Raw genomic sequence first — 115343 nt, forward strand, 5'->3', positions numbered from 1 at the left:
TTCGCGGGAGGAGGCGTGGGCGCGGCGGGCTTGGCGGGTGGCGGCCGAGCGGCGCTCGCGGGCAGCGCGGCGGGGACCTGCACCTGCGCGGCCGGCGGCGGCTTGGGCGCGGCGGCCTTGGCGTCGCGGGCCTCGTCGCGCAGGCGCTGCTCGAAGCGCGCCCACTCCGTCTTGTAGCTGTCGGGATCCGGGTGGCCGGACTCGCGGTGCTTCAGCGAGGGGGCCCAGCGCACGGTGTAGGACTCGCCCGCGTGGAAGACCGGCGGCGGCGGCAGGCCGTAGGTGACCGGGTCGAAGAAGGACTCCTCCAGGTCGCCGAAGCCGTACGCCCGCGCCTTGGCGACGAAGTTGGGGATGATGCCGGTGGGCGCGTGGTACCCGAGGATGTGGCCTTCCTCGTCCTTGGTCACGGGCGTGAAGACGAAGATGTCCTGGGTGCGGTAGTCGCCCTTCTCGTTGAGGGGCAGCACCTCCGACAGGGCGCTCGTCTTGCGGCTACCGTCATGGTAGCGCTCGCAGCAGATGATGAAGTTGATGGCGCTGGCCACCTGGGCGCGCACGGCGACCATGGGCAGCTCCACGCCGGACATGAGGCACAGCGACTCGATGCGGCGCAGCGTGTCCGTGGGCGTGTTGGCGTGCGTGGTGGCCAGCGAGCCGCCGTGGCCCGTGTTCATGGCCTGCATGAGGTGGAAGGCCTCGCCGCCACGCACCTCGCCGACCACGATGCGGTCCGGGCGCAGACGCAGCGCCGAGTGGAGCAGGTCACCCATGTCCACCTGACCCTTGCCGAACTTGTCGGCGGGCCGGGACTCGAAGGGGACGACGTGGGTCTGGTTGAGCTGGAGCTCGGCGGAGTCCTCGATGGTGAGGATGCGCTCCTCGTCGGGGATGAGCGACGAGACGATGTTGAGCAGCGTCGTCTTGCCGGAGCCCGTGCCGCCCGCCACCAGCATGTTCAGCTTGGTGGCGATGCCCGCCTCGATGAGGCGCGCCATGGGCTTGGTGAGCGACCTGAAGCGCAGCAGCGCGTCAATGGTCAGCTTCTCCTTGAAGAACTTGCGGATGGAGATGGTGGTGCCCTTGCGCGCGATGGGCGCAATCACCACGTGGATGCGGCTTCCATCCGGGAGGCGCGCATCCAGACGAGGACGCTCCTCGTTGAGCATGCGGCCCACGAACTGGGCCATGTTGCGCGCGGCGCCCAGCAGGCCTTCCTCCGTGAAGGTCGCCTCGGTGCGCGTGAGCTGGCCCCGGCGTTCAATCCACACATCGGTGGGGCCGTTGATCATGATCTCCGACACCGACTCGTCGTCCAGGTATGGGAGGACGGGCTTGAGGAAGGCGCGGAGTGACTCGTTGTACATCGACATGGCGGCGGCAGGTTAGCGCGCCCCGCTCCCCGAGCCCAAATGTCCGCCGCGGCCACCAGGAGAACCCCCGGGGAAATCGCGCGCGAAAAGAAGCGAGCGGGCAGGTGGGACGGATGCTTCAATGCCCGCCCCCCTGGAGGAACCCATGCTGGCGGACCAGCTGCCCGATGAGTGGAAACAGCTCCTGAGCGAGGCGTTGGCCTCGCCGTCCTTCGCGAAGCTGGAGCGCTTCGTGGCCGAGGAGCGCGAGCGCTTCACCGTGTTCCCGCCCGAGGACGAGCTGTTCTCCGCCTTCCGGCTCACGCCGCCGGACGCGGTGCGCGTGCTGCTGCTGGGGCAGGACCCGTATCACGGCCCGGGACAGGCCAACGGGCTGGCGTTCTCGGTGCATCCGGGCGTCGCGGTGCCGCCCTCGCTCGTGAACATCTTCAAGGAACTCCACAGCGACGAGGGCGCGCCCAGGCCGCGCGATGGCTCGCTCGTGCCGTGGGCCCAGCAAGGCGTGCTGCTGCTCAACGCCGTGTTGACGGTGCGCCAGGCCGAGCCCAACAGCCACGCGGGCCATGGCTGGGAGGACTTCACGGACGCCGTCATCCGCGCGGTGAGCCGTGGGCCGAAGCCCGTGGTCTTCCTCCTGTGGGGCAAATACGCCCAGAAGAAGGAGCCCCTCATCGACGCGAGCCGGCACGTCATCATCAAGGGGACGCACCCTTCGCCGCTGTCCGCCAAGAGCGGCTTCTTCGGCAGCCGCCCGTTCAGCACCGTCAACGCAGAATTGGAGAAGCGGGGCCGCGAGCCCATCGACTGGACGCTGCCCTCCTGAGGGCCGAGCGGGCGGCGGGTGTTCTGGCGCGCCCATGCCGGTTACGCTGTCACGCCATGTCCTTGTCCCGCCGGAGCCCGCCCCTCTTCGAGGAGTCCACCCGCAAGCGCGCCGCCGAGGTGGTCGCGGCCATCGAGTCCCGGACCTCGGCGGAGGTGGTCATCGCCGTGCGCGCCGCCTCGGGCCACTACCGTCACGCGGATTACGTGGCCGGCGCGGCGCTCGCTTTCGTCGCGCTGCTTGGCCTCCTATACGTCCCCCAGGAACTCGCGTTGGAGCTGTTCCCCCTGGGCGTGGTGCTGGCCTTCGCCCTGGGCGCGGTGGGGTGCGCGAGCCTGCCAGCGCTGAGGAGGAAGCTCGTGTCCCGGACGCTGCAAGAGACCTCGGTGCGCACGGCCGCGAACGCGGCCTTCGTTGAGCTGGGCGTGTCGCGCACCTCGCGGCGCACCGGCATCCTCGTGTTCGTGTCGCACTTCGAGCGGCGCGTGGAGGTGGTGGCGGACATCGGCGTGGATGCGCAGGCGCTGGGGCCCGAGTGGCGCTCGGTGCTGGACGCGTTGAGCACCGCGGTGGCCACCTCGGCCGCGCCCGAGCCCTTCTTCGAGGCGCTGCGTCGCTTCGAGCACCCGCTCGCTCGCGTCCTGCCTCGGCTGGAGGATGATGTGAACGAGCTGCCCGACATGCCCGAGGCCGTGGCGTGAGGGCGCCGCGTCGCTCGCTGCGGTGGATGGCGCTGCTCGCGCCCTTGCTCCTGTGCGGCGTTCTGAGCGTGCCCGACGCCGAGGCCCGTCCGGGCGGCGGTCACTCGTTCAGTGGCTCGAGCAGCCGGGGTTCCTCGGGCAGCCGAGGCTCGTCCGGTGGGCGGAGCTGGGGCTCGTCGTCCTCCAGCACGCGCATCAGCGTGGGCGGAGTGTCCGTGGGGACCCACTCGAACAACGGGGATTGGACCTTCCTGCTGTTCGTGTTCGTGTTCTTCATCGCCATCGTGCTCGTGAAGGCGACGCGAAAGGAGCCGGTGTCCTGGGCCTCGTCGGAGACGCCGGACTATCAGCCGCCGCCGCGCCCGCTGGGCTCGCTGCGCAACAAGCTGGCGAAGCTCCGCACGGTGGGGGCGCGCAATTCGGACGGGCACATGGAGCCGTTCGACCCGGACTTCTCCGTCATCCTGTTCGAGGACTTCCTCTCCGCGCTGTATGCGCGCGTCCACACGGCGCGGGGCGAGGGCCGGCTGGACAACATGTCGGCCTACCTGTCCGAGGCCGCGATGGAGCACTTCTCGCGGATGGGCGAGGTGATGCAGGTGAAGGCCGTGGTGGTGGGCGCGCTCCACTACCTCTCCGTGTCGGACATCCGCCCGGAGAGCCAGGTCGTCATCGTGAAGGTCCGCTTCGAGGCGAACTACACCGAGGTGAACGACGGCGAGCGCGACCAGAGCTGGTACGTGGCCGAGGAGTGGGCGCTGGAGCGAGCCACGTCGGCCCGCTCGCGTCCGCCCGAGGAGGCCCGTGTCTTCAAGTGCCCCAACTGCGGCGCCGCGCTGGATGCGATGCAGGGCTACACCTGTTCGTACTGCGAGCAGATCGTGAACACGGGCGAGTTCGACTGGGTCATCACCCAGGTACGAGAGGTGGCGCGCGAGGCGCGAGGCCCGCAGCTCACTGGCACGACGGAGGAGGAGGGCACGCAGCTTCGGACCGTGGTGGATCCGAGCGCGCGCGAGGGGCTGCGGGAAATCATGGCCGATGATGGAGACCTCTCGCTCACGAGCCTCCGTCAGCGTGTGCAGTTCATCTTCGATGAAATCCAGATCGCCTGGTCCGAACTGATATGGGAGCGCTCGCGCCCGTGCGTGAGCGACAACCTCTTCCAGACGCAGCTCTACTGGATGAACGCGTACCGCGCGGCGGGCCTGCGCAACATCTCCGAGAACGCGCGCATCACCCGCACGGAGTTGGTCCGCGTGACGAGCGACCGCTACTACCACGCGGTCACCTTCCGCGTGTTCGCCACCGGCCTCGACTACACCGTGCGCGAGGCGAACCGGCAGCAGGTGGTGGGCGGCAGCCGCATGCGCGAGCGCGTGTACAGCGAGTACTGGACCCTCATCCGCGGCGTCGGCGTGAAGGGCGTGCCCGCGGATGCGCGGTACTGCCCGTCCTGCGGCGCGCCCCTGTCCATCAACATGGCGGGCCACTGCACGCACTGCCAGGCGCGCGTGTCCTCCGGCGAGTTCGACTGGGTGCTCAGCCGCATCGAGCAGGACGAGGTCTACCAAGGATGAAGCCCGCCTGATTGGAAGGCGAGCGGGCGTGGGGCACGGGGCGCGCGGCCTGATACGGTGCCGCGCGCCATGACCGCCGCCTTCCTCGCCGCCACCCTCGTCGAGCCCCTCAACCCGGGGCACTACCTCGCGCGCTACACGACCCCTTGGTACCAGGGGAAGGGCGCCTACGGAGGCGTGGTGGCGGGGCAGGTGCTCCGCGCGATGGAGCACCACGTGGCGGACGCGGGCCGGCCGGTGCGCTCGTTCACCGCGCACTTCTGCTCGCCCGCGGTGGAGGGGCCCGCGGAGATTCACACCCGGCTGGAGCGCGCGGGGAAGCTCGTCACGCACGCCACCGCGCGGGCGGAGAACGCGGCCGGCGTGGTGTGCGTGGCCACCGCGACCTTCGGCGGCACGCGCTCGGGCGCGGTCACCTACGACGAGTGGGTCATGCCCCAGGTACCTCCGCCCTCGGAGGTGGGGATGGTGCCGGACGACGCGCCCATGCCGGACTTCTGTCGCTTCTTCGAGTACCGCTACTGCGTGGGCGCGGCCCCGTACTCGGGCGCGGACACGGCGGAGGTGGGCGGCTGGCTGCGGCCTCGCGAGCCGCTGACGCTGGACGCCGCGCTGCTCGTGGGGCTCATGGACGCGTATCCGCCGTCCGTGCTGTCGCGCGTGGAGGGCTTCCGTCCCGCCGCGTCCGTGGACTTCACCGTCCACTTCTTCCATTCCCTGCCGCGCGAGGGCCTGCGGCCGGACATGCACTACCTGCGCGTGGGGCGCTCGCGGCAGGCCTCCGAGGGCTACTCGGAGGAGTTCCAGCAGCTCTGGACCGAGGACGGCCTGCTGCTGGCCCAGTGCCGCCAGCTGGTGGCGGTGCTCGGCTGAGTCACGCCGCCGCGGAGTTGAGTTGCTTTTGCAACAGCCGCGTCAACTCCGCGGGGTCGATGGGCTTGGGCAAGAGCTCCGCGTTGTAGCGGATGGCCACGGACAACAGGTCATCCAGCGCCTCGTGTCCGGTGAGGAAGATGAAGGGCGCGCGGCAGTCCTTCAACTCGCGCATGGCGATGAGCACGTCGGTGCCCGTCATCCTCGGCATGTTGTAGTCGCAGAGGATGGCGGACACGCTGGCCACGTCCAGGTCGAAGGCCTCCTCGGGCGTCTGGACCGTGAGGACCTGGTAGCCCGCCTTGCGCAGCAGGTCCCCCACGGTCACGAGGACGAAGACGTCGTCGTCGATGATCAACACCGTCTTCATCCGCGTCCCCTCCGGCCGGCTGCGCGTGGGCGCGCGCATCCTATCAGGGCTGGTGGGGGGCGTCCGGCGAGGGGATGAGGATGAGGTCCTCCTGGGGCGGGTTGAGGTACTCGGCGCCGGTGTCGGTGACGACCGCCATCTCCTCCACGGAGAGGATGCGCAGCTGATCTGGCTCGCCCACCTTCCACGCGAAGAAGCCGTCGAAGGCGAAGACCTGTCCGGGGCGCAGCACGCGCAGCGCCGAGCCCGTGGGCGGCTTGCCCGAGGCCGCGCCGGACAGCGCCGGCCCCGCGTCATGCGCCCAGTAGCCCACCGGGTGCCCCGTGCCCCACATGACGCCCTCGGAGCCGGCCTCGCGCATCCAGTCGCGCTGGGCCTTGTCCACGTCGTAGCCGCGCGCGCCGGGCCTCATGGCGGCCAGCGCCACGCGGCTGCCTTTCTTGGACTTCTCCCACCTGGCCAGCGCCTCCTTCGAGGGCTGGGTCTCGCCCGGGGCCAGGACATAGGCGAAGCGCTGGATGTCCGTGCCCCACGCGCCGCCCACGCGGATGCCGAAGTCCGTCTGGATGAAGTCCCCGGGCTGGATGACGCGGTCGGTGGCGTTGGAGTGTCCGCGCGTGGGGCCGCTGTTGACGTTGGGGTTCTGGTCCGGCGCCCAGGCGTCACCCACGCCCAGCTCCGCCATGCGCTGGCGCAGGAAGCGCGCCACGTCCGAGTCGCGCGTCTTGCCCGGCACCACCGCGCGGTACGCCTCTTCCTCCAGCTTCGCGGTGAGGGCGGCGGCGCGGCGCAGGATGTCCACCTCCTCGGGCAGCTTCACCGCCATCCACTCGCTCACCAGGTCCTCGGAGGACACCAGCCGCTTGCGCAGCGCGGGCGGCAGCGCCTTCTCCAGCGCCGCCCGCTGCGTGGCGGACAGGCCATCCGCTACCGTGACGGACTCGGACGCGTTGATGGCCACGCGCGCGGACTTCGCCTGGGCCAATTGCTCGGCCACCTTCGTGTACACGCTCGCGCCGCGCTCGAACGCGATGACCTCGTCGAGCAGGTTCATGTCTCGGAGCGCGACGGCCTCGCCCGCGGGGGACAGCCCCACGGAGCGCACGCGGTCACCCTCGCGGAAGAAGAGGAACGCGGCGGTGCCTCCCGCGTTCTCGCAGCCCACGTGCGCGGCCAACGGGTCGTTGTCGTTCTCGCGGCAGATGACCACCCAGGCATCCACCTTTGCCTGCGCCATGGCCGAGGGCAGCAGCTTCTGGATGCGCTCCTTGCGGATGCGTGGCCAGGCCCCTTCCGCGGCGGGCACCGCGGGCGAGGCCGCCTGGGCCATGGGGGCGGTGAGGAGCAGGAGGGACGGGAGGAGGGCGGACCGTGCACGCGTCATGGATGGGGTCTTCCAGGTGAGGGGAGCCCGGCGATTCTTCCACGAAGGCCCGCGTGCTCGCGCGTGCGCCCCGGAGAGGGGGACAAGCGCTGAATGAGGGGCTCGCTTAGAGTACGGACATGGCCAAGAGTTCCCCCCGAAAGAAGTCCTCGGCGAAGGCGAAGCAGGCTCCCGTGAAGAAGAAGGCTCCCGCGAGGAACGGGGCCGGGACGCGGAAGGCGCCTGTGGCTCGGAAGGCAGCGGCACGAGAGAAGGCCCCTGCGGCTCGGAAGCTGCCCGCGCGCCGGAGCGAGTCGCCGGTGCTGGAGGCCGAGCCCGTGTTCGACGACGTGCGCGCCGAGCCTCGCGCGCTGCCCTCGGGCGGCGATCTCCCAGGGCGCGTGCTCCCATTCGAGATCGACCCCAAGCGCGTGGAGGAGGGCCTCAAGAAGCTGCAAGGGGAGCTGGTCCACTGGGCCAACAAGGGCCGCTACACCAAGGTGCGCTTCAAGTTCCGGGGCAAGCAGCTGCTGCCCGACCTGCCCTTCGCCGCGGTGGTGGCCGCCGAGGGGCTGACCTTCTACTGGGGCGGAATCCTGCGCATGCTCATCGCCAACGTGGTGGGTGGCAGTGTGTTCCAGGTGGAGCTGGTGAACGACGCGGACAAGCGCGTACAGGCTGGCCGGGAGGCCCTGCTGTCCGGCGACATGGACCAGGCGCTCGCCCTGTTCCGCGAGGCCCTGAACATGGACCGCGACAACGCCGGCGCGCACCTCAACATGGGCGTGGCGCTCAAGCTGAAAGGCGACCGGGATGGGGCCCTGGCGGCCTTCGAGAAGGCCCGTCAGCAGGACCCCGAGGGGCCCGCCGGACTCGAAGCGGAGCGGCTGGCCGCGCCCCTGCGAAACCCGGCTTGAAACAGGCCGCTCAGGCGTTCAGAAAAGGGCCTCCCGGACCCTTTTTCGCGCCCCTCCGCCGAGCGGGCGGGCGCGCGGGTCATCACTGCCTTGTTTCCTCTGTTGACGTAGGGAAATCCGGGGGTTACGAACGCTCACCCATGTGACGGCGCCCCGCGCTGCGGCCCCGTCCATCACCCTTCCAGAGCCCATGGCTGACGACACGACCGACAAGCCGGCAATGCCCCCCGCGCCCCCTCCGGGAAGCGCCGGGGAGCTCATCCCCGTGAACATCGAAGACGAGATGCGCCGCTCGTATCTCGACTACTCGATGTCCGTCATCATCGGGCGCGCGCTGCCCGACGTGCGCGACGGCCTCAAGCCCGTGCATCGCCGCGTGTTGTTCGCGATGAACGACCTGGGGAACACCCACAACCGCGCGTACAAGAAGAGCGCGCGCGTCGTGGGTGACGTCATCGGTAAGTACCACCCGCACGGCGATTCCTCGGTGTACGAGGCCATGGTGCGCCTGGCGCAGGAGTGGAGCCTTCGCTACCTGCTGGTGGATGGCCAGGGCAACTTCGGCTCGGTGGACGGCGACTCGCCCGCGGCCATGCGTTACACGGAAGTGCGCATGGACCGCCTGGCGGAGGACCTGCTGGCGGACATCGAGAAGGAGACCGTCGACTTCGGTCCCAACTACGACGACTCCCTCGAGGAGCCGCTCGTCCTGCCGTCGAAGTTCCCCAACCTCCTCGTCAACGGCAGCAGCGGCATCGCGGTGGGCATGACCACCAACATCCCGCCGCACAACATGACGGAGGTCATCAGCGGCACGCTGCACCTCATCGACAATCCCGAGTGCACCGTCCGCGACCTGATGGAGTTCATCACCGGTCCGGACTTCCCCACCGCCGCCATCATCACCGGCCGCGAGGGCATCCTCCGGGCCTATGAGACGGGCCGCGGCATCATCACCACCCGGGCGCGCACGGAGATCGAGACGACGAAGAAGGGGGACCGCGAGTCCCTCATCGTCACCGAGCTGCCGTACCAGGTGAACAAGGCGCGCCTCATCGAGAAGATCGCCGAGCTGGTGCGCGAGAAGAAGGTCGAGGGCATCAGCGACATCCGTGACGAGAGCGACCGTCAGGGCATGCGCATCGTCATCGAGCTGAAGCGCGACGCCATCGCCCAGGTGGTGCTCAACAACCTCTTCTCCATGACGTCGCTGGAGACGACCTTCGGCGCGGTGATGCTGGCCATCGACGGCGGCCAGCCGCGCACGCTCAACCTGAAGGAGATGCTGGACCGCTTCGTGGCGCACCGCCGCGACGTGGTCACGCGCCGCAGCCGCTACGAGCTGCGCAAGGCGCTGGCGCGCATGCACATCGTCGAGGGCCTGCTGGTGGCCCAGGACCTCATCGACCTGGTGGTCAGCCTCATCCGCGCGTCCCGCGACCCGGACGAGGCGCGCTGGGGCCTGATGAACATCCTGTCCCCCACGCTCTACGAGCGGGAGCGCTTCAAGGACCTCCAGCGCATCGACCCCGCGCAGGCCAAGGCGCAGATGGAGCTGCTCGTCTCCCGCGCGCGCAGCGAGGAGCCCAGCTACCAGGGGCTCGCGCACAAGTACGAGGGCGCGGGCTTCAGCGAGGAGCAGTCGCAGAACATCCTGGAGATGCGCCTGCAGCGCCTCACCGGCTTGCAGCGCGAGGAGCTGTTCCGGGAGCTGGTGGCGCTCGCGCGCGACATCATCCGGCTCCAGGACATCCTGGCCAACGAGCGCAGCCTGCTCGGCGTCATCAAGGCCGAGCTGATGGAGATCCGCGAGCGCTACGGCGACAAGCGCCGCACGGAAATCACCGGCGCGGTGGATGACCTGACCAACGAGGACCTCATCGCCGAGGAGACGATGGTGGTCACCCTCTCGCACACGGGCTACGTGAAGCGCTCGCCCCTGTCCGAGTACCGCGCGCAGAAGCGCGGCGGGCGCGGCAAGACGGGCGCGGCGACGAAGGAAGATGACTTCGTCACCAAGGTCTTCGTGGCCAGCACCCACGCGTACATCATGCCCATCACCACCAAGGGCAAGCTGTACTCGCTGAAGGTGCACCAGATTCCGCAGGCCAGCCGCACCTCGCGCGGCAAGGCCATTGTGAACCTGGTGCAGTTCGGTGAGGGCGAGCGGCTGGCGCAGGTGCTGGTGACGCGCGACTTCCCGGAGAACCGCTACGTCTTCTTCGTCACGAAGAAGGGCGTGGTGAAGCGCACGGACCTGAGCGCGTTCGCCAACGTGCGCGCCAGCGGCCTCATCGCGCTGGGCATCGACGAGGGGGACGAGCTGGTCGGCGTCATGATTACCGACGGCACCAAGGACATCCTCCTGTCCACCGCGACGGGCATGAGCATCCGCTTCCCGGAGGAAGAGGTTCGCTCCATGGGCCGGCAGGCCTACGGCGTGAAGGGAATCACGCTGGAGGAGGGCGACGAGGTGGTGGGCGCGGACGTTGTGGAGAACGACGCGGCCATCCTCACCGTCACCGAGAACGGCTACGGCAAGCGCACCCAGGAGTCCGAGTACCGGCAGCAGGGGCGCGGCGGCAAGGGCATCATCGACATCAAGACCACCGAGCGGAATGGCCGCGTGGTGGGCCTGGTGCAGGTGAAGGAGGCGGACGAGGTGATGCTCGTCACCAACGGCGGAATGCTCATCCGCATGAAGGTGAAGGAGATCTCCGTCATCGGCCGCAACACGCAGGGCGTGCGCCTCATCGCGCTGGAGAACGGCGAGGAGAAGGTGATGGCCCTCTCCAAGCTGCCCGAGTCCGAGGCCTCCGAGTACGAGGAGGGCGGCGGCGAGGAAGGGGGAGGCGAGGCGAGCGCGCCCGGCGAATCCGCTTCGGGCGAGTCGCCTGCGGCGGAGGCCGCTCCGGAGTCCGCGTCCGAGTCGTCCGGGGACGCGGCCCCCGCGTCCGAGGAGCCTCCCTCCGAGGGCTGAGCGCTCCGGCGGTGAGGTGAGCTGAGTCCAGAGGGCTCGGGAGGGAGCGGTGGCTCCCCCTCGGGCCCTCTTCGCATGCGGGGACTACTTGCGCGCGAAGTCCTTGGGCAGCGGGACGCCGGCGGACTTCTCGTCGAGCCAGGAGATGGCGAGGATCCACCAGCGCGTGCCGTCGTTGAAGAGCTGGAGGCTGTTCACGCCGCGCGAGGTGCTGGGGCCGTCGAGCGCCTCGCGCGTCTCGTAGGCGCTCAGGACCTGGACGAGGTCGCCGTAGCCCATCGTCTGGCGCGACAGCTCCTTCTCGTAGAAGCCGTGCGTCTGGAAGTAGCCGGTGCCCCAGGCGATGTACTCCTCCGGGGTGGTGACGGCGGCGTGGAGGCCCGCGCCCGCGGCCTTGCCTCGGCTGACGGGGAGCATCTGCGCGCCAGGGTGGAAGAGGGAGCGCATCCGCTGCCAGTCGCGCGGCGTGCCCGGCGGCCCGCTGATGACGTCGTAGAGGGCGGCGAGCAGCGCGTCCACCGTGCGCACGTCCTCGGGCTTCGCGGTGGGGGCGGTGGCGAGCGCGGCCTGGGTGCGCTCGGCGGCGGCCTTGATGGGGTTGCTCTGCGCGGTGTTCTGAGGCGGGTTCGGCGCGGTGTTCTGCGACGGCGGTGGGGGCGTGGCGCGCGGGGGATCCGCGAGCGCGGGAGCGGTGGCGAGCAGGACGGCACCAGCGACGAGAGGGCGCAGCATGGCGACTCCGCGACGGCGAGGGGCACGGCGGCCGGGCATTCTGGCACGAGCGTTGGGGACTGGCGCCCGCCACACGGTGGCGCTTTTCCTGCCCGGAGGGAGGCCGTACTGTGCCCGCCCGCCATGCCCTTGCTCTCGCTCGAGTCCGTGTCCTTGCGTCACCCCGTCACCGGCGCCTCCGCCGTGGAGGGCGTGTCGCTGACGATGGAGCCGGGGCAGGTCTTCGCGCTGCTCGGCTCGTCGGGCTCGGGCAAGACGACGCTCCTGCGGCTCCTGGCGGGGCTGGCGCGGCCGGACTCGGGCAGCATCCTGCTCGACGGGCGCGTGCTGGCGGGGCCGGGCGCGTTCATGCCGCCCGAGGAGCGCAGCGTGGGCGCGGCGTGGGGAGACGCTCCCGCGACGCCGCAGGTGCCCGTGCAAGCGCACCTCATGGCGAGCCTGGGCGCGCGTCCGCCAGAGGATTCGCTCGTGCGGATCCGCGCGCTGCTGGAGTTGTTCAACTTGAGCGGGCTGGAGTCGCGTCCGCTCGGCACGCTCTCGCGCGGACAGGCGCGGCGCGTGTCGCTGCTCCAGTCGCTGTTGCCCGGGCACCGGCTGCTCGTCTGGGACGAGCCCTTCGCGGACATGGACTTCATGCTGCGCGCCCAGGTGCGCGGCGAGCTGCGGCGCGTGCTGGCCTCGCGCGGCAGCTCGCTCCTCTTCGCCACGCACGAGCAGGCGGACGCGCTGTCCTTCGCGGACCGGCTGGCCGTGCTGCGCTCGGGGACGGTGGCGCAGACGGGCACGCCCGAGGACGTCTACGCGCATCCGCGCACGGCCTTCGTGGCGTACTTCCTGGGCGGCACCAACCTCTTGCCGGGCACGGGCTTCGGCAACGGCGCGCGCACGGCGTTGGGCAACCTGCCGCTCGACCGCGAGGCGCGCGGCAACGTGCTCTTGTCCCTGCGGCCCGAGGCGCTGCGGCTGGTGCCGGACACCGACAAGGTCGCGGTGGGTGGGGCGCTGCGCGCGGAGGTGTTGTCGCGGGCCTTCCAGGGCAGCAGCGTGGAGTTCACCGTGGCGTGCTCGGGACAGGCGCTCCTGGTGCGCGGCGCGGCGGACCTCCCGTTGCGCGAGGGCAGCCGAGCGCGCCTGGAGGTGGCGGGTCGCGCGGTGGTGTTGGAAGACAGTCCGGAGTGAGCCCGGCTGTCCTCCGGGCGGCCAGACGGCCTACGCTCACCCCTCGGGCACGCGGCGCAATCCTGGGCGCCGCTCATGCGTAGAGGTGGGTATGAACATCGCAGGACTCCGAGGCATGGGAACCCGCTTCTTCCGCTACGTGCGTGACCCGCGCGTGCCCACCTGGCGGAAGCTCGTCGGCGTGTTGGCGGTGCTCTATTTCCTATCGCCGGTGGACGCGATTCCGGACTTCATCCCCGTGCTGGGCTGGCTGGATGACCTGGGCGTGCTGTCGGCGGCGGCGCTCTTCGTGGTGCGCGAGGTGCAGCGCTACCAGCCCACCTCGGAGGTGCAGGCCGAGGTGCTGGATGGCCTCCCGCGCGACGAGCAGGGCCGCACGCGCGTCTAGAAGCGGCCCATCACCGCGAGCCCCGCGCCCGCGCCGCGTCCCAGCCGCGCGGGCGCAATCGTGACGGCGGGGGCCGCGGGTAGGTCGAAGTTGTGGGTCAGCCAGGTGGCCGAGGCCAATCCCGCCAGGGCCCCCACGCCGCTGCCCACGAGGATGGCGTCGCCGTTGTTCTCGTCGGCGATGAAGAGGAGGCTGGCGCCCAGCAGTCCGCCCAGGATGCCGCCCGCGTCGATGAGCAGCATGCGGCCCTGAGACACGGGCTCGCTGCGGGACAGCAGCGCCATCCCGATGATTCCCGCCGAGACGACGCCTTGCTCCACGGCGAAGAACGTCTGGCTGTCTCTCCCATTGATGGTGCCGAGGAACAGGCCGGTGATGACGCCCGCCCACAGGCCGCCGGAGTTGGCCATGGAGACCTGCCCCGCGCTCGGGTGGAGCTGCGTGGCGATGAAGAGCCCCACGCCGGTGAAGGTCAGCGTGCTGCCCATCACCATGGCCACCCGTGCATCTCCGTGCAGGTCCATGGACCCCATCGAGGCGAGCCCATAGCCCAGGCCCCACATGGTGCCTGAGTTGATGGCCGCCGCCTGTCCCGCGGTGATGCCGTTCGCGGACCCCAGCAAGGCGAGGGTGGTCCCCAGTCCGCCGCCGAGCAGGGACACGGCCACGCCCGTCTGCGCATTACAGTTCGCGACGACGCACAGGAGGATGCCCTGGGTGATGCCGTGCATGGTCTGGAACACGGTGAGCGAGGCGCGCGCGCCGCCTGAGGGCGTCTCGCGAGACATCTCCATCACGGTGGCCTGGGCCAGCCGCGCGCCAGGATTGAGGCGCGTCTTCGCGAGCCGGGCCATCTCCTCCGCGAAGGGATGCTGCGGGCACGCGGTCAGCACGTGCTCGAAGAGTTGGAGCGCGTCCACGTCTCGCCCCTGGGAGAGCGCGTTGAAACCCGCTTCGTACTCGGTCTCCTGCGCGCAGGCGGTCGGGCTGGCGACGAGCGGCGGTGCGGGCAGGGACGGTGAGGCGGGCGCGGCGTCGGGAGTGGGTTGGAGCGCGCCGAAGGTGAGCAGCAGCACGGGCAGAAGGAGCATGTCTTCCCCCACACTATGCGAAGTGCTGCGCCGAAGCTTCCATTGGATCCGCGAGATTCAGGTTCTCGGACGGGCGAGGAGGGGACGTCGCCGCGCAGCCGAGGCCCGGCCCGTGTGAAGGCGGCCTGCGCGCAGGCGAACGTGCCGGTGGACGCTCCGCCCAGCCTCGCGGATGGGCTGGGCGCCCACCTGGAGCCCGACTCGCCCACCGTCCCCCTCGTGATGCGCTAATCGTCCACGTTATGCCCAATGGCTGGGCGCAGGACGCGAAAGGCGAAGCGCTCCGCTGAATCCAATTGTCTCAAAACGTTTTGGGTTGTTGGGATTGTGGTCCAAGCCTTGTCTCGCGCGGTGGTTCGGCCCATGTCTGAGATATTTCTCATTTGAAGAGTAAATGTTGGAAATACTATGTAGTCTTGATTTTCTCGAATGAGTCTATTTATGTCTGTCTCCTCATCCCTTGCATGAGGAGGCTCTGTGATTCGATGGCAGTTTCCTGTAACGCGGAAGCATGGTTTCGCCGCGCTGGCCCTGATGTTGGCGGGCTGCGGGACTCCCGATGTGGCGCCCGAGGCGCAGCGACTCGCGTCGAGCAGCTCGGCCCTCTTGGGGCAGCAGGTCGTCATCACCTCGTCGATGGTCCAGCCCGATGGCGTCCGCCCGACGCTGGGGGCCTACCAGAACCTCTTCGATGAGCAGGCGTTGATTGGCGACCCCCGCGTGGGCTCGACCTTCAAGCCCGCCACCACGTGGGGCAACGTCGTCTACAACGAGTCGCAGTACCCCATGGGTTTCGTCATCGACCTGGGCCAGCTCTACGACATCAGCCAGGTGGGCGTGTTCGACACGTATGACACCGGCACCATCACCTTCGGAACGGGTTCTCCGGGGGCCTGGACCGACCTGCCGGCCATCACCACCAACCAGTGGGAGACGTGGACGCTGGTGCCCGTGGGGCAGCGCACGCGTTACCTGCACTTCGCGCGCAGCATGTACGGGGCCTCGAACGAGATTGTCGTCTACGGCACCCCGGCGGGGGGCGCGCCCACCAACCTGCCGCCGACGGCCTTGGCTGGAGCGGACCAGGTGCTGGTGGCGCCCGCGTCGTCCGCGTCATTGACGGGCACCGCGAGCGACAGCGACGGCACCATCGTTTCGCAGCAGTGGACCCAGGTCTCCGGGCCGAACACCGCGACGCTCACCGGGGCGACCTCGCTGTCCGCCTCCGCGCTCGGGTTGGTGGTCGGGCTCTACGAGTTCGAGCTGCGCGTGACGGATGACCAGGGCGCCGCGGCGACCGCGCGCACGAAGGTTCGCGTGGACCCTTCGCCCAACGGGCGCGGCACCACTCAGGAAATCTACAAGTCGAGCACGGCGGGGGTGGGGAACTACGGCCACGTCGTGTATCTGCCGCCGGGCTACGCGTCGGCCTCGAACTGGCCCATCGTGTTCTTCCTGCACGGCGCGGGGGAGCGCGGCAACGGCACCACCGAGCTGCACAACGTCCGGAACCTCGGGCCTCAGTCCTACATCGACAAGGAGGGGAAGGATTATCCGTTCATCCTCGTGTCTCCTCAGACGGTGGATGGCAACCTCTGGAATGACTACGAGGCCCAGCAGGACCTGAACCCGTTCATCGAGCGGATCATCTCGACGTACAAGGTGGACCCGAAGCGGGTGTATTTGACGGGCCTCAGCATGGGCGGCGCGGGCACGTTCTCCTATGCGGCGTATTTCGCGTCGAAGCTGGCGGCCATCGTCCCCATCTGCAATGGCGGCTTCGGGTCCTCGGCGGTGCATGCCCAGGTCATGGTGAGCGCGCAGGTCGCTGTCTGGGGTTCGCACGCCCGGAATGATCCGCTCTCCTACTCGGGCACGCGCGACTGGTTCACCCAGCTGGGGCTGGCCATGGGCGGCACGGGCACCGTCATGGACTCGTACACGTACCCGAACCGCACGCAGACCGCGTTCTTCCGTCCGGCCACGGGCACGTGGGAGTGGGTGGATGGACAGACGGCCGTGGATGCGAACGGCCAGCCTGCTTCGCCCCCGGTGCTCTTCACGCTCTACGACGTGGGCGGCCACAGCATCTGGGACAACGTCTACAAGGACCCCAAGGTGTTCAACTGGATGCTGTCGCAGCACCGTCCCTGAGCCCGCGTGCCCCGTGGCTCCGGTCCATGTGACGGAGCACCGGTGACATGGGGGCGGCCGCCCGCATGGCCGCCTCCATGACCCCAGAGAGGCTGTCGTCTTCACGTCAGGGGCTGCCCATATTCATCCGCGTTCTTCACACCCACGGGGGAAGGCGCGATGGCCAGGAAGATGAAGGCGGTGCAGGTGAAGCAGGCGAAGGGCCCGCTCGAGGTCGTGGAGCGGGACGTCCCCGAGCCTGGCCCCGGGCAGGTGCTCATCGCCGTGGACGCGTGTGGCGTCTGTCACAGCGACGCCATCACCAAGGAAGGGTGGATGCCCGTGAAGTACCCACGGGTGCCCGGCCATGAAGTGGTGGGCCACATCGACAAGGTGGGGCCCGGAGTGACGGCGTGGAAGGTGGGCCAGCACGTGGGCGTGGGTTGGCACGGCGGCCACTGCGGCCAGTGCCCCGCGTGCCGCGTGGGCGACTTCGTCACCTGTGACTTCCAGCAAGTCTGCGGCATCAGCTACGACGGCGGCTACGCCGAGTACATGCTCGCGCCCCAGGAGGCCCTGGCCCGCGTCCCGGACGGCATGAAGCCCGAGGACGCCGCGCCGCTCTTGTGCGCGGGCGTGACGACCTTCAACTCCTTGCGGAACATGGGCGCGAAGCCGGGCTCGCTGGTGGCGGTGCAAGGCATTGGGGGCCTGGGGCATCTGGCCATCCAGTTCGCGCGCAAGCTGGGCTACCGCACCGTGGCCATCTCGCGAGGGGAGGACAAGCGGAAGCTCGCGCTGGAGCTGGGCGCCCATGACTACATCGACACGGAGAAGGGCGACGTGGCCCAGGCACTCCAGGCCCTGGGCGGCGCGCGCGTCATCATGATGACCGCGTCGAGCAGCCGTCTGGCGGCGGACCTGATTGGCGGCCTGGGGCGCGATGGCGTCCTGCTCTTGCTGGGCGCGGGCGCCGAGCCCATTCCCGTCACGAGCCTGCAGCTCATCGCGAAGCGCCAGCGCATCCAGGGGTGGCCCAGCGGCATTCCCCAGGACTCGCAGGACACCATGGCCTTCAGCGCGCTCACGGGGGTGCGCTCGATGAACGAGGTGTTTCCCCTGGAGCGCGCGGGGGAGGCCTTCGACCGGATGATGAGCAACCATGCCCGCTTCCGAGTGGTGCTCAAGATGCGATGAACCGTGCACGCGGCCCTCGTGCCGGCCGTCAGCGAGGGGGGCGAGGACTCCGAGGCGAGCTGGCGGGGACAGCAGGGGAGCACGTCGCTCCCGCTGCTCGTGCGCCAGCTCGCCTCGCGCCGCTCCACTCAAGGCAATACCGCGAGGCCCGTCCCCTCTTGGCGGACACGGTCTACCGCGTGGAGAGCGCGTCCACGTGCTCGCGCAGGGCCACCTCGTTGCCCATCCGGCCGGAGAGGCCGCTGAGCGGCCTGGCGGCCTGCTCGATGCGGCCTCGCGTGCGCGGCCCCGCGGCCACCAGCCACGCGACGCCCAGCGCGAGTTCCGCCACCTGCGGCTCGCCGCTCAGCTGGGCGACGAGCGCGAGCAGCGCGTCCACCGCCTTCTTCACCTGCGCGCCATGCAGCGGGTGTCCGCTGGTGACGCCCTGGCGCAGCAGCTCCAGGAGCACCCGCGCGGTGGCGCGCGCCTGACGCACCGGCTCCGCGCCGCTGCCCGTTCCGGCCCACAGGCCATTGGCGAGCTGCCGCCCGAGCAGCGCGACCACTCCGTCCTCCAGGCTCGCGCCCTCGCCCCGCGCCAGCGACTCCATCGGCTCGGAGAGGGCGTCGTCATCGTCCGAGGCCGCTTCCATTGGCGCGGGCCAGGCGGCCTTGTCCTGCGCGAGTGCTCCGGGCGGCGGTCCACCCTTCTTCTTGGAGAGCAGCTTGGGCGCCTTGCGGGCCTCCTCGAACTGCTCGCGCATGGGCGCGGCGCTCTCCATCTCCATCGCGTCCATCATGGGCGCGGGTGCGCTCGGGGGCGGCGGCACCGCGGAGAAGCTGCCCGTGATGCGCGCCGGGCTTGGCGCCGCGGGCATCGCCGCGCCCGGAGGCGGTCCACCGGAGAAGGGGCCTCGGCTGCGCATGCTTCCTCCGCCGCCAATCGCCATGCCGGGGCCTCCGTCGGCGGCCTCGTCCTTCTTCGCGCCGAACATGGCCCAGCCCGCCGGGGCGTGCACCGGGACGACGCGCGTCTCGGGCTGCGAGGTGGAGCGGCGCTCCCCCACGCGCTCCTCCACCACCACGAACGAGGTGTGGCGCGTGACAATCTGATGCGCCAGCGCGAGCTGCACGATGCGCTCCTTCATCGCCTGCGCGCGCCGGCCCGAGAGCACCGCCGCTTCCCAGCCGCGGATGCGCTCGGCGGCCCACAACTTCTCCACCGCCGGGCGGTCCGACGTGGCCGGCAGGTCCAAGCGCACGGTGAGCGAGAAGCTCTCGCGGCCCGAGCGCCCCTTGATTCGCACCGAGCCGAGGCCCGGCGCGTCGTAGCGGCCGAACAGCGTCCAGGGCACGCCATCCACGAGCGGGGGCAGGTCCGTGGGAGACAGCTCGTTGGCCTGCACGCCGTCGAACTGCACCTCCAGGTCCGTCACGCGCGGCGCGAGCGCCTTGGCGAACTGCGCCACCACCTTGTCGTCGATGCGCTCACCCGGGTGGATGAACTCCACCGCGCCGCCCGTCTGTCGCGCGAGGTCGCGCAGCAGCGCGTCGCTCACGTTGGTGCCAATGCCAAACGAATACACGCGCGCCGTCTTGCGCGCGCTCAGCACGGCGTTGAGGATCTCCGCCTCGTTGCCCACCTGTCCGTCCGTGAGCAACACCACCACGCCGTCCGGCACCGCCTTCGTCGCCGCCACCATGGGCGCGAGCAGCTCCGTGCCGCCATCCGCGTGCAGCCTGGCGACCCAGGCGTCCGCCTCCTCCAGCGTGCGCTGGGTGAAGGGCACGGGCTCGGGCTTGAAGCCGCGGAAGCTGCTCTGGAAGGCGATGACGTTGAAGCGGTCACCTTCGCGCAGATGGCGCAGGCACAGGCGCAGCGCGGCCTGGGCCTGGGGCAGGCTCTCGCCATCCATGGAGCCGGAGGTGTCCACCAGGAACACCACCTCCTGGCGCGGCGGCGCGGCGGCGAGAGTCAGCAGGTCCGGCACCACCGTGAGCGCGAACGTGCCGGGGCCCGGGCCCGAGCGGTGCGCGACGACGGGCGTGAGCATCGCGCTCGCGTCCGGGTGGCGCAGCGTCAGCACGAAGTCGCGGTCCAGCGCCACCTCGCCCTGGGAGAAGCCCACGCGCACGCGCGTCCCCTCACGGGTGAGCGCCAGCTTGTGTGAGGGGCTCTCCACCACGACCTCGGCGCCCACGTCGACGAGCAGATCCATCTTCAGGCCATAGCGGGCATCGCCCACCGGCGGCGTGATGCGGTCCGCGTCCGGCACGCGCGTGGTGGGGTCCGCCACGCCGTGCGCGGTGCGATGCCCCTGGGTGTCGCCGGGGATGTAGCGCGGCGCCACCAGCGTGGGCAGCATCCAGCGCACGCTGCCTTCTTCGGCGGTGATGGCCTGGAGGAACTCCACCTCCACCACCGTCTCCTCGCCGGGGAGCAGGTTGCCCACCTGCGCGGTGAAGACGTTGGGGCGCTCCTCGTCCAGCAGCGCCGCGCCGTGCCCCGAGGTGATGGCCGAGTCATAGGCGCGGAAGGCCTCCTCGCGCTCCTTCACGATGCCCTCCACGCGGCGCCCGGCGCACGTCATGGAGAAGGCGGTGAGCGTGCCCTCGGAGGGCAGCGGGAACGTGTACACGGCCTCCACCGGCCTGGACTCCGTGTTGAGGTAGCGCTGGCGCACCCGCACGCGCGCATGGCCTCCGAGCAGCTCGCCCGTCACCTCGACGCCCTGAAGTGGAACCTGCGCCCCGTCGCGCGTGAACAGCCCGCATCCACACTGCTCGTTCATGGCTTCTCCCTTTCCTGGGACTCTTCGATGAAGGCGCGCACCCGCTCCGCGAGCGCCCGAACTCCTGGCTCCGCTCCCTCCGCCAGATGCAGCTCCAGCCCGGGCGCGAGCTCCCAGCGCTGGTAACGCATGCCCCCGTCCTTCCGGTCTCCCCGGCGCGGCGGCGCATGCGGCTTGGCCCCCCCCGTCGTCGGAAGCGAGGCGGGGACGTGCGGCGGCGTCGGTGTCGCGTCTGATTCCGCCAGCGTCCGCAGCCCCTCGGGCGTCAGGCGCGCCAGCTCCGCTTGGATGGCGTCCAGCGGGAGGAAGCGCGCCTGCAACACCCGGATGGCCTTGAGCCGCACCAGGTGCTCCTCCGTGTACACCGTGTCCGGCCCTCGGAAGGGCGGCGCGGAGAGCAGGCCGCGCTGGACGTAGTAGCGGACCGTGCGCGGTGAGACCTCCGCCGCCTCGGCCAGCTCCGCCAGCTTCCACTCCGTCTGTGTCTTGCGCGTGCTCACACCTCAGACACTAGGACTCGACAGTTTTACTGTCAAGATGACACTGGCGACTCGCCACGTGGAGTGGCGAGTTGAGGGCTTGCGAGGGCCTGGGGAGGGGTGGGACAGAGGGGGACATGGCGGGAAGCACGGCGGTCGAGCTGATGGACCTGGCGTCGCTGCGACTGATTGGCGCGGCGGTGACGCCGGCGGTGATGGTGTCGGGTTGCGGCATCCTGGCGACGGGGTTGGACAACCAGATCGCGCGGATGACGGCGCGCATCCGAGACATGGCGCGGGAGTGGCGCTCGCTGCCGGAGGGGCACCCTCGCCGTCAGTTGTTGCGCGAGGAGGTGGCCATCCTGGACCGGCGCCACGGCATCCTCGCGATGGGGATGAACTGCACCTATGCGGCGCTGTTGTCCTTCGTCGCCACGTCGCTGCTGTACCTGCTCAAGCGCGCGGACGTGAACGTCCCGGAGGTCATGCCGGTGCTGACCTTCTCGGTGGGCGTGGGGCTGCTCGGGGTGCTGGCGGTGTTCGCGCTGGCGTCCTTGCGACTCGGGCGGCGGGCCATCCGCCTGGAGCAGTTGGAGATGCTCAGTGAGGCGCCGGAGGAGCCGCCTCGGAAGTAGCGGCGCCGTCCTCGCGTGCGCGGCGCTCCACGGCGGTGCCCAGCGCGTTCATCAGCTCGAGCGGGATGGGCAGGATGGTGTGATTGCCGCCGCCGGTAATCTCCACCAGCGTCTGGAGATAGCGGAGTTGGAGCGAGGCGGGGTTCCGGCTGAGCACATCGGCGGCCTGCCCGAGTCGCTCGGCGGCCTGATGCTCGCCCTCGGCCGCGATGATTTTCGCGCGGCGCTCGCGCTCGGCTTCGGCCTGGCGAGCAATGGCCCGCTGCATCTCCACGGGCAGGTCGATGTGCTTCACCTCCACGTTGGAGATCTTGATGCCCCACGGGTCGGTGTGCGCGTCGAGCACCTTCTGCAGCTCGCGGTTCACGCGGTCTCGCTGTGACAGCAGCTCATCCAACTCCACCTGTCCCAGGATGGCGCGCAGCGTGGTCTGCGCGAGCTGGCTCGTGGCGTAGAGATAGTCCTCCACCTGGAGGACGGCCTTCTCGGCGTGGATGACGCGGAAGTAGACGACGGCGCTGACCTTCACGCTCACGTTGTCTCGGGTGATGACGTCCTGGGGCGGCACGTCCCGCGCGACGGTGCGCAAGTCGATGATGACCATGCGCTCGATGAACGGGATGAGCCAGCGGAAGCCCGCGCGCTTGAGGCCCACGTAGCGCCCGAGCCGGAACACGACGCCGTTCTGGTACTCATTGACGATCCTCACGCCGGAGAGGAACAGCAGGAAGAGGAGGCCCAGGGGGATGAGGGTTCCCAGGGCACTGGCCAGTTCGTTCATGACGGCGCCTCCGCGACGGTGAGAGTCAAGCCCTGGACCGCGCGCACCACCACGCGGGTGCCGGTGCGCAGGGGCTCGGATGAGATGGCGCGCCAGTGCTCGCCGTGGACGAAGACCTCGCCGCCGTCGGGGCTCACGGGCGCCAGGGTGGTGCCGCGCTCGCCCACGAGCCCCGCGTCGCCCGCGCGTTGGGGCAGGCGGCGCGTCTGGGCGCCTCGGAAGGCGAGGAACACCGCGCCCGCGGCGAGCACCACGGCGGAGGGAATCGCCACCGCCCACGACACGCGGAAGGACGGGTCGAGGAACCAACCCGGCGCGACGCGGTCCACGAGCAACAGTCCGCCCAACGCGAGCAGCACCGCGCCCGATGCGCCGAGCAGCCCGCTGGTGACGAACAGCTCCGCGACGAGCAAACCCAAACCCGCGAACATCAGCGCCAACGCACCGGCGCGCACGGGCAACGCCGACGCGGCCATCAACGCGAGCACGAGCGCGACGACGCCCGCGATGCCCGGCGCGAAGGAACCGGGATGCGACAGTTCCGCCACGAGTCCGAGCGCCGCGACCAGGAACAGCAGATAGATGGCCACGGGATGGGCGAGCACGTGGACCACCTGTCGGGAGAGGCCGGGCGACAGCGTGATGACGCGCGCGTCCCGGGTCGCCAGCCGCACGGTGTCTCCACTCGCGACGCGCACGGAGAGGCCGTCGACCTGCGCGAGGAACGCGGCCACGGTGGGTGACTCGAACTCCACCACGCGCTGGGCGACGGCGCGGTCGGCGGGAAGGCTGGCGCTGTCGCGCACGGCCGAGGCCGCCCACGCCGCATTGCGACCTCCCTCGCGCGCGAGCCCCGAGGCGAACGCGGCGGCGTCGTTCTCCAACTTTCGGGCGAGCTGTGTGCCGGCCACCTGTTCTGGGTCCTCGCCCGTGGGTCCGACGAGCGGATGCGCCGCGCCTACCCGAGTGCCTGGTGCCATGCCCGCGACCTGCGAGGCGAGCGTGATGAAGAGGCCCGCGCTGCTGGCGCGCGCGCCGGCGGGCCCCACCCAGACGAGCACAGGGACGTTCGACTCCAGGAAGGCGCGCACGATGTCGCGGGTCGAGTCGAGCTCGCCTCCCGGCGTATCCAGGCGCACGAGCAATGCGGTGGCGCTCAGGGACTCGGCGCGCTTCACGCAGTCGGACAGGTACGCTCCGGCCTCCGTATCCACCACGCCCTCCCAATCACACCGGACCACGGGCGGTGCCGCGCGTGCCTCGGGCTGTGCTCGAGGCGCGGAAGGGGCGAGGAGCACGAGGCCCAACAGCCCCAGCACGAGCAGGGCGCCGCCCCGGAGCGACGACGGGGGGGAGCGCCCGCCGTGCCGGAAGAGGCTCATGGGTGTGCCTCCACGGAGGTGACCGGGCTGGGCGTCGTGGGGACGATGTCGCGTGGCGCGAGCGGGCGCTGCTGGACGAGGTCCTCGAGCAACCGCAAGTCATCCAGGAGGAGCCGCGACATGAGGAAGTGCTCGCGCACGTGCTCTTTCCCGCGCCGGCCCAGCACGCGGGCCTCCTCGGGTTGGCGCAGGAGGCGGAGCACGGCCTCGGCGCACTCGTCGACGGTGTCCACCAGCACGCCACCGATGTCGTCTGGGAGCTGCATGGGAATACCGCCCGCGCGGCCGCCCACGACGGGCGTGCCCTTCCACAGCGCCTCGGACACGACGAGCCCGAAGCCCTCGCGCAGCGACTTCTGCACGACGACGTTGGAGAGGGATTGAAAGGCATTGACCTCGATGTTGCCCACGCCGACCAGGTTGGTGAGGACATGGATGAGCGGGTCTCCCGCCGTGACGGCGCGGATCTCCTCGTAGACCTCCCAGGCCTCCGGATCATCCAGGGCGAGTGAGCCCGCGAGCGCGAGCTGAAGGTCGGGGACGTGGGGCCGCACGCGGCGGTACGCGGCGATGACGCCGAGCGGATCCTTCCACGGGTCGAAGCGGCTGACCTGCGTGATGAGGGGCCGGCTGAGCCGCACGCCAATCCACTCCAGCACGTGCTTCGCGAGCTGGACGGGCAGGGGCTGGTTCTTCGGACTGAGCGGGTCGATGGCCGGCGGATGCAACAACACCCGCGAGATGGGGAGCTGGGGCGGGATGAAGTCCGCGAGCGTGAAGATGGCGGCGTCGTAGGCGCGCAGGAACGGCTCGAGGAACTCCCAGAAGAAGGGATTGGGATGCGAGGTGTCGATGTGACAGCGCCACAGCCAGCGCGCGTTGGCGCGAGGGCACAGCGCGGCGAGCGCGGCCGGTTGCGGGTCGTGGATGATGATGAAGTCGTAGTCGTCGTCGCAGTAGCCGGCGTTGATCTGCGAGTTGCCCAGGTAGGTGGCCTTCTCCGCCTCGGTCAGCTCTCCGGGGCTGCCTTGCAGTCCGTTGTGGATGCGCTTGGTGACCTGGAAGAACGCCTCGTCGCCGCGGATGATCTTCCAATCCGCCACCAGCCCCAGGTCGTTGTAGAGCGGCACGAGCGAGCGAAGAATCTCGGAGACGCCTCCGCCATACGGGGTGGCGTTGACGTGGAGGCATCGGGCTCCGCGCAGCCGTCCCGCCAGTCGGTGCAGCTCATCGAGCTGGGCATCGGGCGCCACGCCGCGATACGCCTCCAGCGAGCGCTTTCCGACATCGACGAGGTCCAGCATGGCGAGGCTGCCTCCTGGTGCTGCTTCCGGTTCGAGGCAACGGTGCACACGCGGCGCGGAGACTTCCGCAGCGTCGCCGTGACGGGCGGGTGGGCGGCGGACGGAGAGAGGGGATGGTCGCGAGCGCGGGCATCCAGTGGTGGACGTTGGCGCGCCGGGCGCGTTGCCGGGGGGCGCCTCGCTTCCTAGCGTCCCTCACCATCCGAAGCGGGAGGCTCCATGCGTCGCGCCGTGCTCCTCGTCGCCTTGTGTCTGGCCGTGTCGCCGCTGGCCTGCAAGACCACCCAGCCGCCGGGCACGCAGAACCAGGAGCCGCTGGAAGGGCCTGACACCGTGCGCGAGCCCGACCAGAACGTGCCCGACATCCCTCCCGGGCCCGCCGCGCCCTTCCCCTCGGATGGAGGCAGCGGCCCGCCCAAGCCGCAGTGAGGCCTGACGCAGCCGCTTCCCGCGGGCGCGAGGGAAGGGGAGGATGTCCCCATGCCTCCGCGCAAGCTGCTGCGACACCTCGTCTGGCTGGAGTCCTTCGCCGCGGCCGTGGAGGCCGGCAGCATCGACGCGGCGGCCGAGCACCTGGGGGTGGCGCGCTCGGTGGTGAGCGAGCACATCCGCGCGCTGGAGGAGGCCCTCGCGGACGGCGAGGCGCTGCTGGAGCGAGGCCCGGGTCGTCGGCTGCAACTCACCGCGCGCGGCGAGCGCCTCTTCGCGGGCACGCAGACGCCGCTGCATCAGCTCGACATGAAGCGGCTGAAGGACCTGGCCAGCGCCGAGCCCTCGCTGCGGCTGGGCCTCAACCCCACCCTCTCTGGCGCGCTGCTGGGCGGCGTGGCGCACGATGCGGCAGGTCAGGGCCTCAAGCTGGTGGTGAGCTTCGGTGGACCGCACGAACTCGTGCGGCAGGTGCAAACGCGCCAGCTCGACCTCGCCCTGGACTTCACGCCCCTGCCGCCGCACGAGGGCGTGGAGTCCGAGTCCCTCCTGCGGATGACCTTCGTGGTCATCGCGGGGCCTGAGTGTGGACTGGCGAGCACCGCCGCCTCGCGCCGCGCGCTCCATCCGCGCGACCTGCGGGGCCAGCCCTTCGTGGACTGGCTGAGGGATGATCCATACGGCGGGGCGAACAGCGTGCGCTTCGCCTCGCAAGGCGTGGCGGTGGAAGAGGTGGCGCGGGTGGAGAGCTTCCTCCACCTCTACGAACTGCTGCGCGCCTACCGCGCCTGCGCCATCGCCCCGGACATGCGCCTGCTCCAGCCGTTTCCCTCGGATCTTCGCGTGTGGCCGCTGCGCGAGGAGGAGCCGCAGGCGGTGGAGGTCGTCGCGCTGTGGCCCGCAGGAGGGCTGGGCCCGGGGGCACGGGCTGTCCTGGACGGGCTGCGTCATCGCTTGGGAAAACGGCGATAAAACGACGAAGCCGTCGGATTCTGCCGGATTTTCGTTGGCCCCCCTCATGGCTATACCTCCCTCGTTCAAGCCTTTTGTTGCCGGAGGTCCCAGCCACCATGACGCCCACGGAACGGACGATCGCCAACCTGCCCGCTCACCTTCGCCGGTATGTGGTGGGGCAGGACTACGCGGCGTACACCCCGCGGGACCAGGCGGTGTGGCGGCACATCCTCGGCAAGCTGCGCGGCCACCTGGCGGACAAGGCGCACCCCGTCTACCTGGAGGGTTTGGAGGCCACGGGCATCGGGATGGAGTCCATCCCCAGCCTGGATGAGATGAACGAGCGGCTGTCGAAGCTGGGGTGGGCGTGCGTGGGCGTGCGTGGCTTCATCCCGCCCGCGGTCTTCACCGAGCTTCAGTCGTTGGGCGTGCTGGCCATCGCGTCGGACATCCGCACCCACGAGCACATCGAGTACACGCCCGCGCCGGACATCGTCCATGAGAGCGCGGGCCACGCGCCCATCATCGCCAACCGCCGCTACGCCGAGTACCTGAAGGCCTGCGGGCTGGTGGGCTTCAAGTCCATCTCCAGCGTGGAGGACCAGGCGGTCTTCGAGGCGATCCGCAACCTGTCGGTGGTGAAGGAAGACCCCACCGCGAGCGAGGTCGAGGTGGCGCACGCGCAGGCCCGGCTGGAGGCCGCCAGCGCGAGCCGCCGAGGTGTGAGCGAGGGCACGCGGGCCAGCCGGCTCTACTGGTGGACGGCGGAGTACGGGCTCATTGGCGATGTGTCCAACCCGCGCATCTACGGCGCGGGCCTGCTGTCGAGCATCGGCGAGGCGAAGCACTGCCTTACGTCCGCGGTGCGCAAGCTGCCTTTGAGCGTGGCGTGCGCGGACACGGACTACGACATCACCCGCATGCAGCCGCAGCTCTTCGTCGCGCGCGACTTCGAGCATCTCTTCGAGGTGCTCTCCGAGTTCGAGTCCTCGCTGGCCTGGAAGCGCGGCGGGGACTACGGCCTCCGCGAGGCGATGCACGCGCGCACCGTCAACCATCTGGTGCTCGCGGATGGGCGCGAGGTGACGGGCCGGGTGGTGGAGCTGCTCGCGGCGCCGCGCCCGGTGGCGCCCGGACTCTCCACCGCGTTGGCGCGCCTGGAGGGGCCCGTGGTCGCGTCGCTTCACGGCAAGGCGGTGGGCAAGCCCTGGAATGGGCCCGCGCTGGTGGCCTTCGGCGCGGCGCGTCTCCCGGAGCGAGGGGCCTTTCGGCTCGCGTTCGACAGCGGTCTGGTGCTGGAGGGCTTCGCGGCGGGCGGCGGAGAAGTGCTCGCGCTGCACGGTCAGCTCGCGGGGCGTCCGCTGGAGCTGCCGGCGGTGGCGCACCTGTACGTCTCCGAGCGCCTGCCTTCCGTGGCGGGCGGCCCCGCGGACACGGGCGCGTGGGACCAGTGGTTCGGCGAACTGGATGCCTTCACCGCCGGGGATGGCGAGGAGCGCGCGCGGGAGCGCAAGGCCGAGGCGCTGTCTCCAGCGCTGGCCACGCTCTACCGCGAGGTGCGCGAGATGCGTGAGAAGGGTGCGCTGCGCCCCGAGCGGTTGGAGCAGCTCGTTCGCGCCTCGTCGGACTTCCCCTCGGATTGGCTGCTGCTGGCCGAGGTGAACGAGCTGCGCGGAACCGCGCGCGCCTGAGCGAGACGCGCGCGGCCCGCTGCCCGCGTTACTTCAGGACGGCTTCCTCGAACGCGGCGAGCTGGGACTCCAGCTTCCACTGGAGGGCGGCGCGCTCGCTGCTGGCGAGCAACGCGGCGCAGTTCGCCGACGGTGCGTTCGGGCCGGGCGTGTCCTGGGCACACGCCTCGACGCGCCCGTCGTACTGGCTGCGGGTCTTCCACAGGCTGGCGCCGGGCAGGAAGGCGTGCTCCAGGCTGGTGCGGACCATGGCCTTCAGCGTGCGGTAGTCCAGGCCCTGATCGCTGACGGCGCGCACGTACTCGTCAGTGATGTTGGTGCGGAAGATGCCCTGGTCATCCGTGGAGAGCGCCACCGGGACGCCGTGGCCCAGGTAGCTCTTGAGCGGATGGGCCGCGCCGGACTTGCCCAGCAGGATGCTGTTGGACGACAGGCAGATCTCCACCATCACATCCAGGCCGTTCATGTCCCAGAGCAGGTCCTCGGCGCCGTCGCCGGCGGTCTCGTCGAGGACGTCCGCGCCGTGCCCGATGCGCTCGGCGTGGGCGATCTCCACCGCGTGGCGGATGTGGAAGGAGAGCTGCCGCTGGCCCTCGGGCGTGGTGGGGAGGACGGCGGGGATGAGCTCGCCGGCGTGGAGGGAGATGTGGACGGTGCGGCGGTTGGCGGTGCGCTGGTTGAAGCGGCGCAGGACGTCGAGCGCGAACATCTCGTCGTCGTAGAACTTCAATGAGTTGTCATTCTCCTCGGGGGACACCAGGTTGATGCCCACGACCTCCGGAGAGACCTGCGCCAGCTCGTACGCGTAGACCCACTGGGCGAAGACATAGCCGCGATCCTGCGTGCGATTGGCGGAGAGCACGAAGCGCGTCGCCACGTCGCAGCCCGGCTCCGCGGCGGCCGTGCCGCACTTGAGCAGGTCGCGCGCGCCGGTGATGGACTTGGTGATGGACGCCTGCGTGGCCTCCATCGTGGCGGTGAACACCGGGTCCGCCAGCAGCTCGCCGCGCTTCTTCAGGAGATACGCCTCGTCCCACGGGTCACCCGGCTGGATGTACTTGGCGGCCAGCTTCCCCACGGTGCTGGAGCTCAATCCCTGGAGCAGCTCCACATAGATTTGATGATTCCGGCCCGCCGTGTTCAGCACGTCCGCGATGGAGTCATCCGTGCGCGGCTCGCTGAGCACCGCGCCGAACTTCCCGAACGCGTCGAAGAAGTGCTGGTGCCCTTCGAGCAGCGTGCCCTGGAAGCCCTCCATGGACCACGCCTCCAGGATGTTGCGCTTGAACGTCGCGTCCGTCTGGGTATTGACCATGGACAGCGCGCCCGCCGCGCACGGCGGAGCCGCCGCCACCCACGTGGTGGTGTTCACGCAGACGCCGTCCTCGGTGCCCCATTGGATGAGGTTCTCCATCGTCACCGCGCCGGACAGGTGATTGTGGAGGTCCGCTCCCTTGGGCAACTGCACCAGGAAGTCGCGCAGCGGCGCGGGCTGGTTGCGCAGGGACTCCAGCTTCTGGCCCACGCGCTCCTCGCGAGATGCCTCCGCGGGCGGGGGCGAGGTGGGCTCGTCCGAGCACCCCACCGCGAGCAATGCCACACACACTCCCCAATGAAGTGCTTTCACCATCATGTTCTCCTGTTGGGCGGATGGAGCCGCGGGGCCGGCCGCATCGTGGCCCCAGGGCGATGCGGCGACCTCTACACCACCAGGACGGTCAATGCTTGTGCAATCGTTGGAAAACGTGAAATCGGCAGGGCGCCGGGTGTTGGACATCCGTGCCAGGGATTGTCCGCGGGTCGGCAGTCCTCTGCCCGCGGGGGTACCCACCCGGGTGAAGGCATACCTCCATGGGGCGTTGCCCAAGGCCCGCGCGGACGCGTGGGCGCTCAGGTCCCGAACACGTGCGCGCGCGCGGCTTCGGCGATGGCGACGACGGAGGGATGGCGCAGGCGCCGCTCCACGGTGATGGCGTAGAAGCAGGTCTCGATTTCATCCGTCCGGCCGATGACGGAGACGTTGAGCTGGCGAACCACCTCGGCCTCGGTGATGGAGGGCATGGCGAAGACGCCGTGCCCTGTCTGCCCGAAGGCCTGGAGCATGGCGCTGTCGTCGAAGTCTCCCGCGATGAGGGGACGCAGGCCCTGTCGCTCGAACCACAGGTCCAACGAGCGACGCACCGAGGACTCATCCGAGGGCAACAGCACGGGCGCGCCATCGAGCGAGCGCGGAAAGTCATTCTTCAGATGGGCCAGCCCGCTCGCGGCGAAGAAGGTGACGCCGCACTTGCCCAGCAAGTGGTTGAACGAGCGCACGCTCACGGTCTCCGCGCCCGGCGCGTCCGCGAGCACCACGTCCAGCTCATGCAGCGCCAGGGAGGCGAGCAACTGCGGCAGCGGCCCTTCGCGGCAGATGACGCGCAGCGAGGGGCCCGCCTCCAGCGCGGGCTTGAGGAGCTGCTCGGCGACCAGCTTGGGGATGACGTCGAGCAGCCCGACGTTGAGGCGCGCCTGCTGGCCCGCGGGGTGGCCCGCGACCACGTTCTTCAGCTCGTTGCCCAGCCGGAAGATTTCGTCCGCGTACCGCATGACGGTGCGGCCCACGTCGGTGAGCGCCAGCTTGCGCCCCTGGCGCTCGAACAGCTTGTGGCCCAGCGACTCCTCCAGGAGCTTGAGCTGGCTGCTGATGGTGGGCTGCGCCAGGTGCAGCTCCTCGCTGGCCTTGGCGATGCTGCCCGCCCGCGCAACCGTCCAGAAATACAGGAGATGGTGGTAGTTGAGCCAGGACATGACTTAGGAATAACCGAAGAATAACGCTCAAACTACCTCATTTTCTCATGGACGCCTTCCTCATATCTCTTGGGCGTTCGCGCGCAGTGGGGGCGCGGGTGACTTGCAGGAGGTCTGTCCATGGAAGCGGCAGAGGTGAGTGTGACCACGACGAAGTGCCCGATGCAGGGGGGAAGCGGGCCGCAGGTGGAGGCGCGTGTTCGCGGCCATCTGGAGCTGGTGCAGCGGCTGGCGTGGAAATACCGATGGACGGGGCTCCCGCTGGACGAGCTGGTGGCGGAGGGGAACGTGGGGCTGATGGAGGCGGCGAGCCGCTTCGAGGACCGGGGGATTCCGTTCGGGGCCTATGCGCAGCAGTGGATCCGCGCGCGGATCCGCGCCTACGTGGCTCGCAACTGGAGCGTGGCGGGCGGGCGGGCGCCGTGGGTGGTGTTCCAGCTTCGGCGGGAGCGCGCGCGCCTGGAGGCCCGGTGGGGAGAGGGGCACCCGGAGGTGGAGAAGCGCCTGGCGGATGTGTTGGGCCGGACGGAGGAGGACGTGGCGCGGGGGGCGGAGGGGCTGGTCAAGGACGTGTCGTTGGACGCGCCGGTGGGCCAGGACGGGGAGGTGACACGGCTGGAGCAGCTGATGGCCGAGGACGTGTCGCCGGAGGAGTCGGCGGACCGCACGCGGTGGGTGGCGAAGCTGCGGGAGAGCGTGGAGGAGGCCTGGCCCGAGTTGGACGCGCGGGAGCGGGCGCTGGTGGAGGAGCGGATGCTGGTGGAGGAGGGGGTGAGCGCGGAGCTGCTGGCTCGCCGGTTCGGGGTGACGGCGGTGCGCATCCGGCAGATTGAGCAGGCGCTGCGGACCAAGCTGCGGCACCGGCTCACCGCGAGTTGTACGGCCTGGGACGGTGAGGCGCTCCGGCTGGCGGCCTGAGGTGGGACTGGGGAGGAAAGAGGTTGACGCCGCCAGCGTCTACCTCTACAAGCGCGGTGCTTCTCGCAGCCGCGTTTCGCCCAGGTAGCTCAGTCGGTAGAGCAGGGGACTGAAAATCCCCGTGTCGGTGGTTCGATTCCGCCCCTGGGCACACAAGTTGGAAAGTCTTCAGGGCTTTGGACCTCTGGTTCAAAGCCCTTTGTTTTTGTCCGCGAGGCGACTGGCGCTTGAGCGGGCCACCCGTGGCGCATCGTCTGGGCCTGGGGCTTCTGCGGGCCGATGTCGTCGAGGCGGTGTCTCAGGGGCCAGTCCATCCAGGCCCTTCAGCGCATGCGCAAGCCGGGCCTTTGCGAGTGGTGTGGGCACACGCGTCTTCCAGGTGCCCAGCTGTCCCAAGGCCACGACCGCCCACGCAATGGCTCGTGGGATGCCCGAGCCTCCTGTATGCCATTGCGCGAACATCCTCGCGGGATGCACGAGCAGCTCGGGCGAAAGGCCGCACACGCGGCACCACGCCATGGCTGGATCCTTCCTCGGGGATGACATCGAATGCGCCGACATGCCGTGCGCGAGCAGGACGGCTTCGAGGAAGCATCCACGCGGCGGCGCGCCCGCGGTGGCGCGACCGCTCTCGAAGGCCTCGACGCCTTCGGCGATGCTGGAGTGCTTCCGCGCAGCGAGGACCGCGGACACCGCCTCGTCATGCGTGAGCCGGAGGCTCGCGTTCGGGTCGAGCCCCACGCCACGAAGCCACTCCACGTCGCTCCGGGCCGGGGTCCTCGGGAGGTAGACCACGTCGTCTCCGCCGGGGTTGCGCGGCGAGAAGATTCGTTCGAGCAGGGAGACCGCGCGCGCCACGTCATTAAGGGCCAGCGAGGGGAGCGCCTGGAGGGGGCGCCTCAGAGGGATGCCATGGCACAGCCTATCTGTGCTCCACGGCCCCCGACCTCACGGACTCCGAGCCAAGTGGGGCTCGGAGTCCCAGCGTCATGCGAGGCAGCTCAGCGACGCTGCTCCAAGTGGAGCGGGCCTTGGAATCCAGCCGGGGGCGTGACCGTGACCTCGGGCCCCATGGGGAAGGCTTCCATGTCCTCCGTAGGCGGTCTGTTCGCGAAGCTGTAGCACGCCCCGTCGTCTTGCCAGCTCGAACGGAAGGTCCGCATTGCCCAGACATCCGTCTCTCCGCGCACGCGATACTTGCCCTTCACGGGGAAGGGCATGCGCGGGAGGATGGGGAGCGTCATGTATGGCGTTCCCGTGCAGTCGCTCGTCTCGAAGTACACCGCCGAGGCAAGGTCGTTGCCGCGGAAGAGGTAGCTCGGGAGGGTCCCCTCGTAGGTAGGCTGACCCGTCTCCTTGTTCACCCCCCACCGATAACCTTGATCATCGACGAGATAGGGAGCACAGATGGGCGCGACCACTACCCCCTTTGCGTCCACGTAAACCCACCCGTCGCAGGGTGCGCTGTTCTTCGATTCACCCGCGGGGCCCGGCGCTCCTGGGGGACCGCGCTCCCCTTGGGGGCCTCTCTCCCCCTGCGGACCCGCCTCGCCCTTCGTCCCTGCGTCGCAGCCTGTGAACAGCAACATCCCCATGCAGAGACTGCCGACCCACCTGTGTCGCTGTATCCGATGACTGTCTTCTCGGTGCCCGCTGTCTGTCTTCTGGCTTGAGTTCACGCGTTGCTCGTTCTCGGAGTGCCTTCGTTCCGGCCCACGGGCCAGGTGAGCAAGGGGCGTGCCTCTTGCTCGCCCCTCGACAGGCACTCCTGGCGAGCGCCTCTGTGCGCAACGCCGTGCACGCTGTGCCACAGGGTGTACAGGCACCGTGCAGCACCCCGCGCGGCTCCTGGATGCCGGGCGGCCGAGAGCATTTGCCTCCCTCCGTCGCATTCGAGCAGGCATACAAACGATGGAGACCCGGGCGACATCTCGTTACGTTGCGCCGTTCTCTCTTTCCCTCGCTGGACGAAGCGCTCATGCCGACTCTCTTCGACCCCATCACCGTGGGCGACCTGCCGCTCGCCAACCGCGTCGTCATGGCGCCGCTGACGCGCAACCGCTCGCCCAACGCGATCCCCCCGGACATCGCCGCCACCTATTACGCGCAGCGGGCGACCGCGGGGCTGCTCATCAGCGAGGCCACCGCCATCTCCCATCAGGGGCAGGGCTACGCGGATGTGCCCGGCCTGTACCACCCCGATCAGCTCGTGGGTTGGCGACGGGTGACGGACGCGGTGCATGAGGCGAAGGGCCGCATCGTCGCGCAGCTCTGGCATGTGGGGCGCATTTCGCACCACGAGCTTCAGCCGAACCATGGGGCTCCGGTCGCGCCGTCCGCCGTCGTGGCGAACGCCAAGACCGTGCTGCTTCGGAATGGTGCCGCTGAGTTCGTGCCCACGGCCCTGCCTCGGGCGCTGGAGCTGGCGGAGCTGCCCGGCATCGTGCGGGACTACGCCACCGCCGCGCGCAACGCGGTGACGCTCGGCGGCTTCGACGGAGTCGAGGTCCACGGGGCCAACGGCTATCTCTTGGATCAATTCCTCAAGAGCGGCTCCAACCACCGGACGGATGCTTACGGTGGGAGCATCGAGAACCGCGCCCGCTTCATGTTGGAGGTGATGCGCGCGGTCGTGGATGGGATTGGCGCGAAGAAGACCGGCATTCGCTTGTCCCCGGTCACGACGGCGAACGACGCGTTCGATTCCAACCCGCAGCCGCTGTTTGAGTACGTCGTGCGCGAGCTGGCGAAGTGGGATCTGTCGTATGTGCATGTCATCGAGGGCGCGACGGGCGGCCCGCGCGAGCTGCCCGACCGGCCATTTGACTATGCGGCGATGAAGCGGGCGTACCGCGAGGCCGGCGGCAAGGGCGCGTGGATGGTGAACAACGGCTACGACGGCGCGCTGGCGAAGAAGGCCATCGAGGATGGCGCGGACCTGGTGTCGTTCGGTCGTTCGTACATCTCGAACCCAGACCTGGTGCGCCGCCTGCGCGAGGACGCGCCGCTGGCGAAGCTCGACAAGGCCACGCTCTACGGCGGCGGAGCGAAGGGCTACATCGACTACCCCACGCTCTGAGCACGGGCGCGGTGTCCCCCGAGGTGGTCGCGCCGGGGGGGCACCTGGGCTCGCGGGTGCGCTCCGGGCGTGACTACTTGAGCGTGTAGCGGATGGTCCGGGTCGTGTTGTTCGTCAGCTTGCCCGCCTTGGACTCCAGGTCGATGCCCTCGCGGGGCGGCGGCAGCGACTGCGCGCTGTCCCCGATGCGGACGCTGCACGAGCCCGTTCCGGGGTTGCGCGGATCCGCCCAGTCGAAGGACAGGCTCGTAGACGTGTTCTTCTCCCACGACGTGGAGGCATTGGCCGCGAGCGTGCCCGTCTTGTCGGCGGAGCCCAGCTCGCCGCTGTACGCGTAGCGTGCCTCCAGCGCCTCGAGGTGCTGGTTCACGCCCTGTCTGGTCGGGCCGCTCGGCGCTCCCGTCCTCCACCAACTGCTGGACGCTCTCGGAGTAGATGACCTTCCAGCGCTTGCCGAGCATGGTTCCCTTCTTCTGGCTGGCCTTGTAGACGCCGCGACCGCCGATCTGCTTGTAGTTGGCGAGCATGGCCTGGTAGTCGACGGTCCACTCGACGCCCGTTTCGCCGCCGTCCGCCGCGGTCGACTGGAGCCACGAGACGCTCTCCAGGCCGGGCGAGTCCGGCAGCGTCTGATACAGACCCATGGTCCACGTACGACCGGTGTTGTTGATGAAGTCGACGTACATCTTGCTCATGGCGTGCTCCTTGTTCCGCGCGACGCGCGGCTCGTGATGGATGGGAATGAGCGCCGCGCCCTGCGTCGGGGCCGCGAGTGCGAAGGGGCCGCGCTCGAAAGGAAGACGGCCCGAGTCCTCACGCGGTTATTTCGTCCACCATTTCCTGCGCATCCGCGCCAAGTCCCGCCGCGAGGCTGCGATAGGCGAGCATCAAGCGACGGCGCACGTTGACGGGGGTAAGCCCCAACTCACGTGCGATGTCCGCGCTCCCCAGTCCCTGAATTCAGGTCATGCTGCCGCGCATCGAAGGCCTGGAGTGCTCGGAGCATCGCGATGCTCAGCGCGTCTTCGGCATCGGCCCAGTGTCCCCCCGTTCGCTGGAGACTCAGCTTCAGGAGTTGCGGGCGCAGCTCGTTCCAAACAGCCCAGAAGCGGTTCGTCGTCGCGTCGTCCATGGTCCCCCCGGAAGCAGGAAGCGGCGCGAGCCAGCAATGCGCGTGCCTCGGTTGGGGCGGCCATTCCTATTCATTGCCTGCCAACGTTGATGATGTGGTCGGGGTTGTTTGGGAGTGTGTGTCAACCTTTGACGCGGGTTCACGACTCGGCGGGTCCGTTTGGGATATGCCGAGTCCTCCAATGCGCCGGATGGGCGATGCGCCGGGTCGTCGGTGCGTGTGGGCTCGGGTCATCGGTCAAGATGGCCCCGCGTCGCTTGGGCCCTGCGACGTGTCGTCGCTGCGCGGCTCCGGGCGCGAGTCCGACGAGGTCACGGCATGACACATCGCACGCCATGCCATGGGATGCTTGGAATTTCGGATTGTGGTGGTGTGGCCGGAGGAGCGCAGGAACTCAGTGTATGAGTGCAGACTGGCCTTGCCAGCCAGGAGCGGAGCGCTTCAGCGCTTGCAGGGCAACGTCCCGGCGATGTTGCGGTGCGCTGGCTTCACGGTAGTCGTGGAGGGTGGCCGCGGCACGGAGATGGCCAAGCTCAGGGGCGATGCCGCTGCGCTATGACCTGAGTCGGTGCACGTGTATCGGTGATGCGGTGACGAGAGGGGCCCTGGTGGTTGGCTCGAGAGCGCTCGTTGTCCGGTCGTCCCGCCTTGCGTTCGGCGTCGCGCGTGGATTGAGCTTTGCCAGTTTGGCCTCTTCGAAGTGGCTGCTCTGGCGGGGCGCGGACTCGCCTCGTAGAGGGCGGCGAGTGGTCCACTCCACGGGTCTGAAGCGCCCCATTGTGCGGAAGACACCAGGGGCTCACCAGGGCAGGTTCTCTGGGCTGCTCCGGGATGCTCTATGGTGAAGCGAATCTTGAGCGAAGGCGAGGGATATGTCGGGAGCTGGCGAGGTTCGAGCACAGCCGTCTCGGATTCCTGTCTGGCGTTGGCTCATCGCCGCGACGGTGTTGGGGGTCTTCGTCATCCGCGTCTGTCTCCCCCTGACGGTATTGAGTATTGGGGTGGCGATAGGGTTGGGGGTTCTGGGCGTGGGGTATTCGCTCAATCCCATGGGAGTTCTCGCTGTCGGCACTTTCGCAGAGATGGCCCAGGTCTTCGCCATGCTTCTGGCATCTGTGCTAGCCATCTTCATTGTCGTCACCGCCAGGAATGTGGGTCGCGCGCTCCTAGGGAGGGGCACTCCCCCTTCACCTGTCACTCGGCGACCGTGGCTGATGCTGGGGGGCCTTCTCTGGATGGGGTGCTGGCTCAGCGTTTCCACTGGGGCGGGGCGAGTCATCTCGAACGTGTGGATTGGTGCGGTCGTCATGACCTTCGCGGCGTGGGCTGTCCTGACCGTTGGCGTGCTCCTGCTGCGCGCTGGTGTGAAAGTGTCTCAGTGGTCGTGGCGGCTTGCTCGCGCATCGCTCGGTGGAACTGGGTTGCTGCTCCTCCTGGCGTGCATCGCGCCAGATAGCTGGCTCGAAGCGATGTTCCCTGCCGAGTCCCGGCGCTTCTGGTCCCAACCTGGTGTTTCGGCCCGACTGGCCGATGCCAATTCGTACTCCTGGGAGGCTGGGCGTGAGGCGCTGCTTGCCACGAGACGACAGGACTCCACACCCCAGGTCGTGGGAGTTGCTGACTTCAAGTCCGAGTCAAGCGCGCTTGGCTCAGACGCCTCGGACTGTCTGGAGCAGCGCATCCAGCAAGCTGACTTGATGGAGAAGGCTCGCCGTGTCGCGAGCCGATTCGTGCAGAGCCATGATGTAGAGGATGTCGTGCACACGACCCTCATCAGCACCTGCTTGAGAGTTCCTCCTCCTTGGGATTTCGAGCAGTACTTTCTGCGCTCGATCGAGTTCAGTGCCAGGGATGAGTTCCGGCAGAGGAGTCGCGCCTGCTGTTTGGAGGAGCGGTCTGAGCCCGTCTGTCCTGTCCGGCAGGATGAGCAGCTCATCTCCGCGGAGGCGCTCTGTGCCCTCACTTGGGCAAGCTGCCAACTCCCCGTTAAAGAGTGGGAACTTCTGCGAATGCGGTACTACGAGGAGCGGACGGATGTGGAGATTGCGCGGCAGTTGCACATCACGCCTGTCGCCGTCCGAAAAAGACTCCAGCGCGCCCGGGCGAATTTACGGGCCAAATTTCCCGAGGAATGTCAGTAGGTTATGAAATTGGGTCACATTTTCTGACCTGGGGAGAGTGGAGCCTTTGAGCGCAGGTGAAGGCGCTCGCTGGAGGCTTCATGAACTCGCTGTCGAGTCCCTCGCATTCAGAATCTCCGTCCCTTGGCGCGAAGGTGCTGCCGGCCTCGGTCAACTTCCATCTGTGGGAGCCCTGCAACATGCGGTGCCGGTTCTGTTTCGCGACGTTCAAGGATGTCCGCGCAGACGTGCTACCCAAGGGCCACCTTCCCGAGCAAGAGGCGTTGCGCTTGGTGGATGTGCTGGCGCATCGCTTCAAGAAAATCACCTTCGCGGGAGGAGAGCCGTTGCTGTGTCCCTGGCTGCCGGACTTGGCGAAGGCTGCCAAGGCGCACGGCGCCATCACGATGCTTGTGACCAACGGTAGTCAACTCCGAGCCGACACTATCGCAAGACTGCGCGGTGTCATGGATTGGGTCACGCTGAGCATCGACAGCATCTCGCCCGAAACGCATGTCAAACTGGGGCGAGCAGTCCAAGGACGCGCACTGTCTCCAGCCGACTACGTCGCCATGGCCGAGGGGGTTCGCGCAGCCGGGATGCGCTTGAAGATCAATACTGTCGTTACCCAGTTGAACAAGGGAGAGGACCAGACGGAGCTCCTTCGCGCGCTGAGGCCAGAGCGGTGGAAGTTGCTGAATATTCTCCGCGTGGAGGGGCAGAACAGCGGGAAAGTCGATGGCCTGTGCTGTGACTCCCAGGAGTTCAATGCGTTCGTCGCCCGTCATCGCGCCTTGGAGGGTGATGGCATCGTGCTTGTTCCTGAGGACAACGAGGACATGCTCGGCAGCTACGCGATGGTGGATCCAGCGGGGCGCTTTTTCGACAACGCCGAGGGAAAGCACCGCTACAGCGCGCCCATTCTTGCTCAGGGACTGGACTCAGCGTGGGCCCAGGTCGCCTTCTCCATGGAGCGCTTCGAGCGGCGCGGCGGTCTCTACGACTTCAATGGGAGGCCATGATCCGGCCTGCCGTCCCATTGAAGTGGGCAGCCCGCGCGAAGTGAGCGGCGCGGGCGTTGCTCTCAAGACGCGGCGGAGACCACGGTTCCTTGGGCGAGGGCGCAGAGCTTCTCCTCGCCGTTGTTGACCGCGAAGATCTCGCACTGGCAGATGGCTTGCCGCTTCCCGGTTCCCTTCGCCTGCGCTCTGGCGATGAGCAGCGTTCCCACCGCGGGGCGCAGGTAGTTGATCTTGTACTCGGAGGTGAGCGCGTTGCCTCCCAGCGCCAGCCCTCCGGCGAAGGTGATGGCGTTGTCGGCGAGGTAGCTCAGCACACCCCCGTGGACGAAGCCGTGCTGCTGCTTCAGGTGATCGACGATGGGCAGCCGGAGCTCCGCCGTACCGGGGCCCGCGCTCGCCAACTGCGCGCCGAGGAACTGACTGAAGGGCTGGGCGGCGAAGACCTGCCGCGCGAACTCCTGAAGGTCTTCCATGGGTGTCTTCCTGGTTGAGGGACGCGAAGGCCGGGAGCATGGGATGGGCCTCCGCGATTCGAAAGTGGAATGTGGGCGAGGTGACCCTTCAGTCGCTTTCGTTGAGCACGGAACTTGGGGATGGACCTCCCAGGCGCATCGGTCCTCCCCTCGGCGGAGGCGCCTGTTGGCGAGCAGCTTCTGCCCATCCCGTGGGGTGGGTCGTCAGCCCGTGACACCATCCCTACGCTGCGCCCCCGTTCCAGTCGTCATCGCGCAGGCGATGACCGTGCCACCGAACGGGGGAGTCATGCGCATCGCCTTGGGAGTGCTGCTCACGCTGGCGCTCGTCGGATGTCGTCGAGAGGAGAGCGAACTCCGCACTCAGGCGGAGTGGCTCTGCCACTACAACCAGCTCACGTCGCCGACGCTCGAAGCCTTCCCCGAGGGAGTCCAGCCCTCGGAGCATCTGCGCCAGGAGGACCTGGAGTTCCTCCAGAAGCATGGGGCCGGAGGCAATCCCATCACTCAGGGCATGAAGGCCGCGCTCGCGCCCGGGATGCAGGCGCTCGCCGAGGGGATGTCCAAGCACACGGACTGCGAGGTGACGGTCATGGCCGTGAGTGATGACTCCGCCATGGTTTCGGTCAAGCGCGTCCATCCGGATCTCGGGCCCGGGGACTTCTTCGGCAGGCTGGGTGAGTTGACGCAGATGGGCTCGAAGGAGGCTCGCCTCGCTCGTGTCGATGCCTGGGCGCTGGGGAGCCCACGCCGCGAGACGAACCATGCGCTCTCGTTCGTGCGCACGTCGGACGGCTGGCGCGTTCGGTATGACCTCCAGGCCCAGGCCGAGGAGCGCAAGCGCGCTCAAGCCGTGGCGGAGCTGAAGTCGCTGACCCAGAAGAAGCTCGCGGCGGAGAAGGCACGCGTGGAGTTGGCGCGCTTCTCGGTGACGCGGTCGCTATTCCGGAAGGTTGCGGTGCGGTCCGGGGAGAAGAAGCCCCTCATCGATATCTCCGTGAAGAACGACCTGGAGCAGCGCGTCTCTCACGTCGCCTTCCGAGGTGTCTTGACTGGACCGGCCAGCTCGACGCCCGTGCTCCAAGCGAACTTCGAGTATGCGATTCCTGGCGGCCTGGAGCCGGGCGCGACCGCGGACTGGTCGCTGTCCCCCGGGGCTGAGAGTGATTGGGGGCGCGTGGCGGAAGCTCCGGACCTGAAGCTGGCCCTGGAGGTGGTGCGGGTCGACGGCCCCGATGGCCGCCCGCTCTACTCCACTGAGTTCGGTCCGGCGGACCAGCAGCGCTTGAGCACGCTGGAAGCCCGGTTCAATCACTGACGGGCGGGTCTCGGCGGTTGGCCCGTCAGGGCTTCGGGTGCCAGTCGTAGCCGCACCAGAAGCACTGGCGGGCCTGCGGCGTTCTGACAATCCGATTGCACTGGCCACAGCGGTTGATGTGGATGTCCTGGGCGTGCTCCTTGAGCACACGGTTCCGGAAGTTGTGCTCGGCCGCATCGAGTCCACCCGCCAGCGCGGCGTTCACTTCAGGATCGTCCCATCCCTCCCATTTCCGCCAGACGCTGTTCTCCGGAGCTGTTGTCCGCGGGAGGGCCGAGCGCCTTCCGTGGATGGACCTGAAGACGCGACGGTCCAGGTTCGTGGCGAAGCAGTGGTAGTTGTGAAGCACGTACCACGTCAGCTCTTGCTCCTCGTCATACGGACGGGGACTGCGATTGGGGAACTCCGACATGCCCCGTGTGTAAGGCACGACCCACGTGCAGGCAAGCGGGGTGGATTCGTGGGTCTCCGGGGAAGTCCATGGGTGGGAGTTCGTTGCGGAGCGGACGGCCTTCACTCTGACGTGGATGGCGCTCCCCCGAGACAGGTAGGGTGCGCCTTCGGAGGAGTGCCCAGGCAATGGACGTGACTGCGGTGGCGGAGTTGGAGAAGGCGGGCGTGAAGGTGGATGACCCCATGCGCCTGTTCGTTCCCGTGGAGCGGGATGAGCAAGGGCAGGTGAAGACCGTGGGCGACCTCGTCCCCGTGCGCTTCGGAGACACCACCGCCCACGTGTCGCTCCAGCCCATCTCGAAGCTCTGGACCGGGAACAAGCAGCCGCCCAACTTCACCAAGGCGCCACCCCCGGACTACCAGCCTTTCTTCTTCCTCATCGAGACCACCGCCGCCGCGTTCTGCCGCGCCACCGGCCACGCTGTTCCGGACCAGGAGTTCGAGCAGCTCTTCCGCCACCTGCTCCGGCGTCCCGACGGTGAGGCGAAGAACCCGCTCTTCTCCCACCTGCGCGCCGCCGCGCGCCTCTACATGTCCCTGCGCGACGTCAGCGAGGCGGAGTTCGAGGCCGTTGCCCAGCGCCTCCATCAGTCCGCCAAGCACTTCAACACCCACGTCGGCAGCACGAACTACTTCCAGCACGTGCTCCGCGAAGTGCTCGGCGCCTGAAGTGACGGGGCGGCGAGCCGCCCGCTCGGTGGCCGAGGAAGGGAGTGCATCCCGTTCCCTCCCCCTGCCTCGGCCCCGGCATGCCGTGAGGCCCGTGCGCGGGCAGGTCCTTCCCGTGGCCGTGCTCGCGCTTCGGGGGCGTGACGGCCCGGCGACGCGACGACCGCTTTGGCTCCAGTTTCCCGCGATGGATGCACGGCGACTCGCCGTGGGTTCGCGCAAGAGACACCACCCTTCTGTTCCTGATTGCGGCAACCCGCCGAGTCGTGTCTCCCTGCGCCCATGTCTCCGCGTTCGCCAGCTCGCACGTCATCCTCCGTCTCGACCTGGCTCACCCGTGAGGTGCTGGTCGAGATGCTGGGCCCGGCGCGGCTCTCGACCGCGGAGCTGTACCTGTCGAGCTATCCCTCGGTCGCTTGGGCGGCGACGGCCCATCGCATCCAGGGGCAGTTCCGCGTCGCGGGGCGCCCGCCGCTCCAGACCGTCGTCTCGAGCGATGACCTGGGGCTCGTCTTCGAGTGTCAGTGCGAGGACTATCTCGCGGAAGGGAGCTGTGTTCACGCCGGTGTCCTGGCCCTGCTCTGGTTGCAACGGCACGCTCGCGCCGCCCCGTCATCGGAGCGGCCGTCGGATGCGGAGTCGTTGACGGCGTGGCTGGAGGCGCGGCACCTGTCTCGCGCCGCTTCGCTGCGGCTCTCGGTGGTGGCGCCGCACCTGCCTCCCTCGTTCAGTCGGCACCTCACCCATTTCTTCGGTGAGGACAAGGTGGTGACACCGCTGCTGGGGAAGCTCTCCAGCCGGTACTTCGTGGAGCACAACCTCCCGCCAATCACCCAGGCCGCTTGGGATTGGCTCGACGCCGAGGCCGAGCGCGTGCGGCTCGGTTTGGAGCGGGAGGCCACGGGCGCTCCTCGCGCTCCACCCACGGACGCGCGGCTGCTCCCTCTGGTGCAGGCGCTCCAGCTTGCTCGGGAGCGGGTGCGCGCGCAGGCCATGCCGCGCGTCCACGGTCCGCGTCTCTCGGTCGTGCTCCAGGACCGGCCCGTCCGGCTGTGCATCTCCGAGCCCGAGCTGGTGGCCTGGTCGAGTGGCCTTCCCAGTCATGGCGTGGACCTGCCGGGCTTCGTGGAGGTGAATCCGGTGGGGCTGCTCGACGGTCGCGCGGGGCTCGCGTGTCCTTGCTCTCCTGGCGTCGCCGAGCCGGCCTGTGTCCACGCGCTGTCTGCCATGGACGCCGTGTTGGACCAGCTCTCTGACCCGAAGGCCGCGGAGAGCAACGCCCGATTGGCCGAGCTGCTCTTCGTGGTAGCGGGTGATGAGCTGTGGACCGCGTTGGAGCGGACCGCCGTGGCGGTGACCGCGCATGCGCCGGGAACTCGCGCGCTCGATGTCTCGTTTCGAGTCGAGGGCGGCGCGGATCGCGTCCCCCTGCGCATCAGGGTCTATGTGCACCGCCCGCTGAAGAAGGGCGGGATGTCCGCGGGCGCGCTCCTGGGCTTGCGAGAGGTCGACGAGGCGCGGGCCGTGCTCACCGGACCCGGAGAGGCGGAGGCGCTCGCGCTCATCCAGGCCGCCGCCTCGATGTCCGCGCGCTTCCATGACGCCGCGCACCCCGTGCACGGCTTCTATCTCCAGGCGCTGCGGCTGCTCGCGCGCAATCCTCGCCTCCGCTGGGCGGAAGAACCGGAGGCCCCGCTGCGAGTGCGCGAGGCCCCGCTGGGCTTCGCCGTGGAGGACGCCGAGGGCACGCTCCGGCTGCGCCCCGCCATCGAGGGCACGGTCGTCGGAATCGACGCCTTGCAGGCCGCCCCCGAAGACTCCACCTGGCCGCAGCCGTGGCTGCTCATGGAGCCGGAGCTGCCCCGCCTCACGCTCGTGTCCGTGCCTCCCGAGGCGCGGCCGTTGCTCGACACGCTGCGCACCCAGGGCGCGCGCCTGCCCAGCACCGCGCGTGAGGCGCTGCTGGAGCGCCTCTCCGGACTGGAGGCGCGTTTCGCGCTGTCGCTGCCCGCGTCGCTGGAGGCCCGCGAGGTCGAGGGGTCGGCCGCGCTGATTGTCCGACTGCGGCCCTCGGGTGAGGCGGGGCTGTCCGGCGGGCTGTATGTCCAACCGCTCCCGGAGGCTTCGCCGCAGCCGCCCGGCGCGGGGCCCGAGGTGGTGCGAGGATTGCGCGCGCGCCAGCGCGTCATGGTGCGCCGCGCGTTCGAGCCCGAGCGTGAGCGCGCCGATGACCTCCTCGGACGTCTGGGATTGACCGCGGGGGAGTATGTCTTTCATCGCGACGACACCGAGGCCGCGCTGACGCTGCTGGAGTCGTTGGAGCCGCTGGCCGACGCGGGCTCGGTGCGCGTCGATTGGGAGGAGCAGGCGTGGTCGGTGGTGCGCTCGCCCGATGCCTCGAAGCTGCGGGTGGAGGTGGTGCGCCAGAACGACTGGTTCGGCGTGAAGGGTGGGGTGCAGCTCGAGGGGGAGCGCGTGGAGTTGGCGCTCCTGCTGGATGCGCTGCGACGCCGTCAGCGCTACGTGCCGCTGGGCCCGGGGCGATGGTTGCGTTTGACGGAGGCCCTGCGCGAGCGGCTCCTGCCCTTGTCCGACCATGCGCAGCCGACGCGGCAGGGCGTGGAGGTGAGCGCGGCGGCGGCTCCCGTGCTCGATGCGCTCGCGGAGGCGGGCGCGAGCGTGAAGGCCCCCGCCGAGTGGCGCACGCTGGCCGCGCGCATCCGCGAAGCCCGTGACCTCAAGGTATCCGTGCCCCGAGGGCTCAAGGCCGAGCTGCGCGACTACCAGCGCGAGGGCTTCGTCTGGCTGGCGCGGCACGCGGAGTGGGGCGCGGGCGCGTGCCTCGCGGATGACATGGGCCTGGGCAAGACGCTTCAGACGCTGGCGCTGCTGCTGCATCGCGCGAGCGAAGGCCCCGCGCTCGTGGTGGCGCCCACGTCCGTGTGTGGCAACTGGGTGCGGGAGGCCGCGCGCTTCGCTCCGTCCTTGCGCTTGCACGTCTGGCACGAGGCGGACCGCGACACGCTGCCCGCGCAGCTCGGACGCAAGGACGTGCTCGTGATGAGCTACGGCCTGTTGGCGCGCGATGGGGAGCGGCTGTCGTCGCGGACGTTCGCCACGCTGGTGGTGGACGAGGCCCAGGCCATCAAGAACCCAGACACCGTGCGCGCCCGCGCGGTGCGAGCCGTGAAGGCCCAGGCGCGCGTGGCGCTCTCCGGAACGCCCGTGGAGAACCGGCTGGCCGAGCTGTGGAGCCTCTTCCACTTCCTCTTCCCGGGGCTCCTGGGCGGACGCGAGTCCTTCCGCGAGCGCTTCGCTCAGCCCATCGAGCGCGACCGAGACGCCGAGGTGCGCGCGTCGCTCGCGCGCGTGGTGCGTCCGTTCCTGCTGCGTCGCACCAAGGCGCAGGTGGCGCGCGAGCTTCCTCCTCGCGTGGAGAGCGTGGTCCCGGTGACGTTGTCGGACGCGGAGCGGCGGCTCTACGAAGACACCCGATTGGCCGCGCTGGCGCGCATGGGCGTGGAGACGCCCGGGCAGGACAAGCGGTTCGAGCTGCTCGCCGCGCTCACGCGGCTGCGACTCGCGGCGTGTCATCCGCGCCTGGTGGACGGTGAGTCAGGGTTGTCTTCCGCCAAGCTGGAGCGGGTGCTGGAGCACGTGGAGGCCCTGCGCGCGGAGGGCGGCCGGGCGCTCGTGTTCAGCCAGTTCGTGCGTCACCTCTCGCTCGTGCGGGAGGCCTTGCTGTCGCGCGGTTTGTCCGTGCTGTACCTGGATGGACAGACACCGCCCGCGGAGCGACAGGCGCGCGTGGACGCGTTCCAGCGCGGAGAGGGCGAGCTGTTCCTCATCTCGCTGAAGGCGGGCGGCACCGGGCTCAACCTCACGGGCGCGGACCACGTCCTCCACCTGGACCCGTGGTGGAACCCCGCGGTGGAGGACCAGGCGACGGACCGGGCGCACCGCATCGGTCAGACCCGGCCTGTCACGGTGTGCCGGTTCGTCTCGGAGGGGACCATCGAGGAGGCCATCCTCGCCCTCCACGCGGAGAAGAGAGATCTCGCGGACAGCCTGCTGTCCGAGGCGGATGGCGGCGCGGCGCTGTCGTCGGAGCAGCTCCTGGCGCTCCTGCGCTTCAGTGGTGACACCGCGCGGGGGTGACGCCGCGTGGGAGGGCAGGGGACCAGGCGGGTTCTGGAATATCGTGCGACCTCGCCCGTTCGCGGGCCTCGTCCCCTGCTCAGGAGCAAGGATGTTCCGTCAGCCGTTGTTGTGGTCCGCGTGCCTGTCGTTGCTGGCCGCGCCCGCCGCCAGCGCCCAGTCAGGCCGGGTTGCCCCCCGGCCTCCCTCGGCCTCCGCTACCCCCAAGCTCGGGGCCGGCGTCGAGGCCCGCACCTTCAAGAACGGCCTCAAGGTCATCGTCTGGCCGCACCACGACATCCCCAATGCCGCGCTGAACAACTGGTTCCGCGTGGGCAGCCGCAACGAGCGCCCCGGCATCACCGGCTTGTCTCACTTCTTCGAGCACATGATGTTCAACGGCGCGAAGAAGTACGGCCCGGGTGAGTTCGACCGCGTGATGGAGGCCAACGGCGGCGCGAATAACGCCTTCACCTCCGAGGACGTGACGGTCTACCAGGACTGGTTCCCGGTCTCGGCGCTGCCCGTCATCCTCGACCTGGAGGCGGACCGGCTGCAGAACCTCGCGTTCGATCCGCAGGTCATCGAGTCCGAGCGCGGCGTCGTCTACTCCGAGCGGCGCTCCTCCGTGGACAACGACAACACGGGCTCGCTGATGGAGCAGGTGCAGGCCACGGCCTTCGTCGCGCACCCGTACCAGATTCCGGTCATCGGCTGGCCCTCGGACATCGAGTCCTGGCGCATCGAGGACCTCCAGCGGTACTTCAAGACGTACTACGCCCCCAACAACGCCACGCTCGTCATCGCGGGCGACGTGCAGCCCCAGCAAATCTTCGCCCTCATCGAGAAGACGCTGGAGCCCATCCCCGCGCAGCCCGCGCCCGAGCCCGTGCGCACCCAGGAGCCCGAGCAGCAGGGCGAGCGCCGCGTGGTGGTGAAGAAGTTCGCCCAGTCTCCGCTGCTCCAGCTCGCGTATCACGGGCTCGCGGCCAAGGACGCGGACTCGGAGGCGCTCGACCTGCTCGTGCGCATCCTCTCGGAGGGGGACTCGTCGCGCCTGCATCGGCGACTGGTGGAGGAGGAGCGCGCGGCCATTCGCGTGCGTGGTTCGTTCTCCGGCGGGTTCGACCCGTCGCTGGTGTGGCTGCTGGTGGACGTGCCGCCCGGTGGCGACCTGGCGCGGGCGGAGGCGCTCGCCACCGAGGAGCTGGCGCGCGTGGCGCGTGAGGGCGTCACGGACGCCGAGCTGCGCAAGGCGCGCAACATCGCCCTGGCCACCTTCTGGCGCGGCCTGGAGACCAACGACGGCCGCGCCCGCGAGTTGGGCGCCACCGAGACGTTCCGAGGTGACTACCGCCTGCTCTTCGACACGCCCGCGCGCTACGAGAAGGTGACGCGCGAGCAGGTGAAGAAGGTGGCCGCGCGCATCTTCGACTCGCAGCGCCGCACCGTGGGCTGGCTGGTGCCCACCGATACGCAGGAAGCCTCCACCCCGGCCGCGAAGGACGCCGCGCGATGAACTCCTCGACTTGCTTGAAGCCCGTCCTCGCCGCGCTGCTGCTCGGCGCGCTGCCCACCTGGGCCATGGCCCCCGCCGCTCCCACGGCGGCCACGCCCGCGGCCCGCTCGGGCGTGAAGCTGCCCCAGGCCACCACCGTCACGCTGAAGAACGGCGCGAAGCTCATCCTCGTGGAGCGGCGCGAGCTGCCGCTCGTGTCCTTCAGCGCGTGGCTGAAGGGTGGCGCCATCAGCGATCCGGCCGGCAAGGAGGGCCTGTCCGCGCTCACCGCCGAGCTGCTCCAGAAGGGCGCTGGCGGGCGCGACGCTCGCCAGTTCGCCGAGGCGATGGAGGGCGTGGGCGGTCAGATGGAGGTCGTCTCCGGCCGCGAGGCGGTCATCCTCTCGGGTGAGTTCCTCGCGCGCGACACCGGCTTGATGGTGGAGCTGCTCACGGACCTGCTCACCAAGCCGCGCTTCGACGCGAAGGAGCTGGAGAAGACGCGCGAGCGCATGGTGTCTGAGATTGCCTCCAACAAGGACGGCGACCTGCGCAACGTGGTGGGCACCTACTTCAATGCCTTCCACTTCGCGGGGCATCCGTATGGCAATCCGGTGGGAGGCTCGGAGGCGTCGCTGGCCGCGCTCACCCGCGAGGATGTGCAGGGGTGGGCTCGGGCTCACCTGGGCGCGGACCGGCTGGTGCTCTCCGTGGTGGGTGACTTCGACGCGCGCGCGCTCGCCGCGAAGCTGGAGGCCGCGCTCGGGGGCTGGGCACGCGCGGGACAGCCGGCGCCCACGGTGGCGGCCACGACGCCCACGCAGGGGCGCCGCGTGCTGCTGGTGGACAAGCCAGACGCCACGCAGACGTACTTCTGGATTGGCAACACGGGCATCTCCCGCACGGACAAAGACCGCGTCGCGCTGGAGTTGGGGAACACGGTGCTGGGCGGGCGCTTCACCTCGCTGCTCAACAGCGAGCTGCGCGTGAAGACCGGCCTCACGTATGGCGCCCGGTCCATCTCGTTCCCGGGCACGCAGCCGGGGCCGCTGGTCATCTCCTCGTACACGAAGACGGAGACGACGGGCCGCGCCATCGACCTGGCCCTGGACATCCTCGCGCGCTATCGCCAGACGGGCATGGATGACGCCACGCTCGCGTCCGCCCAGTCGTATGTGCTGGGGCAGTTCCCACCCAAGCTGGAGATGGGGCTCGCCGTGGCCACCAAGCTGGCCGAGCTGTCGTTCTATGGGCTCGACCATGGCGACGTGGATGATTTCGCCGCCGCCATCTCCGCCTCCACCCGCGACGGCGTGCGCACGGTCCTCCAGCGCGTGCTGCCCGCGCCGGAGAACCTCACCTTCGTCCTGGTGGGCAAGGCCGCCGACATCCGCGAACTGGCGCGCAAGTACGGCCCCGTCACCGAGATGAAGCTCTCCGACAAGCGCTTCGCCCCGGCTCCGGCCCGTTAGGTCTTGAACAGTCCTCCATGTCCATCTGGAGGACTGTTCACTTTGCATCTCAGGAAAGGCTCGCGAGGACGTCTTTGCTCGCGAGCTTCGTGGGGTCGTAAGGACCCGCGAGGCGTGTTCTTCCTTTCCGGGAGGTTGCATGTCGTTGCGTCGGTTGTCGTGGGGGGTGGTGTCGCTGTGCGCCGCGTGGCTGGGCTGCGCGGAAGGTGAGCCGGGGCTGGAGGGTGGGCCCACGGGTGGAGAGGCCACGCTGAACGCGGATGGGAGTCCCGCGCAGGTGGAGGGGGTGCCGCTGTTGCCCGGCTGCGGGGACGTGGACGCGGGGGTGCCCGAGGGGGGCACGGTGCTGGTGACTCGCACCACGCGCTTCCACACCGCGGTGGGCGTGGCCCTGCGGCAGGAGACCGTGGTGCCCGAGTCGGTGGAGTTGCTCATCCCGGAGGGCGTGGGCTTCACCCGCATGTCGGGCACGGCGGTGGAGGGTGGGGGCGTGCGCTTCACCGGCGTGCCATCGGGCGCGCACTACCTGCGCGCGGGGAGCCTCTACCTCCTGGGAGACGCCACGCACGTGGACCTGGGTGTGAACCGGGTGGGGCGCTCGGACGCGGTCTACTCCGCGTTCGGCGACGCGCCGGCCCAGGTGAACCTGGTCAACCTGGAGCCGTGGCAGGACTACCGCTCAAGCAACGCGCCGGGCACCTCGGTGCAGCTCACCTCGGGCGACGTGGACCTGTATGCCCCCTCCGACTTCGGCATGGACACGCCGCCCGCGGGCCAGACGTTTGTCCTCAGCCGCGACGGCCACATCTTCAGCAACACGGGCTACACGCTGCCGATCTTGGACGCCGACAAGGGCGACCGGCTGTATGTCAATCAACTCAACACGCTCGATGCCGGGACCCTGCCGGACGGTGGACCGCTCGCGTACACGTCCGTGGTGAGCAGCGTGCGGATGGGGGCCTTCTCGTTCACGCCGGATGGCACCACGCCCATGCCGGTGACGGGGGTGATGCAGCCGGTTCCCCAGAGCGCCTTCTCCCTCGAGTGGCGCCTGCCCGAGTTCACCCAGTGGGCCTCGGCGGTGAACCCGCAGGCCGTGGCGTCCACGCCGTACCTCAGCGTCTATCCCGTGGTGCACGGCCTTCAGGATGGCTGGGTAGGCTACTCCGGCGAGCTGATGAGCCTGACGATGCCGCGCGGGGCGTCGTGGAGCGTGGCGCGCCGGTTGTCCTACGGCAATCCCTATCCATCGAGTTGGGGCGTCATCGGCTCCAGCACCTATTCGTTCCGGACGCCGACGCCCGTCATCCTCGAGGGCTCGGGGCAGCCGTATTATCCGAGTGGCACCCTGACCGTCGTCGACACCCTGGACAACTTCATCGCGGGGCCCGTGGTGCCGCGCATCTCGCCGCCGCGCGAGCTGACCATCGACGGCGTGAGCGCGTACCTGCCTCGCGCCGTGGGTGCCACGAGTCCAGTGCTCTCGTGGCTTCCTCCTGTGCTCGGTACGCCCACGGCCTACCGCGCGGCCTTCTACAAGCTGTCCGGTACGGACTACCCGCAGGCGCGTCTGCGCGTCGTCGTTCCGGGCTCGGTCACCCAGTTCCGCCTGCCGCCCAACGTGCTGGAGCCGGGCAGCCTGTACTTCGTGAAGCTGACCGCGGATGGCTCGCCCCACTATGAGCCGTGGCGCTCGCCGAACGTCTCAGGGGAGCTGTTGCCCATCTTCACGGCGGACACGTTCAGCGCCAGCTTCACCACGCCGTAGGCGTCTGGATTCAAGGGGGGCCGGCCCGCTCCCGCGCGTGGTAGCGGGCCAGGCACTTCTGGTAGCGGGTGTCCACCGAGCGCGCGAACCACGCGGTGGTGCGCTCGGTGCGCAGCTTGGGGCTCTTCAGCGTCACCTCGGGGAGCTGGGCGTAGGCGGGCGTCTCTCCGGTCCGCCGCGCCGCCGCGCGCTTCACCGCCCGCCACGTGTCGGTGGCCTCGAGGTCCAGCGTCTTCTCCGTGCGCACGTCGCGGCGCACCTGTCGTTCGGAGAGGTCCGGCGCGAATCGCTGTCGGAAGACGAGCAGGGCGCGCAGGCTCTGGCTGTCCTCGCTGCGTGGCTCGCCTTGTTTGTCATAGAGCTGGAGGTCGCCATCGGCCGCGAGCGAGATCCCGGTGAGCTGGCTGACCTGGGATTGGAGCGCCGCGTTGCGCGAGGCATAGACGCCCGCGTTGTAGTCCGCGAAGCGGAAGACGGGCTCCGGGTACGCGGCCTCGAAGCCCAGCAGTCGCGCGGTGCCATAGCGCACGCCGCCCGCGCGCGTGTAGAGCGACTCGCGGACCGCCACGGGATCCGCGTCCTCTCCTGCCTTCTCCTGCGCGTACTGCACGCTCACCTGCATGGCGCCCGCGGTGGTGATGGGGTTGAGGTCCTCCAGTTTCTGCGCGCGCAAGAGGCTGCTGGCCAGGTCCGCCGCCGCGAACGTCTTCGGATATGTCTGCTCTCCATACGCGAGCATGTCCCGGAAGAGGCGATCCAAGTCCCGCTCCGTGCGCAGCGTGCTCAGCCGCGCGTCGAACGTGCGCGTCTGCCCCGGAGCCCTCGCGGCCAGCACCTCCGCGAGCAGCCGCTTGCCCAGCGGGCCCAACCTGCCGGCTTCCGTCTCCAGGCGCTGGCGCACCAGCTTCGCGAGTCCCGGCACCGCGGGATCCGCCTGAAAGCCTGACTCCTGCTCGATGATGGCCAGGACCGAACAGATGGCCGGAGGTGATGGCGGGAGCGCCTCGGTTTCCAGCGCCGCGAGGACATCCGCGGCCCAACCCTCGCGGTCCTTCACGGTGCTGGGAATCAGACCCGCCACCTGCGCGGCGGTGAGCAACGGCGGCGGTGGCACGGAGGGCAGCGCCACTTCGTGTCGCGGGGCGCACGCCCCGAGCGCGGACAGCAGTCCCAGCAGGGACATCCACGTGCCCGGAGCGCGCCTGATGCGTCGTGTCGCTGTCATTCCTTGCATCAACCCAGACCGTCCCGCGCGCAGTCCCTGTGTGCCATGTGACAGCAGATACATCCGCCCGCCGGGCTTCACGTCCACTGGAAATCACCTGAAACACTTCACAGGAATGTCGCCAAAACGAGCAATTCGAGAAAGTGTCATGATTCGCGCAATGTAGGAGAGAGTGTTTAAATCGACTTTGTCTAAAAATCAGTTGATCTACTGTTTTCAGGTGTGTCAGGACTTGGGGGCCGTTCTTCACGGAGGTATTGCGTTGGCTCATCGAGTTTTGAAGACGTTTGGCGCGGCTTGGCTGGGAGTTTCCCTCGCGGCCTGCGGTGCCGCGGACCAGACCGGTGGTGGTAACGAGACCCAGGTTCCTCAGGCTCCGTCGCAGGAGAAGGCGGGCCAGGACATCCAGTCGACCTTGGAGGCGCTCGGTGGCGCTCAGGTGCTGGGTGTGCACCCGGACGGCATCCCGGACACCATCCGGGGCGAGCTGGGCCGCGTGGAGCGGACGCTGTCGGTGCTGTCGGTGGGCCAGGCCGCGGCCCCCGTGGTGTCGATGGTGGCGCCGGCCTTCCGGCTGCGCGCGCAGGACATGGTGTTCCGCAAGTCGCACACGGATGCCCAGGGCAACCAGCACCTGCGCTATCAGCAGACGAAGGACGGCCTGGAGGTCATCGGCGGCGACCTCATCGTCCACGTTCGCGCGGATGGCACGGTGTACATGGCGAACGGCTCGGCGCGTGACGGCGAGAAGGTGTCGTCGCAGCCGCGCGTTGCCGTCGGTGGCGCTTCCGCCGCCGCGCTGCGCGCCACGGCGGGCACGAACCTGTCCGTGAAGGGCGAGCCCCGCCTGGTGTACGTGCGCAGCGAGGCGGGCAAGCTCAACCTCGCGTGGGAAGTGAAGGTCGTGGGCCAGGGCGACGGCATGCCCCTGCGTGACCGCGTGTACGTGAGCGCGCTGGACTCCTCCACGCTGATGCGCGTTCCGGAGATCCACACCGCGCTGAACCGCCAGGTGTACTCGGCCGGCAACAAGGTCGTGCAGCCCGGTACGCTCAAGCGCAGCGAGGGCCAGGCGGCCACCGGCGACGCGGTCGTGGACGCGAACTACGACATGCTGGGCTACACGTACAACTGCTACAAGACGAACTTCAACCGCGACTCGTACGACGGCCTGGGCCACACGTTCGTCAGCACGGTGCACTACGACTCCGGCTACGTGAACGCGTACTGGGACGGCACCCAGATGGTGTACGGCGATGGCGACGGCGTGAACTCCGGCCCGCTGGGCAAGGACGGCGACGTCACCGTGCACGAGCTGACGCACGCCGTGACGGAGAACGAGTCCAACCTCACGTACTCCGGTCAGTCCGGTGGCCTCAACGAGGCCATGTCCGACACGTTCGGCGCCTACTGTGAGAGCTGGCAGTCGGGCACGTGGAGCACCAACGCGGACGTGTGGATGGTCGGCGAGGACATCTGGACGCCCGCCACGCCGGGCGACGCGCTCCGCTACATGAACGACCCGAAGAAGGACGGCGCGTCCATCGACTACGCCTCCGACTACACGTCCAGCACCGACGTGCACTACAGCTCGGGCGTTCCCAACCTGGCGTTCGCGCTGCTCTCCACGGGTGGCACGCACCCGCGCGGCCGCTCCACCATCGTGGTGCCGGGCATCGGCGTCCAGAAGGCCGGCGCCATCTGGTACAAGGCCAACACGGACCTGTACTCGGCGAGCACGACGTACCTCCAGGCGAAGACCTGGACCATCCAGGCCGCCGCGGACCTGGGCTATGACCAGGCCACGCAGGATGCCGTGAAGGCCGCGTGGGAAGCGGTGGGCGTGGGCGGGGTCGTGGTGCCTCCCGTGACCGTCCCGCTGACCAACGGCGTGGGCATGGCGGCGTCGGACAGCACGGGCAACAACAAGTTCTACAGCCTGGTGGTCCCCGCGGGTCAGACGAGCCTGAAGTTCACCATCACCGGTGGCTCGGGTGACGCGGACCTGTACGTGCGCTTCGGCTCCGCGCCGGATGCCTCCACGTATGACTGCCGTCCGTACGCCTCCGGCAACGAGGAGACGTGCACCATCACCAACATCCAGGCGGGCACGTACTACGTGATGCTCAACGCGTACTCGACCTACTCTGGCGTGACGCTGACCGGTACGTACGGCGCCACCCCGCTCAACGTGCTGATCAACGGCGTGCCGGTGCTCCTGTCCGGCGCCTCGGGCTCCACCGTGAACTACACGATGGCGGTTCCGGCGAGCGTCCAGTCGGTGTTCACCATCTCGGGCGGCACGGGCGACGCGGACCTGTACGTTCGCTACGGCGCGGCCCCCACCACCACCACGTATGACTGCCGTCCGTACGCCTCGGGCAACAACGAGTCCTGCACCATCCCGGCGAAGGCCTCGGCCGGTACGGTGTACGTGATGGTCCGCGGCTACTCGGCGTTCTCGGGTGTGTCGCTGAAGGGCGCGTACTGACAGCGCCCGCTCCGTCCCTCGGATGGAGTCCAGACACCCGGGTGGCCCTCGTGGCTGCCCGGGTGTCGTCGTTTCAGCGGGCGCTCAGCGCTTCAGGCGCCGCGCTCAGCGCTCGACCTGGATGTCGCGCGCGATGGCGCGGTCGCCCACGAGCACGAAGCGCGCGCGCACGGACATGCCTCGCGCCAGGCGCTGGCGGTGCACCGGGCGGCCTTGGTCGAGGACGCGGCTGCGCGCGTCCCACGCCAGTTCGTAGGTGATGCCCTCCCGGTCGTGGACCCGCAGCGCGTGATGTCCGCTGCGCGTCACGCGCCCGCGCACCTCGCTGGAGGCGATGACCACCTCGGCCGTGGACCCCGGCGTGGGCTGGGCGGCCAGCGCCGCTCGGGCCGCGCCCTCGAACCAGGGCTCGTCGTCGCGGGCCTGCACCGCGGCCGTGCCAATCATCACCCGCCCCCCGGACGCCACCGCGGGCGGAGGCGTCCGAGGCGCGATGAGCGGCGGCTGCTCGGGGGCGCTGGCGCCAGGCGCGACCGGCTTCGCGTCCTCCGCGCTCGCGCGAGGCGTGGGCGAGGCGGTGCCCGGGGACCCCGGGGCGCTCATCTCGGCGCGCGGTGGCTCCGCGTGTCGCGAGGACCGCCCCTGGCACCCCGGCGCCAGGATGATGAAACCCGCCATGCCCCACCGCACCCAGCTCCTGCCCATCGCGTCCCCCTCGCGTTCCCACGCGCGCGTGCTGCCTGGGGGGATTGCAAGCGGCGTGCAGCCCGTCAGGACTCCAGCGCGCGGGCCACGGCGCGCACGCGGGTGCGCACCTGTTCCCGCGCGGCGAGCAGGGCCTCGGCGGTGGTGGGGGTGTGGCCCAGGCACAGGACGACATCGTCCTCGGGGGCGGCGCGCGCGCCCAGGGCCGCGTAGTCGAGCGTGCGCGGCACGGGCTCGCCCTCGGTGTCGCGGGTGAAGCGGCCGAACACGGCGGCGCGGGAGTCCTCGCGCGCGGCGGTCTCCTTCAGCCCGAGCAGCCGGCGCATGGCCTCCAAGGCTTCCGGTCGCGCCAGCACCGCCTCCGGTCGCGCCGGCCCGCCCAGCTCCCACTCGATGAGGCGCAGGCAGCCGCGCACGAACTCCACGTCGGTGATGACCAGGCCATACACGTACCAATCCGCGCACGCGGCCTGGACCAGCCGCGCCTGGGCATCTGTCAGCCAGCCGAAGGACGGACAGGTGAAGGTCTCGCAGATGGCGGCGCGGTACACGCCGCAGTCGCGCAGGTCCACGCCGCCGGTCACCTTGGGATGGCCCAGGCAGCCCACCTGACGGCGGTCATCGTCCAGGAAGCCGAGCAGGGGACACACGCGCACGGCGGGGAACAGCGGCTGCTGGGGCCGGCGCGCGAGCAGCTCCTGGGCCGCGTCACGGTAGGCGGCGGGCTCTCGGGGCGTGTGGCGCAGCCGCTCCGTCTGGATGGAGAGGTGCTCCGCCAGCATGAAGCGGGAGTGGTCCTGGAAGTTGTAGAGGCCGCAGCAGGCACCGCATGAGGCGCCCCCTCCGGGCTGACACAGATGGAAGGAGACTGGCACGGGCGGCATTGTGGCGGACCGGCGCGGCGCGCGTGGGAGAATCGCGCGCCCGGGTCATGCGGTGTCGGCTCAGAACCACTCGGGCCGCATGCGGGCGTACGAGTCCTCGGCCGTCCGGCACAGCTTCGCGAGGAGCGCCACGCGGGGCACCTCCACCGCGAACCAGTACTGCGCCGCCGCGAGCTTGCCCTCGTAGAAGTCCTGCCCGTCCGCCCCGCGCTTCAGGCCCTCGCGCGCCGCCGCGGCCTGGTCCAACCAGCGCCACGCCACCGCGAGCACGCTGAACAGCTCCAGGAAGTCCGCGCTGTGGCGGAGCATGGCCTCCACCTCGCCCGCGAGTCCCCGCGCCGCCAGCTCCATCGTCAGCGTGGCGGCCTCGTCCAGGGCGCCCCGGAGCGCGTCGCACCACGCGGCCTCCACGCCCGCGGCCCGCGCGCGCTCCACCGTGGCGTCCACCTCTTCCTGGAAGGCGCGCAGCGCGGCGCCCTCGCCCGCGATGACCTTGCGCCCCAACAGGTCGAGGCCCTGGATGCCCGTGGTGCCCTCGTGGATGCTGTTGAGCTTCTGGTCGCGCAGCCACGACTCCGGCGAGTACTCGCTGGAGTAGCCATAGCCGCCGTGAATCTGCAGGGCGAGCGCGTTGGACTCGAAGCCCTTCTCCGCCGGGAACGTCTTGGCGATGGGGGTGAGCAAGTCCAACAGGCGACTGGCGCGCTCGCGCGTCGCCGCGTCGGGCGCGTGGCCCGCGAGGTCCGCCTGATACGACGCGGAGAGCAGCAGCGAGAGGCCGCCCTCCACGATGGCCTTCTGCCGCAGCAGCATGCGCCGCACGTCCGCGTGCTCGATGATGGGCGACTGCGGACGGCTGGCGTCCTTGGCCCAGGCGGGGCGTCCTTGCGGACGCTCGCGCGCGTAGGCCAGTGCCTCGTGGTACGCGACGGACGCGGTGGCCACGCCGTTGAGGCCCACCATGATGCGCGCCTCGTTCATCATCTGGAACATGCACGCCAGCCCGCGCCCGGGCTGCCCCACCAGCCAGCCGCGGCAGTCCCCCGCCTCGCCGTAGTTGAGGACGAGGCTGGGCAGGCCGCGCCAGCCAATCTTGTGGATGACGCCCGCCACGCTCACGTCGTTGGGCACCAGCGCGTCGCCCTCGGGCCGGCGCGACGGCACCGCGAAGAGCGAGATGCCCCGCGTGCCGCCTTCCGCGCCCTCGATGCGCGCCAGCGTCAGGTGCACGACGTTCTCGGTGAAGTCCTGGTCCCCGCCGCTGATGAAGATCTTCGAGCCCTGGATGCGCCACGAGCCATCCGGCGCGGGCGTGGCGCGCGTCTTCACGTCCGCCAGGCTGCTGCCCGCCTGGGGCTCGGTGAGGGCCATGGTGCCGGTCCACTCGCCCCGATACAGGCGCGTCATGAAGGTGTCTCGCACCCAGGGCGAGCCGAACACCTCGAGCAGGTGCGCCGCTCCCAGCGTGAGGCCCAGATAGCCATACGCGCTCAGGTTGCCGGCCATGAGGTACGCGCTGGCCACCGCGTGCACGGTGAGCGGCAGGTGCTGTCCGCCCACCTCGGGCGGGCGCGTGGCGGTGAGCAGGCCCAGGTCCACCATGCCGGCGTACAGCGCGCGCAGGGCGGGGTGCACGCGCACGCGGCCGTGCTCGAAGACGGGCGGTGCCTCGTCCATGGCGCGATACGTGGGATAGAGCTCCGCGCGGGCGAAGCGGCGCGTGCTCTCCAGCAACAGCGACACCGTGTCGCGCGAGTGGTCCGCGAAGTCCGGCAGGGAGAACAGCCGTGAGACGGCCTGCACCTCGTGGAGCTGGAAGTCCACGTCGCGGTCCGACAGCAGCGGGTTGGGGCGGGGGGCGCTCATGCGCCCCGAACTACCAGGACGCGATGGCTTCGTCGAAGTCGAGCGCCACGTCCACGTCCTCCACGGCGGGGGGCGCCTCTTGGCGCCGAGGCAGCGGCGCGGGTGGCTCCAGGCCACGCCGAGGCCGTGTGCGCCCTCGCACGGCCTTGCCCCGCGCGGCGCGCGCAGGGACCACGCGAACCCACTGCTGCGAGGGTCCGGACCGCGGACCCCCCGACTGGCGGCTGCCTGCGTACCGCATCGACGCTCGCTCCCCGGGTGTCCGCGGCCCCCCCGACGAGACCCCCGCTGGACTCAAGGTGTGTCGTGTTCTCTTCCCCGTCCATGTGGGAGGCCGGTGCCAGTGAACACGCTTTCATCCCCGGGGCCGGTGGGGTGTCGGGTTGCGGACACCGCCGCCCGACGCATCGTTGGAGTCGCGGGGCGATTCGCCGCCGCGTCCAGGAGGTCAGCGCATGGCCATCATCGGAGCCGCCTTGGTGGGCGTCCTCATCTTCTTCGGGCTCATCGCCGCGGTCATCGTCGGCGGCGTGGCGGGCCACGTGCTGGGGAAGCAAGCGCGACAGGAACGTGACGCGCGCGAGGCCGAGAAGAACGCGGCGCTGCCGCCGTAGCCCGCGCGGTCGCTAGCGCGGCCGAGGGCCGTAGTAGCGGCGCAGCCAGCGGCTCAGTCCGTCCAGGCCGGGGAACAGCACGCGCTCGGTGACGTTGGCCTGGTCCAGCTTGTCCCGCACCTCCCACTTGAGGGCCGCCGGGACGACGAGCCGCCGCACGCCCTTCTCCTGGTGCTGGAGGAACTCGTCCAGGCTGGGCCCGGGCGCGTTCATCACGGAGAAGAGGGCGAACTGATTGACGATGCGCGCGTCCAGCGACGGCGGCTCGAAGAAGAGGACGAAGGGGTGCCGGGCCAGCCGGTCGAACGAGGTGAGGTCCTCGGCCTCCGCGGCGAGCATCTCGGCGGTGAAGACCTCGGCGCCCTCTTGATGGAGCTGCTGGCGCAGGGGGCGGGGGAGCAGGCGGTTCGTCACCCGGTAGTCCACGCACCACACCACGCCGTCCACCTCGTAGAAGTCGGGGTCCTCGGTGATGAAGTGCAGCGCGACGTAGGGGCTGAAGGTCCAGTCGAGCAGCCGGGTGGGCAGCCCGTGGTGCTGCGCCAGCGCGAGCCAGTCCCACAGCGACGAGAGCGGGGCGGTGCCGGGCACGCCGCGCGCGTACTTGCGGAAGGCGCGCAGCAGGTCTCGCTCCTGCCGGATGAAGGCGCCGCTGCGGTAGAGCGAGGCGGACAGGTCGTGCCGCGCGTCCTTCACGCCTCGGAACACGAAGCTGGAGCGGTAGCGGCCCAGCGGCTCGTTCCAGGAGTTGGAGAAGAGGGCTTCCTGAAGCTCCAGCCAGGACGTGATGCGCTGCTCTTTCAACCGGGCCCTCCCCAGCGCCGAGGGGCGCCGGGGAGGAGGTTCTTCACGGTCGGCGGGAGGCGCATCGTCCCTCGGCTCCCCTTGCGAGAGCGGGCGAGGCGCCAGTCGCCGGTTACGGCCGGCCGGAGTCCGCCGGCTGGTTGAAGGCGTAGGTGTCCGCGCCCGGTGCCTTGTCCTGGCTGAACAAGGGGCACCTGGCGCAGGTGAAGCTCTCCCAGTCCTCACGCACGGCGGCGTCCACGCAGCCCCCGTAGAAGCGACAGTGGACGTTGCGGTGCTCCTCGATGGCGAAGGACTCGGCCCGCAGCGGGAGGTGAAACTCGGTGGGACGCGGCTGTGGACAAGACATGCTGATTCTCGCTAGCCCCCCTCGTGGGTGCTGGCCTCTTCTACCGGCCGGTGCGCCGCGTCATTCCCACGGCGGGCGGCGGTGGGGCGGCGAGCTCGGGTGCTCGCCCGGGGAGGGTCATCCGTCCCCCAGGAGCGACCGGGCGGGCGGATGAAACCTTCTCGCCGCGCGGCCTTTCCCAGAAGATGCGGCGCGTGAGCTTGTCCGTCCCGACCCCCTCCGTCCCGTCGCCGCGCTGGCTGCGTGCGTTCGCCCTGGCCACCCTGCTCGTGCTGAGCGGGTGTTCGGCCTTCTCTCGCGCGGTGAAGGAGGGCGACAGCTTCGGCCAGCAGCGCAAGTGGGCGGACGCGGAGGCGGCCTATCTGCGAGCGCTGGCCGCGGACCCCGCCGCGTCCGAGGTCACCGTGAAGCTGCGCGCGGTGCGCGCCGAGTGGGCGGAGGACGTCCTCAAGGACGCGGAGGCGGCGAGCGGCGCGGGCGACCTGGCCGCGGCGACCAGGCTGCTGGTGCGCGCGCTGGAGCTGAATCCGGACCAGGAGGCGGGCCGCGCGCGGCTCACCGAGACGCTGGATGCGCGGGTGGCGGCGGCGCTGGCGATGCTCAAGGCGGAGAAGCTCCAGGACGCGCGGGCGGAGCTGGACGCGGTGCTGGCCGTGTCGCCGGACCACGCGGGGGCGCGCAAGGCCGTGGACGCGGTGCAGACCGCCTGGGCCAGGCGCTGGTTCACCACCGCCGAGGGCCTGGAGAAGACGGGCAAGCTGGGCAACGCGCTTCTGGCGTACGTGCGCGCGGACCAGGAGCGCGTGGGCGTGACGGCGGCCCGCGAGCGCGCCGAGGCGGTGCGCCAGAGGCTGCGCGACGAGGTGGCCTTCCTGGTGGTGGCCACGCCCGTGGAGGACAAGGCGCAGGCGGCGGACGTGGCGCAGCGGCTGGCCGCGGGGCGACTGGCCGCGATGCTGCCCACGCAGCTCCCGCTGCGCGTGGTGACGGAGGCGCCGGGCGGGCGCGAGGGCGTGAAGCTGGACCTGACGTTGGAGCGCGTGTTGCCGCTCAAGGCGATGGAGGAGTCGCAGCGCAGCCAGCGCTACCTGGCCGGCAATCGCTCCGTGCCCAACCCTCGCCGCGCGCAGTTCGAGAACAAGCTGCTGCAGACGGAGCGCGGGTTGGAGGACGTGGAGCGCAAGCAGGCCGCGGCGCTGCGCGACTACCTGCGCTTCCAGGGCGAGCTGGCCACGCTGCGCGACGCGGCCGAGCGCTGCCGGGAGCGGGAGAAGCGCGAGTGCCGCAAGGCCCTCCAGGAGTGCGGCGAGGCCGCGCGCGAGGCGCAGAAGCCGGGCAACCTCCCCAGCGAGTGCGAGGCGGCGCGCTGCGCGGGTGGCCAGTGCTCGCAGGACGAGGGGTTGATGGCGGCGAAGGCGCTGGCCGCCGCCGCGCAGGAGAAGGCGCTCCAGGCCGCGCTGGACAAGGCCGAGCAGCAGCGCTCCGAGGTGCAGCGCCACCGCGACGCGGTGTACCGCGAGCCCGTCACGGTGGAGGAGCCGATGTACTCGGACTTCGTCTACGACGTGCAGTTGCACCGGCTCACCGTCACCGCCACGGTGACGGCGGTGATGCGCGACCTGCTCACGCCCCAGGTGCCCGCGCCCAACACGCAGGACTACGCGGTGGTGAACGAGGACACCGCGCACAAGGGCTATGACCGCTACGGCGTGCTGGCGGACCCCGTGCAGCTTCGCAGCGAGCTGGAGCTGCGCGTGGAGGTGGGCGACAAGGCCATCGCGGACCTGGCCAAGCGCGTGAAGGAGCGCTTCGACGTGTACCGGGGCCGGCGCGTGGAGGCCGCGCGCCTGGGCATGGTGCGCCCCGGCGCCGAGGACGTGGTGGAGACGGCCGTGCGCGCGCTCCTGCTCACCGCCGACGCGCCGCCCACGGACATCCTCCAGCCGGTGGGACGGGCCCGGGGCCTCACTCGCCCCGAGGCCATCCTCGGACGCTGACGCTGTCTCGCGCTCAGTCCAAGCGCAGGCTCGGCTCGGCGTGCTCGCCTCGCAGGCGCCGACCTCGGGCCCCCGCGATGGCCAGGTGCCAGCCGGCCGCGCCCAGGCCGAGTGTCAGGCACATGAACCACAGCGTGCCCGAGCCATACCGGCCCAGCGTCCACCCGCCCAGCGCGGGCGCCGCGCACGAGGCCAGTCCCCACATCATGTGATAGGCGCCCTGATAGCTGCCGCGAATCTCGGGCGGCGCCAGGTCCGCCACGACGCTGGCGGCCACGGGGGACTGGGCCATCTCGCCCAGCGTCCAGACCGCCACGGCCATCATCGCCAGCGGCACGTTGGTGGACAGCACGTGCATGCCGTAGCCCAAGCCGGTCAGCGCGGACGCGATGGCCAGGAGCACGGAGCGGCGGTGGCCGCGCTGGACGCGTCCCACGAAGGGCTGGAGCGTGACGATGAGCACGCCGTTGACGGCGAGCACCGTGCCGTACTGCGCGGACGTGAGCCCCTTGGCGGCGAGGTCCAGCGGCAGCGCCATCTGGTTCTGATGGAAGAGCATCGCGGTGAAGAAGATGGGCAGGCAGAAGGCCACGTACACCGGGTCTCGGAACGGGCGCAGCATGGCGGCCAGCGGCGAGCCGTGCGTGTGGCGTTCCTGCTCGCGCACGTGCCGGGGCCGCGTCTCCGGCACCATGACCCAGATGATGACGCCGTAGAGTGAGGTGGTGATGGCGTCGAGCACGAAGAGGCGCTGGTAGCTCTGGCCCGCCAGGAGGCCGGCCATGGGGATGGCGAGCGCGTAGCCCACGTTCACCACCCAGTAGATGAGGCCGTACGCGCGCGGCCGGTCCTCGGGCGGCACCACGTCCGCGACGGTGGCGGACACGGCGGGACGGTACAGTTCGCCCAGGAGCCCGAGCAGGAAGGCCGCCACGGCGATCTGCCCGGGGGAACGCGAGAAGCCCAAGAGCAGCATGGCGCAGGCGCCCGCCCACAGGCCGCCCGCGAGGGTGATGCGGCGGCCGAGCCGGTCCGCGAGCGTGCCGCCCAGGGGCGACGCGAGCATGAAGCCGAGCCCGTTGAGCGAGACGACGAGTCCCGCCTGCTCGGGGGTGAAGCCGCGCTCGCGCGTGAGGTACAGCGCGAGGAAGGGGATGACGAAGGAGCCCAGCCGGTTGACGAGGGTGCCTGTCCACAGCACCCAATAGGTGCGGGGCAAGCCCTCCGCGCTCAGGGCGCGAAGTGCTGCGGTGTGGAGTTTCATGGGGGGCAGGGAGCGCGCGTGCGGCGTGCAGCATGCGACAGCGGGCGCGCGGCTCCAAGAGCTTGGGGGTGAGGGTGAACTGGACTTTGTCCGAGAGCTCCACCAGCGTGCGTTGCCGCCGAGGAGGCACGTCGCCAGGGTATGGGCCAGGTCATCGGGTTGTTGGGGGTGTGTCTGGTGTTGGGGGTGCTGGCGCGCCGAAGTGGTCGCTTCCCCGCCCAGACGGCGGGGGCGTTCAATTCCTTCCTGCTCAATGTGTCGTTGCCCGCGTTGGTGCTGCGCGCGGTGCATCGGCTGGCGTTTGATCCGGGTCTTATGGCGGCGGCCCTGGCGCCATGGCTGGTGTTCCTGGGCGCGGGGCCGTTCTTCCGAGCGCTCGGTGGGCGGCTGGGGCTGTCTCGCGCGTCGGGGGCGGCGCTGGTGCTGACGGCGGGGCTGGGCAACACGGCGTTCGTGGGTCTGCCCATGGCCGAGGCGCTGCTGGGGCCACCGGGGTTGGCGGTGGCGGTGGTGGCGGATCAACTCGGCACGTTCCTGGTGCTGGCCACGCTGGCCACGGCCACGGCGGCGCGGGCCAGCGCGCGCTCGGAGCTGACGTGGCGCTCGCTGCTCTTTCGCGTGGCGACGTTCCCGCCCTTCGCGTCATTGGTGGTGGCGCTGCTCCTGCGGCCCCTGGCCTACCCGGGCTGGTTGGACGCGGTGCTCCAGCGGCTGGGGGATTTGCTGACGCCGCTCGCCCTCTTCGCGGTGGGCTTCCAGCTCCAGCTCCGCGGCGTGCGTCAGCGCCTGCCCGCGCTGGCGCTGGGGCTGTCGTACAAGCTCCTCCTGGCCCCGGGGGTCATCCTGGTGGCGCTGGCGCTCGTGCCCGGGGTGGCACTCCTGGTGCGGCAGGCCACGGTGCTGCAAGCGGCCATGGCGCCCATGGTGACGGGGGCCATCCTCGCGGCGGACCATGACTTGGATCCCGAACTGGCGGTGTTGATGGTGGGAGTGGGGATACCGCTGTCGTTCCTCACCGCGCCCGTGCTGCTTCATCTGGTGCAGTGAGGACGGGAAGAGTAAGTCCGCGCTCCGTGCCCGCCGACCGTCCGCCCAACCGCGCTGCCTTCGCCTTCATCTTCACCACCGTCCTGCTCGACCTGCTCGCGCTGGGCATCATGATTCCCGTGCTGCCCAAGCTGGTGGTGCGCTTCGAGGCGGGCGACGTGGGGCGGGCCGCGGAGGTGACCGGCGTGTTCGGCTTCGCCTGGGCGGCGATGCAGTTCGTGTTCTCGCCGGTGCTCGGCGCGATGTCGGACCGGTTCGGTCGGCGTCCCATCATCCTGCTGTCCAACGTGGGGCTGGGGCTGGACTACGTGGTGATGGCGTTGGCGCCGTCGCTGGGGTGGCTGTTCGTGGGCCGGCTCATCTCCGGCATCACCGCCGCCAGCTACCCGACCGCGAGCGCCTACGTCGCGGACGTCACGCCGCCCGAGCAGCGCGCCGCGCGCTTCGGCATGTTGGGGGCGGCGTTCGGCCTGGGCTTCGTCGTGGGCCCGGCGGTGGGTGGCTTCCTGGGCAGCATCGACCTGCGCCTGCCGTTCTGGGTGGCCGCGCTGCTGAGCCTCGCCAATGCCGCGTACGGCTTCTTCATCCTCCCCGAGTCGCTGCCGCCCGAGCGCCGCTCGGCGTTCTCCTGGCGCGGCGCCAACCCGCTGGGCTCGCTGCGCCTGCTGCGCTCGTTCCCCGCGCTGTCCGGCATGGCCATGGCGACGTTCGTCTTCTTCATCGCGCAGGAGGCCCTGCCCAGCACCTTCGTGCTCTACGCGGACTATCGCTATGGCTGGAGCGAGCAGCAGGTGGGGTTGGTCCTGTGCATCGTCGGGGTGTGCGCCACCGTCGTCTCCGCGCTGCTGGTGGGCCGGGCCGTGCGCTGGCTGGGCGAGCGGGGCGCGCTGCTGGTGGGCCTCATGGCGGCCGTGGCGGGCTACGTCGTCTACGGGCTGGCGCCCACGGGCATGCTGTTCCTGGTGGGCATCCCGCTGGTCGCCATCTGGGGCATCGCGGGCGCCGCGGCGCAGGCGCTGATGTCCCGGCAGGTGGGCCCCAACGCGCAGGGTCAGCTCCAGGGCGCGCTCAGCAGCCTCCGGGGCGTCTCCGGGATGATGGGGCCGCTCCTCTTCACCCAGGTGTTCTCCTGGGCCATTGGCCCGGCCGCGTCGATTCGGCTGCCCGGCGCGCCGTACCTGCTGGGCGCGGTGCTGCTGGCGGGCAGCCTGCTGGTGTCCTGGTACGTCACGCGGCCCCACGCGGCGCCGCTCGCGCCCGAGTCCGCCGCGCCGTGACGGGCCGCCTCGCGCGGCTCCAGCTCAGGTGAGCGCGCGCTGGACCACCAGCGCCATCACCACCAGTTGGGCGAGCAGGCCCACGCCGTAGCTCACCGAGCGCCAGGGCTGGATGCCCTTCACGTACGTCACCGAGTGCCCCACGCGCGCCAGCGTGAAGAGGATGAGCGACGCGGCCGTGACGCCCTCCGCCGCGCCCAGGAGCACCGCGACCAGGCTGAGCAGCAGGAAGGGCGGGATGTTCTCCAGGTCGTTGCGGTGCGCGCGCTGCACGCGCTCCACATCGGGGTGCTCGCTCGGGGCCACTTGAATCGTGCCGCCCTTTCGCCGCGCGTCCTCCGCGTTCGTCACCACGCCTCGGCGCGTGCGGACCACGCCCGTGGCGACGCCCACCGCCTGCATCTTGAGCAGGAGCGCCACGGTGCACAGCGCGTAGAGCTTCATGTTCGGCGTGGAGAGGAGCATCTCGGGGAGCAGCTGACGGGCGAGCAGGTCGTTCATGGCTTGCTCGGACTTAGCAGAACGCGGTGGGGGCCAGTCGAGCGGGCGCGGCATGTCTTGGGTGACCCGGCTCCCTACGTTGCGAGGGGAAAGGCAGGTGCACCGTGTCGCAGCCCAGGTCCTCCCGGCGGGGCCGTGCCTCGCTCGCCGCGCTGCTCGTGCTGGGGCTGACCCCGGCCGCGCGCGCGCAGGTGTCCGTCACGCCGGGGCTGGTGGTGCGGTTGCAGGTGGGGGACCAGAGCACGGAGCTGCAGCTGTCGCGTGACGCCATCCAAGGCCGCGACCTCTGGCTGCGCCGCACGGAGGAGGGGCTCGTGGGGCGCCTGCACGGCAAGCGCGTCAACGTGGGGTGGGGCGATGGCCCCGTGGAGGGCCACGTGGGGGAGGCGCCCGTGCGGCTCACCGTGCAGCCGCGCTCGGCGCAGCCGGGCGTGACGCTGGAGGGCGCGTTCGCGGGGTGGGAGACGTCCTTCGGCGTGTCGCCGGTGGGCATCTCCGGCGCGGTGGGGGGCTGCAACTACTCGCTGCCACACGCGGCCAATCGCTACGAGGGTTGGCGCACGTGTCAGGCGTCCAACCTGGGACGCGGGCCCGTGCCGGTGCGGCTGGAGTTGCCGGTGGGGCAGCTCGCGCTCGGGGAGACCGAGACGGTGGTCCTGCTCTCGCTGCTGCTCTCCGACGTCACGCTGCCGCCCCCGCCTTGAAGGCTCAGGCGAGGACGGTCGTGGAGAACGACAGCTCGACGCCGTTGGGGCGCACGCGCATCTGGGGACGCGAGAGCCAGTGGCACTTCGCGCAGTAGCCGTGCGCGCCGGAGGGCGTGGCCCGGATGGACACCGAGCCACCGCACATCATGCAACCGTCAGGGAGGACGAAGTCGGCGAAGCGCTCGCCGTTGGGGGTCTCGAATTGAGTCATGCTCTTGAGGTAACGCAGGAACCGCCGCGCACAAGCGGGACTGTCTCGCCCTGACGTGCCAGACCCTGATGACGAGCGGGCAGGCAGGCGCGCGGGACGGGAATCCTGACGGACCCACCGCGCGCTGATGGGCAGCGAACAGCGCAACCCTTGGTGGGTGGGACGGGGTTTCGCTGGCACGGAGATTTCCAAGGAAGCGCGGCCCATGGAGCGGGGGCGGGCGGGCGCTCCCCGCGCGGGTGTGGGGGCCGTGCTTCTCTCTACCCATGCGGGCGGGATTCGGAGAGGCTTGCGCCCCATGAGCAATACCCTCAAGCCCTTCCTCCACCGCCCCAACCGGCAGAACATCACCAAGGAGCCGGACCCCTCGGGCCGCTGGTCCACGCAGTTCCCGGACATGATTGGCTACAGCAGCCAGGGTGGCGGCAAGGTCCCGGCTGACTTCGGCTGGAACACCAACCCGAAGCAGTGGCAGGAGGAGATGACCCCGGAGACGCTGACGCAGCGCCTCTCCGAGCTGCGCGTGCTGCCGGAGAAGCCCGCGGCCCCGGCGCTGCCCGAGTCCACGCCCGCCAAGCCGTGAGCTAGCTGAACGGCAGTCCGGCGAGCTTCTCGCCAAAGGACTCCAGCAGCGCCCGCGAGGAGGTTTCGTCGAGCCCCTCGGCGACGTCCAAGCGGGCCTTGCGCAGGAAGATGTCGAAGGGCTGCGCGCGACCGTACAGGGCGCCCGCGGCCTCCACCGCCTCGGCGAGCACGCGCGCGGCGCCGTGCGAGCCGAGCGCCAGGTGCATCCGCGCCAGCTCCAACCGTCCACCGCACGCCGCCCACACCGCGCGGTCATGTCCGGTGAGCCAGGTGCGCGTCACCTCCTCCACGGCCTCGTCGAGCAGGGCGAGGAACGGCTCCACCACGTCCGGCAGCGCGCGGGGCCCCAGCTCCGCCTGCCCCCCTGCCTCGCGCAGGGCGCCACGCACCTCCACGAGCCGGCGCTTGTATGGCGTGCGCAGCGACACCGAGGCGGGCAGGGTGACGAAGGCGGCCAGACTCTCCTCCACGTTGCGCGCGAGGGCCGGGCGCGAGGGCGGCTCTGCCTTGGCCGCGCGCTCCAGCCGCGCCAACAGGGAGCGGCGCAGGTCCGCCGCCGCGCCGCGCAGGGCCGCGCGCGAGGCCACCTGGTTGAGGTAGCTGGGCACCACGTCCTCGCGGCGCACGTCCTCGAAGGCCGCCGCGGTGACGTAGACGAGGTCGCCGATGCGGGCGCGGAAGTCGGCGCGGAACTCGGCCAGCTCGGTCATCAGCGTCCAGCCGTCGCTGACGACCTCCGGGCGGCGCATCTGGATGCCCAGCTCGGACACGCGCCTGGCGAGCCCCTCCGCGCTCGTGTGCAGCACGGCTTCCACCTCCTGTGCCAGCCGCTCGTCGGAGCTGGCGGGCGGTGGGGCCCAGCCGGACGACGGCGCCTCCGCGGCGCGGGCGGGCGGCGGGAAGTCCTTCCGGATGGCGCTGACCAGGTGGTTCACGTCCACCACGGTGTCGCGGATGGCGGGGGCCATGGTCTCCCAGAGGGAGAGGTCCGCGCCGTCGGGCTCGACGGAGGTGGGCTCGTACTTGACGATGTTGAGGTGGCCGAGCCGATCGATGGCGACGGCCGCGGCGCGGTGCACGCGCTCCAGGCGGGCCGCGAAGTCGCGGTCCATCAAGCCTTCGAGCACGGAGACCAGTTGGGGAGGCAGCGCGTCCGGGGGCGGGCGGTTCTTCGACGCGGACATGGCGCGTCACCCTAGCCCAGCGTCTGGCCTGGCGCGAAAACGGGAACGGCGCGTCCGACTCGGGCGCGCCGCGTCACTCTCTCCCGAGGGGGAGCGTGGGCTCAGAGCTTCTCAGAGCTTGATGAGCGTCAGGCCCGCGGGGCCGCTCGTATGGGCCACGCCGACGGTCAGGCACTGCTTCAGCGGCGGCAGCGGGTTGGTGACCAGCGACTTCAGCGCGAGCGCGCCCTGGTAGCGCCCGGCGACGACGTTGCCGAAGAGGATGACCACGGGCTGCGCGATGGGCTGCGTGGCGATGCTCGCGCTGAACGCGATGGTGCTGGTGGTGCCGTCGTTCCAGGTGATGGTGGTGGTGGACGCCATGCTCGCGGACAGGCAGCTCGCGGTGCCGCCGCCATCCACGGTGTAGTCGCCGTAGTTGAGGTTGGCGTCATCGGACGCGGTGCAGGACGAGAACTGGCCCGAGCCGGAGAGCACCACCGGCAGCGGGAGCAGGCCGATGGGCGGCGTGAAGTCCTGGTTCTGGTTGCCCGTGGGGCACGTCACGAGCACGGGGCCCGATGCCTGGAGCGGGGCCGCCATGGCCAGGGAGTCGAGCGCGTTGAGCCCCGACGTGTGGCTCGCGTCCGCGGCGGGGTCACCCGCGCTGGCGATGCCAGGAATCAGGGCGGCCATCGCCAGCCCCATGGACACGAACCGCCCCAGGCGGCGGCGCGACGGCGTGGCGCTCCCTCCAGCGCGGGCGGATGATCTGCTCTCTTTGACGGACATGCGCTCCTCCTCGACTGCGGTGGTGCCCAGAGAGTGCGGCCGGGGATTTGTCGAGGGCAGACGGACCGAAGTGCGGTCGAGTGGTGTCGAGAGGATGTTGGCGCGGATGGGCGCACGCCGACCTGACATAGAGTCGGTGTGAGGAGGAGAGCACATGGGGGTCCGTCTCGGACGTCGATGGTGGGTCGGGGGGCTCGGCGCGTTGTTCCTGGGCGGAGTGGTGGCCCTCGCCGCGTCTCAGGTGTGTCTGACCACGTGGCTGTGGTGGGGCGTGGGGCTGCGACAGTGCCCCGAGGGGCGCCTCCGGCAGACCGTGGCGCTCATCGCGCGGGGCGTGTCTCGCGGGGGCGCGGGGTCGGTCTGGGTCTGGGCGGATGCCCACGGCGTGGACGCGCGGGGACACGTGCTGAACTCGCGCGTGCGGCGGGGCTCGGCGGAGCTGTTCCTCGTGGACGCCGCGGGCAAGGAGACGCCGCTGCCTCCCGCGCCTCGCGCTTCCTGGACGCGAGGCAGCCGGTTCGACCTCATGACCGAGGTGGCCCTGCCCGAGGTCCCGGATGGGGACTACCGGCTGCGCGCCAGGCTCACGACGCCGCTGGGCCAGGACACGGTGGAGGCGCCGCTCGCGCTCTATGCACCGGCGCGCGTGCAGGTGCTGACGGACCGGCCCCTGTATGAGCCGGGGCACTCGGTGCGCTTCCGCGCGGTGGCGCTGCGGGCCCGGGACCTGGTGCCGCTGGAGAACCGGCCCGGGACGTGGACGCTGAAGGACCCGACGGGCGAAGTGGTGCTGGAGGAGCGCGCCCCCTCGGGGCCGTGGGGCGTGGTGTCGGGCGAGTTCCCGCTGGACCGGGGCGCGTCGGCCGGGAGGTGGACCGTCACCTGGGCGAGCGGCGATGCCTCGGGCGAGGCCCACTTCCAGGTCGAGCCGTTCACCCTGCCGCGCTTCCAGGTGGAGGCGCTCAGTCCTCGGCCGTTCTGGCGCGCGGGTGAGCAGCCCGAGGTGGAGGGCAAGGTCGCGTATGGCTCGGGCGCGCCGGTGGCGGGGGCCGAGGTGGCGCTGACGTGGCGCTTCGGAGGGGAGTGGCCGCCGCCCACGGAGTGGCGCAACGACGGGCTGCCGAAGAAGGCGCGCACGGATGCCGCGGGGCACTTCCAGGTGACGCTGCCGCGCGTGCCCCTGGACCTGCGGGGAAAGGCGACGCTCTCCGCCAGCGTGGTGGCGACGGATCCCGCGGGGGACACGGCGCGAAGCGAGGTGTCGCTGCTGTTGTCCGAGGATGCGCTCGCCGTGTCGGCGATGACGGAGCTGGAGTCCGGACTGGTGGAGGGCTTCAGCAACCGCGTCTACCTGCGCGCCACGACGGCGGATGGACAGGTGCTGCCCGGCGCGGAGCTGACGGTGACGCGCGCGTGGGATGCGCGCGACGAGGGTGTGCACGCGGTGGCGGACGCGGATGGCGTGGCGGCCTTCCAGTTCGACCCGGGCCCCGCCGTGAACGTGGTGGTGCCGCCCATGCCGGTGCGGCACACGCCTCGGCCACCTCCGGTCCAGCTCTCGGCGTCGCGAGACCTGCTGTCCGAGGATGAGTCCGTGTCGTTGGAGGACCAGCTCGCGCTGGAGAAGAGCCTGCCCGCGCTAGCGCCCTGCGCGCGCTTCGTGTCCGAGGAGGACGGCAGCGCCGAGGCGTCCTTGGGGCTGCGGGTGAACGCGAGCGGCGCGGTGGTGGACCTGGTGGAAGCGGATGGGGCCGGGGCTCCGCTCGTGGCGTGTCTGGGCTCCGCGCTTCGCGCGCGGGCGTTGGGCGCGGCGTCTCGCGAGCGGCTGTTGTCGCTGACGTTCTCGGTCAGTGACCCGGGGCTGCCCTCGCTGACGACGGAGACGCGCACGACGCGGGATGACGCGGGAGGGCTGGAGGCCGCGCTGCGGACGGCCGCGCTGGATGCTCGCGCGTGTCTGCCGCCGGGTCTGGAGAATGAGGCCCCCGTGCCCGTCGCGATGACGTGGCGCACGCGCAAGGGCCGCCCCGACGTGGCCGTGAGTTGGGCGCCGCGCTCGGGGCTGGAGGACGCGCTGTCCGCCTCCACGGTGCCGTGCATCCAGGCGCGCTTCGCGCGGTTGCAGGTGGCGCCGCCGAGCGAGGGCGAAGAGGACTCGCGCGAGGATGCGCTGGGCGTGACGTGGCTCACCGCGCATCCCGCGAACGGACCGGGAGGCGAGGGCGCGCCCCAGGCCACCACGATGCTGGGCTACCAGTTGAAGGTGGAGGCGCGGGTCGCGGGCAAGAGCGTGGGCGACACGAAGCTCGTGCTGCGGCCGGCGCAGTTGCCGGACGCGCGCCTGCGGGCCTCGCCCGTGCTGCCGAGCGCCGGCGGCGAGGTGACGGTGGAGCTGCTCCGAGGGCCGGGCTTCCGCGGCGCGCTGCCGGAGAAGCTGATCCTCCAGGCGGGCGAGGCTCGGCTGGAGTCGAAGGTGGATCGAACCACGCGCTCGGCGCGGTTCCGCTTGCCGACGGACTTCGAGGGCTGGGCCTCGGCGCAGTGGTCGGGCGCGACGGCTCGGGTCTACGTGGCGCCGCGCGCGCGGATGTCGGTGGAGGTGTCGCCGGACCGGACCGCCTACGCGCCGGGGGCGCTGGCGCATCTCCAGGTGCGCACGCGCGTGGAGGGACGTGACGGCCCGGCGGCGGTGGGGTTGGTCGGCGTGGACAGCTCGCTGGCGCAGCTGGCGCCCTTGCCGGGGCCGGACGCCATGGACTCGCTCCGGCTCGCGCCCACGCTGTCCGCGCCGGCCTTCGGCGTGCTGGACGGCCAGGCGCTGGCCATGGGGCGCATCCGCGGAGAGAACGCCGCGGCGGCGGTGCTGATGCGGGTGCAGCACGCGCCCTCGCGGGAGGAGCTGGAGCGGTCGGTGAACACGCGCGCGATGGCGACCTTCGACCCGGAGGTCGAGCTGACGGAGCCCTTCTTCGCGGTCCTCGCGGAGCTGCGCTCGCGCGCGCGGGCGTGGGAGGCGGCGGCGCCCGAGGGGACGATCCTGGCGCCCTCGGACGTGGCGAGACTGTGGGAGCAGGCCCTGGGCGCATGTGAGCAGCGGGGCGAGCGGGTCACGGATGCCTATGGGCGGAAGTTGCGGCTGTCGCGATTGCCCGCGGAGCTGCTGAGCCTCACGGATCCACGGGTGATGGTGAGCGGGACGCGGTTGTCCGAGGACGTCGAGAACTGGGGCGAGTGGGTCGCCCGGGAGGCGCCATGAAGCGGGCGATGAAGGTGGGGCTGTTCCTGGGGCTGGGCGTGGTCGCGTTCCTGCTCGTGCGCGGGGTGACACGCTCGCTGTTCGGCGCCTCGGCCGATGCGCTCGAGGAAGCGGACGGCGCGATGTACGCCAGGTCCGAGGGGGGGCAGAACGCGCCCGCCGAGGAGCGGGAGGTCACGCTCTCGGAGCCCTCGGCAGACGACGAGGTGATGGCCGATAACCAAGCGCCTCCGGCCCCGTCGCAGAAGGAGTCGAAGAAGGGCTCCCGGGGCGGCGGTTCGTTTTCGCTCGGAGGCGCCGCGGCGCCGGCCAAGCCCGCCCCCGCGCCCAGGGCCGAGGTCGCCGCGAGCCCCTCGCCGGAGCCGGATGCCGCCGCCGCGCCCACGCGGGCGTGGTTCCCGGAGACGTTCCTGTTCGAGCCCCTGGTCGTGACGGACGCGTCGGGCAGCGCGACGGTGCCGGTGCGCGTGCCGGATCGCCTGACGCAGTGGCGCGTGCTGGCGCTGGCGCACTCGCGCTCGGGAGCGCAGGCGGGCGCGGTGACGTCCTTCTCGGGGACGCTGCCCACGTACGTGGACCCCGTGCTGCCGCCATTCCTGCGCGTGGGGGACGCGGTCCGTATGCCGGTGCAGGTGGTGAACACCACGGACGCGGCGGTGGAGCGCGCGCTGAAGGTGGAGGCGACGAACGCGGGAGTGGAGGGCGGCGCGAAGACGGTGCGCGTGCCCGCGCATGGCAGCGTGGTGGAGTACGTGGCGCTGCGTGCCTCGGGCGTGGGCCCCGTGACGGTGCGGGCGGTGCTGGGCGGAGAGGACGCGGTGGTGCGCGACTTCTCCGCGTGGCCCACCGGGCGCCCCGTGGTGGAGACGCGCGGGGGCTCGCTGGCGGCGCCGCGCACGCTCTCGCTGTCGGGCCCCGCGGAGGCGCAGGCGGGCAGCGAGCGCGTGCGGCTGCTCGTGTATCCCGGCGCGCTGGGCGTGGTGCGCGCGGAGCTGGCGGCGGTGGACGCGCGAGGCGGGGGCGTGGACCAGGACGCCTACGCGCTGCTCCTCTCCGCGCAGGCGCCCGCGCTGCTGACGGCGTTGGGCGAGACGCCGGACGCCGAGGCCCTCAAGGCGCTCACGGCGGTGGCGGGTCAGCGGGTGCTGCGTGCCGCGCGCGCTCCCGACGTGGCGACGGCGGTCCTGCTCGCGGAGGGCGCGCTGTCTCATCCGGAGAGCGCCGTGCTGGCTCGGCTGGGAGAGCGGCTGGTGGGGCAGGTGGCCTCGGCCCAGCGGCCGGACGGCACGTGTCAGGGAGGCGAGGGCTGGACGCTCCAGCGGCTGCTCGTGGCCACCGCCGAGTGCGCTCGGACGGTGCGGCTGGCGCCGGACACGGCGGACTGGCGGCGGCGCGTGCCCACGTTCTCGCTGCGCGCGGTGGGCGCCTTCGAGCGCAACCTGTCGCTGGTGCGGGATGGCTATACGGCGGCGGCGCTGCTCACCAGCGGCGCGGTCTCGGGCTCGCTCGCGGACGCGCTGCGCCAGCGGGTGCGCGAGTCGGTGCGCACGCGCGCGGACGGCACCGCGTACCTCCCGGTGGAGCCGGGCGTGGTGCGCGCGGACAACGTCGCCCCGTCCGAGGTGGAGGCCACCGCGCTGGCCGTGCTCGCGCTGATGGGAGACGCGAAGGCGCCGCTGGCGGACCTGGGCGCGACGCTGCTCGCGGGCTATGCGCCGGGCCGGGGCTGGGGCGATGGCCGCGCCAACCTCGTGGGCCTGCGCGCGGCGCTCGCCCTGTTCCGCGAGCCGGTGCCCTCGCAGGTGCGCGTGGTGCTGGAGCGCGACGGCCAGGTGGTCTCCGAGGGGACGCATGACGCCAAGGCCCTGCGCGAGGTGCTCGCGGTGGAGGCGGCGGCGCCGGGCTCGGCGGGGGCACACACGTGGACGGTGCGCGCGGAGCCGGCGGTGTCCGGCCTGGGCTTCTCCTTGTCGCTGCTGGCGACGGTGCCGTGGAAGGCCGAGGCGCAGGGGGGGCTCCAGCTCGCCGTGAGGGCGCCGGCCGAGGCGAAGGTGGGCCAGCCGGTGGAGCTGTCACTCCAGGCGGCGGCGCCCTCCGGCGTGGCGCTGGAGCTGCGGCAGGGGCTGCCCGCGGGTGTGCAGGTGGACCCCGTGGTCCTGGACACCCTGGTGCGCGAGGGCCACGTGACGTCGTGGCACGCCGAGGACGGCGCGGTGACGCTCGTGCTGCCGCCTCGGGGCGTGGGCGAGCCCTTCCAGGCGCGGCTGCGCGTGGTGCCCACCCTCGCGGGCACGTTGCAGGGCGGCGCCGCGACGCTGTCGGTGCTGGGCCGGCCGGACCTCGTCTCGCGCGTGCCTCCCACGACTTGGGCGGTGCGCTGAGGTCACCTCACCCCAGGATACCTGGCTGACACACACTCAGCCCTGCGGGGACGCGTCAAGATGGACCACGGTGTAACGCGCCGCGGTCGCCGTGCATTCGCGCGGGCCGTGCATACACTGCGAGGACGCCGTGACACGGGCGCGGACTTCGCGAGTGGCAGGGTGGTGAGGACACGATGGAGCTCGATGGCTCCGAGCGGGACGAGCTGGTGGCCGCGCTCCCGGGGGCATTCCCCTCGGAAGAGGCCCTGCGGCGCATGGTGCTCCAGCACTGCGGCCGAGCGCTCGACATGGAGCGCCAGGGGGATGTCCATGAGTGGACGCGTGGTCTCCTTCAGCGCGCGGAGGCCGAAGGCTGGACGGAGGCGCTGGTGAGGGGCGCGTACGCCGCCGCGCCTCAGAATGCGCGGCTGCACCGCTTCTTCCTGTCGTATCTCGCGTCCGTGCAGCGCAGCGTGCCCGCGGACGTGCTGGCGCGCATGGCGGGCGTGGCGCCGGGCACGCCCGCCCTGGCGTCGTGGCGTGAGCGGCTCGCGGTCCTCTCGCGCCGGGTGTGCCGGGTGGAGCTGGAGGGCGGCCGGGCGCTGGGCACCGGCTTCCTGGTGGCTCCCGACGTGGTGCTCACCAACTCGCACGTGGTGGAGAACCGGCTGCTGGAGGCGCTGCGAGTCCGCTTCGACCTCAAGGTGCTGCCGGACCGGAGCGTGCTGCACGCGGGCGCGCTGTATCCGGTGCGCGCGTGTCTGGCGCAGAGTCCGCACAGCCCGGCGGACCTCATGCGGCCCAAGCCGCGCGAGGCCACGCGAGACGAACTGGACTACGCCTTCCTCGTGGTGTCGGGCGAGCCGGGCGGGGACACGGGCCCGGGCCGACCCCGTGGGTGGATTCCCCTGTCGCGCGCGAGGGCGGCGTTCGCGCCGGGCTCGAGGGCGCTCGTCCTCCAGCACCCGGATGGCCGGCCCATGCAGGTGGCGCTGGAGACGTTCCAGGGCGTCAACCCGGGCCGCACGCGGGTGACGTACCGGACGACGACGCACCCCGGCTCCTCGGGCTCGCCGTGCTTCACCCAGGACCTGGAGCTGGTGGCGCTGCACCACAGCGGGGATCCGCGCTCCGAGCACGGCGCGGAGGACGACGAGGGCATCCCGCTGGACACCATCCACGCCAGCCTGTCACCCGACGCGAGACGCCGGCTGGGTTGGGAGTGAGCGCGGACTGGAGGCCGTGAGGGCCCCTGGTATCGTCTGCGCATGGGCCTCCCTGTTCGTCCCGACGCGCACCGTGGCGCACGCCTCGCGCGCGTGTGGCTGGCCGCGTTCCTGTTGCTGCCGACCTCGCTGGCCCTCGCGGGGGATGCCCGGCTGCGCGTGGCGGGCGCCAACGCCTCGGGGGAGGTGCGGCTGCGCATCCCCACGGAGGACTTCTCGCGCGAGCTGCGCGTGGAGCTGTTGCCGGGGCGCGCGTCGGACGGCGGCGTGGAGGAGTCCCTGCCCACGGGCGTGACGGTGCTGGTGGATCCGCTCACCGCCACCGCGGACGGCGTGCAGGTGGCGCTCGGCGCCAGCGTGCGCGAGGCCCTGGACGGCGGTACCACCGCGGGCCTCACCACGCGACAGCCCGTGCACGTGGTGCTCTCGGGACGATTGCCCTCGGCGGGCGAGTACACGGGCTCGCTGGTGTTGGTGCACGAAGGCGTGCGCGAGGTGACGACGCTCACGGTCACCCGCGTCCTGTCCGCGACGGTGGTGCAGCTGCCCGCGCCCGCGCCGGCCATGGCCTCCAGCCACTTCCTGGGCACCGAGGCCGAGGTGCGCCTGCCCTTCAAGGAGACGGCGGGCGTGGCGGGCGTGGTGGCCTCGCCCACGCTGCTGGAGTTGCGCCGCAAGGGGCCGGACACGGGCACGGGCAGCGTGCAGTCCCATCTGGAGCGGGCGCGGTTCCTGGTGGAGGGCGGGCTGCCGGATGGCGGAGACCTGCCCCTGGTGGGCGATGCGACGGAGCTGCCCGTGGCGGCCTACGGCAGCGGCGCGCTGCTGCTGCGCATGGAGGGGTTGGATGGCCCGGGGGAGTACTCCGGCACGGTGCGGCTCTCGGTGCGCCAGGGGGCGCCGGTGGAGCAGGCCTTCACGTTGTGGGTGCACCTGCCGTGGGGCTGGGGCGCGCTCATCATCGCCCTGGGCTCGCTGTGCTCGTATGGGCTGCGCCTGTATGCGCAGCGGATTCGTCCTCGGGCCGTGCGGCTGCAACGCGCGCAGGAGCTGCGCCGGCGCATCCAGGCCCAGGTGACGGCGCACGCCACCCAGCCCGAGCGGGGCGTGGGCGAGGCGCTGCTCGCGCAGGTGGACGCGCTCATCTCGGACATCGAGCGGCCCGTGCGCGGCGTGGCGGTGAGCGACGCGGAGTTGACGGCGCTGGAGCCTCGGCTGCGCCTCTACGAGTCGTGGTGTGACACGTGGCGGCGCGCGCGCCCCTTGCAGTCACTCCTGTCCGAGGCGACCGAGCGGCTGCTCGCGGGAGTCGGGCAGCGCATCTCCGATTCGGACTCGACCCCGCAGGAACTCGCCACGGCCGCCTCGCAGCTGCGCGAGCTGGATGTGCAGGCCCTGGCGCGTGCGGAGCTGGAGGCGCGGTGGAAGAGCCTGGACACGCAGGCGCAGGCGCTGGCGCGGCAGCTCGGCAGTGACAGCGCGCTGGGCTTCCGCCTCACCTACGAGCTGCTGCCGCTGTTGGAGGACGTGCACGCGCTGCTGTCACAGGACCTGGACGCCACGCGCCAGCGGCTGGAGCAGGCGCGGCGCTCCTACTTCGGCATCCTCTGCGCCGAGCTGACCGCGAGCCTCGCCTCGGACGTGCCGCCTCGGGGCTTCTCGCCGCAGGAGTGGGGCGCGCTGCGCACCGATGTGCTGGCCAAGCTGGCCCAGGCGCGGCAGCTCGCGGACACGGACCTGGACGCGGCCTTTCGGCAGTACCAGGAGGCCCACGCCACGTCCGTGCGCCGGCTCATCCTGGCGCTGCGTGGCGCGGTGGAAGAGGCGCGGGCGATGTCCGCCACGGACGCGCAGCGCGCGGCCCTGGACGACATGGGCGCCAAGCTGCGCGACGCCATGGGCTTCCTGTCGCGCGAGTCGCCGCACGAAGCCGCGGCGCTGTACGAGAAGGTCCGCGACGCCTTCACCCTGTACGAGAACCCGCCGCGCGCGGCCGCCGCCTCGGCGACGCGGGGGCGGGTGCTGCCCTTCGCGGACGAAGAGGCGGTGCCCGCGCCCGCCCCTGTTCCTGGGGCCGCGCCGCCCGCCAGCGCGCCCATGGGGGGAAGCCTGCCGTCGATGCCGGCCGCCCCCTCGGAGCCGGCGTTGGGCGAGCTGGGCGGGCTGCCGCTGCCCGGGCCGCGCAAGCTGATGGCCATCGAGCTGCTCAGCCTGCTCTTGCTCACGGGTGTCGCGGTGGCGCTGGGCCTGCAACTGCTCAACGTGTTCTCGCCCACGTGGGGCGGCTTCGGCTCGGCGCTGACGGCGTTCCTGTGGGGCTTCGGTCTGCACCAGGTGGGCAACGCCACCTTCGAGGGGGTGGCCGGGCTCTGGACGAAGCTGGAGCGCTAGTCCTTCTCGCGGACGGCGCGCGCCGCCAGCCGGTCCACCAGGCCCGGCATCACGAGCTTGAGGACCTGGGCCACCTTCGCCGAGGCCGTCATGACGACCTCGCGCTCGCGGCGCTCCATGGCGCGCAGGATGATGGCCACGCACGTGCCCACGTCCATGGTGCGCTGGGATTCATCGCGGCGGCTCTCGCGCACCGGCGTGCCGTCGGGCCCGAGCGCGGCGTCGCGGATGTGCGTGGCCACGAAGCCGGGGGACACCACCAACACGTCCGTGCCGGTGCCGAGCAGCTCGATGCGCAGCGAGTCGAAGAAGCCCTGCATGGCGTGCTTGCTGGCCGCGTAGCCCGTGCGCGTGGGCACGCCCGTCTTCCCCGTCAGCGAGGACACCGCGACGATGAGCCCCTTGCGCGCCTTCACGTGCGGCAGCGCGTGGTACGTGCAGTACACGGCGCCCAGGTAGTTGATGCGCATGAGGCGCTCGAAGAGGCCCAGGTCCTTCACGTCCTCCAAGCGCGAGTGCATGGTGACGCCCGCGTTGTTGACGAGCACGTCCACGCCGCCGAACGCCTCCACCGCGCGCTCCACCAACACGCGGCAGGCCTCGGGGTCCCCGACGTCCGTGGGCACGGCCAGCGCGGCGCCGCCCGCTTGGGTGCAGCGCGCCTTCACGCGCTCCAGCGCCTCGGCGTTGCGGGCCGCGAGCACCACGTTCGCCCCGCGCGCCGCGAGGACCACCGCCAGCTCCTCGCCAATGCCCGAGGAAGCGCCCGTCACGATGAGTGTCTTTCCACGCATGGCGCGCATCCTCGCAGGCGCGCTCACCGCGCGTCGAGTGACAGCGCCACCGTGACAGGCAGCCCCGTCCGCTTCGGATACGCGAGCCGGGACAGCTCCTCCTCGACGCAGCGCCCCGCCACGGTGCCCGCCAGCGCGCCTTCCACGGTGGCCCGCGCGCCGCCGTTCCCATCCAGGACCAGCCGCGCCGTCACGCGCGAACCGGGATCCACCGAGCCGCAGTGCTTGAGCCGCTCACGCCCGGAGATGACCACGGCCTGGACGTCCTCGACGTAGGACTCTCGCCGCGTGGCCACGCGCCCCATCACGCTCGCGAGCGCGAACAGCAGCGCGCCCAGCCACAGCTTCCGACCGCTGCCGCGAGTCAGCCCGCGCGAGCGCTCCCACGCCTCATCCCTGAGGTCGTGTTGCTCCGCGGGAGGCGCGCCCGACGGTGCCGGAGCGGGGGAGGGTGGGGACTCGGGGGTTGGGTTGGACACGCGGGGCCTCTCGCGGGGCGGTGCTTCAGGGCGGGGGCGCATGATGCCGCAGATCGCCTCGCTTCCGTCGTCGCGGAAGGGACGCCTGCCTCCCCGCAGGGCAGGAAACGCGACCCGGCCCCCTCGCTCGACACGCGCGCGTGACCCGAGGGAGGACGCCCGTCTCCCTGGCTGGCGGGGCGGGCTTTCCGGGGCTGCGTGGATCCACTGGCCTTGGGGGGGCTCACGAGGAGGGGCGGGGTGACACTTCCCCTCGGGGATGGTGTTCCTCTCGCACAACGCTGTTCGCGAGGGGATTCCACCATGTCGTCCATGTTCATGCCCGCCCAGGTTCCTTCTGAGCACCTGGGGTGGCTCAGCGGAAAGCTGCTCGGAGTGACGCTCACCAGCGCCGAGTGGGTGCTGTGGGTTCTGGTATGCCTGTCCGTGTTCTCCATCGCCATCATGCTGGAGCGCACGGTCTACTTCTCGCGGCACCGGCTCTCGGACTCGGAGGCCCTGGCGGTGCGGCTGACCCGCGGCGAGTTCGACGCCGTGCGCGTGGCGGTGCAGGGCAAGCGCGGCATGGAGGCCGCCGTCATCCGCGAGGCCCTCGCGTCCGCCTCGCAGGGCGCTGACGCGGTCGAGCAGATCATCGCGTCCACCGTGGCGCGCGAGCGGCCCCAGTACGAGCGCTTCCTCTCCTTCCTGGGCACGCTCGGCAACAACGCGCCGTTCATCGGCCTCTTCGGCACGGTGCTCGGCATCATCAAGGCCTTCCACGACCTGGGCTCCTTGAGCGTGAAGGGCGCCGCCATCCAGCAGACCGTCATGGCGGGTATCTCCGAGGCGCTCGTCGCCACGGCCGTGGGCCTCGCGGTGGCCATCCCCGCGGTGGTGGCCTTCAACGTCTTCAACCGTCAGCTCAAGACGCTGACCAGCCGCACCACCGCCCTGGGCCACGCGCTCGTGGGCAGCCTGCGCGCGGAGGCGAACTAGTCATGGCCGGCGGCGCGTCTGACAACGACGAGGAGATTACAGGCATCAACGTCACTCCGCTGGTCGACGTGGTGCTGGTGCTGCTCATCATCTTCATGGTGACCGCGAACTTCATCGTCCGCGAGACGGTGGAAGTGGACCTGCCCCGCGCGGCCAATGGCGGCGAGACGGTGCAAGGCCTGGTCAACGTGGTGCTCGACAAGGAAGGGAAGTTCTTCTTCGACGGCGCCGAGGTGAGCGAGGCGGACCTGTCTCGCAAGGTGGCCGAGGCGGTGGCCAAGGACAAGGACACGCGCGCCATCATCAGCGCGGACCAGACCATCCCGTACGGTCGGGTGATGCGGCTCATCGACGTGGTGAAGGGCCAGGGCATCGCCAAGTTCGCCCTCAACATCGAGAAGGACGTGGCCCCCGTGCCTTCGGCGGGCTGACGGTGCTCCCATGACGCAGATGGTTCTCGACAACGTCGCGCTGAGGCTCCCGCGGCGCGGCGGCAGCGGAGTGCTGGTGGGCTTCGTGGTGGGCTCGCTCGTGCTGCACGGCGGGGCGCTCGTGGTGCTCAACACCCGCGCTCCCACCCTGGGGCAGCCCCAGCGTCCCGTGGAGATGGTGATGGTGGAGGTGACCAGGCCGCCGCCCCCGCCGCCTCCCGTGGAGGAGAAGAAGGCGGAGGAGCCCAAGCCGCCGCCCCCCAAGGCCCGGCCCGCGCGGCCCCCTCCCGTGAAGGTGGCCGAGGCCCCCAAGCCGCTGCCCCCGCCTCCGCCCGACGCGCCGCCTCCGCCCAACGACACGCCCGCGCCCACCAAGGCGCCCCTCGTGGTGGGCATCTCCATGTCCTCCACCACCGCGTCCGGTGGCTTCGCGGCGGCGGTGGGCAACACGCTGTACGGTCGCACCGCGGAGAAGGCCACCGCGCCCAAGGAAGTGAAGGCGTACTCGGCCCCGAAGTACACGCCCATCTACCAGGTGGACAGCGAGCCCTCGCTGGCCAGCGAAGTGAAGATTCCCTATCCGGACGAGGCGCGCCGGGCGGGCATCGAGGGGACGGTGACGCTGTCCATCACCATCGACCTCGAGGGCAAGGTCGTAGCCGCTCGCATCGTGTCGGGCCCGGGCTACGGGCTGAACGAGGCGGCGCGCGACGCGGTGATGCGCTTCCGCTTCAAGCCCGCCATCAAGCACGGCGAGCCTGTCTCCACCGAGATGAAGTACGCGTATACGTTCCTGCTCGACTGAGCACCCGCGAGCCCTCCACACCCATCTCCTGTTGGTCCTCCTGACTCCATGTCCTCGACCCTGCATGCCCGAGGCGCGCTGCTCGCCGCCTCGCTGCTGCTGAGCACGGCCGCTCCCGCCGCCCAGCAGACTTCTCCCCCGCCCGAGGCGCAGAAGCCCGCGCCCCAGCTCACCAAGGCCCCGTCCCTCCTACAGTCCGTGGAGGCGCAGTATCCGGCCGAGGCCCGCGCGCAGGGCCTCACCGCCGACGTGCGGCTGCTCGTCACCATCGCCGAGGACGGCACCGTCGCGGAGGTGAAGCCCGCCGAGAACGTGGGCCACGGCTTCGACGAGGCCGCGGTCTCCGCGGTGCGCCAGTTCGTGTTCTCCCCCGCCGAGGTGGACGGCGTGCCGTCCGCCGTGCAGGTCGAGTACGTCTACCACTTCACCCTCACCGCGCCGGCCACGCCCGAGGGCCAGCCCGCCGCCGAGGCGCCCAAGCCGCGCTCCATCCTCACCGGTCAGCTCATCTCGCGCGGCAGCCGCTCCCGCGTGGCGGGCGCCACGGTGCGCTGCGGGGATGACCCCGAGGCCCCCGAGGCCACGACGGACGCGGAGGGTCGCTTCTCGCTGGAGGTGGACCCGGGCGAGTGCGCCGTGCGCGTGGTGGCCTCCAACTTCCAGCTCTACCAGACGACCGAGACGCTCAAGCCCAACGAGACGACCGAGGTGCTGTTCTACCTGGTCCCGAAGGGCAGCGCCTACGAGACGGTGATTCGCTCCGAGCGGCCCAAGAAGGAGGTCGTGCGCCGCACGATGACCCGCGAGGAGATCCAGAAGACGCCGGGCACCTTCGGGGACCCCATCCGCGTCCTCCAGAACCTGCCCGGCGTGGCCCGCGCGCCGTTCATGTCCGGCGAGCTGCTGGTGCGCGGCTCCAACCCGGGGCAGACGGCCACGCTGATGGACGGCGTGCGCATCCCGCTCCTGTTCCACCTCCTGGGCGGCCCCTCGGTGGTGAACGGCGAGTTCGTCGACTCCATCGACTTCTACCCCGGTGGCTACGGCAGCCAGTACGGCCGCGCGGTGGGGGGCGTGGTGGACGTGGCCACGCGCAAGGGCGCCGCGGACACGCTGCACGGCTCGCTGAAGGCGGACGTGCTGGATGCGGGCTTCTTCGTCGAGGCGCCCATCACGGACGGCGTCAGCGTGTCCGCCGCGGCCCGGCGCTCGTACATCGACGTGCTCCTGCCAGCCTTCCTCCCCAAGGATGACGGCAAGTCAGTGACGGTGGTGCCCAAGTACTGGGACTACCAGCTGCGCGTGGACTTCGGCGCGCGCTCCAAGGAAGCCCCGATGCCGGGCGTGGCGCGCAGCACCGGCTACGTCATGGCGTTCGGCGCGGATGATCAGCTTCGCATCGTGTCTTCCGGCGAGAAGACGGACCGCGACCTGAAGATCGACACGCACACCAACTTCCACCGCGTGAAGGGCGACTGGACGTACCGGCTGGGCAGCCTCACGTCCGTGTTCACGCCGTACGTGGGCTTGGACAAGGCCATCACGAACGTGGGCACGTACCACGAGGTGGACACCATCTCCTCGATGGGCGCGCGCGAGGTCCTGTCGCTGGAGCTGTCCCGCGCGCTCACCATGCGCACGGGCGTGGACGTCTACTTCGACCACCTGACCTCGAAGGTGGAAATCCCCATGCCGGCGCGCACCGAGTACGTGCCCTTCCCCGGCGCGTCACCCGAGGCCGAGATGCTCCATGAGCGGCTGTCCGTCAACGGGTTCGACGGCGGCCTGTTCTGGGAGTCCGACCTCAAGCTGGGCGCCTTCACGCTCACCCCGGGCGTGCGCGGCAACCTCCAGCGCGTGCACGACCGCTACAACCTCGCGCTCGATCCACGCCTGTGGCTGCGCTACGCGGCCACCGAGCGGACGTCCCTCAAGGGCTCGGCGGGCCTCTACAGCCAGAACCCGGACACGTTCCAGTTCATCACGCTCCCGTACGGCAACCCGAAGCTGGGCTACCAGCGCGCGTTCCAGGCGAGCCTGGGCATGGAGCACCGCCTCACGGACGTGCTCAACGTGGACGTGACGGGCTTCTACAACCGCCGCTTCAAGAACGTGGTGGAGCCCGGCCAGGTGTTGCCGCAGGAGGGCGGCGGCGTGGTGCAGGAGCGCTTCAGCAACGACGGCGTGGGCAAGGCCTACGGCGTGGAGGTGATGGTGAAGAAGGAGCGCGCCTCGGCCTCGGACAAGGTGCACGGCTGGCTGTCGTACACCTTCAGCCACGCGGAGGACGGCCGCGCGGGCCCCATGCCCACCATCAAGGATCCGCTCTTCGGCGGCGAGGGCAGCGACAACGCCTACGGCCTGAGCCCGTGGGACCAGTCGCACATCCTCACGCTGGTGGCGGGCTACGTGCTCGGCAACGGCTGGGAGCTGGGTGGCCGCTTCCGGCTCACCACGGGGCGCCCCACCACGCCGCTCGCGCACCGCTTCGACATCTATCGCGGCGACGGCAACGAGTTCGAGGCGACGCGAGGCGCGTACTTCTCCGCTCGCACGGACACGTTCCATCAGCTCGACATGCGCGTGGACAAGAGCTGGCAGTTCGATAACTGGACGCTGACCGCGTACCTGGACGTGCAGAACCTCTACAACAAGAAGAACACCGAGTTCGTGTTCGACGACTACCGGTACCGCGAGCAGTACAAGGTCCCGGGCATCCCCATCCTCCCCGTCTTGGGCATGAAAGGTAGTTTCTGAGATGAAGGCCTTCATGAAGTGCTGGGGCCTGGTGCTCGCGTTGGGTGCCGTGGCCTGTGTCGACCCCAAGGACAAGCCGGACCTGGTGCACGACTTCCGCGTGCTCGGCCTCTCCACGGAGCGCCCCGAGCTGTACGCCCCCATCTGCGAGCTGACGGACGAGGCCATCGACTCGCTGCGCTCCGAGGTGACGTTCCGCGCGCTGATGGTGGACCCCAACGGCCAGGGCCGCCCCATCCAGTACACGCTGTGGGCGTGCGCGGACGCGGACGACACCACCTGCTCGGACACCGCCAACCGGGTGAAGCTGGCGGAGGGCTCCACCAACGAGGGCGAGCTGTCTCTCGCCATCCACCCCGGTGACACCACCGCCGAGGACGGCACGCCGCTGCTCGTGCGCGTGAAGGAGAAGGACCCGTACCAGGGCCTCGGCGGGGTGCGCATGCCGCTGGTGCTCCACGCGAAGGCGGGGAACGAGGAGGTCTACGCCCAGAAGCTCATGGTCTTCTGGTGCCCGCTGGTGGAGGGCATGAAGCCCAACGTGAACCCCACGCTGCCCGGCCTGCGCCTGGAGGGCGAGTCGTGGAGCGCGTCGGGGGTGCCCGAGATTCGCGGCAAGGGCCCCTTCGTGCTCCAGGCCGAGGACGTGTCCGCGCTCCAGGAGGAGTACATCGTGCCGGGCCTGCGCGAGTACCAGCAGGCGGTGCACCTCAAGGAGTCGTGGATCATCGCGTGGTACGCCACCTTCGGCGAGTTCTCCCCACAGGTGACGGGCGGAACGGACTTCGGCGGTCAGGCAGGCCGGCACCGCACCGAGTGGGAGCCCCCCGAGGAGCTGGGCGAGGCGCGCGACGTGGTGTTCTGGGCGGTGGTGCGTGACGGACGAGGTGGGCAGTCCTGGGTGAGCCGGCGCCTGCACTGGTCACCGTGAAGCGGGCTCGGACGCAGGCTCGGAAGCAGGCTCGGAAGAAGGCTCGCCCCGAGGTGGGGTGAGGCGCTATGCAGGAAGCCCGCGCGCGACTCGGCCGGAGCGGCGCGCGGGCTTCGGACTCGAGATGCACGGCAGAGTTGAGGGGGAGATGGGGTGGAGACGCCGCGCCGCGGTGCTGGCCTTGGGGATGTGCCTGTTGGGCGCATCCGGAGCACTCGCCGCGCCTCAAGCGGAGGAGGCGGGCGTCACCTTGCGGCGCTTCGCGCTCGTGGTGGGCTCCAGCGAGGGCGGCGCGGGGCGTGACCGGCTCCGCTACGCCGGCTCGGATGCGCTGGCGGTGTCGCGCGTGCTGGGCGAGCTGGGGGGCGTGGCCCCGGTGGACCAGGTGCTGCTGCTGGAAGCGGACCGAGCCGCGCTCGTGGCGGCGCTGGGGCGCATGAAGGCCCTGGTGGACGCCACTGCCGCGGACCACGCGCGGCGCGAGCTGGTGCTGTACTACTCGGGGCACTCGGACGCGGACGGCCTCCTGCCCCGCGGCGAGCGCCTGCCTTACGAAGACCTGCGCCGGTTGTTGGGCGAGGTCTCCGTGGATGTGCGCATCGCCATCCTGGACTCGTGTGGCTCGGGCGCGCTCACCCGCTCCAAGGGGGGGCTGAAGCGGCCCGCGTTCCTCACCGACGCGTCCTCGCAGGTGCGCGGCCATGCGTACCTCGCCTCCAGCTCCGCGGACGAGGTGGCGCAGGAGTCGGACACGCTGGGCGCGTCCTTCTTCACGCACTTCCTGGTGAGCGGCCTGCGCGGCGCGGCGGATGGCAACGCGGACGGCCGCGTCACGCTGCACGAGGCCTACCAGTTCGCCTTCCACGAGACGCTCGCGCGCACGGAGCGGTCGCAGGGCGGGCCGCAGCACGCGGCGTATGACATCCAGCTCGCGGGCAGCGGGGACGTGGTGCTCACGGACCTGCGCGGCTCGGGCGCGCGGCTGTCGGTGGCCGAGGACGTGGACGGGCGCCTGTTCGTGCGCAACTGGGGTAACCAACTGGTGGCCGAGCTCCAGAAGCTCGCGGGCCGCCGCGTGGCGCTGGGGCTGGAGCCGGGGCGCTACCACGTCACGCTGGAGCGGCCGTTGCAGCGCTTCGAGGCGGAGCTGTCCGTGTCGGGCCGCGACGGGGGCCTGCTGCGCGCGGTGGACTTCGTCCCGGTGACGCTCACGCGCACGGCCTCGCGCGGGGGCAAGGGCACCGAGGCGCCCCTCGTCGCGACGACGGTGGAAGAGGACGTGCCGCGCGTGGCGCTCAACGTGTCGTTGGTGCCGCCCTTGTCCACGTCCTCGCTGTGGGGTGGGCGCGGGCTCAACCACGTGGCGCTGGGCGCGTTGGCGGTGCGCTCGTCGCAGCTTCGGGGCGTGGGCCTGTCGGGCGGCGTGGGGTGGGTGGACGGCACGTTCGAGGGGCTCCAGCTGTCCGGGTTGGCCAACGTGGCGGGGGGCGAGTCGCGCGGCGTTCAGCTCGCCTTCGGCGCCAACCTGGCGTTCGCGGACAGCAAGGGGTTGCAGGCCGCGGGGCTCGTCAACGTGGCGCATGGGAGCTTCACCGGGCTCCAGATGGGCGTCACCGCGAACCGCGCGGATGGGCTCATGTCCGGCATGCAGGCCGCCATCGGCATCAACGTGGCGCAGCGCTTGAGCGGCGTGCAGCTGGGCCTGTTCAACATGGCGGATGACGCCACGGGCGTGCAGGTGGGGCTGGTGAACGTGGGCGGCGTCATGCACGGGCTCCAGCTGGGCATGCTGAACATCGCGGACGACGTGACGGTGCCCATCGGCATCCTCAGCATCGTCAAGCGCGGCCGGCTGGTGGTGGAGCTGGCGGCGGACGACATCTCCCCGGTGAGCATGGGCCTCAAGTACGGCAACCAGCGCGTGTACGTGCTGGTGACGGCGGGCCTCAGCCCCTGGGCGCACAGCTACCGGCTGGTGACGATGGTGGGCATGGGCATGCACCTGCCCCTGGGCGCGGAGGAGCGCTACTCGCTCGACGCGGACATCGCCTACGGAGGCTGGTCTCCGCACATGTTTGGCTCGGGCCCGTCCAACTCGCTGTACCGGCTGCGCGCGGTGATGGCGTGGGAGCTCAAGCGCCGCTTCGCCCTCTTCGCGGGCCCGATGCTGCATTACTACCGCGCACCCCAGGAGGACGAGGACCGGGGAATCTCCTGGATGCCTCAGTTCGAGGTGGGCAGCGCCCGCATGCGCAACCGGATGTGGCCCGGGCTGGTGGTGGGCGTGCGCATCTGAAGCTCAGTCGTGCAGGCCCAGCGCGCCCTCCACGAGCTGGAGCGCGACGATGAGCACCAGCCCGGCGACGAAGCCGATGATGCGCTGCCGCGACTGGCCGCCGTGGCGCAGCTCCGGCAAGAGGTCCACCGCGCCGATGTACAAGAAGCTGCCGCCCGCGATGGCCAGCACCGTGCCGTTCAGCGACGGCAGCCAGTGCGAGCCCACCAGCACGCCCACGGCGCCCACCGCGGCGGTCAGCTGCACGCCCGCCAGCGCCAGGAGCGCGCGGCCCCGCTTCCAGCCCGAGGCGCGCAAGAGGGCGTAGTCCCCCACCTCCTGCGGCAGCTCGTGGACGATGACGGCCAGCGCCGTGGCCACGCCCGCGCGCGGGGACACCAGGAACGCGGCCGCCACCGCTGCGCCGTCCCCCACGTTGTGGAGCGCGTCCGACGCGAGCAGCGTGACGGGCAGGGTGGGCGGCCGATGCGCGTGCGCCTCGGGCTCACCGTGCGCGGGCGGGTGGGTGTGGTGGTGATGGCCCAGGCTCCACTCCAGGAAGGCCAGGGCCACGAAGCTGGCGAAGGCCCACGTGAAGGCCCGAGGGCCCTGGGCCTCGGTCGCCGCGGGCAGGAGGTCCAGGAACACGGCGCACAGCAAGGTGCCGGCGGCGAAGCCCACCAGCGCCGGGAGGTAGCGCTGCAACCAGCGCTCGGACAACACGCCGCCCGCGAGCCCCGCCAGCCCATCCAGCCCCACGGCGACGAAGATGAGCAGGGCGGGCGAGGCCATCAGCTCCCCAAGAGCCAGGTCAGCAGCGCTTGCGGCGCGTCCACGTGCACGAAGTGCCCGGCCTGGGGGAGTGTGGCCACGGGGCAGTCCGCGGCCTCCATGCGCGCGGCGTCCGCGTCCGTCACGTAGCGCGCGCGACCGCCCCGGATGCAGCGCGCGGGTGGGTGGACGGGGCGCTCCAGCGCGGGCCACAGGTCCTCGCCGTTGACGCGTCGGTGGAGCGCGCCCAGCGCGTCGCGGTCGAAGCGCCAGCGCACGCCGTCGCCGTCCGGCATGAGGTTCATGAGGAGCCAGTCCGCCAGCGGCTCGGAGAGGCCCCGGCCGGTGAGGTCCGCGCGCATCTCGCGGCGGTTCTCCGCGCGCGCGGGGGCGCGCAGCAGCACGTCCAGGACCTTGCCGCTCTCCGACAGGTCCAACGGCACCGGGCCCGGCCCGATGTCCAAGAGCGTGATGCTCGCCACCGCGTCCGAGGCGTGCAGGCTGGCCGCGAGCGTCACCCGGCCGCCCAGCGAGTGCCCCACCCAGTCCACCGCGCCCGAGATGCCGCGCGCGCGCAGCGTGTCCACCACGTCGCGCGCCATCGTGCTCAGGTCCGCGCCGGGCGGCAGGGCGGGGGAGCTGCCGTGGCCGGTGAGGTCGGGCAGGAGGAAGCGGCGCTCGGGCTGGGCCTGACTCCACGCCACCGCGAGCGAGCGCAGGTTTCGCCCCGTGCCCAGAAAGCCATGCAGCAACACCGTGGGCTGCTCGCCCGAACCCACCTCGAAGCACTCGAGGACCATGATGCCCGTCCACCTTTCCCTCGCGCCTTGACCCAGGGGCGCGCGGTGCCGCTTCATACCCCGAACGTCTTCCCCGTCGAGGCCCGAGCCATGCCCACCGTCTCCTTGTTGCTCCTCCTCCTGTCCGCCGCGCCCACGCCGGCCCCCGCGGACCCGAAGGCCGCCGTCGCCGCGGTGCTGGATGATTGGCATCGCGCCGCCGCCGTCGCGGACGAGGCGCGCTACTTCGGCCACTTCACGCCGGACGCCGTCTACCTGGGAACGGATGGGACGGAGCGCTGGACCCGGGACCAGTTCCGCGCCTGGGCCAGGCCCTACTTCGCCAAGGGCAAGGCGTGGAACTTCAAGGCCCGCTCGCGCAACATCTTCTTCTCCAAGGACGGCGCGGTGGCCTGGTTCGACGAGGCCCTCGACACGACGAACATGGGCCCCTGCCGGGGCTCGGGCGTGCTGGTGAAGGAGGGCGGTGTCTGGCGCATCGCCCAGTACAACCTCTCCCTCCCCATTCCCAACGAGCGCCTGGACGCGGTGCGCGCGCTCATCACCGCGCCCGCTCCCTGACGCGGGGGGAAGGCCGGCGGCACCCGAAGGCCGCCGGCCCTCACGTCAGCGGTTGCTCAGGCGCTGATTGAACAGCCACGTGTACAGCGACGGCATGGCGTAGGCGGTGTCCCACGTCGCGCCGCTGTGGCCCGCGTTGGGAATCGCGGTGGTCTGCATGGCGCTCGCGGCCACGCTGCACTGGGTGTCCAGCTTCGTCTTCGCGGCGGTGGAGGTGTCGGGCCCGGCGGAGCCGTCCAGCGCGCCGTTGAAGGCCCAGATGGGCATCGTCGCCAGGTTGCAGAGGTTGGTCATGTTCACCGGCGTGTTGGTGGCGGCGATGGGCACCAGCCCGCTGAACAGGCCCGGGTTGGCCGCGCCGAACTCCCAGGTGAAGTTGCCGCCGCCGCTGAGCCCCGTCAGGTAGACGCGATCCAGGTCCACCAGGTAGTCCTCCTTCATGCTCTGCAGCAGGGCCGCGATGGTGGGGGCCTGGAACCACGCGCTCCCGGTGCCTCCGGGCTTGTGGTAGTTCGGCGAGACGACGATGCCCTGGAAGGTGTCGCGGAAGTTGCTGTTGAGGAACTGATTGGCCAGGCCCTCCGGCGACGCGGCCACCTGGGTGTGGTCATTCGTGTTGAGCGTGTACCCGCCAATGCCGTGCAGGGCGATGATGAGCGGCCAGCGCTGCGTGCGGCTCAGGTTGTAGTCCTTGGGCAGGAACAGCGCGTAGGCGTGGGCCGGGTGGCGCACCGCCGTCTGGATTCCCGCGGGGCAGCTCAGCGCGGGCGCGGGCGCGGTGGCCGGCACCGCCATGGCCCGCAGCTCGCGCAGCCAGCAGTTGCCGCCCGTATCCAGGCACACGAAGCGCAGCTTCTCCGCGCGCACCGTCGACGCGAGCGTGAACGTCACGTTGACGGAGGTGTTGTTGGTGACCGCCGTGCCCGGCACCGTCTGCCAGCAACCGCCATTCCAGGCCTGGATTTCAAACGCCTTGGCCGCCGGGGACGAGTCGCCCCAGCTCAGCACCAATTGGAGGCTGCTGACGTCGAAGGCGCCCTGGAGGTCCACGCTCAACGACTGCCCCGCATAGCTCGCATAGCCGCTCGCCCAGCCCGTGGACGTGTTGCCGTCCACCGCGCGCGAGGCGGGGTGGCTCGCGTCGTACTGTGAATACGACGTCGCCGGCTTGTTCAGCGCCACGTTGGTGGGTGTCTCCAACCCCTGGTGCTGCTCGCCCAGCGCGACCTCCGTGTCCACGCCACATCCCGCCAGACCCATCAGCGCCAGCGCACCCCATACCTGTCGTCGGACCATGTCTGTAATTCCTTCCATGTTGTCGGTTATGTCTCGACTTGCTTCGAATCAAGGAAAACACGGTCCGTGCAGGTTGTGAAGCGGGAGACGCGGGGCGGGAGCGCGGAGGGAGAACCTAGGAGGTGGGCGCGAGAGGGCTGTGAACCAGCGCGCCTCGCGCCGCGACCTCGGGGCAGGTGTTGGGAGCGGGGCACGTCAATCACTTTGCCCTGCCGCCCCTCCTGGCGCGGCGTGTGAGGGGCTCGTGACCTGGAGCCTCGCGGGCGTGACGTCGCGGAGCCCCCTCACAGCGACCTGTCATCTGCGTGTTGGAGTTCCATGAGAAGACAATGGGTGTGCTTCGCGGTCGTGTCCGGTCTCTGCTTCGCTGTCGCGGCGGGGCTCACCGCGCCCACGGGCCTTGGCTCGGAGGCCCTGATGGGCCTCGGCGCCGAAGGGGGAGTGGGGGAGGAAGTTTTCGAGCAGGAGCAGGCCGGCGTGGCGGGCGTGCCCCTGGTCATCTATGCGGATGCGCTGGCGCCTGGCTGGACGGACCGCTCCTGGGCCACACATGACCTGGGCGCGCTGTCGCCGGTGCAGGCGGGAAATCGTTCCATTTCGGTGACGTTCGGCCCGCGCGCGGGGCTCTACTTCCGCAGTCCGGGTCTCTCCACCGTGGGGCGCAACGTCCTGCAGTTCCAGATTCACGGGGGAGGGACGTTCAGTCCGCCGGTGACGCTCAGCGCGTACTCGTCCAAGACCGCGTCGCCCGTGCCGGTGGAGTTGGGGGCGTACTGTGACGACGGCGTCGTCCTGGCGGACACCTGGACGCGCTGCCGCGTGCCCCTGGCGGTGCTGGGCGCGGACGATGCGCGGCTGGATGGTCTGCTGTGGATGGAGTCCGAGGGCCGCGCGCTGCCCGCCCTGTTCGTGGACAGCATCGAGCTGACCTTCGTGGCCCCCTCTCCGCCCGCGCAGGTCGCCGCGGCTGTCTCGGGCACCGCCATCAACGTCACGTGGAGCGCCGTCACGGGGGCCACGGCCTACGGCGTGTATCGCGCCTCGGGGCCGGCGGGCCCGTTCACGCGCATCGCCACCGTGTCCGCGCCGACGGCGTCCTACCGAGACACGTCCGTCTACACCGGCCTCACGTACTGGTACGCCCTCTCCGCCTCGAACGCCTCGGGAGAGGGGACGCGCTCCCAGGTCGTCTCCGCGTCGGTGCCCGCGGGGAACACCACGATGACGTGGATCTACCGCGACAGCATGGTGAGCCCATGGCGCGATGACACCGTGGCGCCGCACTCCCTCACCAACCCGCAGCCCGTCGCGGCGGGCCGCTACTCCATCTCCGTCACGCTGGGGCCGTCCCAGGCGCTCGTCTTCTCCCATCCGGGCCTGTCCACGCTCAACCAGACGGCCCTCGTGTTGCGCGTGGACGGCGGCAGCGGCGGCGGCGGCGCGCTCGTGCGGGTGCGCGCCCAGGTGAACGGCGCCTGGACCGATGGCGTCCTCCTGGGCCCCACCTGCGTGGGCGGTTCCATCCCCGCCAACGCGTGGACGTCCTGCCGGGTGCCCCTGACGTCGCTCGTGCCCGCGAACGCCACCCTCACGGGCATCGAGTTCCAGGAGACGCGTGGCCAGACGCTGCCCACGCTCTACTTCGACGAGGTGGGCGTGGAGGGCAAGCAGGGGGTGTTCGTGTCCGTGTCGCCCGCGAGCCTCACGCTGCAGGCCGGGCAGACGGGCCAGTTCACCGCCACGGTGGCGGGCAGCACCAACACGGCGGTGACGTGGTCCGTGCAGGAGGGCGCGGCGGGCGGCGCCGTCACCGCGGCGGGCCTGTACACCGCGCCCGTGACGGCGGGCACCTACCACGTGGTCGCCACCAGCCAGGCGGACCCCAGCAAGAGCGCGTCCGCCACCGTCACCGTCACGCCGTCCTCGCCGGGCGGCAAGCTCTGGGTGTCGGGTTATTACACGGGCTGGAACGTGGACCTGTATCCACCGGAGAAGGTGGACTTCAGCGCGCTCACCCACATCATCGTCGGGCGCGTCACGCCCAATGCGGATGGCACGCTGAACACCAAGTTCGACAATGACAACGGCCAGCAGATTGCTCGCACGCTGTCCACACGCGCCCACGCCGCCGGACGCAAGGCCATCATCATGATTGGCGGCTCGGGCGAGCACGATGGGTGGGTGGGCGCGGCCAAGGCCGCCAACCGCGCCAGGTTCGTCCAGAACCTGCTCAACGCCATGGACACGTTTGGCTATGACGGCCTGGACATCGACTGGGAGCCCATCAATCCGGAGGACAAGCCTGACCTGCTCGCGCTCGTGCAGGCGCTGCGCGCGGCCCGGCCCAACATGCTGCTCACCATCCCCATTGGCTGGGTGAACGCCAACTTCCCGAGCGACGCGGACCCATGGTTCGTGAACCTCGTTCCTCTCATGGACCAGCTCAATGTCATGTCCTACGAGATGATTGGTGTCTGGGATGGGTGGATCTCCTGGTACACGTCCGCGCTCCAGGGGGAGGCCGGCAACCATCCGTCCTCCGTCAAATCCAGCCTGGAGGCCTGGGCCGGCGCCGGCATCCCCAAGGCGAAGCTGGGCATGGGCATCCCCTTCTATGGCCTGGCCTGGAGACACATCACCGGGCCCTATCAAAACTTCACCAACTGGTCCGACTATGTGGGCGGGGACAACTCCTTCACCTACGAGAAGATTTCCCGCTTTGCCCCCACCGGAACATACCACTGGGACGATGCGGCCAAGGCCAGCTATCTGACCTTCACCACGCCGGTGGAGGACGGCACGGTGCGATGGATTACCTATGACAGCCCTCAGGCCATCGCCGCCAAGGGCGCTTTCGCGCGCTCCCAGGGCTATGGCGGCACCATCATCTGGACCCTCAATCAGGGATGCATCAATCCCACCACTGGCGCCAATCCACTGCTGGACGCGGTGAAGGGGGCCTTTCTGCCGTGACGCAGGGTTTCAGGCAATTCATGTCAAACGGGTGCATCGGCGGCGGGTCATGACAATCCTATGAGTCTCAATTCACCGACTCAGGAGGCCCTTTGCCCAACTTCATCCGAGACAACACTCCGCTGTCCACGGACCCCGATGCACTCCGCAACGCGCTGTTGGATGTCCGCACGGTCATTCGCTCGGATATTGATGTAAAGAACTACGGCGCCGTCGGAGATGGCATCGCGGACGATACAAGTGCCATCCAGGCGGCATTGGACGCGGCGCAGAACGCGGGGCCCTCGGCGGAAGAGGCGAACGCGGCGGTGAGGCTCCCCGCGGGGCGCTACCGCATCACCCGGCCCCTGCGGATGCGCCGCAGCTATCTGCGGATGCATGGGGATGGCAAATCCCTGACCACCCTCATCAACGACGGACTCGGGCCCGCCATCTACATCAGTGATGGCGTGGCACCCACCATGCCGCTCGTGTCGCCCCTGGCGCTGGGGCCGGGGCTGGCGCTCGATATGTTCAGCCGACGGGAGACGTACTCGCTGAACCTGCGCGAGCTGCCGTCCATGGACCTGGATGGGTTGCCCCAGTTCTCCGTGCAGTGCTACTTCCGCCCCAAGAAGATCATCAACGCGCAGATGATCATCTCGTCCTGGGGGAGCCTGGGACGGGCGCCGCCCACCCGGCGCGCTTTCGTGCTGAGCTGTGGTGACTTCGACAACCTCCATCCCGGCTGTGTGTCATTCAAGCTCACGGTGGGCGGGCAATACCTGACGGCGCGCACGGCGGACTACACGCTCCAGGTGGAACGGACGTACCACCTGGAGGCCAGCTATGACGGCGTGATGATGCGCGTCTTCGTGGACGGGAAGTTGTTGGCGTGGACGCCCGCGACGGGGACGCTGAACCAGGAGCCCTGGGAGGACGTCATCCTCGGCGGGGCGAGCTACTACTTCCCGCAGTCACCGCCGCAGACGGAGCAGGCGTATGGCTATCTGGACTCGGTGCACCTGAGCCGGGTGGCGCGCCACACCGCGGCCTTCCCCATCCCCACGCGAAAACACGTCGCGGACGCGGACACGCTGGCCCTGCTCAACTTCGACGGGCAGGCGGACGGGCTGATGCAGGTCCAGGTGGGCGCCGCCGCCCGAGGCTTCGTGCCGGTGATGAACAGCGCCTACGAGGGGGGCCTGGTGCGGGTGGAGGTGAGCGACCTGCGCATCGCCAAGGGCAACGGCATCTACGCGAGGCTGTGTGTCTCCGTGCTGGTGGAGGACGTCATCTTCCTCAGCACGCGCTACGGCATCCGCCTGACCAACAATTGCTATCTGAGTCGCGTGCAGCGGGTGTCCATCTTCGGGGGGGTGGGGACGATATTTGGAATCTCCGTGGAGAACTCGGGCGTCACCCGGCTCCAGGACATCGACACCAAGGTCCCCAACTTCCCCATCATCGTGGCCGAGTGCTCGGTCATCCTCGACAACATCTACAACGGCAACGGCATCTACAACCTCTACCTGGTGGGGAGCCTGGGCGGGGCCATGAGCGTGGACATGCGCTTCGTGGTGCTCACCGACGAGGACTTCGGCTTCTCCAATCCCCGGCGGCGCGGGGTGATGTACGCGCAGGACCTGGTGAGCCTCTCGGCCACCAACTGTACCTTCGAGGCCCTGTCGAGCCCCGACACACCCATCATCGACATCCGGCCGGGCTCGGGGGCGTATGTCTTTACCGGCAGCACCTTCAACCCCAGCCGCGCCGGGCCCCGCGCGGAGGTGTTCCGTCTGCCCACGGAGGGGCTGCCAAACCCTGTCATCCGTCCCATCAAGGTATTGGCCCCGGGCAACTGGAAGCAGCTGCCCCTGACGTGGTCTCAAACGCCGGGCGCGGTGTCGGTCGAGGATGGCAGCTCGGCCACCAATGTCCGGGGACTGTCTGCGGGGGACACGGCGTCCAGCAACTTCTCGGGCACCGCGCTGGTGCCTCCGGGGAGCGTGGAGGTGGCGGTGGTGTTCCCCCGGCCGGAGCTGGACGCGGCCTACCGCATCATCGCCACGGCCAACGCGGCGGGCGCGCCCTTCGTCACCCAGAAGGCCGCCACGGGCTTCACGCTCAACCTCACCAATGAGGCGGACCAGCCGGTGAGCGTGGACTGGCTGCTCTTGCGCTGACGCCTCGCGCCACGCCAGGGGGACTCCTCCGCCCAGGCTTCCGGGAGTAGACAGCGGACATGTCCGCTCTGCTCGACCTGGGAGTCCACCGAGGCCAAGACGTCCGTTGTCCGGGCTGCGTGCGCTTCATCCCTCCTGGCGTCTCCTGTCCGCACTGCTTCTGTGGCGCGGTGCCCCCCGAGGACTATGGGGCGGCCCGAGAGCTGCTGCGCGCGGGGGTGGACCGCTTCGCGCTCGCGGACCGCGTGGCGGCGTTGGCCGCGGAGCCTCGCGCGGAGCTGAGGCGTCGGTATGCGGCGCAGTGGGCGCGCGTGCGGCGCGTGGTGGAGGTGGCAGAGCGGCTGGAGTCCGGGCTCCTCCAGCGCGGCTTCACGGCCGCTCAGGAGGATGGGTGGGCCGCGATGCTGCCGCTCGACCTGGGGGTGCTCGACGAGCTCCTGGGGCCACCGGGGCCCTGGCCCGACACGCCGGAGTTGCTCTGGCGCAAGGCCCCGGACCTGGGCGTGCGCTCGCTGGCGGCGCTCGTGCTGGTGCACCAGGGGCGACCGGAGCCGGACGTGCTCGCCACGGTGCGCGGGCTGTTGGAGCAGGACGGGCTCCTGGGGCTGGAGGCGATGCTGGCGCTGACGCGCTGGAAGGTCTGGCCCTGGGCGCGGATGTCCTCCGCGGGGTGCGAGCGCGTCCGCGTGCTGTCGCTCGCGCTGCTGGAGCACGCGGCGCTGGGGCCGCGCGCGGCGGTGGCTTGGGTGCGTGCCACTGAGGAGCAACCCACTGGCGGGGTGCTCCAGCGCCTCCGCGAGGGACTGCGAGACGCGGCGGACGCGGACCTGCGCTTCGAGTGCGCGCTGTGCCTGGAGGACGCGGAGGGGCTGCGGGAAGGACTGATGTCGAGCGACTTGGAGACGGTGTCCCAGGCGCGGCGGCGGCTGACCGCGCTGGGCTCGCGGTGGTTCTTCGCGGACGTGGCGCTGACGGGGGACGCGCAGGCCGCCAAGGACATGCTGGCCGAGCTGCCCTCGCCCACGCCCCCGGAGGCGCTCGCGGCGTTGCTGGCGGTGTCGGCGCGCACGCCGGGCGCGCTGGCGGATCGGCTGCTGCGATTGGCGGAGCGAGCGCCGTTGGTATTGCTTCCGCCGGACGCGCAGGCGCGCTGGGCGGAGTGGGCGCTGTCGGTGCTGCCGGGGTTGCCGGGCGAGGTGGCCCTGCGCTTCGTGGACTGGGCGGGCACTGCTCCGAAGGAGCATGGCCACTCGCTGCCGGACATGGAGGCGGTGCGCGCCTTCGTGGAGGCCGCCGCCGAGGCCCTGTCGAATGACGCGCTGGAGGCCCGCGCGAAGGCGATGGATGGCATCGGTTTCCGGCGCTTCCTCCTGCTAGCGGAGCCCGCGCAGGCGCGGCTGCTGAATGTCTGGGCGCGAGATGAGGACTGCGCGGGCCCCTTGCTGATGGCGTTGATGTCATTGCCGTCGTGGGCGGACCGGGTCGTGGAGGGGTGGCGGGAGCGGGTCCCACGGCTGTGGGTGTCCGTCTGGGAAGGGCCGGGCCAGGAGGACGTGGTGGCGCCACTGCACGAGGCGGTGCGCGCCTGGAGTGGAGGCACCGGGCGTGAGGCGTTCATCGACACGGTGTGGGCGCGCTTCCGCTCTCATCCGGAGGAGCGTGAGCGATTGCTCGCGGCCTTCGCTCCGTGGCGGGACGCGCTGTGGGAGCGGCAGGTGGCGGAGGAGCCCGACGCGGTGGCGCGCTTCCGGGCGTGGGGGCGCGTGGACCCGATGGGGTTGGATCGACAGGTGTCCTTGCTGGTGCAGAACGCTCCGGCCGCGGACCTGCCGCGCCGGCTCGCGGAGGTGTGGCCCGCGGCGGAGGAGGCCATCGCTCGGCGCCCGCGCACGGCCGCGCTGGCGGTGTTCACCGCCGCGTGCGCGCTGGGCAATGCGCTGGGCGTGGAGGAGCAGGATGCCGTGCTGTTGCCCGAGGCGCGGCGACTGCGCGCCTGGTTCCCCGGCTTCGCGGAGCGGGTGCATGAGACGCCCGTGCCGCCAGAAGAGTCGGGCTTCGTCAGTGACTTCGCGGAGGAGACGCGGCCTCGGCTCCAGTGGATGACCGAGTACGAGGAACGCCGGCTCGCGGACGCGTCCCGTCGCGAGGAAGCGGAGTTGATGCGGCGCGTGACCGAGTCGCGGCTGCGCGACCAGGAGCGGCAGGCGGAGGCCCGCCGTCTGGAATTGGAGCAGCAGTCGAGAGCCGCGCGTGAGCGATTGGTGGGAGAGATGGTGGCCGCGCGCCAGGAGTGGGGGCGGCGGATGGCGGCCATGCGGAGCGGAGCGGAAGCCCCGGGCCTCCCGTTCGATTCCCCGACCTCCACGCGCGGCCCGGACGCGGGCGACGATGAGGGAATCCTCGCGCGCCTGCGCCCTCAGATAGAGGGCAAGTCGCTGGACGCGGAGGTCCACTTCCCTGGCACGCCCCTGCCCACGGTGTGGCACTACGTGCGTGTCCTCAAGGCGCTGGGGATGAACCCGGATGCGCTGCGGGTGCTCCAGGCCGCGGGGCTGGAGCCGCAGGCCTGGGCGCAGCACGCCCTGGCCTGGGGACAACTCGTCACGCACCGCAAGGACCTGGCCGCGCGCATGGTCGAACTGCTGATGGCGTCCTGGGAGTGACCTCCGCTACTGCGCGGTGGCGCCGCCGTCGATGACCATCTCCGAGCCGGTCACCATCTTCGACTCGTCCGAGGCGAGGTAGACGATGGCGTAGGCCACGTCATCCGGTTCACCCAGTCGGCCCAGGGGAATGCCTCGCACCATGCGCGCGCGCGCCTCGACGGGCTTGCCCGAGGCCTGGGCCAGGGCCTCCACCATCGACGTCTCCACGAAGCCGGGATGGATGGAATTGACGCGGATGCCGTAGCCCTTCTGCGCGCAGCGCAGCGCCACGGACTTGCTCAACAGCCGCACGCCGCCCTTGGCGGACGAGTACGCCGGAACGCCCGCCATGCCCACCAGTCCTCCCACGGAGGAGATGTTGATGATGGAGCCGCCCTCTCCGTGACGGCGCATCGCGCGGATGCCGTGCTTGCACCCGAGGAAGGTGCCGTCCAGGTTGACGGCGTGCACCAGCCGCCACTCGGCCAGGGACAGCGTCTCCACGTCCTTGGGGATGCCCATGCCGGCGTTGTTCACCAGCACATCCAACCGGCCGAAGCGCGCCAGGGTCTGCTCCATGGCTTGCTCCCACTGCTCCTCGCGCGTGACGTCCAGGGATACGAAGAGGCCCGAGTCACCCAGTGACTCGGCCACCTGCCGCCCCTCGTCCTCGCGCCGGTCCGTCACCACCACGCGAGCGCCCTCGCGCGCCAGCAGCCGTGCCGCCGCCGCGCCCAGTCCGCCCGCCGCGCCGGTAATCAGGGCGACCTTGCCTTCGACTCGCTTCATGATGTCTGTCCTTGGGTGAGTGCGCGCGCTCAGGTCGCGGGGTTGGGGGTGAGGATGACCTTGCCGTTGCGGCCTTCCTCCATCGCACGCTGGAGCGCGTCGTGGATGCGCTCCAGCGGATAGGTGCCGTCCACGGCCGTCTGCAACGTGCCCACGGACATCAGCTCCGCGAGCCGGGCGAAGGTGGCGTTCTGCTCCTCGCGCGAGGCGTTCCGCATCCAGCGCACCAGCCAGAAGCCTCGCAGGGAGATGTCCTTGAAGATGGAGGCCGCCGCGGACAGCTTGGGGCCCTTGCCGCTCATGGCGCCGTAGTTCACCACCACGCCGCCCGTGGCCAGCGAGTCGCCCAGTCGTCGCGTGGAGTCTCCGCCCACCGCGTCGATGCCCAGGCGTACCTTGGCTCCGTTCGTGGCGCTCTTCACCTGCTGGGGCAGCTCGTCCGTGTCGGTCAGCACCACGTCGGCGCCCTGGGCCTTGAGTTCGGCGGCCAGGGACTCGCGGCGCACCACGTTCACCGTCTTCACGCCCATCACCTGCGCCAGGGTGATGAGGTAGCGCCCCACCGCGGAGTTGGCCGCGTTCTGGATGACCCAGTCGCCGGGCTGGAGCGTCACGAACTGCCGCAGCATGAGGTAGGCGGTGGGTGGGTTGATGGCCATCATCGAGGCTTGGATGAGGTCTAGGCCCGGCGGCACGGGTAGCAGCTCGGCCGCCTTCGCGGTGAGGTGCGTGCGCCACGTGCCCGCGCCGGTGGGCAGGAACACCAGGTCGCCGGGGGACACCGCGTCCGAGTCCTCCACCTCGACGACGCGGCCCACGCCCTCGTTGCCGGGCGTGGCGGGCAGCTTGGGCAGCATGCCGTACTCGCCGGTGAGGGTGAGCAGGTCCGAGGGATTGATGGGCGTGGCGAGCACCGCCACCCGCGCCTCGCCGGGCTTGAGGGCCTCGCGCGCCTCGTCCACGAGCTGCGCCACGTCCATGGGGGGCCCGAAGGCCGAGAACCGCACCGCTTTCATGTGTCGCTCCCGCGTTCGTCCTGCCGTCGCGGGACGCACCCTAGCCACCTTCGTCGCGGCTGCCGAGCCGCGCGCACCGCGTTCACCGCGCGACGTTCCCACCCGGACGTGCGGGCCCGGGGGGAGGTGCTCCGAGCCCCAGGGCCCTGCGCGCTGTCCTCCAGGCGACGGCCCGGGCGGACCGAGGTCGCGCGTTCAGGGTCCCCCCTCGTCAGGGGCGGTGAGGCTGCGCACCTTCACCACGACCCCGGGGGCCGGGGGCGCGATGGGCGAGGAGGGCGACGGTGAGAGACGCGCGCCAGGACGCGGCCGTGGTCGGGCCCGCGATAGGCGAGGCGGAGCCGGGGCGAGCGCTGTTCGGTGGCTCCTGGCGACTCCGGCTCATCGTGGGCATCAGGATCCTCTTCGCGCTGCTGGGCCTGGGCATGCTGGCCATGTTGGTGCACCGCGCGGGCCCGAGCGAGCTGGGGCTCGCGCTGAAGGAAGCCGCGCCGTGGTTGCCCTGGGTCGCGCTCATCGAGGTGGGACGGCAGGCGTTGGATGCCTCGGCCACCTGGTTGGCGCATGGACCTCGCGCGCGCCTCATCCCGGTGTCGGTGCTGGCGCGCGCGCAGCTCATCGGCACGGCGGTGTCCAGCATGGCGCCCGCGGGCCGGGCCGCCGCCGAGGCCACCAAGGCCGCGCTCGTCACGCCCTACACGGGAGGCGCGGCGGCCTCATCCGCGGCGGCCACCGCGCAGGCCGCGTCACTGGGCGCGGGCGGGCTCATCTCCTTCCCGTGCGCGTACGCGTCCTTCCTGATGACGGGGAACTCTGCCTTCACCATCGCCATGCTCATCCACGGCACGGTGCTCTTGCTCACCTCGTTGGGCGTGCGCGCCTGCATGCGGGCGCGGAAGTTGGGCGCGTGGCTGCGTCGGAGGCGCAAGCGTTGGGCCTCGCAGACGGAGGTGTTCCAGGATTCGGCGTGCTCGGGCCCGTTGCTGCCGTGGCGTCCCATGCTGGCCTTCATGTGCAGCCGCTCGCTCCAGGTGATGCAGTACGCGGTGCTCGCGCACGCGGTGGGCATCAACGCGAGCGCGGTGCAGGCGCTCTTCGCGCAGGGCCTCTACCTGGTGGCGCTGGCGCTGGGGTCGCTCGTGCCGGGGCAGGTGGGCGTCACGGACGGAGCGTTCTCGCTGGCGGCGGGCGCGCTGGGCACCACCACCGCGCGCGCCATGTCCATCGCGTTGCTCGCGCACACGGTGCAGGCGGGCTTCGTCCTGGCCGGTGCGCTCACGCCGCTGGTGTGGAGGCCCCGACGCCCGTCACCGCCGCGCTCGTCACCCGCACCGGCGTGCCGCTGAAGGCTGCGTTGCCGCTGACCGCGTCGAGGGCGAGGTCATCGGTGAGGTCGTTGATGCTGACGCCCGCGTGCTGGGCGGCGACTGTGAGGCGGATGCCCGGTCGTTGATGGCCGTAGCCGTGAGGCAGGCTCACCACGCCCGGCATCACGTCATCCGTCACCTCCACCGGTACCGTGACGTGGCCCACGCGCGAGGTGACGAGCGCTTCTTTGCCCTCGACGAGTCCCAGCCGCGCGGCGTCCTCGGGGTGCACCATCAGCGTGCAGCGAGGCTTGCCCTTCACGAGGCCCGGCGTGTTGTGAAGCCAGGAGTTGTTGTCGCGCAGGTGACGCCGACCGATGAGCAACAGTTCACCATCGCGCGGCGAGGACACGCGCGCTTTGGGGAAAGTCTCACGCAGTCGTCGCAGGTCCGCGACCAGGGGCTCGGGAGCGAGCCGGATGCGATGGTCCTTGTGCTGAAGCCGCTGCGGGAGGCTGGGCTTGAGCGGGCCCAGGTCCACGCCGTGAGGCTTCTCACGGAGCTGAGCCAGGGTGAGGCCCTGACGGAATGGGCGGAAGCGCGCGCCATATGGGCCCATACGCAGGCCCACGTCGAGCAGACGCTCGGGCCCCAGTCGCTTGAGCGCGTGGTACGCGAGCGTGTCCTTCAGCCGAGTCCCGTGGCGCAGCATGTCCAAGCGGTGCTTCAGCTCCAGGTGGATGCGCCAGTCCTCGAGCGAATCCGGCCCGGGTGGGAACAGAGGCGGAGCGTAGCGAGCGGTGTTGCGCACGGCGAGCATGTGGAAGGCGAGGTCGTAGTGGCCGCGCTCCAGCGGTGACACGGGCGGCAGGATGTAGTGCGCGTGGCGCGTCGTCTCGTTGAGGTACGGGTCGATGCTCACCATGAAGTCGAGCCGCTCCAGCGCGCGTTCGAGCTGAGCCCCATTGGGCGTGGACAGCGCGGGATTGCCCGCCACGGTGACGAGCGCGCGGATGCGCCCCGGGCCTTCGGTGAGAATCTCCTCGGAGAGCACGGCCACGGGCAGCTCACCAGCGAACTCAGGCAGGCCACGCACGCGACTCTTCCATCGCCCGAGGCTGCCGCGTCCCAATCCAAGCGCGCGAGGCCCCCCCACCAAATCAAAGGCAGGGCGAGTGAAGAGGGCGCCGCCCTCGCGATCCAGGTTGCCCGTCACGACATTGAGGACGGTGATGAGCCATTGGCAGAGGGCGCCGAAGGGCTGGGTGGACAGGCCCATGCGGCCGTAGCAGACGGCCCCATCCGCGGCGAGGAAGTCACGGGCCAGCGCACGCAAGGTGTTCGCGTCCACGCCGGTATGCGGAGCGACGTGCTCGGGCGTGAAGTCGCGGACCTGTTCGCGCACGACATCCAATCCATCCACGAACGCCGCGAGCCGTCCCAGTCGCGGCGGGTTCTCCACGAGGGCCACATGGAGCAAGGCGAGGAGAGCGAGCGCATCGGTACCGGGGCGGATGAAGACGTGTTGGTCCGCGATGCGAGCGGTCTCGGTGCGGCGCGGATCCACGACGACGACGCGACCGCCGCGTTGCTGGATGGCGCGCAGGCGAGCACGGACATCGGGCGCGGTCATCATGCTGCCATTCGAGGCCAGCGGATTGGCGCCGAGGATGAGCATGTACCGGGTGTGGTCGATGTCTGGGATGGGCACGAGGAGTTGGTGCCCGAACATGAGATAGGCGGCGAGTTGGTGCGGGAGTTGATCGACGGACGTGGCGGAGAATCGGTTGTGCGTGTGAAGGGAGCGCACCAGCTCGGGCGCGAACATCATGGCGCCGAGGTTGTGGACGTTGGGATTGCCCAGATAGACGCCGACGGCGTTGTTGCCATGCTCGCGTTGCAGGGCATAGAGCCGATGGGCCACATCATCGAGCGCCTCATCCCAGCCCACCGGCTCCCAACCCGAGGCGGTTCGGCGCATGGGTTGGCGAAGGCGGTCGGGGTCCTCGTGCAGGTCACGAAGCGCGAGGGCCTTGGGGCAGATGTGGCCGCGGCTGAAGGGGTCCTCCTCATCGCCACGGATGGAGTGGACGCGGCCGTCGCGAACCTCGATGCGAATGCCACACATGGCCTCGCAGAGGGTGCAGGCACGGAAGTGGACCTGGGGCTCGGAGGAAGAGGGCATGCCGCCACTCTATGCCGACCTCGCTGGCATGTGCTGTCGAGAGAGGTTTCAGGGGTGGCCTTTGATGGCAGCGTCTACATTGCCTGCCATCTCCTTGACGCACACCTGGGGCGGAACTGTTCTTTGTGTTGCATTCGTTCCCGCAGGCCTGACTCTCGGCGAGAGGACCTCTCGGTGTGGAGGCCGCGAGTCCGGTCTTGATGCTCACCGAAGAGGTCCAGGCGCCGAGCGCCCGCCAATCTCCGGGAAGCGCTCATAGCCTCGCAAGAGCGCTTCCAGATGAGTGGGGTTGTCCAGGTCGAGCGGTGCGTCCGTGAGCTGCACGACCCATCCGCCCGATGCCGAGCGCTGCGAGCGCGAAAGCAGGTCCGTGTCCCGCGCCAGGTCCGGGAACCCGATGGCGCGTGCCGCAGCCTCAGACCAGTAGTTCAGCCATCCGAGGTAGTAGGGAACTTCGGGCGAGTGGATGTGCTCGAAGAGCTTCAGGGCGGGCAGCCCCCGGCGTGGAGCCGGTGGCCCTTCGAGTGTAGGGGCTGTCTGATACGCGATGTCCACCGCGGCATCGTGTGGCGTCGCACGCCCCCAGAACGCGCCTGTGCCCTCCGCTACGCGCCCCAGCATCTCCGCCGCTGCCGCGATGACCGCCGCATCGAGCGGCAGCTTCGCATGGACCTCGAACAAGGCCTGACCGCCAGGGCTGAACAGTCCCGAGTTTTCCCTCCCCATCACTGTCACGGGGGAGTTCTCGTCCCCGTTGCACACCAGAGGGAATCCTCCGTTTTTGATCTTTTCTGCGAGCCACGCGTCGCGCTGTGCCAGCGCAGCAAGTCGTCGCCCCCCGGTCACCCGCCACGCTAGATGCAAGCCAGGGAGCGCCTGTTCCATCCCATGAACAGCCGCGAGTGCGCGCGAGTCGTTACCCGCGAGGGCAGGCGCGTAGACGGTCAGAACGAGGCGATCGGGTGTGGTCATCGTTTGCATCCCGTGACGACGATCTTGAGGGAGGGAACAATGGCGAGCAACGCGTCTTTGTGCGCTTGGGTGCTCACCCCCATAACGAAGTCATAGCCACATGCCGCCGCGGCTCTGCGCTCCCTTTCTATTTGCGCCAAGTCCTTCTCGACCTCCCGCTCCCGGATGAAGTCCGGGTACGTATCAAATCGGTGGGTCTTGATCTCCCACAGCGCGCGCACGCCGACCTGCAGCGCATCAAAGCGCTCGCCGCCCACGATGACGTCCATGCCGAGGTAGCGGTTGGGTGGAAACTTATCGGCGCACTCGTTATGCGGGGCGTCCGCGCCCGCGTGCGGCACAGGGATGGGTTCGCACGTTGGACGGCGCGGCTTGATTTCAGGCGGTGGTGGGAAGAAGTCTCCGGTGCGTGAGCCCTTTGGCGTGGGTTCTCTCTCCGTCACGGGTTCATGCTCACCGGATGGTCGTGCTTGCGGCTTGGGCTGCGCGCGCCCGCGGGATGCGTTTCGGTGATAAGCATCAATCCCCTCTTGGATGGCGGCTGCCACGACCACCGCTCCAATCACGACCACGGCACCGGCAACGAGCTCGGGTGCCGCGAAGACACAAAGGGCCATGGCGGCGGGACCTGCTGCATCCACCGAAGCGAGGGCGCATTTTCTGGTGATGTCCCGAAACCTGACCCTGTCGCGCTCGAGCGCGTGAAAGCACCGTTCCGCCAGAACGGGCCATTCGTTGGCGGCTTCATGCGCCACGCAGTGGCCGTTGTCTGTCCACGGCAACTTTGCTGCCCGCTGAAAGTTGTCGAGCCGCGGGTCTCGGGCCGGTATCTCTCTTGGGCTCGGCGCCGACGTAGCGCAGCCCGAGAACAGGAGCAGCAGCACGAGTGTGATGCAGTTTCGGAAACGCATGACCACCGCCTGTCTTCAAGCGTGGGTGTTGCGACCCTTCGACTCTGGAGTATTTCCGCTCGCATTGTCACCAAGGGCGCGAGTGATGGCCTTGGCGCCACCGCCCGAAGGACTTCGCTTCATTCCCGTGGCGCAGTGGAATGACGCTTCGGCCTTCCGCTCGTGAGGGGTGGGCCGAGCCCCAGGGTTGAAGTGCTAGAAGGTCCCCGCGAAGCACACGCTTCACGACGGACCTTGTCGCTCGCTTGTCCATCTGGCGCGATGTCCCGTCCACGCTGGGGAGGCGAGGTTTTGGTGAGTGAGGGACACGAGGCTCGGGTGGTACAGCGGCTCGCGGAGCTGGGCCTCCGTCCGGACGAAGCCCACTTCACGGACGGACGCGTAGACCGGGTCTTGCTCGAGGTCGACCGCGCGCCTGGCGTGTACGCGCGCCTCGCGCATCAGGAGCCTCTGCGCGAGCTGTTTCTCCGGGTGGACCTTGGTGGCAGCGAGCAAGCACTGCGGCAAATGCTCACCGAACTCCAGACTGTGGGGTTGTCCTCTTCCTTGGAACGCATCGTCATCGACCGGCGCGACTACTGGGACGCCATTCGGGACGACGCGTTGGTCATTCAGCGCCAGGACGGAGACGTCATCCGGCTCGACCTCGAACTCGTGGACTTCGAGCGCCTCGACTCAGGGCTCGAGTTGCTGGGCGCGGCCCTGACGACGCTCGACACGCAGCGGCTGGACACGATGGCGCTGCACGTTTCGGGGCATGGGCCCACGGACATGCGACGGCTCCTCGACGTGCTGGAACAGGCAGGTCCACGGCCTTCACTGCGGACCTGGACCCTGGGGTACGCCTCGGCCTTCTCCAGGACTGGATTCAGTGGATCCGCTTGGACGCGCTGGGCTCGCTCCTGTCCCTCTACCCAGGCCTGCGAACCCTGGTGCTCCCCATGGCGGAACTCCAGGCGGAACGCATCGAACACTCCGAGCTGCGCGAACTCTTCCTGCACTGGTTGGGCGCGACCCCCTTCGGGCCTGCGGACCTGTCCGCGTGGAAGAAGTCGCCCGTGTCCAAGGCCGGGGGACTTCAGTTCCTCCGCGACGCGCGCCTCCCGAGACTCGAACGCCTGGGCATCGACTGTCAGTTCGACTGGTACGTGGGATGGACTCCCGAGGACCTCGTGCCGCTCGCGCAGGCCGAGGGACTCGCGGGGCTCCGTCACCTGGAGCTGCGCTACTGCGCTCTGGGCGAAGCGCTCTGCGAGGCACTCATCCACGCGCCCTTCGCACCCCAGTTGGAGGTCATCGACCTGACCGGTACGGAGCTGACCGACGCGAGCGCGCGCCTCCTCGCGAACGCGTCCACGCTCTCCCACGCGAAGCAACTCATCTGCTCCCAGGATGACGTGTCACCCGCGTCCTGGGCCGCGCTCACGGAGCGCTATCGCATCACGGAGCCTCGATAGCGCGCCCGTGCGGCACGCGCGTTCGCCTGCGCCAGACTCCCGAGGTCCGAGAGCCTGGCCCGCCCGCGCTCCAGACCTCAGCGCAGCGCCTCCGCCGGCTCCACGCGCGAGGCGCGCCTCGCGGGCAGGTAGCTGGCCAGCACGGCCATGAGCACCAGCAGCACCGCGCCGCCCGCGAGCACCAGCGGATCGCTCGCGTCCACGCCGAAGAGGACCCGCTGGAGCACCCGGCCCAGCGCCAACGCGCCGACCAACCCGAGCCCCACGCCCATCAGCGCCATGCCCGCGCCCTCGCGCACCACCATCGAGAGCACATCGACCCGCCGCGCGCCCAGCGCCAGCCGGATGCTGATCTCCCGCGTCCGCTGCGCGATGGAGTACGCGATGACGCCATACACGCCCACCAGCGCCAGCAGCAGCGCCACCGAGGCGAACGCGCCCACCACCAACGTGGGGTAGCGGCGCAGGAACACCGAGGAGGAGGTCTCCACGCGCTCGTCCAGCGTGCGCACGTCCACCAGCACCAGCTCCGGGTTCTCCGCCTTCACCGTGGCGAGCAGCGTGGCCGCCATGCCCGTCGCGCCCCGTCGCAGGCGCACCGCGAGGAAGGCGTTGTCCGGATCATCCTGCGCGATGGGGACGTACATGGCCGGCGAGGCCACGGCGTCCAGGCTCTCCATGTTCTCATTGGCCACCACGCCCACGATTTCGCGCGGGGGCTGGGTCGGCGAGAAGGTCAGGCGCAGGCTCTGGCCCACCGGGTCCTGGCCCGGGAACAGCCGCGCTGCCAGCGCCTGATTGATGATGACCACCTTGGGCGCGTCCGTCCCATCCGCCTGCGCGAAGAAGCGCCCGCGCACCAGGGGCACCTTGAGCGTTTGGAAGTAGCCCGTCGACACCGTGCGGAAGAACGCCTCGTTGTCCTGCCCAGGCGCCCCGGGCGGGCGGCCGAGGATGACGTAGCGCGCGGTGTTGCCCCCGTTGCTGAGCGGCAACCGAGACACGAAGGCGGCGCCCTGCACGTCCGGCCGCGCCTGGAGTTGGTCCACCAGCCGCGCCATGAGGTCGCTCGCCTCGCCCGGGGCCTGGTACTTTCCCTGGGGCAGGACCAGGTAGCCCGTGAGCAGGTCCTGCCGCTCGAAGCCGGGATCCACCGCCATCATCCGCGTCATGCTCTTGAGTAGCAGGCCCGCGCCCACGAGCAGCACGAGCGCCAGGGCGACCTCGGCCACCACGAGCGCCCGCCGCAGCTTGCTCCGCGCACTGCCGCTCGCATTCGGCGCCGCAGCCTGGAGCGCGCCCCGCACGTCCGCGCGAGAGCCCGTGAGCGCCGGCACCAATCCGAACAACACGCCCGTCAGGATGGAGACCCCGGCCGTGAACCCCAGGACCCGGCCATCCAAGGACAGCTCGCTCAGGTAGGGCATGACCGCCAGCTGCTGCGCTGGGATGGCGGACAGCAGGACCTCCAAGCCCCACTGCGCGCACAGCAACCCCAGACACCCACCCAAGACTGCGAGCAGGAGGCTCTCGGTGAGGAGCTGCTGCACCAACCGCCCGCGCCCCGCGCCGAGCGCCTGTCGAATGGCCATCTCGCGCTGCCGCGACGCCGCGCGCGCGAGCATCAGGTTGGCCACGTTGCCGCACGCGATGAGCAACACCAGCCCCACCGCGCCCAGCATGAGCAACAACAGCGGACGCACCGGGCCCACGACTTCGTCGCGCAGCGGCGTCAGCTCGATGGACAGGTTCGTGTTGGCGGCGGGGTACTCGGTGGCGAGCCGCGCCGCCAGCTCGCGCAGCTTCGTCTGCGCCAGCTCCCGGCTCACGCCCGGCGCCAGCCGGCCGAGCACCTTCACCCAGCGCAGGCTCCGCCGCGTCTTCATGTCGTCGGGCAGCAGGTTGCGTTGAGGGACCCACGCCTCCACGGGGCTCGAGAGCGCGAACTGGTACTCGGGGCTCACCACGCCCACGATGCTGTAGGGGGTGCCTTTCAGGGTGAACGTCTTGCCGAGCACGTCCGCCCGCCCACCGAAGCGGCGCTGCCACATGCCGTGGCTGATGACCGCCACGCGCTCGGAGCCGTCCTGGTCATCCGCCGCGTTCAGGAGCCGGCCCAGCGCGGGGCGCGTCCCCAGCGTCTTGAAGAAGTCCCCCGACACCACGGCCATGGGGAGCATCTCCGCCGCCCCGCTGCCCATCGACACCAGCTGCTGGAAGCCGAGATAGGCGCCGAACGACGAGAACAGCTCCGTCTGCGACTGGTAGTCGAGGAAGTTGGGATAGGACGCCTGGGAGCGCCCGAACTCGCCGCTCAGCGGGCGAATCTCCCAGAGGTCGACGAGTCGGTCGGGCTCCGGGTAGGGGAGCGGCCGCAGCAGCGTGGCATCCACCACCGTGAAGATGGCGGTGTTCACGCCAATCCCCAGGGCCAGGGTCAGCACCGCCACCCCCGTGAAGACACGGTTCTTGAGCAGGGCGCGCAGCGCGAAGCGTAGGTCCTGGACCAGCGTGCTCATCATGGAGCGGATTCCTCCTCGGAGAGAGGCCGGAAGAGCAACGCTCATGCCACGGGAGGCCCCCTCGGGCGCGGGGCTCCGGGGGCGCTCAGGCTGACCGGGCCTGGGATAAGGCGTCCCAAGAGCGGTCGCGACCCCCTCGACCGCGCTCCGAACGGGGCTCGCGCCGGAGCCCACGCGCTTCATTCTCCCAGGCGCCGGCGCGTCGCTGGGGCCCCGGCCTGAGCTGGGGGGCGCAGGCCCCAGGTTGGTGGGGGCAGTCCCCGTGTGCCTCCAGACCTCGAGGGCGTCGCCACGCGGGTCTCCCGAGTGAGCGGAGCCCTCCGCGCCGCGCGAATCCGCATGGCACATGCATTGCCTAGCGGCGCTCGATGATTTCGCGCCTTCCAACTCTTTCAATGACGTGGTCGGAGCCATCTCCGCGCTGGCGAAGGCTGCCACGCGGGCTTCGCACCCTGGCCTGCGTGCTCCCAGTCGTCGTCTGGCTGGGGTGCACTGGCACGGTGGGCGGCAGGCCCGGGGACACGCAGGACCCGGCGGACTCGGGTTGTGTCGAGCCTCCGCCCTCGGAGGGCGTGGACGGCGGGGAGCGGCCGGACACGTTGGCGCCCAGCCGGGTGCTGCGTCGCGCGTCGCTGGCGCTGCGGGGCACGCCTCCCACGGATGACGAGTACGCCGCGCTGGAGGCCGCGGGAGACGCCACCGCGCAGCAGGCCTACGTGGACGCGTTCGTGGACCAGACGCTCCACGACCCGGTCTTCTACCGGACGATGTTCGAGCAGGCCCGGGACTGGTTCAACATCCCGCTCGTTCCCAGCACCGCGGACGCGCCCGAGTACGGCGTACAGCAGCAGCGCGCGCTCATGCCTTGCCCCGCGAGCTCGGCGAAGGCGGGAGCGTGGCGCTACTTCCGAGGTGACACGGCCGCGTGTGATGGCGTGAAGGCGGATGGCACGCCCGTGGCGGAAATCAGCATCGAGCCATGGTGGGCGCCCGGCACCACCGCGCGGTTGGTGGGGCTGGCGGCCAACGTCGCGAATACCGGCGTGGGCAGTGAGAACGGCAACCCGGTCCCCGTTGACTGCGTCAAGTCAGGGCCGGTGGGCACCTGTGGCTGCGGTCCGAATGGCATCTCCTGCCACGCCGACTACCAGCAGTACACGGGCTTTGAGGACTACCTGCCCTACGCCGAGCAGGGGCAGCGGCGGCTGGTGTCCGAGGAGCCCGCGCGTCTGTATGCGCACCTCGTGTGGCACGACCGTCCGATGACGGACCTCATCCTGGGCAGCTACTCGGTGGGTCCCTCCAACCTCCAGGCCGCGTATGTGATGCAGGGGCTCGCGGGCGGCATGTCGGACCTGCGCACGGATGACAGCTGGTGGCGTCCCGAGCGCTTCAGCTCGGCGCCGGTGGATCCATTGCACTCGCCAGGAGACCCCAAGGCGTGGCGCGAGTTCCAGGTGCCCGCGCGCAATCCCTTCCTCCTGGCGGACCGCGACTACCGCTATGACCCGCGCTCGGTGACCACGCCGATGCGAGGGATTCCCGCCGCGGGCATGCTCACCACCGCCGGCTTCTTGTCGGGCTATCCGCGCGAGCGCGTGCGCGGTGCCCGAGCGCTGGAGACGCTCGCGTGCGAGGTGCTCGCGCCGCCCATGGGCCAGAAGTTCAACGAGTACCGCCGCGACCCGGGCTCGGAGGGGCCGTGTCAGCACTGCCATCGCCGGCTCGACCCGGCGGCGATCCACTTCAAGCGCTACGCGAAGCTGGGCTCTGCTTCCGAGGGCTTCGGCGCCGAGTACCTCATGCCCGGCGTGGGGACCAAGTGGCACTGGCCCGTGCGCTGGCGCCAGGGCGTCTATCCCTATGGCGTGGATCCGTTCAGTCACTGGAACCGCTGGTACGTGGCCGACACGAAGCTCACGCCCATCACGCCTGCGCAGGAGCAGGCCAATCCGGAGGCGGTGTTCATCGACTTCCTCCCCCCGGACCAGACGTTGCTGGGGCAGGTGAGTGACGGGACGGTGGGGCCGCTCGGCTTCGCCAAGCTCATCGTCGCGGCCGGGGCGTTCGACAAGTGCGTCGTGCGGCACCTGCATGCGCAAGTGCTGGGCCGCGACATCGACCCCGCCACCGAGGCGGGCTACCTGGACACGGAGGTCTCTCGCTACATCGCGGGCGGCCGGAAGGTCAGGCCGTACATCAAATCCCTCACGCAGTCGGAGCTGTTCCGGCGGGGGCGCTGACATGAATCGCATCGCACCTCTCGTCGTGCTGTCCTTCCTCGCGCTCGCCTGTGGTCGCGAGGGCGCCTCGTCCGAGCTGGCCTCGCGCTCGCAGTCGGTCTGCGGCACGCCCGTGGTTCCTGAAACCGTGCGCATCATGGAGGGGCTCAAGCCCACCTGTGAGGGGTGTCACGCGCAGGGCGCGCGCGGCTACTTCGCCTCGGCGGAGGCGTTCCAGAGCCTCCTGGTGGCCGACGCGCGGCTCGTGAAGGCCGGCAACCCCGACGACAGCGAGCTCGTGCGGTTGTTGGAGGGCCGCGGCTCTGGCGCCTTCAAGCAGATGCCCATTGGTGAGAAGTCCTATGCGCAGCTCGTCGCCGAGGGGACGGCCAGGCTCCCGGTGGCGGACGTTCGGGCGTGGATTCAGGGGCTGGGCACGCAGCAGCGTGACGCGAGGCCCAACGCGGATGCGCCGCGCATCACGCGGATGACCGGCACGCAGGTGCAGCGCGCGCTGTATCAGCAGCTCGGCTTGTCGAACGCGGACTTCTTCATCGAGGCGTTCGAGTTCGGCATCCCCATGGCGGAGTCGCGGGGAGATGACCTGTATCCGTTGCAGTCCCCGGACATGGTGCCCGCGCCCCGACAACAGCCGACCGCCGAGCGCTATCACGGCCTGGGGGGCGGCTCGGTGATGACGCAGACCTCGGCGGACCGGACGGCCTCGCCCACCTTCGCGCTCACGCTGACCCAGGTGTCGCAGCGGTGGTGCCGTCTGGCGTTGGCCAAGAGCGGCAACGTGGCGCTGTTCCCCGCGGGCACGCAGCGCACCGCGAACCCCGTGGACGTGAAGGCCACGCTGCGCCGCTGGTCTATGCACTTCCTGGGGGAGCGCCTCACCGACACGCAGGTGGACGCGCTCTACACGCGCGTCTTCGTGCCGCTCGCCACGCCGACCGATACCGAGCCCGCATACGTGGGCGTGTGCTCGTACTTCATCCGCCACCCCCATTGGATCTTCTACTGAAGAGGCAACCGTGAAGCTCTCTCGTCGCAGGTTGTTCGAGCTGGCCTTCGGGGCCGCCCATGTCGGGCTGATGGCGCGCTATGGATTGTCCTCGGCTCGCGCGGCCGTGCCCACGTCGGGCCGGCCCACCAAGTTGCTGGGCATCTGGATGGATGGCGGACTCCATTGGGAGACGTTCTTCTCTCCGCTGACTCGCAGCGGCATCACCAAGTTCATCCCCACGGCGCAGGGGGGAATCATCCCGTCTGGCTATCTGCCCGACCAGGTGCAGAACTTCGATCGCTCGCCCGCGGACCTGGATGCGCCCGGGCCCGTGCGCAAGCTGCGCGGGCCCATCTACTGGAACTGGGACAACCCCTCGGACACGCGAGGCACGAACACGCTCGCGCAGGGACAGCAGATCTACCGGCCCTGGGGCTACGCGTGGGCCGACCCCAAGTACAAGCTCTACGAGAAGTCCACGCTGCTCGTGGGCGCGGACCAGAACACGGCCGCGCATGCCAGCGGCGTCGTCGCGAGCATGTGCGGGGTGGCGGGCGCCACCTTCCGCTCGCCCTCGGTGCAGGCCGTCATCGCCAACGCGATGGCCAGCCGCTTCCCGGACCGGCCCATCCCCAACGTCAGCCTGCGCGGCATCCAGCCTTCCGCGCTGGGGCTGCCCGCGCTCGCCAATCCCACGGTGCTCGGCTCGCCGTCCTCCGTGGAGCCCACGCTGTCCGACAAGCGAGACAGCGCTTGGAAGGGGCTGCGGACGCGGCATGACATCCCCAACCTCGGCTACGACGGCTCGGCGCAGTCGGGCACCGTGCCCGCGAGCGTGGTGGACGAGGCGCTCCTCGACGTGCTGCGCGCGGAGCATCAAATCTCCACCTCCGGCACGGACGCGATGCTCGAGCAGCTCTACGAGGCCTACAAGGGCGAGAGCCGCACCATCCGTCGCGACATCCTGTCGGTGCTCGCGAACACGCCGACGTGGGAGAAGCTCAAGGCCGACCCTGCCTATCCGGTGAACTGGGACGCCTGCATCGGTTCCGCGGACGCGTGCGGCACCGGCGCGTCGATGGGCGCGTACGACTTCGCCTTGCAGTTGCTGAAGTCGGACCTGGTGACGTCCGTGAACATGCGGGCCTCCAGCTTCAACAACTTCACCTTCGACACGCACAGCGCCAACGGTGTGACCATGCACACCAACCACCTGCGCATCGCGCTGGAGATGGCGGGGCGCCTGTGCATCGAGATGAGCCTGACGCCCAGCCGCTCCGACCCCAGCCGCACGTTGTTGGATGAGACGCTCGTCTACATCTACAGCGACTTCGGGCGGACGTTCCCCAAGCGCGGCAGCGACCATCACCCTGCGACGTGCGCGCTGCTCGTGGGCGGTGGCATCCAGGGCAACCAGATGCTGGGGGGCTATGACGAGACGATGGACGGCTCCCCCATGGGTTCGCCGGTGACGCTCGTGGAGGAGGCCGGGGACAAGGTGACGCGCGCGCCGCGCTCGCAGGACATCGCCGCCACCGTGCTGCGCTCCTTCGGGCTCGAGCCGGGCAAGGACTTCTTCATCCCGGGCGGCTACGGC

The 115343-nt window shown here is 70.4% G+C and carries 91 protein-coding genes and 1 tRNA gene (1 of these 92 running past the window's edge); 51 read left to right on the forward strand and 41 right to left on the reverse strand.

The genetic code is table 11. From position 1 onward, the window contains the following. A partial coding sequence (locus tag KRR26_RS24675) for a CpaF family protein (protein WP_217081019.1) occupies positions 1-1373 on the reverse strand: 1373 nt, incomplete at its 3' end. Between the two features lie 145 nt (positions 1374-1518). Here KRR26_RS24675 and ung point away from each other — a divergent pair. The 4 genes from ung to KRR26_RS24695 all read left to right on the forward strand — a co-directional run bounded on the left by ung (position 1519) and on the right by KRR26_RS24695 (position 5350). Next, positions 1519-2196, forward strand: a complete 678-nt coding sequence (ung, locus tag KRR26_RS24680; RefSeq protein ID WP_120204453.1) for a uracil-DNA glycosylase — start codon at positions 1519-1521, stop codon at positions 2194-2196. Positions 2197-2252: 56 nt separating this feature from the next. Continuing rightward, on the forward strand, positions 2253-2897 hold the full coding sequence (locus KRR26_RS24685; RefSeq protein WP_120204455.1) for a hypothetical protein: 645 nt from the start codon (positions 2253-2255) through the stop codon (positions 2895-2897). Beyond that, positions 2894-4477: a TIM44-like domain-containing protein gene (locus KRR26_RS37690; protein WP_147422920.1), complete on the forward strand. Its 1584-nt coding sequence runs from the start codon at positions 2894-2896 to the stop codon at positions 4475-4477. Before KRR26_RS24685 ends, KRR26_RS37690 begins: the two co-directional genes overlap by 4 nt. A 69-nt stretch (positions 4478-4546) precedes the next feature. Further along, a complete protein-coding gene (locus KRR26_RS24695) occupies positions 4547-5350 on the forward strand; it encodes an acyl-CoA thioesterase (RefSeq protein WP_120204458.1) in 804 nt (267 codons plus the stop codon). A gap of 1 nt (position 5351) precedes the next feature. Here the strand turns inward: KRR26_RS24695 and KRR26_RS24700 are convergent, their stop codons facing one another. Beyond that, entirely contained in the window at positions 5352-5720 is a 369-nt protein-coding gene (locus KRR26_RS24700) for a response regulator (protein WP_120204460.1), read from the reverse strand. Between the two features lie 43 nt (positions 5721-5763). Further along, on the reverse strand, positions 5764-7104 hold the full coding sequence (locus KRR26_RS24705) for a M24 family metallopeptidase (RefSeq protein WP_217081020.1): 1341 nt from the start codon (positions 7102-7104) through the stop codon (positions 5764-5766). A 119-nt stretch (positions 7105-7223) separates the two neighbouring features. On the opposite strand from KRR26_RS24705, the gene KRR26_RS24710 reads away from it, so the two are divergent. Together KRR26_RS24710 and gyrA are read left to right on the forward strand one after the other, a co-directional pair. Beyond that, a complete protein-coding gene (locus tag KRR26_RS24710; RefSeq protein ID WP_120204463.1) occupies positions 7224-8000 on the forward strand; it encodes a tetratricopeptide repeat protein in 777 nt (258 codons plus the stop codon). Between the two features lie 190 nt (positions 8001-8190). Then, a complete protein-coding gene (gene gyrA / locus KRR26_RS24715; protein ID WP_217081021.1) occupies positions 8191-10980 on the forward strand; it encodes a DNA gyrase subunit A in 2790 nt (929 codons plus the stop codon). A gap of 84 nt (positions 10981-11064) precedes the next feature. Here gyrA and KRR26_RS24720 read toward each other — a convergent pair whose 3' ends face one another. After that, positions 11065-11712, reverse strand: a complete 648-nt coding sequence (locus KRR26_RS24720) for a nuclear transport factor 2 family protein (protein WP_217081022.1) — start codon at positions 11710-11712, stop codon at positions 11065-11067. A gap of 123 nt (positions 11713-11835) precedes the next feature. On the opposite strand from KRR26_RS24720, the gene KRR26_RS24725 reads away from it, so the two are divergent. Next, a complete protein-coding gene (locus KRR26_RS24725) occupies positions 11836-12891 on the forward strand; it encodes an ABC transporter ATP-binding protein (protein WP_120204467.1) in 1056 nt (351 codons plus the stop codon). A gap of 91 nt (positions 12892-12982) precedes the next feature. Further along, positions 12983-13279, forward strand: a complete 297-nt coding sequence (locus KRR26_RS24730) for a YkvA family protein (protein ID WP_233576778.1) — start codon at positions 12983-12985, stop codon at positions 13277-13279. On the opposite strand, the gene KRR26_RS24735 is transcribed toward KRR26_RS24730, so the two are convergent. Continuing rightward, the gene (locus tag KRR26_RS24735) at positions 13276-14370 is read right to left on the reverse strand and encodes a hypothetical protein (RefSeq protein ID WP_120204469.1); all 1095 of its coding nucleotides are present in this window, start codon (positions 14368-14370) and stop codon (positions 13276-13278) included. The genes KRR26_RS24730 and KRR26_RS24735 overlap by 4 nt on opposite strands. A gap of 477 nt (positions 14371-14847) precedes the next feature. Between KRR26_RS24735 and KRR26_RS24740 the strand changes: the two genes are divergently transcribed. Both KRR26_RS24740 and KRR26_RS24745 read left to right on the forward strand, forming a co-directional pair. Continuing rightward, positions 14848-16524, forward strand: coding sequence for a carboxylesterase family protein (locus KRR26_RS24740; RefSeq protein ID WP_328707212.1), 1677 nt, complete (start codon positions 14848-14850; stop codon positions 16522-16524). Between the two features lie 159 nt (positions 16525-16683). After that, positions 16684-17700 carry an alcohol dehydrogenase gene (locus tag KRR26_RS24745; protein ID WP_217081023.1) on the forward strand — a complete coding sequence of 339 codons (1017 nt, stop codon included), beginning with the start codon at positions 16684-16686 and terminating at the stop codon, positions 17698-17700. A gap of 172 nt (positions 17701-17872) precedes the next feature. Here the strand turns inward: KRR26_RS24745 and KRR26_RS24750 are convergent, their stop codons facing one another. Both KRR26_RS24750 and KRR26_RS24755 read right to left on the reverse strand, forming a co-directional pair. Further along, positions 17873-20473 carry a VIT domain-containing protein gene (locus KRR26_RS24750; RefSeq protein WP_217081024.1) on the reverse strand — a complete coding sequence of 867 codons (2601 nt, stop codon included), beginning with the start codon at positions 20471-20473 and terminating at the stop codon, positions 17873-17875. Next, a complete protein-coding gene (locus KRR26_RS24755) occupies positions 20470-20973 on the reverse strand; it encodes a MerR family transcriptional regulator (protein WP_120204480.1) in 504 nt (167 codons plus the stop codon). The genes KRR26_RS24750 and KRR26_RS24755 overlap by 4 nt, the downstream gene beginning before the upstream one ends. A gap of 116 nt (positions 20974-21089) precedes the next feature. Between KRR26_RS24755 and KRR26_RS24760 the strand changes: the two genes are divergently transcribed. Next, entirely contained in the window at positions 21090-21587 is a 498-nt protein-coding gene (locus tag KRR26_RS24760) for a DUF2721 domain-containing protein (protein ID WP_120204482.1), read from the forward strand. On the opposite strand, the gene KRR26_RS24765 is transcribed toward KRR26_RS24760, so the two are convergent. Genes KRR26_RS24765 through KRR26_RS24775 form a run of 3 tightly spaced genes read right to left on the reverse strand, consistent with a single transcriptional unit; the run spans position 21553 to position 25054 of the window. Next, positions 21553-22368: a slipin family protein gene (locus KRR26_RS24765; protein ID WP_120204483.1), complete on the reverse strand. Its 816-nt coding sequence runs from the start codon at positions 22366-22368 to the stop codon at positions 21553-21555. The two genes, KRR26_RS24760 and KRR26_RS24765, sit on opposite strands and share 35 nt — an antisense overlap. Next, on the reverse strand, positions 22365-23750 hold the full coding sequence (locus KRR26_RS24770; protein ID WP_217081025.1) for an NfeD family protein: 1386 nt from the start codon (positions 23748-23750) through the stop codon (positions 22365-22367). The genes KRR26_RS24765 and KRR26_RS24770 overlap by 4 nt, the downstream gene beginning before the upstream one ends. After that, positions 23747-25054: a glycosyltransferase gene (locus KRR26_RS24775; protein WP_217081026.1), complete on the reverse strand. Its 1308-nt coding sequence runs from the start codon at positions 25052-25054 to the stop codon at positions 23747-23749. The genes KRR26_RS24770 and KRR26_RS24775 overlap by 4 nt, the downstream gene beginning before the upstream one ends. A 219-nt stretch (positions 25055-25273) precedes the next feature. Here KRR26_RS24775 and KRR26_RS24780 point away from each other — a divergent pair, with 219 nt between their 5' ends. The 3 genes from KRR26_RS24780 (at position 25274) to KRR26_RS24790 (ending at position 28128) form a co-directional block, all read left to right on the forward strand. Next, on the forward strand, positions 25274-25483 hold the full coding sequence (locus tag KRR26_RS24780; protein WP_120204489.1) for a hypothetical protein: 210 nt from the start codon (positions 25274-25276) through the stop codon (positions 25481-25483). 51 nt (positions 25484-25534) lie between these two features. Further along, complete coding sequence (locus KRR26_RS24785; RefSeq protein ID WP_120204491.1) at positions 25535-26455, forward strand: LysR family transcriptional regulator; 921 nt, start codon at positions 25535-25537, stop codon at positions 26453-26455. A 98-nt stretch (positions 26456-26553) separates the two neighbouring features. After that, positions 26554-28128: an aromatic amino acid hydroxylase gene (locus KRR26_RS24790; protein WP_120204493.1), complete on the forward strand. Its 1575-nt coding sequence runs from the start codon at positions 26554-26556 to the stop codon at positions 28126-28128. Positions 28129-28156: 28 nt separating this feature from the next. Here KRR26_RS24790 and KRR26_RS24795 read toward each other — a convergent pair whose 3' ends face one another. Beyond that, a complete protein-coding gene (locus tag KRR26_RS24795) occupies positions 28157-29728 on the reverse strand; it encodes an adenosine deaminase family protein (protein ID WP_233576780.1) in 1572 nt (523 codons plus the stop codon). A 290-nt stretch (positions 29729-30018) separates the two neighbouring features. Beyond that, the gene (nhaR, locus tag KRR26_RS24800) at positions 30019-30918 is read right to left on the reverse strand and encodes a transcriptional activator NhaR (protein WP_120204497.1); all 900 of its coding nucleotides are present in this window, start codon (positions 30916-30918) and stop codon (positions 30019-30021) included. 120 nt (positions 30919-31038) lie between these two features. On the opposite strand from nhaR, the gene KRR26_RS24805 reads away from it, so the two are divergent. Further along, positions 31039-31836 carry a sigma-70 family RNA polymerase sigma factor gene (locus tag KRR26_RS24805; protein WP_120204499.1) on the forward strand — a complete coding sequence of 266 codons (798 nt, stop codon included), beginning with the start codon at positions 31039-31041 and terminating at the stop codon, positions 31834-31836. A 78-nt stretch (positions 31837-31914) separates the two neighbouring features. Continuing rightward, a tRNA-Phe gene (locus KRR26_RS24810) sits at positions 31915-31987 on the forward strand. Positions 31988-32837: 850 nt separating this feature from the next. On the opposite strand, the gene KRR26_RS24815 is transcribed toward KRR26_RS24810, so the two are convergent. Then, positions 32838-33200 carry a hypothetical protein gene (locus KRR26_RS24815; protein ID WP_217081027.1) on the reverse strand — a complete coding sequence of 121 codons (363 nt, stop codon included), beginning with the start codon at positions 33198-33200 and terminating at the stop codon, positions 32838-32840. Between the two features lie 614 nt (positions 33201-33814). Here KRR26_RS24815 and KRR26_RS24820 point away from each other — a divergent pair. Further along, positions 33815-34915 carry an alkene reductase gene (locus KRR26_RS24820; RefSeq protein ID WP_217081028.1) on the forward strand — a complete coding sequence of 367 codons (1101 nt, stop codon included), beginning with the start codon at positions 33815-33817 and terminating at the stop codon, positions 34913-34915. A 73-nt stretch (positions 34916-34988) separates the two neighbouring features. Here KRR26_RS24820 and KRR26_RS24825 read toward each other — a convergent pair whose 3' ends face one another. The 3 genes from KRR26_RS24825 to KRR26_RS24830 form a co-directional block, all read right to left on the reverse strand. Beyond that, positions 34989-35285: a hypothetical protein gene (locus KRR26_RS24825; protein ID WP_217081029.1), complete on the reverse strand. Its 297-nt coding sequence runs from the start codon at positions 35283-35285 to the stop codon at positions 34989-34991. Between the two features lie 443 nt (positions 35286-35728). Continuing rightward, a complete protein-coding gene (locus KRR26_RS37865; RefSeq protein ID WP_407931737.1) occupies positions 35729-35839 on the reverse strand; it encodes a hypothetical protein in 111 nt (36 codons plus the stop codon). Between the two features lies 1 nt (position 35840). After that, positions 35841-36047 (reverse strand): sigma factor, encoded by a 207-nt coding sequence (locus KRR26_RS24830; RefSeq protein WP_217081030.1) that lies wholly within the window; start codon positions 36045-36047, stop codon positions 35841-35843. Positions 36048-37354: 1307 nt separating this feature from the next. Here KRR26_RS24830 and KRR26_RS24835 point away from each other — a divergent pair. Together KRR26_RS24835 and KRR26_RS24840 are read left to right on the forward strand one after the other, a co-directional pair. Beyond that, positions 37355-38188 carry an RNA polymerase sigma factor gene (locus KRR26_RS24835; RefSeq protein ID WP_217081031.1) on the forward strand — a complete coding sequence of 278 codons (834 nt, stop codon included), beginning with the start codon at positions 37355-37357 and terminating at the stop codon, positions 38186-38188. Between the two features lie 80 nt (positions 38189-38268). Next, positions 38269-39189, forward strand: a complete 921-nt coding sequence (locus KRR26_RS24840; RefSeq protein ID WP_217081032.1) for a viperin family antiviral radical SAM protein — start codon at positions 38269-38271, stop codon at positions 39187-39189. 62 nt (positions 39190-39251) lie between these two features. On the opposite strand, the gene KRR26_RS24845 is transcribed toward KRR26_RS24840, so the two are convergent. After that, positions 39252-39662, reverse strand: coding sequence for a PaaI family thioesterase (locus KRR26_RS24845; protein ID WP_120204512.1), 411 nt, complete (start codon positions 39660-39662; stop codon positions 39252-39254). 289 nt (positions 39663-39951) lie between these two features. Here KRR26_RS24845 and KRR26_RS24850 point away from each other — a divergent pair, with 289 nt between their 5' ends. Then, positions 39952-40980: a hypothetical protein gene (locus tag KRR26_RS24850; protein ID WP_217081033.1), complete on the forward strand. Its 1029-nt coding sequence runs from the start codon at positions 39952-39954 to the stop codon at positions 40978-40980. A 25-nt stretch (positions 40981-41005) separates the two neighbouring features. Here the strand turns inward: KRR26_RS24850 and KRR26_RS24855 are convergent, their stop codons facing one another. Beyond that, the gene (locus tag KRR26_RS24855) at positions 41006-41392 is read right to left on the reverse strand and encodes a hypothetical protein (RefSeq protein WP_147422922.1); all 387 of its coding nucleotides are present in this window, start codon (positions 41390-41392) and stop codon (positions 41006-41008) included. Between the two features lie 167 nt (positions 41393-41559). On the opposite strand from KRR26_RS24855, the gene KRR26_RS24860 reads away from it, so the two are divergent. The 5 genes from KRR26_RS24860 (at position 41560) to KRR26_RS24880 (ending at position 50977) form a co-directional block, all read left to right on the forward strand. After that, positions 41560-42102, forward strand: coding sequence for a hypothetical protein (locus tag KRR26_RS24860; RefSeq protein WP_120204518.1), 543 nt, complete (start codon positions 41560-41562; stop codon positions 42100-42102). A 282-nt stretch (positions 42103-42384) separates the two neighbouring features. Next, positions 42385-46260: a DEAD/DEAH box helicase gene (locus KRR26_RS24865; protein WP_217081034.1), complete on the forward strand. Its 3876-nt coding sequence runs from the start codon at positions 42385-42387 to the stop codon at positions 46258-46260. A 91-nt stretch (positions 46261-46351) separates the two neighbouring features. Continuing rightward, the gene (locus KRR26_RS24870; RefSeq protein WP_120204522.1) at positions 46352-47758 is read left to right on the forward strand and encodes a M16 family metallopeptidase; all 1407 of its coding nucleotides are present in this window, start codon (positions 46352-46354) and stop codon (positions 47756-47758) included. Beyond that, positions 47755-49209 carry a M16 family metallopeptidase gene (locus tag KRR26_RS24875; protein WP_217081035.1) on the forward strand — a complete coding sequence of 485 codons (1455 nt, stop codon included), beginning with the start codon at positions 47755-47757 and terminating at the stop codon, positions 49207-49209. Before KRR26_RS24870 ends, KRR26_RS24875 begins: the two co-directional genes overlap by 4 nt. Before the next feature lie 139 nt (positions 49210-49348). Further along, a complete protein-coding gene (locus KRR26_RS24880) occupies positions 49349-50977 on the forward strand; it encodes a fibronectin type III domain-containing protein (RefSeq protein WP_120204526.1) in 1629 nt (542 codons plus the stop codon). Positions 50978-50987: 10 nt separating this feature from the next. On the opposite strand, the gene KRR26_RS24885 is transcribed toward KRR26_RS24880, so the two are convergent. Next, positions 50988-52160, reverse strand: coding sequence for a DUF1615 family protein (locus tag KRR26_RS24885; protein WP_236069162.1), 1173 nt, complete (start codon positions 52158-52160; stop codon positions 50988-50990). Positions 52161-52464: 304 nt separating this feature from the next. On the opposite strand from KRR26_RS24885, the gene KRR26_RS24890 reads away from it, so the two are divergent. Beyond that, positions 52465-54693 (forward strand): M4 family metallopeptidase, encoded by a 2229-nt coding sequence (locus tag KRR26_RS24890; RefSeq protein WP_217081037.1) that lies wholly within the window; start codon positions 52465-52467, stop codon positions 54691-54693. A 105-nt stretch (positions 54694-54798) separates the two neighbouring features. Here the strand turns inward: KRR26_RS24890 and KRR26_RS24895 are convergent, their stop codons facing one another. From KRR26_RS24895 to KRR26_RS24910, 4 genes are all read right to left on the reverse strand, one after another. After that, complete coding sequence (locus tag KRR26_RS24895) at positions 54799-55296, reverse strand: hypothetical protein (RefSeq protein WP_233576781.1); 498 nt, start codon at positions 55294-55296, stop codon at positions 54799-54801. Between the two features lie 167 nt (positions 55297-55463). After that, on the reverse strand, positions 55464-56273 hold the full coding sequence (locus KRR26_RS24900; protein ID WP_158611421.1) for a hypothetical protein: 810 nt from the start codon (positions 56271-56273) through the stop codon (positions 55464-55466). 69 nt (positions 56274-56342) lie between these two features. After that, the gene (locus tag KRR26_RS24905; protein WP_217081038.1) at positions 56343-58148 is read right to left on the reverse strand and encodes an acyl-CoA dehydrogenase; all 1806 of its coding nucleotides are present in this window, start codon (positions 58146-58148) and stop codon (positions 56343-56345) included. A 10-nt stretch (positions 58149-58158) separates the two neighbouring features. Continuing rightward, entirely contained in the window at positions 58159-58323 is a 165-nt protein-coding gene (locus tag KRR26_RS24910) for a hypothetical protein (protein ID WP_158611422.1), read from the reverse strand. Between the two features lie 280 nt (positions 58324-58603). On the opposite strand from KRR26_RS24910, the gene KRR26_RS24915 reads away from it, so the two are divergent. Further along, positions 58604-58762: a hypothetical protein gene (locus KRR26_RS24915; RefSeq protein ID WP_158611423.1), complete on the forward strand. Its 159-nt coding sequence runs from the start codon at positions 58604-58606 to the stop codon at positions 58760-58762. Positions 58763-58774: 12 nt separating this feature from the next. Here KRR26_RS24915 and KRR26_RS24920 read toward each other — a convergent pair whose 3' ends face one another. Continuing rightward, positions 58775-59566: an FRG domain-containing protein gene (locus KRR26_RS24920; protein WP_120204538.1), complete on the reverse strand. Its 792-nt coding sequence runs from the start codon at positions 59564-59566 to the stop codon at positions 58775-58777. Between the two features lie 112 nt (positions 59567-59678). After that, complete coding sequence (locus KRR26_RS24925; RefSeq protein WP_120204540.1) at positions 59679-59915, reverse strand: hypothetical protein; 237 nt, start codon at positions 59913-59915, stop codon at positions 59679-59681. Positions 59916-60100: 185 nt separating this feature from the next. On the opposite strand from KRR26_RS24925, the gene traC reads away from it, so the two are divergent. Then, complete coding sequence (gene traC / locus KRR26_RS24930) at positions 60101-61912, forward strand: outer membrane exchange accessory lipoprotein TraC (protein WP_217081061.1); 1812 nt, start codon at positions 60101-60103, stop codon at positions 61910-61912. 13 nt (positions 61913-61925) lie between these two features. Here the strand turns inward: traC and KRR26_RS24935 are convergent, their stop codons facing one another. Then, positions 61926-63131, reverse strand: a complete 1206-nt coding sequence (locus tag KRR26_RS24935) for an MDR family MFS transporter (protein WP_236069163.1) — start codon at positions 63129-63131, stop codon at positions 61926-61928. Positions 63132-63317: 186 nt separating this feature from the next. Between KRR26_RS24935 and KRR26_RS24940 the strand changes: the two genes are divergently transcribed. Both KRR26_RS24940 and KRR26_RS24945 read left to right on the forward strand, forming a co-directional pair. Further along, positions 63318-64223 (forward strand): AEC family transporter, encoded by a 906-nt coding sequence (locus KRR26_RS24940; protein ID WP_217081039.1) that lies wholly within the window; start codon positions 63318-63320, stop codon positions 64221-64223. 26 nt (positions 64224-64249) lie between these two features. Further along, positions 64250-65500 carry a TCR/Tet family MFS transporter gene (locus KRR26_RS24945; RefSeq protein WP_328707213.1) on the forward strand — a complete coding sequence of 417 codons (1251 nt, stop codon included), beginning with the start codon at positions 64250-64252 and terminating at the stop codon, positions 65498-65500. A gap of 24 nt (positions 65501-65524) precedes the next feature. On the opposite strand, the gene KRR26_RS24950 is transcribed toward KRR26_RS24945, so the two are convergent. Continuing rightward, positions 65525-66001: an MAPEG family protein gene (locus tag KRR26_RS24950; RefSeq protein ID WP_158611424.1), complete on the reverse strand. Its 477-nt coding sequence runs from the start codon at positions 65999-66001 to the stop codon at positions 65525-65527. A 104-nt stretch (positions 66002-66105) separates the two neighbouring features. Here KRR26_RS24950 and KRR26_RS24955 point away from each other — a divergent pair, with 104 nt between their 5' ends. Beyond that, positions 66106-66705, forward strand: coding sequence for a hypothetical protein (locus KRR26_RS24955; protein WP_217081040.1), 600 nt, complete (start codon positions 66106-66108; stop codon positions 66703-66705). Positions 66706-66709: 4 nt separating this feature from the next. Here KRR26_RS24955 and KRR26_RS24960 read toward each other — a convergent pair whose 3' ends face one another. Continuing rightward, the gene (locus tag KRR26_RS24960) at positions 66710-66919 is read right to left on the reverse strand and encodes a hypothetical protein (RefSeq protein ID WP_120204553.1); all 210 of its coding nucleotides are present in this window, start codon (positions 66917-66919) and stop codon (positions 66710-66712) included. 298 nt (positions 66920-67217) lie between these two features. Here KRR26_RS24960 and KRR26_RS24965 point away from each other — a divergent pair, with 298 nt between their 5' ends. After that, complete coding sequence (locus tag KRR26_RS24965; RefSeq protein WP_120204555.1) at positions 67218-67502, forward strand: hypothetical protein; 285 nt, start codon at positions 67218-67220, stop codon at positions 67500-67502. A 1-nt stretch (position 67503) separates the two neighbouring features. Here KRR26_RS24965 and KRR26_RS24970 read toward each other — a convergent pair whose 3' ends face one another. Both KRR26_RS24970 and KRR26_RS24975 read right to left on the reverse strand, forming a co-directional pair. Next, positions 67504-68688: a hypothetical protein gene (locus KRR26_RS24970; RefSeq protein ID WP_217081041.1), complete on the reverse strand. Its 1185-nt coding sequence runs from the start codon at positions 68686-68688 to the stop codon at positions 67504-67506. Positions 68689-68799: 111 nt separating this feature from the next. After that, positions 68800-69459: a hypothetical protein gene (locus tag KRR26_RS24975; RefSeq protein ID WP_217081042.1), complete on the reverse strand. Its 660-nt coding sequence runs from the start codon at positions 69457-69459 to the stop codon at positions 68800-68802. 154 nt (positions 69460-69613) lie between these two features. Here KRR26_RS24975 and KRR26_RS24980 point away from each other — a divergent pair, with 154 nt between their 5' ends. From KRR26_RS24980 to KRR26_RS24995, 4 genes are all read left to right on the forward strand, one after another. Further along, positions 69614-72715, forward strand: coding sequence for an MG2 domain-containing protein (locus KRR26_RS24980; RefSeq protein WP_217081043.1), 3102 nt, complete (start codon positions 69614-69616; stop codon positions 72713-72715). Beyond that, the gene (locus tag KRR26_RS24985; protein ID WP_217081044.1) at positions 72712-75096 is read left to right on the forward strand and encodes an alpha-2-macroglobulin family protein; all 2385 of its coding nucleotides are present in this window, start codon (positions 72712-72714) and stop codon (positions 75094-75096) included. Before KRR26_RS24980 ends, KRR26_RS24985 begins: the two co-directional genes overlap by 4 nt. A 176-nt stretch (positions 75097-75272) precedes the next feature. Continuing rightward, the gene (locus KRR26_RS24990) at positions 75273-76304 is read left to right on the forward strand and encodes a trypsin-like peptidase domain-containing protein (RefSeq protein WP_217081045.1); all 1032 of its coding nucleotides are present in this window, start codon (positions 75273-75275) and stop codon (positions 76302-76304) included. A 42-nt stretch (positions 76305-76346) separates the two neighbouring features. Continuing rightward, positions 76347-78695 (forward strand): hypothetical protein, encoded by a 2349-nt coding sequence (locus KRR26_RS24995; protein WP_236069164.1) that lies wholly within the window; start codon positions 76347-76349, stop codon positions 78693-78695. On the opposite strand, the gene KRR26_RS25000 is transcribed toward KRR26_RS24995, so the two are convergent. Next, positions 78692-79498, reverse strand: coding sequence for an SDR family oxidoreductase (locus KRR26_RS25000; protein ID WP_120204567.1), 807 nt, complete (start codon positions 79496-79498; stop codon positions 78692-78694). The genes KRR26_RS24995 and KRR26_RS25000 overlap by 4 nt on opposite strands. A gap of 14 nt (positions 79499-79512) precedes the next feature. After that, positions 79513-79968, reverse strand: a complete 456-nt coding sequence (locus KRR26_RS25005) for a hypothetical protein (RefSeq protein WP_217081046.1) — start codon at positions 79966-79968, stop codon at positions 79513-79515. 303 nt (positions 79969-80271) lie between these two features. Here KRR26_RS25005 and KRR26_RS25010 point away from each other — a divergent pair, with 303 nt between their 5' ends. The 6 genes from KRR26_RS25010 (at position 80272) to KRR26_RS25035 (ending at position 88166) form a co-directional block, all read left to right on the forward strand. Beyond that, positions 80272-80946: a MotA/TolQ/ExbB proton channel family protein gene (locus KRR26_RS25010; RefSeq protein WP_120204571.1), complete on the forward strand. Its 675-nt coding sequence runs from the start codon at positions 80272-80274 to the stop codon at positions 80944-80946. Positions 80947-80948: 2 nt separating this feature from the next. Next, entirely contained in the window at positions 80949-81377 is a 429-nt protein-coding gene (locus tag KRR26_RS25015; protein ID WP_120204573.1) for an ExbD/TolR family protein, read from the forward strand. 10 nt (positions 81378-81387) lie between these two features. Further along, entirely contained in the window at positions 81388-82182 is a 795-nt protein-coding gene (locus tag KRR26_RS25020) for an energy transducer TonB (protein WP_120204575.1), read from the forward strand. A gap of 48 nt (positions 82183-82230) precedes the next feature. Continuing rightward, positions 82231-84939, forward strand: a complete 2709-nt coding sequence (locus tag KRR26_RS25025) for a TonB family protein (RefSeq protein ID WP_217081047.1) — start codon at positions 82231-82233, stop codon at positions 84937-84939. A 1-nt stretch (position 84940) separates the two neighbouring features. After that, entirely contained in the window at positions 84941-85870 is a 930-nt protein-coding gene (locus KRR26_RS25030) for a hypothetical protein (RefSeq protein WP_120204580.1), read from the forward strand. Positions 85871-86018: 148 nt separating this feature from the next. After that, positions 86019-88166, forward strand: coding sequence for a caspase family protein (locus KRR26_RS25035; RefSeq protein WP_233576784.1), 2148 nt, complete (start codon positions 86019-86021; stop codon positions 88164-88166). A 3-nt stretch (positions 88167-88169) separates the two neighbouring features. On the opposite strand, the gene KRR26_RS25040 is transcribed toward KRR26_RS25035, so the two are convergent. Together KRR26_RS25040 and KRR26_RS25045 are read right to left on the reverse strand one after the other, a co-directional pair. Continuing rightward, on the reverse strand, positions 88170-88937 hold the full coding sequence (locus KRR26_RS25040) for a ZIP family metal transporter (RefSeq protein WP_217081048.1): 768 nt from the start codon (positions 88935-88937) through the stop codon (positions 88170-88172). Beyond that, positions 88937-89716, reverse strand: a complete 780-nt coding sequence (locus KRR26_RS25045) for an alpha/beta fold hydrolase (protein ID WP_120204590.1) — start codon at positions 89714-89716, stop codon at positions 88937-88939. Before KRR26_RS25045 ends, KRR26_RS25040 begins: the two co-directional genes overlap by 1 nt. Before the next feature lie 90 nt (positions 89717-89806). Here KRR26_RS25045 and KRR26_RS25050 point away from each other — a divergent pair, with 90 nt between their 5' ends. Then, positions 89807-90277: a nuclear transport factor 2 family protein gene (locus KRR26_RS25050; protein ID WP_217081049.1), complete on the forward strand. Its 471-nt coding sequence runs from the start codon at positions 89807-89809 to the stop codon at positions 90275-90277. A 45-nt stretch (positions 90278-90322) separates the two neighbouring features. Here the strand turns inward: KRR26_RS25050 and KRR26_RS25055 are convergent, their stop codons facing one another. Further along, positions 90323-91573, reverse strand: a complete 1251-nt coding sequence (locus tag KRR26_RS25055) for a discoidin domain-containing protein (protein ID WP_158611425.1) — start codon at positions 91571-91573, stop codon at positions 90323-90325. A gap of 318 nt (positions 91574-91891) precedes the next feature. Between KRR26_RS25055 and KRR26_RS25060 the strand changes: the two genes are divergently transcribed. The 3 genes from KRR26_RS25060 (at position 91892) to KRR26_RS25070 (ending at position 99374) form a co-directional block, all read left to right on the forward strand. Beyond that, a complete protein-coding gene (locus KRR26_RS25060) occupies positions 91892-94546 on the forward strand; it encodes a glycosyl hydrolase family 18 protein (protein WP_407931738.1) in 2655 nt (884 codons plus the stop codon). Between the two features lie 92 nt (positions 94547-94638). Further along, positions 94639-96711, forward strand: a complete 2073-nt coding sequence (locus KRR26_RS25065; RefSeq protein ID WP_120204596.1) for a glycosyl hydrolase family 28-related protein — start codon at positions 94639-94641, stop codon at positions 96709-96711. Between the two features lie 59 nt (positions 96712-96770). Continuing rightward, positions 96771-99374, forward strand: coding sequence for a hypothetical protein (locus KRR26_RS25070; RefSeq protein WP_217081050.1), 2604 nt, complete (start codon positions 96771-96773; stop codon positions 99372-99374). Between the two features lie 6 nt (positions 99375-99380). Here KRR26_RS25070 and KRR26_RS25075 read toward each other — a convergent pair whose 3' ends face one another. Continuing rightward, positions 99381-100145 (reverse strand): glucose 1-dehydrogenase, encoded by a 765-nt coding sequence (locus tag KRR26_RS25075; RefSeq protein WP_217081051.1) that lies wholly within the window; start codon positions 100143-100145, stop codon positions 99381-99383. A gap of 29 nt (positions 100146-100174) precedes the next feature. Continuing rightward, positions 100175-101161: a zinc-dependent alcohol dehydrogenase family protein gene (locus KRR26_RS25080; protein ID WP_120204603.1), complete on the reverse strand. Its 987-nt coding sequence runs from the start codon at positions 101159-101161 to the stop codon at positions 100175-100177. A 284-nt stretch (positions 101162-101445) separates the two neighbouring features. On the opposite strand from KRR26_RS25080, the gene KRR26_RS25085 reads away from it, so the two are divergent. Next, positions 101446-102507, forward strand: coding sequence for a lysylphosphatidylglycerol synthase domain-containing protein (locus KRR26_RS25085; protein WP_120204606.1), 1062 nt, complete (start codon positions 101446-101448; stop codon positions 102505-102507). Here KRR26_RS25085 and KRR26_RS25090 read toward each other — a convergent pair. From KRR26_RS25090 to KRR26_RS25100, 3 genes are all read right to left on the reverse strand, one after another. After that, the gene (locus KRR26_RS25090) at positions 102437-104653 is read right to left on the reverse strand and encodes a molybdopterin oxidoreductase family protein (RefSeq protein WP_217081052.1); all 2217 of its coding nucleotides are present in this window, start codon (positions 104651-104653) and stop codon (positions 102437-102439) included. The two genes, KRR26_RS25085 and KRR26_RS25090, sit on opposite strands and share 71 nt — an antisense overlap. A 204-nt stretch (positions 104654-104857) precedes the next feature. After that, the gene (locus KRR26_RS25095) at positions 104858-105625 is read right to left on the reverse strand and encodes a DUF5953 family protein (protein ID WP_217081053.1); all 768 of its coding nucleotides are present in this window, start codon (positions 105623-105625) and stop codon (positions 104858-104860) included. After that, positions 105622-106536: a DUF6310 domain-containing protein gene (locus tag KRR26_RS25100; RefSeq protein ID WP_217081054.1), complete on the reverse strand. Its 915-nt coding sequence runs from the start codon at positions 106534-106536 to the stop codon at positions 105622-105624. The genes KRR26_RS25095 and KRR26_RS25100 overlap by 4 nt, the downstream gene beginning before the upstream one ends. 881 nt (positions 106537-107417) lie before the next feature. Between KRR26_RS25100 and KRR26_RS25105 the strand changes: the two genes are divergently transcribed. Next, positions 107418-107993, forward strand: a complete 576-nt coding sequence (locus KRR26_RS25105; protein ID WP_217081055.1) for a hypothetical protein — start codon at positions 107418-107420, stop codon at positions 107991-107993. A gap of 77 nt (positions 107994-108070) precedes the next feature. Here the strand turns inward: KRR26_RS25105 and KRR26_RS25110 are convergent, their stop codons facing one another. Next, on the reverse strand, positions 108071-110515 hold the full coding sequence (locus KRR26_RS25110) for an ABC transporter permease (RefSeq protein WP_217081056.1): 2445 nt from the start codon (positions 110513-110515) through the stop codon (positions 108071-108073). 461 nt (positions 110516-110976) lie between these two features. On the opposite strand from KRR26_RS25110, the gene KRR26_RS25115 reads away from it, so the two are divergent. The 3 genes in view from KRR26_RS25115 to KRR26_RS25125 are tightly spaced (at most 10 nt apart) and all read left to right on the forward strand, a layout consistent with a single transcriptional unit that may run on beyond the window. Further along, positions 110977-112758 (forward strand): hypothetical protein, encoded by a 1782-nt coding sequence (locus KRR26_RS25115; RefSeq protein ID WP_147422924.1) that lies wholly within the window; start codon positions 110977-110979, stop codon positions 112756-112758. A 1-nt stretch (position 112759) separates the two neighbouring features. After that, positions 112760-113764, forward strand: a complete 1005-nt coding sequence (locus KRR26_RS25120; RefSeq protein ID WP_120204616.1) for a hypothetical protein — start codon at positions 112760-112762, stop codon at positions 113762-113764. A 10-nt stretch (positions 113765-113774) separates the two neighbouring features. Next, on the forward strand, positions 113775-115343 hold the 5' portion of the coding sequence (locus KRR26_RS25125; protein WP_217081057.1) for a DUF1501 domain-containing protein. 27 nt of this gene lie beyond the right edge of the window; the window shows 1569 of its 1596 coding nt (coding positions 1-1569); its start codon is at positions 113775-113777; its stop codon lies off the right edge, out of view.

Source organism: Citreicoccus inhibens (assembly GCF_019039035.1).
Taxonomy (GTDB): Bacteria; Myxococcota; Myxococcia; order Myxococcales; family Myxococcaceae; genus Citreicoccus; species Citreicoccus inhibens.

Bases quoted from the DNA above. Each gene is read 5' to 3' on its own strand.
- KRR26_RS24875 (WP_217081035.1), top strand. From the start codon at position 47,755: ATGAACTCCTCGACTTGCTTGAAGCCCGTCCTCGCCGCGCTGCTGCTC.
- KRR26_RS24980 (WP_217081043.1), top strand. From the start codon at position 69,614: ATGGGGGTCCGTCTCGGACGTCGATGGTGGGTCGGGGGGCTCGGCGCG.
- KRR26_RS25040 (WP_217081048.1), bottom strand. From the start codon at position 88,937: ATGGCCTCGCCCGCCCTGCTCATCTTCGTCGCCGTGGGGCTGGATGGG.
- KRR26_RS24995 (WP_236069164.1), top strand. From the start codon at position 76,347: ATGGGCCTCCCTGTTCGTCCCGACGCGCACCGTGGCGCACGCCTCGCG.
- KRR26_RS25095 (WP_217081053.1), bottom strand. From the start codon at position 105,625: ATGACCACACCCGATCGCCTCGTTCTGACCGTCTACGCGCCTGCCCTC.
- KRR26_RS24710 (WP_120204463.1), top strand. From the start codon at position 7,224: ATGGCCAAGAGTTCCCCCCGAAAGAAGTCCTCGGCGAAGGCGAAGCAG.
- KRR26_RS24895 (WP_233576781.1), bottom strand. From the start codon at position 55,296: ATGAGCGCCCCGGGGTCCCCGGGCACCGCCTCGCCCACGCCTCGCGCG.
- KRR26_RS24845 (WP_120204512.1), bottom strand. From the start codon at position 39,662: ATGGAAGACCTTCAGGAGTTCGCGCGGCAGGTCTTCGCCGCCCAGCCC.
- KRR26_RS24770 (WP_217081025.1), bottom strand. From the start codon at position 23,750: ATGAGCCTCTTCCGGCACGGCGGGCGCTCCCCCCCGTCGTCGCTCCGG.
- KRR26_RS24925 (WP_120204540.1), bottom strand. From the start codon at position 59,915: ATGTCTTGTCCACAGCCGCGTCCCACCGAGTTTCACCTCCCGCTGCGG.
- KRR26_RS25060 (WP_407931738.1), top strand. From the start codon at position 91,892: ATGAGAAGACAATGGGTGTGCTTCGCGGTCGTGTCCGGTCTCTGCTTC.
- nhaR (WP_120204497.1), bottom strand. From the start codon at position 30,918: ATGTCCTGGCTCAACTACCACCATCTCCTGTATTTCTGGACGGTTGCG.
- KRR26_RS24885 (WP_236069162.1), bottom strand. From the start codon at position 52,160: ATGTCCCTGCTGGGACTGCTGTCCGCGCTCGGGGCGTGCGCCCCGCGA.
- KRR26_RS24940 (WP_217081039.1), top strand. From the start codon at position 63,318: ATGGGCCAGGTCATCGGGTTGTTGGGGGTGTGTCTGGTGTTGGGGGTG.
- KRR26_RS25055 (WP_158611425.1), bottom strand. From the start codon at position 91,573: ATGGTCCGACGACAGGTATGGGGTGCGCTGGCGCTGATGGGTCTGGCG.
- KRR26_RS24730 (WP_233576778.1), top strand. From the start codon at position 12,983: ATGAACATCGCAGGACTCCGAGGCATGGGAACCCGCTTCTTCCGCTAC.
- KRR26_RS24790 (WP_120204493.1), top strand. From the start codon at position 26,554: ATGACGCCCACGGAACGGACGATCGCCAACCTGCCCGCTCACCTTCGC.
- KRR26_RS24990 (WP_217081045.1), top strand. From the start codon at position 75,273: ATGGAGCTCGATGGCTCCGAGCGGGACGAGCTGGTGGCCGCGCTCCCG.
- KRR26_RS25035 (WP_233576784.1), top strand. From the start codon at position 86,019: ATGGGGTGGAGACGCCGCGCCGCGGTGCTGGCCTTGGGGATGTGCCTG.
- KRR26_RS24880 (WP_120204526.1), top strand. From the start codon at position 49,349: ATGTCGTTGCGTCGGTTGTCGTGGGGGGTGGTGTCGCTGTGCGCCGCG.
- KRR26_RS24720 (WP_217081022.1), bottom strand. From the start codon at position 11,712: ATGCTGCGCCCTCTCGTCGCTGGTGCCGTCCTGCTCGCCACCGCTCCC.
- KRR26_RS24760 (WP_120204482.1), top strand. From the start codon at position 21,090: ATGGCGGGAAGCACGGCGGTCGAGCTGATGGACCTGGCGTCGCTGCGA.
- KRR26_RS24950 (WP_158611424.1), bottom strand. From the start codon at position 66,001: ATGAACGACCTGCTCGCCCGTCAGCTGCTCCCCGAGATGCTCCTCTCC.
- KRR26_RS25075 (WP_217081051.1), bottom strand. From the start codon at position 100,145: ATGAAGCGAGTCGAAGGCAAGGTCGCCCTGATTACCGGCGCGGCGGGC.
- KRR26_RS24725 (WP_120204467.1), top strand. From the start codon at position 11,836: ATGCCCTTGCTCTCGCTCGAGTCCGTGTCCTTGCGTCACCCCGTCACC.
- KRR26_RS24965 (WP_120204555.1), top strand. From the start codon at position 67,218: ATGAGCAATACCCTCAAGCCCTTCCTCCACCGCCCCAACCGGCAGAAC.
- KRR26_RS24700 (WP_120204460.1), bottom strand. From the start codon at position 5,720: ATGAAGACGGTGTTGATCATCGACGACGACGTCTTCGTCCTCGTGACC.
- KRR26_RS24985 (WP_217081044.1), top strand. From the start codon at position 72,712: ATGAAGCGGGCGATGAAGGTGGGGCTGTTCCTGGGGCTGGGCGTGGTC.
- KRR26_RS24860 (WP_120204518.1), top strand. From the start codon at position 41,560: ATGGACGTGACTGCGGTGGCGGAGTTGGAGAAGGCGGGCGTGAAGGTG.
- gyrA (WP_217081021.1), top strand. From the start codon at position 8,191: ATGGCTGACGACACGACCGACAAGCCGGCAATGCCCCCCGCGCCCCCT.
- KRR26_RS24970 (WP_217081041.1), bottom strand. From the start codon at position 68,688: ATGTCCGCGTCGAAGAACCGCCCGCCCCCGGACGCGCTGCCTCCCCAA.
- ung (WP_120204453.1), top strand. From the start codon at position 1,519: ATGCTGGCGGACCAGCTGCCCGATGAGTGGAAACAGCTCCTGAGCGAG.
- KRR26_RS24775 (WP_217081026.1), bottom strand. From the start codon at position 25,054: ATGCTGGACCTCGTCGATGTCGGAAAGCGCTCGCTGGAGGCGTATCGC.
- KRR26_RS24840 (WP_217081032.1), top strand. From the start codon at position 38,269: ATGAACTCGCTGTCGAGTCCCTCGCATTCAGAATCTCCGTCCCTTGGC.
- KRR26_RS25120 (WP_120204616.1), top strand. From the start codon at position 112,760: ATGAATCGCATCGCACCTCTCGTCGTGCTGTCCTTCCTCGCGCTCGCC.
- KRR26_RS25000 (WP_120204567.1), bottom strand. From the start codon at position 79,498: ATGCGCGCCATGCGTGGAAAGACACTCATCGTGACGGGCGCTTCCTCG.
- KRR26_RS25070 (WP_217081050.1), top strand. From the start codon at position 96,771: ATGTCCGCTCTGCTCGACCTGGGAGTCCACCGAGGCCAAGACGTCCGT.
- KRR26_RS24830 (WP_217081030.1), bottom strand. From the start codon at position 36,047: ATGGACGACGCGACGACGAACCGCTTCTGGGCTGTTTGGAACGAGCTG.
- KRR26_RS24695 (WP_120204458.1), top strand. From the start codon at position 4,547: ATGACCGCCGCCTTCCTCGCCGCCACCCTCGTCGAGCCCCTCAACCCG.
- KRR26_RS24705 (WP_217081020.1), bottom strand. From the start codon at position 7,104: ATGACGCGTGCACGGTCCGCCCTCCTCCCGTCCCTCCTGCTCCTCACC.
- KRR26_RS25090 (WP_217081052.1), bottom strand. From the start codon at position 104,653: ATGCCCTCTTCCTCCGAGCCCCAGGTCCACTTCCGTGCCTGCACCCTC.
- KRR26_RS24735 (WP_120204469.1), bottom strand. From the start codon at position 14,370: ATGCTCCTTCTGCCCGTGCTGCTGCTCACCTTCGGCGCGCTCCAACCC.
- traC (WP_217081061.1), top strand. From the start codon at position 60,101: ATGCGGCGCGTGAGCTTGTCCGTCCCGACCCCCTCCGTCCCGTCGCCG.
- KRR26_RS24835 (WP_217081031.1), top strand. From the start codon at position 37,355: ATGACCTTCGCGGCGTGGGCTGTCCTGACCGTTGGCGTGCTCCTGCTG.
- KRR26_RS25030 (WP_120204580.1), top strand. From the start codon at position 84,941: ATGAAGGCCTTCATGAAGTGCTGGGGCCTGGTGCTCGCGTTGGGTGCC.
- KRR26_RS24905 (WP_217081038.1), bottom strand. From the start codon at position 58,148: ATGAGCGCCCCCCGCCCCAACCCGCTGCTGTCGGACCGCGACGTGGAC.
- KRR26_RS24805 (WP_120204499.1), top strand. From the start codon at position 31,039: ATGGAAGCGGCAGAGGTGAGTGTGACCACGACGAAGTGCCCGATGCAG.
- KRR26_RS24855 (WP_147422922.1), bottom strand. From the start codon at position 41,392: ATGTCGGAGTTCCCCAATCGCAGTCCCCGTCCGTATGACGAGGAGCAA.
- KRR26_RS24870 (WP_120204522.1), top strand. From the start codon at position 46,352: ATGTTCCGTCAGCCGTTGTTGTGGTCCGCGTGCCTGTCGTTGCTGGCC.
- KRR26_RS24750 (WP_217081024.1), bottom strand. From the start codon at position 20,473: ATGAACGAGCAGTGTGGATGCGGGCTGTTCACGCGCGACGGGGCGCAG.
- KRR26_RS24960 (WP_120204553.1), bottom strand. From the start codon at position 66,919: ATGACTCAATTCGAGACCCCCAACGGCGAGCGCTTCGCCGACTTCGTC.
- KRR26_RS24780 (WP_120204489.1), top strand. From the start codon at position 25,274: ATGCGTCGCGCCGTGCTCCTCGTCGCCTTGTGTCTGGCCGTGTCGCCG.
- KRR26_RS25110 (WP_217081056.1), bottom strand. From the start codon at position 110,515: ATGATGAGCACGCTGGTCCAGGACCTACGCTTCGCGCTGCGCGCCCTG.
- KRR26_RS25015 (WP_120204573.1), top strand. From the start codon at position 80,949: ATGGCCGGCGGCGCGTCTGACAACGACGAGGAGATTACAGGCATCAAC.
- KRR26_RS24785 (WP_120204491.1), top strand. From the start codon at position 25,535: ATGCCTCCGCGCAAGCTGCTGCGACACCTCGTCTGGCTGGAGTCCTTC.
- KRR26_RS25045 (WP_120204590.1), bottom strand. From the start codon at position 89,716: ATGGTCCTCGAGTGCTTCGAGGTGGGTTCGGGCGAGCAGCCCACGGTG.
- KRR26_RS25080 (WP_120204603.1), bottom strand. From the start codon at position 101,161: ATGAAAGCGGTGCGGTTCTCGGCCTTCGGGCCCCCCATGGACGTGGCG.
- KRR26_RS24765 (WP_120204483.1), bottom strand. From the start codon at position 22,368: ATGAACGAACTGGCCAGTGCCCTGGGAACCCTCATCCCCCTGGGCCTC.
- KRR26_RS24745 (WP_217081023.1), top strand. From the start codon at position 16,684: ATGGCCAGGAAGATGAAGGCGGTGCAGGTGAAGCAGGCGAAGGGCCCG.
- KRR26_RS24975 (WP_217081042.1), bottom strand. From the start codon at position 69,459: ATGTCCGTCAAAGAGAGCAGATCATCCGCCCGCGCTGGAGGGAGCGCC.
- KRR26_RS25050 (WP_217081049.1), top strand. From the start codon at position 89,807: ATGCCCACCGTCTCCTTGTTGCTCCTCCTCCTGTCCGCCGCGCCCACG.
- KRR26_RS25010 (WP_120204571.1), top strand. From the start codon at position 80,272: ATGTCGTCCATGTTCATGCCCGCCCAGGTTCCTTCTGAGCACCTGGGG.
- KRR26_RS25100 (WP_217081054.1), bottom strand. From the start codon at position 106,536: ATGCGTTTCCGAAACTGCATCACACTCGTGCTGCTGCTCCTGTTCTCG.
- KRR26_RS24915 (WP_158611423.1), top strand. From the start codon at position 58,604: ATGGCCATCATCGGAGCCGCCTTGGTGGGCGTCCTCATCTTCTTCGGG.
- KRR26_RS24850 (WP_217081033.1), top strand. From the start codon at position 39,952: ATGCGCATCGCCTTGGGAGTGCTGCTCACGCTGGCGCTCGTCGGATGT.
- KRR26_RS24685 (WP_120204455.1), top strand. From the start codon at position 2,253: ATGTCCTTGTCCCGCCGGAGCCCGCCCCTCTTCGAGGAGTCCACCCGC.
- KRR26_RS25020 (WP_120204575.1), top strand. From the start codon at position 81,388: ATGACGCAGATGGTTCTCGACAACGTCGCGCTGAGGCTCCCGCGGCGC.
- KRR26_RS25025 (WP_217081047.1), top strand. From the start codon at position 82,231: ATGTCCTCGACCCTGCATGCCCGAGGCGCGCTGCTCGCCGCCTCGCTG.
- KRR26_RS24865 (WP_217081034.1), top strand. From the start codon at position 42,385: ATGTCTCCGCGTTCGCCAGCTCGCACGTCATCCTCCGTCTCGACCTGG.
- KRR26_RS24820 (WP_217081028.1), top strand. From the start codon at position 33,815: ATGCCGACTCTCTTCGACCCCATCACCGTGGGCGACCTGCCGCTCGCC.